The organism is Colwellia asteriadis (assembly GCF_039523295.1).
GTDB lineage: Bacteria > Pseudomonadota > Gammaproteobacteria > Enterobacterales > Alteromonadaceae > Colwellia > Colwellia asteriadis.
Window position 1 is genome coordinate 173,015 of sequence record NZ_BAAAFA010000007.1, and the last position, 104,842, is coordinate 277,856.

The following is a 104,842-nucleotide window of genomic DNA, read 5'->3' on the forward strand; positions in this document are numbered from 1 at the left end:
GAAGGTTTAACAAACCTGCTTCCATTAACGCTAACCCCTCAAAGCTTTCTTCTAAAAAGCTAGGGATAAATTGTGATAAATCAACGCTCATAACAAATTCCTCATCAGGTGCTTGCTCAGTTTATTTATCTAACGACACGTTTAATGGTCGCTAATAACTTTTCCGGATTAAATGGTTTTACCAACCAACCGGTAGCACCTGCAGATTTACCACGCATTTTCATATCGGTAGAGCTTTCCGTTGTAAGCATTAATATTGGTGTAAATTGAAAGTTAGGCAGCTTGCGTAATTCTCCGCAAAGAGATATACCGTCCATATTAGGCATATTGACATCTGAAATAACCAAATCAAAACGTCCTGTTTGAGCCTTAGTTAAGCCATCTCGGCCATCTTTAGCTTCTACAGTTTGGTACCCTGCGCTTTTTAAGGTAAAACTTACCATATCTCTAATTGAATTAGAGTCGTCGACAACTAAAACTGTAGTCATTTAGTCTTCCTCATTATTATTACTATAAATAAACATCATGCTAACTTTTAATGTTGCTATTTAATCCATTATGTATTGCAATAAAATAGCATCACTAATACCTAACTGTTTGATACTGTCGCGTAATATAGGTGATTTAGATTGCCAAATAATTTCTTTACCTTGAGCAATAATGTAAGTGACCACAGCTAAGATAAATTGCACTCCTATGGTATCAATACGCGTAAGATCACTATCATCAATAGTAATAGCGCTTTCTTTTTCAATTATGGGCAATATTTGAGCTTGATACTCATTGACTTGAGCAATCGTTAAATCACTAGGGAGTTTTATCATTTGCAGGGTATATCCATATATTTGTTATTTTATCTATTAGTTTTAAGCATATGACAGATTTTTTTGAATGCAAGTTGTCCGGATTTAAAAGTTTTAAATTAAATAACCCCCTCTACTTTTTATTAGCTATAAAGTTAAAAACTATACTCTTGGTTATTAAGACGTCATTCGTTAAAATTAGCGAAAAAACACTGTAACCATGACATTATATGCACTTATTTTTTTGAGTGTTTCCACTGATGATATTTACTGGGTAACAGCCTTTCTTATTGGCGTAAAGGCCCTGAAAATGATTTATTATCGTGTAAAGAAAAGAGCAAATACCTACTCAACGTTAGATTGTATTTAGCTTGGTCGTTTTTTGGCTGTTTAACCATTTATTTACAAGACGATACTTTGATTGAACCGAGGATAATTATTGTTAATTTATTTTTCTCTAGCGTAAATTATCAGTAACTTTATTTTCAAGCGTAATATCATTAAACTATTACCCAATGAATCTATGAGGTTATCTGACTATATTTGGAACAAATTTACTGAGTCAGGTCTACTTTTTGCCGATTTAACCCTTTATATTGCTTATAGCTATAATTTAGAGGCTAGGATTAACCGCTATGATATTTAGATCTGCCATAGTTTCAATACTATTTATTGAATAAATATATGTCAGAAGAATCACCAGAAATAGCCAGAACGCTTTAACAAAGAACAATAATTCCCTTTAGGAGCCACCATGTTTTATTTAATATATAGTGAAGACGTTAAAAACTCACTGCCATTACGATTATCAGTAAGAGAACAGCATTTAGCGAGGTTAAGTGCGCTACAATCTCAAGGTAAATTGTTAATAGCTGGCCCATGCCCTGCTATTGATAGTGAAGATCCAGGCAGCGCAGGGTTTACAGGATCATTAATTGTTGCAGAGTTTGACAATCTACAAGCTGCACAAATATGGGCAGATGAAGATCCTTATATTGCAGCTGGGGTATATGAAAAAGTTACCGTAAAACCTTATAAGAAAGTATTACCTGCTTAAGTATTCGGTAGTACTTTCCATACGAGCACCTATCTAGGTTACGTCGTTTTTATTCTTATTAATTTTAGGTAAAATAACCATGTTTTTTAATAACGCTACTATGAAAGCATTAACCACAAGTAGTTTGCTGTTAAGCCTATTAGCAAGTCCGTTGATTTATGCCGCCAGCCCTGTAGAAGAGTGCCGTAACAACCTCAAAGAAAACGCTACAACAAAAGCAATATCACAGTGTTTAGATAAAGCCACTCACGTTATTGATAAAGAGATGCAAACATGGCTAAATTTGCATCAATTTAACTTAGAAGAGCAAGCGTTAGTTCAAGGTAGAAACTCTGCGCTAAACATGTTTAAACGCTCGCAAAATAACTTTACCACCTATCGAGAAAACAATTGTCGTTGGCAGTATTTAGCTATTTCACCGGATATCAGCGCTGGGTTAGCATATAAAGAATGTTATATTTTGCTCAGTCAGCAACGTATTAACGAATTATCGCGCCTTGCCGACTCAACAACCGTACAATAAAGTATTAATTAACGTAATAGCCTCGTCAACTAAATACTGTAAAGTCCGAATGTTCTGAACAACGCAATATAAAGCTTTTCGCTACTGCGTTGTTCACTCAAAGTAGCTAAAAATCAAGCTCTATGTGAACATTTAGCATCACACTATCTTAACTACTCTCAGAGCCAATAAGTAATGCTTCTGCTTGTTTAGCCTTTTCATCAACTTCTTGCTCATCACTTAATAATACCGCTAACCAACGCCCTTCAGGTGAGTTTTCTAACCCTATTTTTAAGATCATAGTCAATGGTACGCTCAATAACATCCCTACAGTTCCTAGCAACCAGCCCCAGAATATTAACGAAAGAAAAACCACTAATGTTGATAAACCTAACCCTTTACCTAAATAACGTGGCTCTATAATATTGCCCATCACCATATTTATCATAATGTAGCCAAGGCCAATTAAACCAGCTTCAGGAATACCAAGTTGTAATATAGCTAATGTTACCGGGGGTACCGCCGCAATGATTGAGCCAATATTAGGTATGTAGTTTAATAAAAAAGCTAGCACCCCCCAAAGCAAGAAGAAATCTAAACCAAACGCCCATAACATTGAGGAAACGATACAACCCGTAGCAATACTTACTAAGGTTTTTATCGCAATATAATTATTCACTGAAGATAAAAAACGCTCTATTTGCTTTAAACGCATTTGTGGGTCATCTAACGCAAAATGAATTTTATTAGGAAACGATGAGGCCTCAAACAACATAAACACCACCGTTAAAATAATGAGAAATAAATTAGCCATAACTGAGCCAAAACCACTCAACATATCTGCTGCTAACCCCATTGCTGCAGCGGGATCAAAATACTCCGTAAAAATATCAATAGATAGATGAATATCATAACGGCTAAAAAACTCGGTTAGCCAAACAAACTGCTGTTTTAGCTGCTCTCGATAATGTGGAATATGCTGCGACAACTCATTCAATGATTGTCCGACAAGCCCCGTGAGTGATAGTGCTAACACAACAAAAATAGCAATAACGGTAATGACTGAAATCGCCTTAGGGATATTATAGTCACTTGCTTTTTTAATCAGGGGATTGCAAATAATGGCAATAAAAATTGATAAAAGAAAAGGAACTAAAATATTCGCGGCGGTTTTAATCCCCGCAAAAATAATAAAAATAGCAGCGACGGTAACAAAGCCTTTTACCAGCGAATTGTTATTTGAGAGTAAAACCATGAGGTTATTTTCCTTAAAATACTATACTGTCAATATACATGAAAAACAGATAGTTAACTATATCGATTATTTACTTAAAATAATAATAATCCCACTAAGTTCACTATGGTGACAGGTATCGCTATCACCTTGTTGTTATTCATTTTTAATTACCCTAAAAGCACTTTTTTAAGGTACAATTCATTCATTACAAGTAATTATTTATGAGTTGAAAATCATTTAATTTATATAATGTAATAACATCATAGTGACTTGTTAAACGGCTACTATATCTATCATGCTTTAACGCATCTTTTCACTAACTCTATTTGAGGATATACAGGTTTTATGGATTTTATTTGGATCTCTTTTGCTTTCATTTGCGGTTTAATTGCCAAAGGCACCTCATTACCTCCATCAATAGGTTATCTTGCTGCTGGCTTTGCACTAAACATGATGGGCTACCAATCTGATGACAGCCTAACCTTACTCAGTGACTTAGGTATTACCTTAATGCTGTTTACTATTGGTTTAAAGCTTGATGTTAAAAACCTATTTAAAACTGAAGTATGGTTAGGCAGCTCATTACACACGCTTACGTGGATCATCGCTTGTATTAGTATTTTTAAACTCTTTGCATTATTTTCAATTAGTTACTTTAGTGAATTAGACATTATTACTGCGATCTTAATCGCCTTTGCCCTAAGCTTTAGTAGTACAGTATGCGTTATTAAGTTATTAGAAGAAAATGGCGAAATGCGTACTCGCCATGGCAAGCTAGCCGTTAGTATTCTTGTTATACAAGACATTGTTGCTGTTGCATTTTTAGTAGTAGCTACAGGTAAAACCCCTTCTATATGGGCATTTTCACTACTTGGCTTATTTTTAATTAAGCCGCTCATTAATAGAATGATTAACTATGTCGGTCATGGTGAATTAATTCCATTAGCTGGTTTTTTCATTGCGCTAGGCAGCTATGAGTTATTTGAGTTGGTTAATATTAAAGGCGACTTAGGTGCGCTCATTATCGGCATGTTTCTCGCCTCTCATCAAAAAGCCACTGAAATTAACAAAGCATTAATGAGTTTTAAAGATTTATTTTTAATTGGTTTCTTCCTATCTATTGGTTTCACTGCGGTACCAACACTTGAAATGCTAGGCTTAGCCAGTATGCTAATGCTATTAATTCCAATAAAATTTACCTTGTTTTATGGCATTTTTACATTATTAAAAATGCGATGCAGAAGTGCATTTTTAAGTGCGCTATCATTAAGTAACTTTAGTGAGTTTGGCTTAATTGTTGGTGCACTAAGTGTTAGCGCTGGCTGGTTAAGTAATGATTGGTTAGTTATATTAGCACTAGCTGTATCATTGTCATTTATTCTTACAACCGTTATTTACAGCTTCTCACACGTAATATTTTCAAAGTACCGTCCTTTGCTTGCTCAGTTTGAAAGAGACACTAAACTTGAAGAAGATATTTTCACTCAACCTTGTAAAAGGCCCATCGTAATTATAGGCATGGGTCGAGTCGGCATGGGGGCTTATCGCGCTATTAATAACCATAGCGAAAGCCACGCTTGGGGTCTAGATGCCGACAAAGAAAAAATCACTTGGTTGAATGAGCAAAACATAGAAGCTTATTATGGCGATGCTGAAGATATACATTTTTGGGAGAGTATCGACTTATCACAAATTGAATTAGTATTGTTAGCATTACCTGCCGTACAAGATGCAATGAACATCACCACCCAACTCAAAGGGGCTAAGTACCAAGGAAAAATTGCAGCGGTTGCGCGTTATGAAGATGAGCGTATTGAACTACAAGAGTACGGTATTGATAAAGTATTCAATTTTTACACTGAAGCTGGTGTTGGTTTTGCCGAAGAAAGCTTAGCTTTATTAGATAGTTTATCTTTGTTAACTACCACGAAAGATTAACGAGAACACCTTGTGAATATCTTGTACATAAGCCATTTATATATTCATACAAGCTTGTGTACAAGATTCTATTTTCATTACCCCCTCAGATAATCCAATAAATATTTTAAAATAAAATCAACACGTTAAACACTAGGGTATTTATTGTAAAAAAATTAGCGTTCTCTCATAGTTACACTACACTTAACTACATGAGGTGAGGAAGTGTTACAGTTATGTAACGTTAGACTTGCCTTATCAATAGATGAATGCTCGCACATGTTTTTATTGCTAAGTTACCTTAATTAGCGCACGGCTCGAACCCCTTGAGCCATTGTTTAGCCCATAATGAAGATTATGGGCTTTTTTTATATTTTCATCAGTCAAGTAGCATAAACGCTACGCACGCAATTAACTGGAAACTGTTAAGGAAAACAAGCGATTAAAATTATCAGACGAGAGTTTAGCAATAGTTTCAACTGATTGACCACGAATACTCGCAAGGTGTTTGGCCACCTCAACAACAAAAGCTGGTTGATTTTCTTTACCCCGATAAGGCACTGGCGCAAGGTAAGGGGAATCTGTTTCAATAAGAAATTTATCATCGGGTACTAAAGCGGCAACTTCACGTAGCTCGGTTGCATTTTTGAAAGTAACGATACCGGAGAACGAAATATAAAACCCTAATGCTAAAGCTTGCTCTGCCATATCCCAACTTTCAGTAAAGCAATGTAGAATTCCGCCAACTTCATCAGCGCCCTCTTCTCGCATAATAGCAAGTGTATCTTCTTGGGCTGCACGGGTATGAATAATTAAGGGTTTACCTAACTTTTTAGCAACTTGAATATGTTTTCGAAATGAGTCAATCTGCAATGCTTTGGTTTCAGGTGCATAGTGATAATCTAAACCAGTTTCACCAATGGCAATTACTCTATCATTGGTTGATAAGGAAAGTAGTTGCTCGGTATCTATTGCATCTTCTTGATTTAAAGGGTGTGCCCCACAGGTTAACAATACATTGTCATAATGTGCTGTTTTTTCAGCCATATCGGAAAAGCTACTTAAAGTAACGCTCACACAAAGCAGTTTAGAAACACCTGCTTGAGTTGCATTAAGTAACACATTATCAAGATTATTATTATAAAGCGAAAGATCAAGGCGATCTAAGTGACAGTGAGAATCAATAAACAACGAAGTACCCTGTATATGGTCGGTTTAAATTTAATCGTAAATGATTAAACAAAAATAGTGCTAGTAAAAATTTTTAATGGAAGGGGCGTTACATGGTTAACGTCGCTTCAGATGAATTTAGTTGTCGTGCAATTATTTGTTCGATTTGATGACGCACTTTTTCAGGATCATCAAGAAAGCTAACGCCAACACCTGGAGGTGTGCCATTTTGTGCGCCAATAGGCGTTAACCAGCAAACTTCCCCTTTAACGGTAGAAGGCTCTAAAGCATCTGGTAATAAAACATGTAGTTCAACTTCAGCACCTAACTCGTACTGTCGTGGTGTTCTTACAAATAAACCACCTTCTTTTAAAAATGGCATAAAAGCCAAATATAAGTCACGTTCCGAGTGAAACTCAATAGATAATGGTACCACAAAGACCCCCTAGTCTTTCGCTTGTTCAGTTATAAGTGACGAAGTAACAATTTGCGTAATCGACATTAATAGTTCTTCAAGTATAAAGGCTTTATTCCCTTGAGGGTATAACTTTATAGTTTTACTCGCTTTAATGGTTAACTGATAAATATCATGCAGTGACTGTATTGAAATACTTTTATTTGTTAAAAATAATGTATCTGCATTTACTGAGAGGTCACGTTGTAAGTTGGCTGTAATTTTTTCTAACCATCGTAATGCTTCACTATTATCTCGTAATAGTGTCAATAATGTCGACTCGCTTTTTTCGTGATTAAGTAGCGCCAAGTATTCATGCTTAAACAATTTATATGCCTGATGAGTACTTTCATCAGATAATTCAGGAAGGTGCGTTAGGTTTACAAAGTTAGCATTTTCGTCATTAAGAGGGTAATTAACTTTACTGAGCAGCTTATCGCCAACTAACGGCTGAATATGTACTAAGCGACAACGACTAATAATAGTAGGTAGTAACATATCACTGTCATGTGTTAACAGCATAATAATACTATGTTTGGTTGGCTCCTCTAACGTTTTTAACAAAGCATTAGCCGCTGCCACCGTCATAATTTCAGCATGAGGGATTAATAAGGTTTTATAATGACCTATATGTGCCGTTTTTTCTAAAAAATGATTGGCTTGACGGACATCATCCACACCGATACTGGTATTTTGCGCCGTTAACATTAAGTGATCAGGATAACTATGGCTGTGTTTCAGCTGACAATGTTTGCATGTACGACACGCTTGTAAATAATAATCCTGATCATCATTTACAAACACTTTTTGAGGAGACTGACATAATAATAGCTGACTCAACCATTCCCCTAACTCTTTTTTACCTGCTCCTTGCGCCCCTGTAATTAATATTGCGTGAGGTAACCGCTGCTGAATAAACTGCTGAGTTAGAATTACTTTATTCGAGATCATAGCTAAACCTTGTAGAAACACGACTAAAAATTATCAGTAACTTTCAACGTTACCTTGAATGCTGCTTGATTAATTGTTCAAGTACCGAAATCACCTCGTTCGCTACAGATTCTTGGCTTTGTGAAGCGTCAATAACAGTAAATTTTTCAGGACAAGCCTTAGCTTGTTGCAAGTAGCCATCTCGCGCTCTATTTAAAAAGTCGAGTTTTTCATCTTCCATTCTATCTAAACCATCACCACGTGACTTTACTCGCTCAAGCCCAATGATAGGGTCTAAGTCTAAAATAATATTCATATCAGGAGAAAAGCCCGCTAAAGCTAAATTATTAACTTGGTTAATAATATTGATATCAATCCCCCGTGCGTAATGTTGAAAGCTAATAGTAGCAGCATCAAATCTATCACAAACAACCACTTTACCTTGGTTTAACGCTGGAACAATTTTTTCTTGTATATGCTGTGCTCTAGCAGCACCAAATAACATCAGTTCGGTTATATCAAGCATTTCAGATGAGTCGGGGTCAAGAATAATACTTCTAATTCTTTCTCCAATAGGAGTTCCACCAGGCTCACGCGTTAGGAGAACGTCAAAACCTTTATTAGTTAAATACGTTTCAATTTTTTTAATTACTGTTGTTTTACCTGCGCCGTTACTTCCGTCGCAAACTAACATAAAACCTTTTTTCATAACGTCTTCTTTTTTGTGTGAACTGGGTATTTTTTATTGCATATTTAAGCGGCTAATTCGCTATATATATTAGCGAGCTATATATTACCGTTATTTAGTTTATTATTCATATAAATAAGTCTAACAAACCAAATATCTATATAATTTTGATAACGGGGCTAAATAGCCAATAAAAAAGCTCCGCTGAATATACCTCAACGGAGCTTTAGTGTGTAGCCTGTTCAATAAGCTAAAGGCTTAATGAACAATGTCCCTTAGCCATTTATTAAAAAGTGAACATAAATACTCGCGGCATAGCCCAGAGCAATAACCCAGCTCCACTTTAAGTGACCAATAAAAGAATATTTGCCTTTAGTTTGTCCCATTAGTGCAACACCTGAAGCTGAGCCAACCGATAATAAACTCCCACCAACACCTGCGGTCATAGTAACCAGTAGCCATTGTTGTAAATCCATCGCTGGGTTCATTGTTAATACCGCAAAGACTACCGGTATGTTATCAACAATCGCTGATAATACGCCTACTGCAATGTTTGCATAGGTTGGACTCCAATTACTGTAAAGTAGCTCAGAGACTAAGCTTAAATAGCCCATAAAGCCTAAACCACCGACACACATAACCACACCGTAGAAAAATAATAGTGTATCCCACTCGGCACGCGCTATTTTGTCAAAAATATCAAATGGAACAATATTACCTAACCTTTTTAACGCTTTTTCATCGTTATTTATTTCAGCTAAAGTACGTTTTTTATTTAACGAACGCGGTAAACTTCGACGTAAATAAAAGCCTAAAAATTTCAAATAACCTAACCCCATCATCATGCCTAATACTGGTGGCATGTTAACAAAGCTATGACACATAACCGCTGTAGCTATGGTTAAAACAAACAAAAAGATGATGCGTTTAGCCCCACGCTTAATGATGAACTCTTCATCAAGGATAGGCTCTGATTTTTCATTAGAAATAAAGAAACTCATAATCAAAGCAGGAATTAAGAAGTTTACTAATGAGGGAATGAATAGCACAAAGAACTGCTCAAATTTAACTAAACCTGCCTGCCAAATCATTAGCGTTGTAATGTCACCAAAAGGACTAAATACCCCACCGGCATTTGAGGCGATAACAATATTAATACATGCGATGTTAATAAACTTGTTATCCGTAGGCGCTACTTTAAGTACAATGGCACACATTAGCATTGCGGTGGTTAAGTTGTTCGCAAAAGATGAAATAGCAAAAGCTAAGATACCCGTTACCCAAAATAAACTGCGTAGACTTAACCCTTTAGAGGTCATCCAAACACGTAGACTGTCAAAAACACCACGCTCCTCCATGGCATTGATATAAGTCATTGCCACCAATAAGAAGAGTAATAGCTGTGCATATTCAAGAAGATTTTCATTGAATGCTTCTTCTGCGTGAGTTGGAATACCATGCTGTGTATAAACCCAACCAATAATAAGCCAAATAATACCTGCGGCAACCAACACGGGTTTTGACTTGCGTAAGTGAATAAATTCTTCACCAATAACTAATAAGTAAGCGATGAAAAATAAAGAAAGTGCAGTAAACCCAGCTAAGCTGGTAGTTAAATTTAGCTCACCTGCAGCTGAGGCCCATGATGGCATTGAAACCATTAAAAGCATTATGGTTAATATAAATTTTTTCAAAATTATTCTCTAATTTGGGGCGAGTGTCTTAATAACTCTATTTCATTGCTCAGTATTAACCTTACCCGAGAGTTGTATTTGAGGTAATAAATACACTTTAACGATAAGTAAAGCAGGCACTTTATTTTAATGTGAGCAAAATCAAGGTGTGCGCAATTATATTCCAACTAAATAACAATACAATTATAAATAGGCAATAATTAATAGCTTGGAGGCATAAAAAACAAAAAGTGTATTTTTTTATTTAAATAACAGTAAACTATATTTCAATATTAATTTTTATTTTTTAACGCTTGTTGTTCGATATAACGTTTCACCGCCTTATTGTGCTCACTTAACGTACGACTAAAAGTGTGCTGTCCATTACCTTGACTAACAAAATAATAATAATCTGTTGTTGCTGGGTTTACTGTTGCTTGTAATGCAGTCAAGCCAGGCAGAGCTATTGGTGTTGGCGGCAAGCCATTTATTCGATAGGTATTATAGGCGGTTTTTTCACGAAGGTGAGCATAGGTAATATCGCCTTGATAACGATCCCCTAAACCATAAATGACTGTAGGGTCTGTTTGTAGACGCATATTTTTACGCAAGCGATTCAGAAACACCCCCGATATAATCGGCTGCTCTGGTATATGGCTGGTCTCTTTTTCAATGATGGAGGCCATAATAAGCACTTCATAAGCTGATTGATATGGTAACTCTTGAGCACGCGTTTGCCATAATCGGTTTAATTGCTTTACCATTTTTTTATAAGCGCGGGTTAACAATGCAACATCAGTTGTACCTGAGGTAAAAGCATAAGTATCTGGAAATATCCAGCCTTCAGGGTTTTCATGTTCTATATTGAGTAGTTGTGCTATATCGGTTATAGCTTGTCCATTTAATGTTTGAGTGATATGCGCATCTGCTTTTAACAATGCTAAATTCTCTTTAAATGTACTGCCTTCAATAAACGTAATAGTAAACTGATGCTCTTTACCCGAGACTAATAAAGCCAATAACTCTTGTAAATTGGTTTGTGGCGTAACTTGGTAAGTACCCGCTTTGATATGAGCATATTGCGGAAAGATTTTAACGTAGCTTTTCAAATAAAAGCTGTTATTTAACCAACCTAGTGATATTAACTGTTTGCTAAAGCTATTAACCGAGCTACCTTTAACCACCGTTAATAGTTGCGGCGTCGATAAAGGTAGTGATTGTTGCATCGCTTGCTTGATATTAAAACTAACAATGACTAACGCACTTAAACCAAGTAACAATACCACCAAAATTATTTTTCTAAGCACACTATTACCTTTATATATGCCAGGTTAGTAAACTGGCTGAGTTAAACTAAGTTAGTAAATATTCAAATCATTTGTTGTTGATATAAAAGCTTGTACCGGGTTTAATGGTAGTGCTCTATTATTAAATTGGTTAATTGGCATAATACCCATAACACAATTACAAATGAACATTGCTTCTGCTTTTTTAAGATCATCCAAAGAGGTTTTTTTGATCACAACATCAGTATTATGCTTCAATAATGTCTGACGTATTAAACCATTAACTCCTGAATAACCTAAAGCCGGTGTGTGTAATTTATTATCAAGCCAATAGAAAAGATTAGCACTTGTCGCTTCAACAACCTCGCTAAGCGTATTAAGTACGACTAAATCATCTTCTACACGCTGATCTAGCTCTGTACGTAAAAGCACTTGCTCTAAACGGTTTAAATGTTTAATGCCACCAAGCATAGGACTAATAGATATTTGTTGTTGGCTAATGCCTAAGGATAACCCTTCTTGAGCTTGTTGAGGGTAATGTGAAGGGAAATCAAATACCATCACAATAAGTTGCGTTGAACCGGCAATTAAACCTTGTCTAGAATAGCCTCTTCCCCCACTACCAGCACTAATAATGACTTTAAGTACTCCTGATGAAAATCCGCTAGCAGCACTTACTAATTCATGTTCTAGCTCAGTTTTAATTGGAGAAGAAATATTAAGCTGCTTACAGCCTAAAATTAACCGATCAATATGTTCTGGCAACAATAACACTTGTCCTGCAACTATTTTAGCCGTTGTAAAAATACCATCGCCATAGGCTAAGCCACGATCAGTAATCGCAATATGATTAATTTTTTCACCGTTAATTGAGCAGTATTTCATAACACCTTTTACTGTAAAGTCGGAAATAAAAAAGCCTGAAGACTTTTATGATAACGCATAAAGAAGTATTCAGGCTTTTAGATAAGAGTTCAAGATAATTCTCTTAACTTTATATTAAGATTATATTTTTTTGAAAACAAGTGATCCGTTTGTGCCACCAAATCCAAATGAGTTACATAAAACATACTCAAGGTTCACATCACGCGCACTGCCTGCAATATAATCTAGATCACAACCTTCACCTGGGTTATCTAAATTAATCGTTGCTGGTACTTTATTTTGCATCAATGCTTGAATACTAAAGATCGCTTCAATTGAACCAGCCGCACCAAGTAAATGACCTGTCATCGATTTAGTCGATCCCATCATAACTTGCTTAGCTTGCGAGCCAAAAATAGTTTTAACTGCATTAGTTTCTGCAATATCACCCGCGGGTGTTGAGGTACCATGAGCATTAATATAGCCAATTTTAGTAATATCTACTTTGGCATCATTAATGGCATTTTGCATAGCACGCGCCGCACCATCACCATTTTCAGGAGGTGAAGTCATGTGGTAAGCATCACCGCTCATGCCAAAACCAGCTAATTCAGCGTATATTTTAGCACCGCGAGCTTTAGCGTGTTCATACTCTTCAAGTACAATAACACCTGCACCATCACCTAAAACAAAACCGTCACGGTCTTTATCCCAAGGGCGAGATGCTGCTTGTGGATCATCATTACGACGAGATAACGCTCGAGCAGCGCCAAAGCCGCCCATACCTAATGTGGTAGACGCTTTTTCTGCGCCACCAGCAACCATAGCATCTGCATCACCATAAGCAATCATTCGTGCTGCATGGCCAATATTATGAACACCACTAGTACAAGCTGTAGTAATAGAGATATTAGGACCTTGCAAACCGAACATAATCGATAAGTGACCTGAAATCATATTAATAATGGTAGATGGCACAAAAAATGGCGAAAGCTTACGAGGGTTACCTTCAGCTTTAATCAATTTAGTATGATTATCTTCAATTAATCCTAAACCACCAATACCTGAGCCAACAGCAACACCAACACGTGGCGCATTTTGTTCTGTGATCGCTAGACCTGAATCATTAAAAGCCTGTACACCTGCAGCAACACCATATTGAATAAAAAGATCCATTTTTTTGGCTTCTTTTTTCTCCATATACTGTTGAACATCAAAGCCTTTAACTAAACCTGCAAATTTAGTGGTGTAATTAGTCGTATCAAAATGTTCAATATTGCTAATACCACTTTGCCCCAATAGCAATTTTTGAAAGGTTTCTTCTGCTGTATTGGCTAGCGGGCTAAGTGCACCAATACCGGTAACTACAACGCGTCTCATCGTTGGTGCCTCCGAAATATATGAGTAGATACAAAAAAAGCGGTCACTTTAAAATAAGTATACCGCTTTTTATTTTAGTTAAGTTCAATAAAATGAACTAACTCAGCTATTACTGGTTTGCAGTAACGTAATCGATAGCTGCTTGAACTGTAGTAATTTTTTCAGCTTCTTCGTCAGGAATTTCAGTATCAAATTCTTCTTCTAACGCCATAACTAATTCAACAGTGTCTAGTGAATCAGCACCTAAATCGTCAACGAATGATGATTCAGTTTTAACTTCTGCTTCGCTAACACCTAATTGTTCGATAGTAATTTTTTTAACGCGTTCTTCGATAGTACTCATTTTTTTTCCTTTACTGAAAGTGCATTTTTTCAAATTGCGTGTAGTGTATTCGTCAAAAGCTTGCCATGCAAGCATCTAATATTAATTTTTTCTCTGGTCTAACCTGTTGAGGTATTAAATAAAGATAAAACCAACCTGTCAGACCATCTTTCAACCCTTTATTTTTAAAGGGTTAAACCATATACATACCACCGTTCACATGAATAGTTTCGCCAGTGATATAAGCAGCAGCATCTGACGCTAAAAAGGCAACAGTGCTCGCAATTTCATCAGGTTTTCCTAGTCTATTAGCTGGAACTTGTGAAAATATGCCTTCTTTTTGCTCATCTGTGAGTGTTTGTGTCATGTCGGTATCAATAAAACCTGGTGCGACTGTATTAACGGTAATACCACGAGAAGCCACTTCACGGGCTAATGCTTTAGTAAAGCCTAATAAGCCTGCTTTTGCAGTAGCGTAGTTAACTTGTCCCGCATTACCCATAGTACCAACAACTGAACCAATATTAATGATACGGCCAGTACGTTTTTTCATCATAGGGCGAATAGCCGCTTTACTGACTTTGTATACTGACGTTAAGTTGGTTTCGATAATATCACTCCACTCTTCATCTTTCATTCGCATAAACAAATTATCGCGAGTAATACCGGCATTGTTAACAAGAATATCGATGCTGCCATGTGCTGTTTTTATCGCATCAAACATGGCGCTTATTGATTCATCACTTGTTACATTAAGTACTAAGCCTGTACCCGGCACTGTACCTTGCGCTAAATATTCTGAAATTTTTTCAGCGCCATTTTCTGACGTTGCTGTACCTACAACGGTTGCACCTAGTGCTTGTAATTGCATAGCAATAGCTTTACCAATACCACGACTAGCACCTGTAACTAATGCAACCTTACCTGTTAATGAAAACATAAATTATACCTATTGTATTTATTCTAAAATAAATTGAGTTATCTCAATTTAATGGTTTTACTAATTAACTGTCCGCTAACTCTTTTAGCTGTGCTAATGACGCATTATCATTAAAGCTTACTGAGCTAATTGACTTAACAATTCGTTTATTTAATCCTTGTAATACTTTACCTGGACCAATCTCTGCGACTTTTGTTACCCCGTTGTTTGCAAGCAATGTAATTGTTTCGCTCCAACGTACTGGTGAATATAACTGTTTAACTAAGGCTGCTTTAATCGCTTGTGCTGAGGTTTCAGTAGCAACATCAACATTGTTAACCACTGCAATAGCAGGTGCATTGAACGTCACTTTTTCTAACTCTAATGCAAGTTTATCGGCGGCATCTTTCATTAATGCACAATGTGATGGTACGCTCACAGGTAAAGGTAAAACGCGTTTAGCACCCGCTGCCTTACATAAAACACCGGCTCTTTCTACAGCAGCTTTATGACCTGCAATCACCACTTGACCCGGAGAGTTAAAGTTTACGGCTGAGACCACTTCACTTTCTTGTGCTTGCTGACATGCATTAATAATAACGTCATCTTCTAATCCAATGACAGCTGCCATAGCGCCAACACCTTCTGGCACACTTGTTTGCATAAATTCGCCACGTTTTTCAACCAATACAACTGCATCAGTTAAAGAAAGCACTCCTGCACAAACCAGTGCTGAATATTCGCCTAAACTATGTCCTGCCATAATATCAGGTTGAATAGCAGATTCTGCTTGCCATACGCGCCATAAAGCAACACTCGCTGTTAATAAAGCAGGTTGTGTAAAATTCGTTTGATTAAGTTTCTCTACTGGACCTTGTGACACTAACTGCCATAAGTCGTAACCAAGTGCTTGTGATGCTTCTTGAAATGTTGCTTGTACAATATCATGCTCAGTAAAATCACTGAGCATAGCTACAGTTTGAGAGCCTTGACCTGGAAACACGAATGCTAATGTATTTTGCATATTAAGTTATTCTCTTATTTATTATCTAATTAACGTGTAGATAACGCTTTAGGCATGACTTGTTTCTTACTGTTCGTTAACAGATAAACCTTGCTCTAAAGTCGCTTTAATTTTATCAGGAACTTGTCGTTCAACTTCTTTCATGGCTTCTCTAATCGCGGCTAAAAAAGCAGCTGAATTGGCATTACCATGGCTTTTAACCACAATTCCCCGTAATCCTATCAAACTTGCGCCATTATACTGGTCGGGGTTCATCGACTTAAACAACTTTTTAAAGCTCGATTTAAAGAAAAATCCAACCAGTGAAGTTAATACATTAGCGGTAAATATGGACTTAGAGCGTTTATGTACTAATCGAGCAACCCCTTCACAGGTTTTCAGAGCCACATTTCCGACAAAACCATCACAAACAATGACATCAGCCTTATTGGCAAAAATGTCACAGCCCTCAATAAAGCCAACATAATTAATAGCACTATTCTCTGTGAGCTCTACTGCCGCTAATTTAATATGATCACTGCCCTTCATCGACTCTTCCCCCATATTCAATAAAGCAATACGTGGATTTTCGATGCCATCAACTTGTGCGGCCATCACTGAGCCCATAACACCGAATTGATAGAGAACATGTGAATCACAAAAAACATTAGCGCCAAGATCTAGCATAAAGACATGTTTATTTTTATCGTGGGTCGGTAATGCCGAAATTAGTGCTGGTCGTTCAACACCTGGTAAATTCTTTAAGACGAAGTGCGCCATGGATAATAATGCGCCGGTATTACCTGCGCTAACACAAGCTTGCGCTTTGCCTTGATGGACTAAATCTAAAGACTTACGCATTGAAGAGTCTTTTTTAGTACGCATAGCCAAGGCTGGTTTATCGTCCATTTCAACAACTTGTGTTGTCGGATATAACGTTAATTGGGGGTGTTGTTCAAGTTTTTCTGCAGGCATGCCATAACGTGCCGCAATAGGAATTATAATTTGAGGGTCGCCGCATAAGATAAGATGCAAATGAGGATGGCTTTTAATAGCCATTATTGCTGCGGGAATTGTTATAAGGGGGCCTTTATCGCCCCCCATAACATCTAACGATAACGTTAGATTTTTGACATCATTTAAGCTCAAACGAGATAAGCCTAAAAATGTAATCGCTTATTTAGCGATTACTTTAACGCCTTTGTAAAAGCCATCAGCTGTTACGTGGTGACGACGGTGCGTTTCACCAGATACTGGATCTACAGATAAGTTTTCTGCTGTTAATGCATCATGTGAACGGCGCATGCCACGTCTTGAACGAGACTTTTTGCTTTTTTGAACTGCCATGAGTTTCTCCTAAATCGGTTATTAGTTAAATAAATTAACTATTTAAGTTGTTTTAATACTTCAAATGGATTCGGCTTCTCTAGCTCTTCCGGCAATTCACCCCAAACTGTATCAGCATCAGCTGGACAATCTTTAAGTTCATGCCTAGGAATTAATGGAATAACAAGAATTAACTCTTCTTCCACAAGTTCTAGCAAGTTGACTTCACCATTTTCATCTAATTCTATTACGTCATAATATGACGGAATGTTTTCAGCAGCCTCGGCATTTTTTGCAGGACTAAAAGTAAACTCTACTTCAAGTAAATGCTCAAAAGAACCATTACAGCGCTGACAAGTTAATGCAACCGATGTTGAGGCAGTGCCTGACAAAACTGTCAAACCACGTTCATCAACATCAAACTTAACACTAACTTGAACATGCTCACTATTGCTTTCGCACTCAGCGAGCAGTCTAGTCATTGCCGACAATTTAAACACACCTTGACACACAAGTCTGCGTTGAGCACTGCGGGTTGGACTAATTGTTATTGGAAGCTTAAGATTCTGCATAGGTCGCGCATGATATAGCCACTATAAGCAACTGTCAAAAGAAAATTGCACTATTTCGTTTAAAAGCTCAAGATAGCCCCAATAATAACAGTAATTAATAATTTTTTGTTTATTTCCTCAACAAATAACAATATTACAACCGATATAGGCTTTTCATGAAAACTTTAGTTTTAGGCTCAACCTCCCCCTTTAGAAAAACAATACTTGAAAAACTTAACTTACCATTTGAGTGTGCAAAACCAAATATAGATGAAAGCCCACAAACTAAAGAGCTACCAGAACAACTGGTTGAACGTTTAGCTATTGAAAAAGCAAAAGCGGTAAGCTCAAACTACAGCAACGCACTGGTGATTGGTAGTGATCAAGTGGCAGTATGCGATGGGCAAATTATTGGCAAGCCACATAATTATGACAATGCAGTAAAGCAGCTTAGTAGTTTTAGTGGCAAAGCGATTACCTTTTATACGGGACTCTGTGTATATTGCACCAACACGAAAGCAGCAAAGTCATTAGTTGAGCCCTTTGTTGTGCATTTTAAACAGTTGAGTGGGCAAGATATTGCGAACTATATAAATGCTGAGCAACCATTTAACTGTGCCGGTAGTTTTAAAAGTGAAGGCTTAGGGATTTGTTTATTCGAAAAGCTTGCAGGAGATGATCCTAATACCTTAATTGGTCTACCACTAATAAAGCTGGTCGAGTTATTAAAGCAACTAGGCTTAGATGTTTTAGCTCATCAAACAAATACCTAGCCTGAAGTTAGGTTAAATAACCTGAACTCGGCTTAAGAGATATTTAACAAATTGAAATATCAGTAAAAATTACTTTTATGAACCTCTATAAACATTTGTTAAGCCGAGCTCAGGTTAAATAATATAGGTCGCTTTATTTTACAGTTAATATTGCAAAAAAAGACACATTAGAAAAAGGTTATTGAATGCTCAACAACCTTTTCCTTAACTAGCTTAATAATAACGGCTGTAGCTCAGTTAATGAATCAACAATAGCTCGAGGGTTATACTCACTTAAGACCTCTCTATCATGCACACCAAAAGTCACACCGATGCTGTCAATACCAGCGGTTAGTGCCATTTTTAGATCATGGCTGGTATCGCCTATCATTATTGCTTGTGATTTAGGTACATTAAGTTCATCAAGTAAACTTAATAACATGTCAGGATGGGGTTTTGATTTAGCTTCATCAGCACAACGCGATGCATGAAAAAAGTGACCGGTTTGCGTTGCTTGAAAAACCCGTTCTAACCCGACTCTTCCCTTACCTGTAGCAACCGCTAATAATTTCTGTTCTTGTTGTAACCTTGTTAGTAATGCAATAGCGTCATTAAATAACGGCGCTGGAGTATTATTCACTTCAACATACTGATGTTTATATTGGGCAACCAAGGCCATGGTTTGCTCTGCTGAGTTATCCGGAAATAAGGTTGTCACTGCAGCAGGTAAGCTCAAGCCAATAATCTCTTTAACATGCTCAACAGAAGGTTTAGTTAATTGACTTAAAATAGCCGCATTTTGCATTGACGAGACAATTCTATCGATTGAGTTCATTAACGTACCATCCCAATCAAAAATAATTAGCTTATAGTCTTTGATCATATTAGCCATGACTTATTCTTTCACCAGTTTACTTAATAGTTGCTCAAGACTCGGCTCTAAAGGCGCTTCAATTTTTAGTCGTTGCTCTGTTTTAGGGTGAGTGAATTCAATACTGGCGGCATGTAAAAAAAGTCGCTTTAAGCCCTTTTCTTTCATTGCGCTGTCAAACTCTTCATGGCCATACTTAGCATCCATCGCAATTGAATGACCACTAACCTGGCAATGTACGCGGATTTGATGGGTTCTGCCGGTCACAGGAAAAGCTCGCACTAAGGTAGCACCGCGGTAGCGCTCTAATACTTTATATCGTGTTTCAGACTCTTTTCCGTTAACATTATCAACAATAACAACGCGCTCTCCTGATTTTAAATCATTCTTTTTAAGCGCCTCTGTTACTCGTGTTAATTTAGTTGGCCAATGCCCTTTAACTAACGCATGATAAAATTTTTGTACTTGTTTTTCTCGTAACTGCTCATGAAGGTTACGTAAAGCAGAACGTTTTTTTGCAACAACTAAACACCCGGATGTATCACGGTCAAGGCGATGGACTAATTCAAGCATACGCGCATCAGGCCTTAACGCCCTTAGGGCTTCAATTAAACCAAAACTTAAACCACTACCGCCATGCACTGCCATACCCGATGGTTTATTGATAACAATTAATCTGTCATCTTCAAACAATATCTGATTTTCTAAGTTAGCCACAATTGACAGCCCCGTAGAAACAGTATCAGCTTTTTCTGAAACACGAATAGGCGCAATGCGTAATACATCACCCGATAAAAGTTTATATACTGGCTTAACACGTTTTTTATTAACCCGTATTTCACCTTTACGCATCAAACGGTACAAATGGCTTTTAGGTACACCTTTAAGCGTTTTTAATAAAAAATTATCAATACGTTGACCTTCGTCTTCACTATCAATAGTAATAAAACGAACTTGAGGTTTTTCTGTTTCACTACTATCCTGCTCTATTGGCGATGTTTTAATACCTACGGCAGGACGACGAGATGCTGAAAAGTGTTCTCTGACGATATTCTTCTTATTGGGTGTTTTTTTATGCACGCTATGCTGGCTTACTTGATTAGCTTTTTTCATAAACGGGAGTTTAACACACTTTTTTTATGGAATAATGCAATTAAAGTAGGTTTTTTATTAGCTAAAATCTCATTATAGTGGGATAATAAAAAGGTTAATGTTTGAATAGTAAAGAACTTAAGGTAGTTCTTATTAGAAACTCACATTAATCGAATACTTAGATGCTCTAAAGAGAGACGTAAGAGGCAAGCTGCGGCCACTTCTTTATGCGAATAGTTTTATAACTATATGAGACATAAAAAAGGTACGGCCTGTTGTATAATTTGACTTAGGTTATATCATCAATTGATATTCATCCCTACACATGTCAAATAACATAAACAGTTTTACTAAAATACTAGTATTAAGCCCAGCACCATAGAGCAATTTTATAAAAATAAGCTTGTAAGAAAGTATTAATACAAACGTATATTAAGCAACCGTTAACCAAATAAAATATAAACAGAACTCATTAAAAAATAAGTCTGTCGTTGCTTACTTTACCATTAACACTTCTTTTTATAAGCTGCACAGCACATATTGCTGGGCACATAAAGAAACAACTACAGTAAATACATATTAAGAATTAATGTGTTTGCTATTGAATATACAATCAAAATTTATAACAGCTTAACCTGGTAAAATGACAGGTTAATAATGACATCCGTGAGGCTGACAACTTGCTGTTACCTGAGAGAAAGATTGCTTTGTGCCTTAAGCAAGTAGTGTGTTGTGACTAAACGAGTCCGACAACCTATGAAACGTATGTTAATAAACGCTACCCAATCTGAAGAATTGCGTGTAGCACTAGTAGATGGCCAGAAACTATATGATTTAGATATCGAAAGTCCAGGTCACGAACAAAAAAAATCAAATATTTATAAAGCAAAAATCACGCGTATTGAACCTTCTTTAGAAGCCGCTTTCGTAGATTATGGCGCTGAACGCCATGGTTTCTTACCAATGAAAGAAATTGCACGTGAATATTTTCCAAAAGGTTACTCATTCCAAGGCCGTCCCAATATCAAAGAAGTATTGCGCGAAGGTCAAGAAGTTATCGTTCAAATAGATAAAGAAGAGCGCGGTCAAAAAGGTGCGGCTTTAACAACGTTTATCAGTTTAGCTGGTAGCTACTTAGTATTAATGCCAAATAACCCTCGCGCGGGTGGTATTTCTCGCAGAATTGAGGGCGATGAACGTACCGATTTAAAAGCATCATTAAGCAAACTTGACTTACCTAAAGGCATGGGCTTAATAGTACGCACTGCTGGTGTAGGTAAAGCTTATGATGAACTTGAGTGGGATTTAAGTGTATTATTACATCACTGGAAAGCCATTAGCGATGCTGCAGAAAGTAAGCCTGCCCCGTTTTTAATTCACCAAGAAACAAACTTAATTCTTCGCGCTATCCGTGACTATTTACGTCGTGACATCGGTGAAGTATTAATCGACAGACCAAAAACATTCGAAAGTGTTAAAAAGCATATTGAAGTAGTACGCCCTGACTTCCTAAGTAAAATCAAACTTTACACCAGTGACGTGCCTTTATTTACGCATTATCAAATTGAAACACAAATAGAGACAGCTTTTCAACGTGAAGTACGCTTACCTTCTGGTGGCTCAATTGTCATTGATCCTACTGAAGCAATGACATCAATTGATATCAACTCTGCTCGTGCCACTAAAGGTAGTGATATTGAAGAAACCGCCTTTAACACTAACTTGGAAGCCGCTGAAGAAATTGCTCGTCAATTGCGTCTACGTGACCTTGGTGGCTTAGTCGTTATTGATTTTATTGATATGACTCCAGTGCGTCATCAACGCGAAGTTGAAAACCGCATGCGTGATTCAGTACATCAAGACAGAGCTAGAATACAACTAGGTCGTATTTCTCGTTTTGGTTTACTAGAAATGTCTCGTCAACGTTTACGCCCATCGATTGGTGAAACGAGTCAAGGCGTATGTCCTCGTTGTAATGGTACTGGCCATGTAAGAGGTGTAGAGTCTCTTGCACTGTCAATTTTACGTTTAATGGAAGAAGAGGCCATTAAAGGTAATACCCTACATGTACAAGCTCAAGTGCCTGTTCCTGTTGCTACGTATTTATTAAATGAGAAACGTCGCTCAGTCATGCATATTGAAAAACACCATAATGTTCGTGTATTAATCATTCCAAACCCACATATGGATACACCACAATATGAAGTATTGCGTGTTAAAAATGATGATTCAATAGCCGAAGCTAGTTATGACCTACCAGTTAAACAAGCAGAGCTTGAAGAAGCTAAAATGCCTAAGTTTGACAAAGAAGCTCATAAGCGTGACGAGCCTATGATTCAAGGCATGTCTGCCCCACAACGTGCAAACAAGTCAGCAGAAAACATTGCTCCATCAAATAATACTAAAACAGCAGAGAAGACGACCGGCTTCTTTGGCTGGTTAAAAGGTTTATTTGTTAGCGAAGCTGTAGAAGAAGCACCTGTTGTTCCTGCAGAAAAACCAAAGCCAACACATGAAAAACGTAATAATTCTCGCCAAGGACAACGTCGTAATAATCGTGGTAACAACCGCAATAGAAACGATAAAAACAATGATGCATCAGGTAATCAGGCTAACGACAAAAAGGCTGAATCAAATAGAAATACTCGCCCTGCTCGTGATGACAATCAAAACCGCCCTAAAAAACAGCCGCGTAAAAACAACGATGCGGATAAAACACAAGGCGTAAAAGAAGAGAAAGTAGCTGAGCGCCGTCAACGTCGCAATAACCGTAAAAAAGTTAGAGTTAATAAAAACGAGCAAAACAACGCCAAAGACAATAAACTTGAGCAAACTGCTAAACCTCAACCTAAAAACACTAAAACTATACCAGCCAAAGAAGAGCATATCACTGCAAAAGAAGTGGCTATTGATGTTGATACGAGTGTTACGGCTGAAAATGCAGAAGTAAAAACAAGTGAAGATCGTCCTAGAAATCGTCGTTCTCCAAGGCATTTACGAGCTAATGGTCAACGTCGTCGTCGTAATAACGAAAACGATACACAAGCAAAACCTGATGAGATAAAGGCAGAGGTTACTACTGAACAAGTAACAGCTGTGACAAGTAATGATAGTGTATCAACTCAAGCTGATGATGCGGTAGAGGCCCGTTACCCTGAAGATAAAGACAATGTTGTTAAAGAAAATACTGTTAGTGCTGACACTAAAGATACTGCTGAGCCTGAAAAAACAGCAGTTACTTCGGCAAGCACTGAAGCTACTGAAACAGAGTCTAACAATACAATTTCTGAGCCAGAGTTTACTTTAGAGCAACCTAGTGTAGAAACTGTTGTTAATGAAGAAAAACAAAAGGCTGATGAAAAGGTAGTAACAAAAACAGATTCTACTGAAATACAACCAGACTTACCTTTTGAAGTCACGGAGCCTGTGCAAACACCTAAAGTTAACGTTGAACAAACAGTAGCAGCTCCTACAGTTAAAGAAACAACTACAGAGGTAATAACAAAAGCTAAAGAAGTTGAAGTTGCTGCAGCCGTAACACCAACAGAGGCAAAAGTTGAGCAAAATGAAGCCATAACAAAAAAAGTGGCTACAAAAGCAGTAAAGAAACAACAACCTAAAGATAAGAAACTTGCAAGACAAGTGAAAAAAGCAAATCGCTTATCTGGTAGAGCTTCTTCACCAATGACAAAGACGGTTACCATCACCACGATAAATGCTATTCCAACAGCATTTATGCCAGATAGTGAACGTCAAGTTCACAGTACTTCAGGTAAGTCAGCGGCGATTGCAGATGTAACGAGCCGAAGCACATCAGGAGCTCACAACCCTGCTTAACGTATAAAGGGGTTATATAATTTAAAGCCAATTATTAGTCATAATAATTGGCTTTTTTTATGCTCGGAATATTTCCTTCGCTTATTAAGTTGATATATATAAACTGCTTGACGCACACTGACACATCAAGGTAAATTAATCGTCAGGATTAAATGACTCAGTATTGCGTTTAGGTATATATTACACAGGCTTATGGTTTGCCTTGCTAGTTCAGCCAAATATTACCTAAAGAAACATCGCTACCAATGGAGTCCATATAAGGGTAAATAAATTATGAAAAAATGGTTTTTTTCTGACGATGGTAAAGTTACAGGCCCTTTCGGGCTAAAAGAATGCAATGATCTTATTGCAAAAAATCCAAGTTTATACGCATGGCACCCTTCGTATACACATTGGGTACCTGTAAGCTGCGTTGATGAGTTTGAAGTAGTTATTACCCCACCAGCTCCACCTATAGAAATACCACAAGATTTAATCGAAGGATTAATTGGTGAAGAGCAAGACTTAATCTCAACATTGGACCGAGTTGATAAAACAATTAAAATAACATCTGACTCCTTATATGAAATAGATGCAGAAGTTGATAATTACAGTCAAGTAACTCATAACTTAACAGAGCAAGTGAAAGTGGCGGTGAAGTCAATAGAAGAACAATATGCTTCATTACAAGTAAACTTAGCTAATGCAATTAAAACAGATTACTAACAAAACGGCTTATTTACATAATACAAGTATATTTTCACTTTAAAGAATTCAACAGATAAAGAGTAATGATGATGAAAAAATGGTTTTTTTCTGACAATGGTAAAGTCACTGCCCCATTAAGCCAAACGGAAGCAAGAGCTTACTTAGCAGATAACCCAACGGTTTATGGCTGGCACCCCTCATTTAGCCAATGGAAGCCTGTAACATGTATTCCAGAGTTTGCTGACATTGTGCCACTACCTGAGCAATCGTTATTAGTACCTAAAGAGTTAACTGATAAGTTTTTAGCGAAAAAGCAACGCTTGCAAACTAAATTAACCTCTATTGATGATAGTATTAAGCATACTCAATCTTCTTTAACTAAGTTTGAAAAGCAAATAGAAGACTATAAAGCCCTTACTCAAAACTTAAATGATGACGTTAAAGGCGCTATCGACAATATTGAGAAAAAATACTCTGGCTTAAACAAAAAAATTGCTCAAGTGAAAAATGCTATTAACATCGCTGAAGTCGAAATTAATGATGCTATAAAAAGCTTTGATCACCGCGTTAATTCTAATGATGTTTTCATGCCTTCTTGTCACGGCACAGTTAAACCTGCAAAGTCAGCACCATTAACTGAAGTAGAAGTTGCACAAAAAGCGAGTGAGGCTGCTCAAATTAGTAAAGCTAAACTCGCGCAAGCTAAATTAGCGACTCCGCATAAACGTGTCGAAGCTGAAAAGCCTGTCGAAGAAGTTGCTAAGAAAGAAGCACCTAAAAAAGAAGAGTCTGTAGCGAAAAATAAAGCCGAAGATGAAAGCAAAGCGAATAAAGAAGGCTTTGGTATGAAAAATATCATGAAATCGGTATTTAAAGGCGATAAGAAAGTAGAAAGCAGTGAAGAGCAGCCACCTATGTCAATGGCTGAACGTCTGAAAATGGCACAAAATAACACTTAGTTATTAGTCATGCTTTGAAATAAAAAAACCGCTAAATTAGCGGTTTTTTTATTATCTAAATATTCTTGTTACGGATTATTAAGTATATGAAGTATGCTCATATACTTAATATAGCAAGTCATTATCTAACGTGTGCTAATGCTTGATTGGCAAGTTTAGTAATTTCAGACCAATTCTTATTATTAACAATTTCATTTGATACTAACCAAGAGCCGCCACAACAAACAACATTTGGTAATGCCAAATAATCTCGAACATTATTTAGGTTAATTCCGCCTGTAGGGCAAAAACGAATATCAGGGAATGGTCCACCAATAGATTGAATCGCTTTTACGCCGCCAGAAGCTTCTGCTGGAAAGAATTTTAAATGATCGTAACCATAGTCTGCACCATCCATTAATTCTGATATTGATGAAATACCAGGAATTAATGCGATATTACTTTCATTACCTGCTTGTAATAAATCTTTAGTTAAGCCAGGACTAATAGCAAACTTTGCACCAGCATCATATGACTGCTGTAATTGCTGACGATTAGTTACTGTGCCAGAGCCTATAATGGCTTCTGGAAGCTCTTTAGCTATAATACTGATCACATCTAATGCCGCTGGAGTACGTAAAGTCACCTCTAGTACTTTAACATCTGCTGCAAGTAGTGCTTCAGCAATTGGCAATGCATCTTCAACCTTGTTAATGACTAAAACAGGAACAATAGGTCCCATCGCAAAAAGGTCCTTTGGCATAATTTGCCAATTTTTTGATACTGTCATAAATCCTCTTTATTTCTTGGCGATTACTTAACTCATGGAAAAATAGGCGCTGAATACTTTTAATTGTTAGTTTTAATAAGAAGCCCCAATAAGGGCTTCTCTGGTATTATTTGTTGTACGCGGTATCTTTCTAATCAAATAAAGAACATGCGCCAGTTTCGGCTGAGCTTAGGTTACGACGCATAAAGCCAAACAGTTCACGTCCCATGCCTTGATGATGACCATTTACTTGAAACTCAGCAATCTCACGGTTTGCTAACTCTTGTTCGTCAACTAATAAGCTTAACTCACCAGTTTCACCATTTAGGCTGATCATATCGCCAGTTTTAATCTTAGCGATTAAACCACCATCTAATGCTTCTGGACATAGGTGAATAGCAGCAGGAACTTTACCAGAAGCACCAGACATACGACCGTCAGTAACTAAAGCAACTTTAAAACCTTTGTCTTGTAATACACCAAGTAGTGGTGTCAATTTATGTAATTCAGGCATACCGCGCGCTTTAGGTCCTTGAAAGCGTACAACGGCTACTAAATCTTTTTCTAGTTCACCGGCATCAAAAGCGGTTTGCAATTCATTTTGATCTTCAAAAACAACAGCAGGAGCATTAATAACAAAGCTGCCTTCGCGTAAAGAAGAGGTTTTAATTACTGAAACCCCTAAGTTACCCTTAAGAACTCGTAAACCACCATCAACTTTAAATGGTTTAGCAACGGTTGCGATAACCTCTTCATCTAGAGATTTTTCAACACAATCAACCCACTTTAACTCGCCGTTTTCTAATACTGGTTTTTTGGTATAACGTGATAAGCCACGGCCACAAATGGTTTCAACATCTTCATGTACTAAACCATTTTCGATTAATTCTCTAAATAATAATGCCATACCGCCCGCTTCTTGGAAGTGGTTAATGTCTGCATGACCATTAGGATAAATACGCGTTAATAAAGGAACCGCTTCAGAGAGATCATTAAAGTCTTGGAAATTAATAATAATACCTGCAGCTTTAGCGAAGGCAATAATATGCATTGTTAAGTTAGTTGAACCACCTGTTGCTAATAACGCAACAATCGCATTAACAATAGAACGTTCATCAACCATTTTACCTACTGGCATATAATTGCCAGACTGTTGAGTTAAACGAGTAACTTGTCTAGAGGCCGCTTTAGTTAAAGCTTCACGTAATGGTGTGTTAGGTGCGATAAATGACGCGCCTGGTAAATGTAACCCCATCACTTCAACAACTAATTGGTTTGAGTTAGCCGTACCAAAGAAAGTACAAGTACCTGCTGAATGATATGATGCAGACTCAGCCTCAAGTAATGCCTCTTCATCAACTTCACCTTTAGCGAATTGTTGACGTACACGGGCTTTCTCTTTATTTGGAATACCTGAAGGCATTGGACCTGCTGGAATAAATACCGTTGGTAAATGACCAAAAGTCATACTAGCAATCAATAAGCCCGGTACAATTTTATCACAAATGCCTAACATAACAGCGCCATCGAACATGTTATGAGATAAGCCAACTGCGGTTGCCATCGCTATAACATCACGGCTCATCAGGCTTAAATCCATACCTGGTTGGCCTTGAGTAACACCATCACACATCGCTGGCACACCGCCTGCAAATTGAGCAACACCACCGGCTTCTTTAACCGCGGCTTTAATAACATCAGGATAAGTTTGGTATGGCTGATGAGCACTAAGCATATCATTGTAAGCTGAAACAATAGCGATATCTGAATGGTGTATACCACGTAATGATGCCTTGTCATCTTTACCACAAGCAGCAAAACCGTGTGCTAAGTTACCACATGACAAGCTAGCACGGTGTACCGTACCTGATTTAGCGCCATCAATTTTGGCTAAATATTCAGCGCGTGTTTTAGCACTACGTTTTATAATTCGTTCGGTGATATCTACTATTTGCTGTTTCATTTACTCTCTCAATTTTTATACTTTTATGTGTATTTAGTACTCAAAATTTATGGGCATGCGACTTACGGCGCCCAATATACTTTGGTATCGACATTAGGGTCTTGTAAAAATGCGCGTATTGGCATTTCAAATTCATCACTACCATTTAATGCTTGAGTAAGGACCGTTTGCTTATTTTCTCCACACAGGTGAAGAAAAGTGTTTTGGCTAGTGCTCAAACTAGCAAAACTAAAGCTAATACGTTGATGTGGCGCTGTTTTAGGCTGAACAGCTAATAAAGCTGCTGAATTGTCGCGAGCAAGACCTTGTGTTATTTCATCACTACATGGAAACAACGACGCAGTATGCCCGTCTTCACCCATACCTAAAATCAAGACATCCAGGGGTAATAAACTATTTTTTGCTGCTAAATTTAAATCATCAAGGGTTTCACCTGTTAACTCATTTCCTTGTTTAAGATGAAAAAACTTAGCGTTGGCTGCTTTGTTTTGTAATAAGTTTTCATGAACTAAACGTGTATTACTGGCATCGCTATCCATACTTACCCAGCGCTCATCAGCTAAAGTTATGGTAACTTTTGACCAATCTAAATCGCACTGCGATAACAATTCAAAAAAACCTTTCGGCGTTGAACCACCCGATACAGCAATACTTGCTTTACCTTTATTTTTAATCGCTTGCGCTAAAAGATCACTCACTTGAGTTGCTAATGCTTGGTCTAAGTTATTACGCGTCGAAAATGTCGTTAAATGGTGCATAATTACTCCACCCACTGGCGATCATCGCGGGCAATCAATGATATAGATGAAACGGGACCCCATGAACCTGCTGGGTAAGGCTTAGGTGTTTCATTCGTGGTTTGCCATGCATCAATAATACTATCAGCCCAAATCCATGCAGCTTCAACTTCATCGCGACTAACAAATAACGATTGGTTACCGTTAAGTACTTCAAGCATTAAACGCTCGTACGCATCAACAACGCGTTCATCGTTATAAGTTTTAGAAAAACTTAAATCTAGCTTGTTTTCTTGGATGTTCATTTGTGAAGCAATACCAGGGATTTTATTCATCATTTGTAATTCAACCCCTTCATCCGGTTGCAAACGAATAGTCAGCTTATTTGACGGTAAATCACTGTAGCTATCTTTAAAGATATTATGAGGTTGCTGCTTGAAGTGGACGACTATTTCACTATGCTTCTTAGGCATACGTTTACCCGTTCTTAGATAGAATGGTACACCCTTCCAGCGCCAGTTATCGATTTCAGCTTTAATTGCAACAAATGTTTCAGTGTTACTATTTTCATTAGCGCCTTCTTCATTAAGGTAGCCTGGTACTGGCACACCATTAAGGAAACCGTCGCTGTACTGACCACGCACCGCTTTATCTTTAATGTTATCGCGATTAATAGGTTGTAATGCTTTAACAACTTTTAATTTTTCAGCGCGAACACTATCAGCACTTAAATCTGCAGGAGGCTCCATGGCAAGTAACGATAATATTTGTAATAAATGATTTTGTACCATGTCGCGCATTTGACCCGCTTCATCGTAAAAACCCCAACGCCCTTCAATACCAACACTTTCTGCCACCGTAATTTGTACATGATCAATACAGTTACGATCCCAGTTATTGGTAAACAATGAGTTGGCAAAACGTAATACTAATAAGTTTAGAACTGTTTCTTTACCTAAATAATGGTCAATACGATAAGTTTGGTTTTCTTTAAAGAACTCGGAGACTTGGTTATTAATTTCAATAGACGATTCAAGTGAGTGACCAATAGGTTTTTCCATGACAACACGATCAGCATCACAAATCAGCTTAGCACTATCTAAACCTTTACAAATGTCACCATAAATAGCTGGTGGTGTAGAGAAGTAATAAACACGAGTCTCATTACCTTGCGCTAATGTTTCTTTAAGCTGTTCAAATGAGCTACTGTCTTTAAAATCAAGTTGCTGATAAACCATACGATTCATAAAGCGTGCTAAAACGTCTTTATCAATGGTTTCTTTAACAAAATTATTGATATTCTCTAATACAATCGCTTTAAACTCTTCAAGAGTATGCTCTTGGCGTGCAGCACCTACAATGCGGCTATCTTCATTAATTAAGCCACAAACTTCTAATTGGTATAGTGCGGGTAATAATTTGCGGCGAGATAAATCGCCTAATGCGCCAAAAATGACAATTTCACTTGCAACTTGATAATCTAATTTACTCATAGAATGTCTCTTTAATACTCTTTGTTAGTTTTATTTATATGCTGACTCAGCTTTAATGCATCATTATACCAAGCTTGCAGTAAAAAACTTAATTTGTAACTAAACTACATATACATCTAATTTAGCGGTTGTTTAGGGATCAGTAAAGAACTTTTTGTAATTTTACTACATAAAATCATCTAGCCTGCTATTTTATGCCTCGAGTGTAAGTATTTTTGATCAAACACAATAATTAATAGAAAATTAAAGGCGTAAAGCTGAGATAGGTGAAATCGTCATTTGCTAAATACGGGCTATTTATTTAAGATGTGATAACAATTATGAAATAAAATTTCATTTTTTCTGTTCCTTAGGCAGGAAATAAATTACAGTATAGCAATATAGTCCATTCTTTATGGCTGGCTATCATTGTAATATTGTTAGAATGACAACAATTATAACTTAATAATAAAGTTTACTAATTAAAGAGATCTAGGATCAGAACATAATGAACATATTAGAAAAGATCACCAACGAACTAGACATGCTCAGTAAATCAGAACGCAAAGTAGCTGAGGTGATTCTCGCTTCGCCTAGTACCGTAATTCACTCTAGTATTGCCGCATTAGCAAAACAAGCTAACATCAGTGAACCTACTGTTAACCGTTTTTGTCGCCGTTTAGATACTAAAGGCTATCCTGATTTCAAGCTTCACTTGGCACAAAGCCTTGCCAATGGTACGCCTTATGTTAACCGTCATGTTGACGAGAATGATAGTGCTGACGAATACACAGCTAAAATTTTTGAATCGACCATGGCAAGTCTTGAACTTGCTCGTAAAAGTTTAGATACCAGCGTAATTAATCGTTCAGTTGATGTACTAACGCAAGCAAATAAAATTTCATTCTTTGGTTTAGGTGCCTCTGCTATTGTGGCTCATGATGCGCAAAACAAGTTCTTCCGCTTCAATGTACCTGTGGTCTACTTTGATGACATATTAATGCAACGTATGAGTGCTATAAATAGTCAACAAGGTGATGTAGTTATTGTGATATCGCATACCGGTCGAACAAAATCTTTAGTTGAAGTAGCCGCCCTAGCAAAAGAAAACGATGCAACGGTTATTGGTATCACTACAACAGGTACGCCATTAGCAAAAGAATGTAGCATTGTGTTATCAGTGGACGTATCTGAAGACACCGACTTATACATGCCAATGTCTTCACGTATTGCGCAGCTTGCCTTAATTGATGTATTAGCAACAGGCTTTACATTACGTAGAGGCAGCAAATTTAGAGATAACTTGAAAAAAGTAAAAGATAGCTTAAGAAGCTCACGCTTTGAACGTAAAGATTAATAACATATCCTGGTCACTTTAGTATCACTAAATTGTACCTGTAATAAGAAAGATAAATTCTAATCAAAAATTTAAAAATTCAAGAGGATTAAAATGCCTAGAAGAACGAAGATTGTTGCCACCTTAGGTCCTGCAACAGATGACAGAGAAGTATTAAAGAATGTACTTGCCGCTGGTGTAAACGTTGTTAGATTAAACTTTTCTCACGGTATCCCGCAAGATCACATTGACCGTGCCAACAATGTTAGAGAAATCGCCAAAGAGTTAGGTGTTTATGTTGGTGTTTTAGGTGACTTACAAGGACCTAAAATTCGTATTTCTACGTTTAAAGATGGCCCTATTAAGTTGGCTATTGGCGATAAATTTGAATTAGATGCAACCTTAGAAAAAGGCCAAGGCTGTCAAGAGAAAGTTGGTATCGATTATAAAAAGTTAGTACAAGATGTTTCTACTGGCGATATTTTATTACTTGACGATGGCCGTGTGCAATTAAAAGTATTATCAACGTCAGAAAACTCAGTTTTCACTGAAGTAACTGTTGGTGGTCCATTATCAAATAACAAAGGTATCAATCGTCAAGGTGGTGGCTTAACAGCTCCTGCGTTAACGGCTAAAGATAAAGAAGACATTAAACTAGCGGCTGAAATTGGCGTAGACTTTCTTGCGGTATCTTTCCCACGTGATGCTGCTGATATGCGTGAAGCACGTTTATTAGCACAAGAAGCGGGTTGTGATGCTCGCCTTGTATCAAAAATTGAACGTGCTGAAGCAGTAAATGATGACAAAGTACTTGATGGTATTATTCTAGCTTCTGATGTTGTTATGGTAGCCCGTGGTGACTTAGGTGTTGAAATTGGTGATGCTGAACTTGTTGGTAAGCAAAAGCATATTATTGCGCGCTCTCGCCAGCTTAACCGCGTTGTGATCACCGCAACACAAATGATGGAAACCATGATAGAACAACCAATGCCAACACGTGCCGAGGTAATGGATGTTTCAAATGCTGTGCTTGATGGTACCGATGCGGTAATGCTAAGTGCTGAAACAGCCGCAGGTAAATACCCAGTAGAAACTGTTAAAGCAATGGCGAATGTATGTTGTGGTGCTGAAAAACATCGTTCAGTTAACATTTCTAATCATCGCATGGAGCTTAAGTTTACTGAAATTTCAGAAACTGTAGCTTTATCAGCAATGTATGCCGCTAACCATCTTGATGGCGTGAAAGCAATTATTTCATTAACTGAGTCAGGACAAACCAGTAAACTAATGTCACGCATTACTTCTGGCCTACCTATTTTCTCGTTATCGAGACATGCAAAAACATTAAGCAAAACGGCAATTTATCGCGGTGTTTACCCAGTGTCATTTGACTCAACAAAAAGTGATGTTCAACATTTAAGTGATGACATTTTAAAAGCGGTATGTAGCAAGTCTGATTTAGCTGTTGGCGATAAAGTCATTTTAACGCACGGTGATATGATGGAAACGGTTGGTGCATCTAACACATTAAAAGTGTTAACGATTGCTAAAAAGCATTTAAGCTAGTTAAGCTGAATTCGGGTTCACCGCTTAATATATTTACTAAGTAATGATAAAAAGAGCAACAAGGCTATCACCTTTTGCTCTTTTTTTTGTCTTATTTAAAGGCTATGCTCAGAAAATTAAGTCAATGCCCCAAAATCAATTACTAGCGCATTATAATTAGCTATTTACCGCTTGTTTAACTTTATCTTTATAACTTCGGCTTACTTTTAATTCTTTACCATTTTGCAGCACTAAATAATACTCGCCATTCATTTGGCTGTAGAACTTTTCAATGTAATGCTTATTAACAATGGTTGATCTGTGATTACGAATAAACTGTTTAGGGTCTAGACACTCTTCAAGCTCTTTCATGGTCTTACGTAGAATATGAGTGCTCTCTTCGCTGTTATTATGCTTATTCGTGTTTACCACATGTACGCACATATAATCACCCGCAGCATCTATCCAAAGAATATCTTTGACCGGTACCCGGCTTACTTCACCACCATCTTTAATCGCTAAAATATCAGAATACGTCGAAATACTCAGTTCTTGATTACTGTCTAGCTCTGTTAATATTTGCTGATAGTCGTTACCCGTAACATCGCTTACTAAGCGTACTAATTTTGATTTATGAACGCTATTTATGCTGTTTTGAAAATATTCTCTAATTTTTTCCATCGTTTGATTAAGACGAGACTCATCCGCAGGCTTTAGAATATAATCAAGGGCATGTACTTCAAAGGCTTTAATGGCATATTGATCAAACGCGGTCACAAATACCACCACAGGCATTTTTAAGCCCTGCTCAATAACACTTTCAATCACATCAAAACCATTAAGGCCTGGCATTTGAATATCAAGAAACATTAAATCTGGCGAGTAGGCACGAATGGCTTCTATGGCCTCACGTCCATTGCAGCATTGCGCAATTAATTCTATATCATGATATTCAGCTAACCTTACCGCTAACCCTCGGCGTGCTAGCGGTTCATCATCAACAATAATACTTTTAAATGACATAACGTATCCGTAGAAAACTTAAAGGAGAATTACCCTACCAATCACATTAATTAAACCATTACGTGTTAATTAACTGAGCTCAAATGGCATACGAATATTAACTTTAACACCTGATGGTACATTATGAGAAACAACTAAGGAAAATTTATTACCGTATAAAGTTTGTAAACGTTCACGGGTATTAACTAAACCGACACCACTTTCTCGATGAAGATTACCGTCTATCACTTCAGCACCAGGGCCGTTATCAGCAACTTCAACAAGTAAATCATTAGCAAAGCGTGTTACTGAAATAGTGATGCTACCACCTTGTTCCTGTACTGCAATAGCATGTTTTATCGCATTCTCAGCCAAGGGTTGTAAAATCATACTTGGTACTAAGGCTTGCTGACAGCTTTCATCAATATGAAAATGTAAGTTTAACCTGTCTTCAAATCGCACTTTTTCAATAGCTAAATACAACTGTAATGCTTGTACCTCACTCTCAAGCTGTACTTTTTTCATCGGATCTTGATCAAGCGAGTAACGCAAAAACTCACTCAATTTAGTTACCATTGAATTAGCGGTATTATTTTCTTTAACTAAAATTAGCGTTGAAATAGCATTAAGTGTATTGAATAAAAAGTGTGGATTAAGTTGATATCTCAGCATTTTAAGTTGTGCTTGATGAGCAACGGCATTGGCTTTTAATACGTTTTGTTTTTCTATTTGCAGCATTTGGTAATATTTACTGCCAAAGTACAAGCCACTCCAACTTAAAATAATGTAGAAAGAGCTCAAGGTCGATTGAGTATACATCCACCAAAATTCGGGCTTATAACCATGCTTATAAATTTCCCAGTGATTAAAGTTTTTAACCACTTGCCATAATACCCCCGCAAAATACGAAGATAAGATAACCACAAGCGCTATTTTTAAGGGTGGTAGATTCCAGGCTTTTTGATAAATAAAGCGTAAAGGAACGGTAAGCAACCAACCTGCATAAGCATTTAAGAAAATAATAACAACAAAAATATCGCGTAATTCATCATGTTGCAGTGATCCAAGATAATGAATAAACGCGAAACTAAACCAGCCTGCGGTATGCGCAAGCCAAAAGAGACGATTTCTGTTTTCTAATAATTCTTGCCAATTCACAAACGACAACCATTGAGTCATGATAAAACTAATTATGCGCTAATCACTTTATTAATGCATTGCCTTTAAACTTGATATTCCTACGGTTTATCGCATCTCAATGAACATAATTGACTTATATCGCTAGCATAGGGCCTAATGGCTGACCACCTAAAAGGTGCATATGAATATGGTATACTTCTTGGCCGCCATCTTTATTACAGTTCATAATTAGGCGATAACCATTTTCATCTATTCCCTCTTCTTTAGCTAACTTTTTAGCAACCGTGATCATTCTACCTAACGTGAGTTCATCATCAGTCGTTACATCATTAACCGTCGCAATTAATTTATTAGGAATAATTAAAATATGACTATTGGCACGTGGAGCAATATCTCTAAATGCGGTAACTAAATCATCTTGGTACAACAGTGGTGTTGGTATTTCTTGTCGAATAATTTTTGAAAAAATAGTTTCTTCGCTCATGCTGCTTATCCTTTTTTGTTATTTATAGCGATATTGTTAACGCGTTCTTTACTTAGTTTACCGCGATTAATTCTGCGAGCATATGCTAAGTGAATAGTTTTTCGTATGAACTGAATTTATCTTAGCTTTATTGACCTTAATCAACATCTATTTTAGTGATTTTTGCGATGATTAATGCTCACGAAGGAGTGTGATAATTAACAATAGCTAACTTAGGTAATATGATGGAAATCGACTTTAATGAAATAAACTATGTAACTGATCCTACTTGGCAAGTAATACATGCAGATTATGAGCAGTTTCTCTTATCGATGACAGGACCAACAGTCATTGACATCTCAGGCGAAGATAACACTAAATGTCGCGTTTTTGTGACTTTATTACAAGGTGATGAGCCATCAGGTATTATTGCGATACACCGCTATCTTGAGCAAAAAGGTAATACCCGCCCAGCAACCAAGTTACGATTTATTATTTGCTCTGTTGAAGCGGCTGCATCGCGCCCTCTTTTTAGCAAACGCTTTACCGACGGCGGCATTGATATAAATCGCTGCTTTGGAAACCAGTTAGTCGTTAATAAGGAAGACTTCCTACAGAGAAACTATCAACACCGAGCTAACTTAATAAAGCATGCTATAGAGGAAGTTCAGCCTGAAATGGTGATCGATCTTCACAATGCACCAAGCTCAGGTCCTGCTTTTGCAATTAGCGCGTTAGTTAATACCGAAACGCTATCATTAGCATCATTTTTTAGTTCAACATTGATATTATCTGATCTTAAAATCGGCTCATTAATGGAGCACAACTTTCATTGCCCCTATATTACCGTTGAATGTGGTGGTAGTGAAGATGAGCAAGCCCATGAAGTAGCTTTTGCTGGCATCGTTAATATTGCTAACTGTCAGCACATTGGTTATATCCATCAGAAAAAATCAGTTGACGTCATTTATCGCCCTTTAAGGCTACAATTAAAAAGCAATGTAAAGTTATCTTACGCTAAACACGATGAAGGCTATAACGGTATTACCTTAAAAAATAACATAGAATGTTTTAACTTTGGCAGTGCTTATCAAGATCAAATGTTGGGTTGGGTAGACGGTGAAGGCTTAAACAACTTAAATCTTATTGATAAAGATGGTACTAATGTTTTAGCGGATTATTTCTATATTCGTGAAAATCAATTGGTGTGCCGTCACAATTTACGTTTATTTAAAGCAACAAATAATAAGCAAAAGGCAATGAATGATTGTTTATTTTATGTGGTAAAAGCCCCTGTTAATGAAGCATAAGTAAGCTAGCTCTACATTTTATCTTCTTATAAAATTACGCTCAACCATAAGATTGAGCGTAATTTTTATATTATGAATTAGCTAAGCAAGCGTTAAAACGCTCAAAACCTGCAGCTAAGTCGGCAACTAAATCGTCGACATTTTCTAAACCAATATGAACTCGAATCAGCGGATATTCACAATCAAATTCAGTCACACTACGAATAGCGTTAACACCGGTGATCCCCAAAATTAAACTTTCAAACCCGCCCCATGAATACCCCATTTTAAAGTGATGTAAACCGTCTAAAAATGCTGTTAAAGCCGCTTTATTACCTTTGCTTAATACAAACGAGAATAAGCCATTGGAGCCTTTAAAATCACGCTTAAAAAATTCATGCCCAGGACAAGAATCAAATGCTGGGTGTAAAATTTTAGCGACTTCTGGTCGCTCTTTTAACCAATTTGCAATGGTAATAGCACTTTCTTGATGTTGCTTTAAGCGTACGCCAATAGTGCGAATACCGCGAAGCGCTAAGTACAAATCATCAGGTGAAGTACACTGCCCCATTAAATAACTGTAGTCACGTAGTTGAGGCCAATGTTTTTCAACTGCCGTTGCGGTGCCAAGCATTACATCTGAATGACCAACAATGTATTTTGTTGCCGCTTGTATACTAATGTCTACGCCGTAGTCAAAGGGTTGAAAGTTAATACCTGCTCCCCAAGTATTGTCTAACATCACAATACAGTCATGCTGATGCGCTATTGCACTAATGGTTGGCACATCTTGTACCTCCATTGTGATTGACCCTGGAGATTCAAGAAAAACAACTCGAGTATTTTCTTGAATTAACGCCTCAATGTCTGCGCCAATTAAGGGATCGTAATAGGTGGTAGTAACTCCCATTTTCGCGAGCACTTTATCGCAATAATCGCGTGTTGGCTCATAAGCGGTATCTACCATTAAAATATGATCGCCCGTTTGTACAAACGCTAAAATAGCATTAGTGATAGCTGCAGTGCCTGATGGGTATAATGCACACCCTGCTCCGCCCTCTAGCTCGGTCATAGCATCACTAAAAGCAAACGAGGTTGTGGTACCACGACGACCATAAACCATGGTTTGATTATGACGATTAGCAACGGCATTGTTCATTTGAGCAACCGTATCAAATACCACCGTAGATGCGCGTGTTACACTGGGGTTAACCACACCATTGGTCCATTTAGCGCTACGACCAGCATTAACGATTTTAGTCTCTTGTTTCATGTTATTACCTATCTATTACTCATTTGTTAGCTAGTTATTAGCGATTATCTGTTGGCGTTGGCTTAATTATTTCAGCTATCTAGCCATCTAAAATATTTATTGTTAAGTTATACCTTGAAATGACATGAGTTGCACCCCCTATCGAACAAAAAGTACTAAAACATCACAAGTACGCCCCTTAAAAAAGCCCCAACTGTTTGTTGGTAATTTCATCAAAGCTTTTACCAATAAAAGGTAAAATGCCATCAGCAACGGCGGCAATTTGTCTATCAATATAAAACTGGTAATCTAGCGGTGAACAAAGCTGCTCTTTAACCTGTGGGCCATTTAAGGTAATGAAGTACTCTATCCAACCACGTTGCTGATAACGTAGCGGCTTACCCATTTTTTCATTATGAGCATCAGCCAAACGCGCGGCTTTTACGTGAGGAGGAACATTTTTAATATAATCGTTAAGTGCTCGGCGAATACGCTTACGATAAATTAATCTATCATCACAGTCGCCACGCTGCACCTGAGCTACTATCTCATTAATATAATCATCAATGGGTTGATTGGTAAACACTTTAAGGTATAAGTTTTTTTGAAAGTCTTTCGCCAACGCGGTCCAATCGGTTCTGACACTTTCTAAGCCTTTAAACATTAATGTGGGTGCTTGAGTTAGCTCCTTTAAATTAACCACTAACCCGGCATAACGCTTTTTAGTGCCGATATCTTTGCCGCGAATAGTTGGCATTAAAAACTTTGTAAAGAGTGTTTCAAATTCAATTTCTAAATGGCAATCTAACTGATACTCCTCTTTAAGCGCTTGCTGCCAGTTTTGATTGATTAATGTTTGTAGCTGATAACCAAGATCTTTTCCCTGCATTAATGATTTATCTTCGCCAATAGAAACAAAAATTGAATCGGTATCACCGTAAATAACTTGATAACCCGCTTGCTCAATCCACTGACTGGTAATTTTTAATATTTCATGACTACGCTTAGTAATTGAACCAGCTAAACGTGGATCAAAAAAACGACAGCCAGTAGAGCCTAAAATGCCATAAAAACTATTCATAATAATTTTTATCGCTTGTGATAGCGCGGCATTTTTTTGCTGTTTTGCTTTGTCTCGCTCAAGCCATAAGGACTCTATAATATCTGGCAAAAAGTGCTGTGTTCGTGAAAAATAAGCCCCATCAAAACCTTTAATCGCATTAATGACTGCTGCTGATGTATTACCCTCATCAAGCTGACTAGCCTGATGTTGTGCTTGCTCCACTAAGCCTTCAATAAGCCCCATAGGGTCAATTTTAAAGGTACGAATAATACTGGGGTATAGTGATTTAAAATCAAGTACTAACACATTACTGTATAACCCTGGCACTGACTCCATCACATAACCACCAGGAGAAACAAGCGCAGACATACCATCGCCCATATTCGGGGCAACATAGCCACTACGGTGCAACTTAGGTAAATAGAGGTTAGTAAAAGCGGCAACGGAGCCACCAATACGATCAATTGCCAGCCCCGTTAGTTGTGCGCGTAATTGCGCAAACGCTAATAATGCTGTTTTTTCAAAGATGAGCCAAACTAAACGGCAATCTTCAAGGTTATAGGCCGCAAGCGCAGGCTTATTGTGATTAAAATTATCAACAATCTCTTGAATACGATTATCAACATCAACCACCTTTTTACCAATACCCAGTAATTCATTAGCAACGTTATCAAGTGAAAAGCTGCTAAAGCTATAAGTGGCTGTTTTTAATAAATCAATACCATCTAGTACCAACCGCCCTGCAATTTCAATAAAATACTGCTCGGTACTGTTTCTATTATTACGCCAACGAGCAATACTATTATCACGTCCTAACGTAAAGGCTAATCCATAATGATCAAAGCGCTTTTGTAATAATTTAAAATCAAAATTAATAACATTCCAACCAATAAAAACATCGGGATCAAAGGCAACAATTTCTCGCATTAGTTGCACTAATAATGCTTTTTCATCTTGAACCCAAACAATATAGTCATTTGATGTTTCTTCTGGCTCACCTATCATTAATACACGTTTGTATGTATCTTCCTTACTAATTGACTTGCTAATTGACTTGCTACTTTGTGTGCTAGATCGCTCGCTATATAAACCAATAGAGAACAGCTCCCCTTGCATTGAACATTCAAGATCAAGCGATAACATCTTCAAGGTAAGCGTACTTTTGCTAGTGCTTGCTTTACACTTTGCTTGACGATATAGCTGATAGTTTTCAATGCTACCTTTACTACTACTTTCAGTTATATCAGTGTCTACAGGGTTGCCAATGAAGTCGAGATCAGCGGTAATAAAACGTTCCATCAAAAATCGATCATCGGGGCGAATATCGTCTTCATAGCACTTTACCTGTGCATTAGTAAGCAACTCTCGTGCACGGTAAAAGTGGCGTAAATGCGTAAAGTAAATTCCTGAAACACTATTCCCATTAAAGGTTTTCATGGCTAATGATTGGAATTTAACCACGGGGATATTATGTGTTGTCAGTAAGCTTTTAGCCTTCATAACTTGGCTATCTTCAATAAAAAAAACCGCCTGTTCATCCGTAATAATAAGCTTAACTGAGCCTGATAATGTTTTTAACCATAAAGTAATCTGCAAGCCTGACTGACTATCTTCAACTTGACGTGTTAACAAAAATCCACGTTGAGCTAATTGAGTAGTTTGGGCTGTAGCTAACTTCATCATTGACTTAGACATAGTGACTCGACACGTACAAGGTGCTTCCTAACATAAAACGACTAAACCGCACTTAAGCAGTGTCGAAAACAATAAAACCTGTTAATATATACAGCAGTGTACTTCATCTACCTCTCTTTGGAAACTACGCAATAATGTTAACTGATTCATTAAAACAAGGCATTCGTCAAGCTTATAAAGCCATTGGTGAAAACTTAACAAACTTCAACCCAAGAAAGCAGCAAACGTTTCTTATTGCGGAAATTGCAAAAACCTTAGCCGGAGAATACTCCAAAGAACGTAAAATAATTACCATTGAAGCAGGTACCGGAACGGGTAAGTCGTTGGCTTACAGTTTAGGCGCAATTCCTCTTGCGTTGGCGAAAGATAAAAAAGTATGTATATCGACCGCAACGGTGGCACTGCAAGAGCAATTAGTAGATAAAGACTTACCCTTTTTAAAAAGTCATGCCGGATTAGATTTCACCTTTACCTTAGCTAAGGGCCGACAGCGTTACGTTTGTAGACAAAAACTTACTCAAGCAATTAGCCATAATAGTGACTCTCCGCAAGCAGGATTTACCTTTGCTGAAAAACCTAAAGCAAGCGACATCAGAACTCTAAATGCTATGCATAAAGCGCTAACTGATGGTAGCTGGTTAGGAGATATAGACTCATGGCAAGAAACACTGCCTTTGTCGGTATGGCAGCAAGTACAAAGTGACAAACACAGCTGCTTAAAAAGTATGGCAGACCATAGTCATTGTCCTTTTCATAAAGCCCGAGAAACCATGGAGCAAGCAAATGTGCTTGTGGTAAATCATAGCTTACTTTTAGCTGATTTAGAGCTTGGTGGCGGGCGTATATTATCACCTCCCGATGAAACCTTTTATATTATTGATGAAGCCCACCATTTACCCAAAGTAACACGTGATTTTTCAAGCGCAAGTATTACCGTTAAAGGCGCCATTGAGTGGCTAACAAAATGCCGCGAAACAGGCGATAAAATGTCAGCTTTAATCAAGTCTCAACGAGCAATATCTCCTGCGTTAAAGCTTAGTGATGACATTCAAGATATATTAACTGAGATGCAACACGTGCTTAGTTTTATTAATAGTAATGCTATAGGCTACTTTCCCAGTAAAGAGAGTGATTATGCTACTACCGCAAACACTTTTCTCACTAAAACGAATAAAGAAGAAGAAATATATCGCTTTGAAGACGGTATTATTCCCAAAGAATTAAAAAACTGGGCCGAAGAAATTAAAGAGCTCAGTAAAAAATCATTAAGTCATTTAAATAAGCTTTACAGTGCATTAGTTGAGTCGGTTAAAGATGGTGATACACAAATGTATCTTGCTGAGCCTCTATTAGCAGAGGCAGGGTTTATGTTGCAACGCCTTGAAAATTTTCAAGCTTTGTGGCAAATGTATGCCAAAACCGATAGTGATAAAGGTGCGCCAATGGCACGTTGGTTAGAAAAATCTCCGACCAAGCAAGGAGAATATATACTGAGTGCTTCACCTATTGAAGTCGGCTTTACTTTAGAGAATATGTTATGGAGCCAATGTGAAGGTGCCGTATTGTGCTCAGCAACTTTAATGGCATTAAACTCCTTTGATCATTTTCGTTTTCAGGCGGGCCTAAGAGACGATGATGGTAGCCAATACCAACAAGTTAACTCGCCTTTTGATTATCAAAATAATGCAAAGTTGCTGATTGCTAACATGGATAACGAACCTAACAACAAAGACTTTACCGATGAGCTCATTGAAAAAATTCCGCACTATTTAAAACAAGGTGATGCGAGCTTAGTACTATTTTCATCATATTGGCAAATGAATAAAGTTGCCGAAGCCATTAGAGAGACACATCAGTTAGACATTGTGGCGCAAGGAGAACATTCTCGACAACACATTATAGAAGCGCACAAAAAACGTTGCGATAAAAACAAAACCAGTATTATTTTTGGAACACAAAGCTTCTCTGAAGGACTAGATTTACCCGGAAAGTATTTAACGAACTTAATCATTACTAAGCTGCCCTTTTCTGTTCCTACTTCGCCTGTAGAGCAAGCACAAGCAGAGTATGTTACGGCTAAAGGCGGTAATCCATTTATGACCTTATCGGTGCCTGACACCTCTAAAAAACTTGTTCAAGCCTGCGGTCGATTACTTAGAAATGAATTAGATGAAGGGGTTATTACTTTAATGGATAAAAGAGTAGTGACCAAACGCTATGGTAAGCAGCTCCTCAGCTCACTACCGCCGTTTAAGCAAGTTATTGAGTAAGCTTAATCCAACAACTATCCAGCCAAAAACACTTTCAAAAATACAAAAAAAAGTGCTTAAATAAATTTAAGCACTTCAAAAAAATAATAAGGTGTAAATAGTTTGGTTAGGCTAATTTACCGCTGTTTTTGAAAATTCAATATTAACACCCGCTTTAACGAGCTCTTGATAAAAATCTTCAATAGTACAGCTTTCAACCTGCCCACAAACAATACCGTATTTCAAAATGGCAGGCTCGTAACCTTGTAAAGATCCTTTTTTAAACCATGCAAGCGCTTCAATCACATCTTTTTCAACGCCAGTACCAGTTAAGTACATTTGAGCAAGATTAACTTGACCTGGTGCATAGCCAAAATCAGCTGAAGTTTTGAACTCATCAAATGCTAATGCTTTTGTTGTTTCGTATTTTAAATGCTCTAAACCCGCTAAGTTTTCTTTATTACCCGGAATAAATACTGAAGTGGCTTCAAACTGCTTATCTGGAACAACTAAGTTACCATCTAACATATTGCCATCTGGGCGTCTTACTAAAAAGATAGCACCAGATTCAATCATGCCTTGTAATTCAGCAATGGTAAAATTGTTACGTTTTTCTTGGAAAAACTTCTCAAATCTTAGCTGTGCATAACGAATAGTTTCATTAAGCTCATGCTTTTGAGGATAAAAATAACTACTATAATTAAGTGTCACTACATTGCCTGTAATGTCACTTACCTTCGCCATACGATATTTTTCTGTTGGGCGTAAATTATCTTGCATTAAACGAAAATCAAGATAATACAAATCATCTATTTTAGGCGCTGCAACATAACTAGCGGTTAGTACATTTTTTTGATGCTCACCATATAAAAAATTCCCCCCTACAGCTAAACCAATAGCCATAATAACCGCTAAAATTTTATAACGGTGCGTTTTAAGCCAAGGATCGGGATCTTTGGTGTCAACCGTGTAGTGGTAATAAATTTCTTCGCCTTCACTTTTATCGGCTGAAGCACCATCATTAGTGTCTTTAATTTCAGCCTCCGCAGTGGTTTTCCCTGCTTGTTGATCAGCTTCTACATCTTGTAAAGGCTCATCTTCTTCATATTGTCGAACTGCTACCTGTGCCATAACCGCTCCTTAACTTCTTATTATTTTAAGATCCATTAAACCATTTGAACATAAAACACACAAGCGTTAATTTTATGTTAAACATCATCTAAGTATATTATTAACCTAGTTTTATTTGTTAAAACCAATAAAAATAGGCGCTACAGCTTAGTGTAATATTTCAACGACCTGATCACATTTATTTACAAATAATCATGATCGTTACTGAGCTAATATAATCATATTAATATAAAAAGCAATAATCGCGCCATAAAAAACATCATAATATCTACAAATAATTATTAAGGATAAAAGCACAAAAATTCACTTTGATTTTTCAACCAAAGTGAATTTAATTCTGTATAAAAATCTACCTTTTTGCCATATGATTCAAAGAGCTATGAAGTTTTAGTACAACTCTTCGGTCATAAAAATTAACTTCTTGCTCTGTTGTTGCTGCCACTGGCGCTGTTTCGCCATAAGCCTGCATCGTAATTTGATCCTCATTAACACCTTGTGCCATTAATAATGATCGCACTGATTCTACTCGGGCAAGTGATAATTGCTGATTATGATCCGCTTCACCCGCTAAGTCGGTATAACCCGATAACGTTATGCTAAGGTGCGGTGTATCGTTTAATACTTGAGCTACCGCCGAGACCTGCTCTTGATAGTGCGCTGAAATTTCACTTGATCCAGTTGAAAACTGTAAACTCATTAGTAAGTTTTCAAGTGATAATTGTTCATTTAAACCACTATCATTGGCTAACTGATATTGTGTTTTAACTGACTCAATATCTTGTTGGTAGTTTTGCAGAGCCCCTGCTAATTGCATTTTATATTGGGCTATTTCATCTTGATTTTTTTTCATATGATCCTGAGCAGAGGCTAACTCTGTTGATAAAACCTCAACGTCATCGGTCGCATTAATATGCTTGGCAATAAAAATACCGGTAACGCCAGCAACAATGGCTCCTAGAGGGCCAGCAACAATAGCACCAACTAATGCACCTGTGCCAAAACCAATATTTTCATTCTTACTTTTTTCTTCATGGGTTTGTACAGCACTGCTCATCATAGTTTCTTTCGCCATTAACGGTGTACTTAATAAACTCATGATGATAACGCTAGTAATTGCAGTTTTTTTTACGGTTAATGTATTCATTGTTATATCCTTTACAGTCTAATGTGTCGTAATACCAAGTTATCAATCAGATACTTAGTTAAGTTAATGAGCTAGTGGTTAACTCAATAACTGTATTAAACTCCACAAACGAGCCAAAGAAGTGACGCAACAATGGCAATGCAGCGAGCAATTGTGTCAACATTATGGCAATTATCGATATTTAGCCCTTTGTGCGTATTTATTCGATATAGTCTTGAGTAGCCAGATTAAATAAAATGACCGCAGATTAAAAAAGGTAATGAATACATGTCAAAAAGCATTGCAATTGTTGAAGATGAAGCCGCTATTAGGGAGAATTATGCCGATGTATTACGTAGCCAGGGCTATCATGTACAAACTTATGTAAACCGCAGTGACGCCACACATGCTTTCAGTTTACGTTTACCGCATTTAGTTATTTTAGATATAGGCTTAGAAGATGAATACGACGGAGGCTTCACCTTATGTCAGCAATTGCGCAGTTTATCTTCAACCTTACCTATTATTTTTTTAACCGCACGTGATAACGACTTTGATACTGTTTCTGGCTTACGTATTGGCGCAGATGACTATTTAACTAAAGACATTAGCCTGCCACATTTAACCGCACGTATTTCTGCTTTATTTCGCCGACAAGATGCCATGAAAAAACCAGTAGATAACGATAATATTCTGCAAGTTGGTCCACTTATGGTTGATAGCACCCGTATGCATATTTCTTGGCAAGAACAAGCTATTGACTTAACCATTACAGAGTTTTGGTTGGTACACGCCCTAGTAAAACACCCAGGACATGTTAAAAATCGCAGCCAATTAATGACCGACTCTAAAATATTTGTTGATGACAGCACTATTACTTCACACATAAAACGTATTAGAAAAAAGTTTATGCTCTTTGATGAAAACTTTGACTGCATAGAAACCGTTTACGGTATGGGTTATCGCTGGCAGAGTAATTAACGTGTCTATTGTCTCCTCTACCCCTGTAAAAAAGTCGTCATTACGTTTTGGCTTAAAAGCTAAATTGTTATTACTTTCAAGCTTTTTATTTGTCATTCCTTGGTTTGGTTATCAATATGTTTGGGAAATGGAAAAATACTTACGTTTTGGACAAGAGCAAACCATTGTTGGTACCGCAAGGGCTTTAGCAACGGCATTACACGAGCGCGCTAATTTATTTAATAATCAAGCCAGCTTTTTACCTAGCGTTGAAAAAGGAAAAGATCTTTATGGGTACCAATTTAACGAGCCGATTCAACTTGATGGTTTAAAAAAAGACTGGGTAAACTATTCAGATCGCGCTCATTATTATGATGCACAGCACCGCTTGAATAACACAACACAAACGAGCGAAGTAATAGCCTCTACCGTATTACCTAAAAGTAACCCTATTAGTGTTAGTTTTAGCGCCTCAGTGGCCAAATATGATAAATACTTATATTTATTTTTTAGTGTGAAAGATGACCATGTAATATTTCGTGATACTAATGCGCTTAGCGTGGTTAATAACGATCACATTGAGCTCGCTTTTGATGATAATAATAACAACTTCAAACGCTTTATTATCAGTAATAAGTCAAACGGCTGGCTTAGTGCTTTTCATATTGCAAACTCAGTAGATAATAGCGCAGCAACAATAACACCAGCACCAAAAATCCAAGGTCAGTGGCTTACCACCGCTCAAGGGTACAATATTGAGTTAAGAATTCCGCTAGATGATATTGGCGACAAAATTGCCTTTGCGGTACATGATGTTGATAAAAAACATGGCGAAATAACGGCGAGTATCGGCTCAGCAAGCCCCAAACAAACAACAACATTAGGTACTATTTTAGTACCTTCTCCTGAAATTGAACGCATTGTTAAAGGAATGCGTTATAGCCATTCAAGCATTTGGGTTATTGATCAGCATCATCGCGTACTCGCCAGCGCAGGTTCATTATTAAATGCGGGCGGAGTTTGGCAAAAGAACAGTGCAATCAATGATAATAATCATAACGATGATGGGCTTTGGCAAACTGTTCAACAAAAATTTTTACTGCCTCTTTACTATAAAATACTGACCAAACCGCCAAGCCACTTTATTGATAAACTTTATGATGCCCAGCACTTAACTGGCGATCACATTATTACCGCGTTAACGGGCCAAGCAACCTCGCAATGGCGCTTAACTACTGATAAGCAAGCCTTAGTGCTATCTGCCGCCTACCCTATTTATATTGATAACCAAGTAAAGGGTGCCGTTATTGTCGAAGAAACAACAAATGGTATTAGAACCCTACGTAATTTAGCGCTCGAAAAACTATTCAGTGTTATTTTGGCAATTATGATTTTGGGGGCATTAACATTTACGTTGTTTGCCACACGCATATCATCTCGTATTAGTCGGTTAAGTAACCAAGCAGAACAAGCTATTGATGAACACGGCCGTATTACTGGCGCAGTTCAGGCGGCTAGCACTAATGATGAAATAGGTGATTTATCGCGAAGTTTTGCACGTGCAGTTAACCGACTGAGTCAATACAATCATTACTTAGAGAATATGTCTGCGCGGCTTTCTCATGAATTACGCACGCCTATTGCCGTTGTTAAAACATCTCTTGAAATACTAGCGCTTGAACAGGAAAACAATCAAAATCCCCAAAACAGCCAAAACAAGCATAAAAATGCTTATATTGAACGCGCACAAACGGGTATAAACACCTTAAATCTTATTTTAACAAATATGAGTGAAGCGACGCGATTAGAGCAAATATTAGTAAACACCGAAAAATCATCGTTTAATATTACTCAGCTGATTAAAGGCTGTATTTCGGGTTATCAAGGTATTTACCCCGAAGTAAAATTTACCTTAATGAATAAAACTATGACTAACCCTGAGCAAAAAAGCAATATAAAAGATATTACTTTTTATGGCTCACCTGAGCATATAGTTCAGCTACTTGATAAAGTAATTAATAATGCCGTTGAATTTAGTAATGATAATAATGTACTCATTACCTTGCAGCAGCAATCACAACAACTTCACCTTAGTATTAGTAATAATGGCGTACATTTACCCAAAGCGATGTTAACAAGTTTGTTTGATTCTATGGTTTCTGTGCGTAGTCAAAGTAAACAAGCTCAGCCACATTTAGGGCTAGGACTTTATATTGCCCGTTTAATTTGTCACTTTCATCAAGGGGATATCACTGCTGAAAACCACTTTGAACCTGATGGCGTTAGCATCAATATTTCACTGCCATTACCTAAATAACGTAAACATATAAAGAGCGCTGGTAAATGCGCCACCGCTCTTTATCGTCTCTTAAACGATTTAACCAACATAAAATTAATTAACATGAACTTGGTTTAGTAGATGTTTAACAAATTGACATATCAGCAAAAACTACTTTTCTGAATCGCTAGCTTGATAGTTTTTCTTCTTTTCATATATAAGCAAGGCAAATTCCGCGTCAAAAGTCGGCCTATTGCAAGTAAATTTAACGAAGACGTTAGGAAAAATAGCTGCTAGAGAAACATTTGTTAAGCCGAGTTCAGGTTGATTAATGAGCACTTAATGATGAGATCGCTCTGCTCTTACCTGCCTTGATTTATTTGCTTTACTCTGGTGACTAACGCGAGCTTGGCGTGTTTTTTTCGGCTGCTGCGATTTAGTCTGTCTATAATTGCTCCTCCTAGCACTCTTAGTACTTGTATGCTTTGCTAACGACTGATTATGCTTAATATTTGTTTCATGAGCCTTATTGGCTCTTATTTTATTACGTGGAGCACTTCGTTTTTGCTCAACATGTTTTTTTGCGATATTGAGCTTTCGGTTAGCTCGAGGTTGTGACTGCTTATAAGCATAATTGCTCTCGCGTTTAGCCCTGCTATTTTTATTTGAGCTAGCGTGACGAGCCTTACTATCCTTTTTAGTTTTTAGCCTATTATGCGAACCTCTTACTGACTGACTTTTATAATCGTTATTGCGGTACTTTATGCCTGCGGTATTGCGATTTTTATATCGGCGCTGCTGGTTTACCTTTTTAGTAAACGGTTTATTCACTCCTTTATATTTATAGCTTCCCCCTCGACGGTGGTGCGGTTTATGCTGCCAGCGTTTAGCACTATGGCTAGCAATAATTTTTGTGCGATTATAATAATGGCTTTTATGGTGATAGCGACGACTTGGCTTAATGATCACCACATGTCTATTTTGCCAATGTACCGCACCAAAAAATAATTGCGCAGTAACATGTACCCCGGTGTGCCAGTAAAATGGCTGATAACGATTATGGTAATAAGTGCTACTGTAATGAGGAGCATTCCAATAAACAGGAGGATAATGTCCCCAACGCCAATGACCATAAACAACGCGGGGATCATAATATGGTACGTATATTATTTCAGGTTTATTGGGTTCAATAATAATAGCGCTGTTGTCATAGCTTACTTGCATATTCTCCATATTCGCTAAATGACCAGCGACTTGCGCTTGCTTACGTAACGTTTGAATACTTTGTAAAACGGCTTCCTCATCAAACAAAAAAGCATCGCCAAGCTGCTCGGTCCAATTAAGATCGCTATTTAAACGTTCTAACACATTCGCAAAAGGCAACAAAGCTTTCACGCTAGGGTCCCAGTCTTGATCCTCAGCATTATCAAGTATTTCCGTGGCCGAATAACTGCCTAACTGCTCAGTTTGTTTGATTAACCAACGCTGCGCTTGTACTACCTCTAATGGGTAAGTGGCAGCAATTAACATATGCGTTAATAAACTATCTGGGTAAAGTGCTATCGGTGCAAGCATTTGCGCTAGCTCAGCTTCACTGTAGCCTTGGCTATCTTGTACACTTATCGTATTATTATTAGCATATGCCACCGATGACCATGCTAGGTTAATCGTGCTTAATAGCAGTATAAGTAACCACATAGCACGCGAGTTATTGATATGATTTTTAAGTCTATCGTTCATAATCGCCTCTTGAGTTCTGTTCATCTTGTATTCTCTGCTAATTTAAAAGTCAGCATGTCGCTATAAGGACACAATGATGAATCACAATGTAACCAATACCCTATCAAGGAGTGACTGAATGATAGCTGAACAAAAATTAACAGTACTAAGCACAGGTCAACGCATTGCATTATCACTGTTTGATGTCTCTGACATGCCATTATTTATCGACATATCAATGTCAAAGCAGATGATGAAACATGTTTATGCTCCCTTAACACAACAAGCGGCAACAGAGGCTTTTGTTGAAAGATCACAACCGTGGACATTACAAAGTGATCATTGGCTTTCTTTAGGCATAAATGACATTTTTTCGGGTGAGAAGCTTGGCAGTATCGGGTTAAAAATAGTTAACCATAGCGCTAAAATTGCTGAAGTAGGATTTATGATTAAAACAAGTGCTCAAGGCAAAGGATATGCTAGCGAAGCGCTGAGTTTACTTATGAGTTATGCATATAATACGCTCAACTTAAATAAGTTAGTGGCAACCTGCTCTATTAATAATAGCGATTCATTTAATTTATTAGAGAAGCATGGCTTTATTCGAGAAGGTTGTTTACGACAAAATACACTGATTAATAACATCTTAGTTGATGATTATGTTTATGGCTTATGTAAACCAACAAATAATAAGTAAGTTCACTTACTGCTCGATAAAAGTTAAATTAAACTGCGCTCCACCTAACTCAACACAATGACTGATATCAAGAGTTCCTTGATAACTATCTACTAAGTCTCGCACTATAGCTAAGCCTATACCATGACCTTGTTGGTATGTATCAGCTCTTACCCCACGCTGTAAAATGGCTTGCTGCATAAGTTGATCAATCCCTTCACCATCATCACTAATAGTGATAACTAAACGCTTTGGTTTTTCAGCCACTTTTTGTACCGTATCTACAGACAACGAAACCCGTTTTTTAGCCGCTTTACAGGCGTTATCGAGTAAATTACCTAACATTTCAAGTAAATCGGCTTCATCACCTTTAAAAGTCAGCGTTTGTATCTGCGCTGCATGTTGGCTTTGTTGTTCTTCACTCAGCACATTCACCTTCTCATTAATGCCGTTATAACTTACCTGAAAAACGATCGCTTTATCACGGTAAATTTTAGCTAGGCTATTAAGTAACTTAGTGACAACAGGCGCAATACTAACGCCTAAATGCCATGACGACTCCCCCGCACTTTGTGCCCGTTTAAGTTGATGCTCAATAGTGCGATTAATTACCTTAATTTGCTCAATTGCACTATTGCTTAAATGCCCTTCACTGTGAATCACCGCCAAAGGTGTTTTCAAGCTATGAGCTAAATCCGATAAGGCATTGCGATAACGTACACGCTGCTTTTGCTCTGTTTGTAATAATAAATTGAGTTGATTAGTTACTTGCAATAACTCTTGCGGATAAGCTTGCTGTAGCTGCTCTGTTTTACCTTGCTCTACTTGTTGTAATTCATGTTGTAAAACATGAAGAGGCTTTAAGGTCCAGCGTAACCAAACACTTTGTATTATAAGTAGTAACGCTGTTAAGAGTATTAACCATAACGCCAATTGTTGTTGAAACTGTTGCAGTAGTTGCTCAAAATCACGTAAGTCTTTCATGATGTGAATAGTTACGGGAAATTCATCATTACCATGGCCGCTAAAACTATCACTAAAACTGACGCTGTAGCTAAAAGCAAAATGTGCTTGGCCAGCAATATGTATTTGAGAAAACTCCCGTTGTCCCACCTTAGGGCTAGGCAAATTACTGAGCGGCGGCAAACTCAGCAAAGAGTATGACTGCCATAAGCTTTGCTCGTTTAAGGTTGTCGGCGTAATCGCCGTAATTTCAGCATACAAACCCGACTCAACCACATTAAACTGATTTTCAAGTAACTGCTCAGGCATGAGTAACTGGCTATTATCAACTTCTGCCACTGCTAAAATACTGTAACTATAGGCACTTAATTCTTTTTTTATTGCATTAGCGAGTTGTTGCTCAAAGGCATTACTTAAAGTAAAACCAATAACGGGCAGCACCAATAAAATAAGTAAACTCGCACTTAACATTAATCTAAATTTTAATGAGTTTACTTGCGGAAGTTTACTTAGGTGGCGCTGAAATAAGTGCATCATGTGTTACTTAATCACTCATCACTTTAAGTAAGTAACCAGCACCGCGGTGGGTTTCAATAAATTGATGTTTACCCTCAGGGTCAAGTTTTTTACGTAAACGGCGAATAAATACTTCAATCACATTCGAGTCTAAGTCAAAGCCTTGATCATAAATATGCTCAGTTAATTCAGTTTTTGATTTAACCACACCAATGTGCATCATCATGTATTCTAACAAACGATATTCAGAGCTACTTAAACTCACTGGTTGATTATCAGCAAGCACAGCTAAACTGGCGGTATTTATAGAAAGAAACCCGTTATTAATAATGGGACTCGCTTTTCCTGCAGAGCGGCGTATTAAGGCGTTGAGTCGCGCGAGTAGTTCTTGTTCTTGAAAAGGTTTAGTTAAATAGTCATCTGCGCCAGCATCAAGCCCTGAAACTTTATCTTGCCAATGATCTCGGGCCGTTAAAATAATGACAGGGTATGTTATATCTTGCGCTCTTAGCTGGGTAATAACACTAATACCATCGATAATAGGCAAGCCGACATCAATAATTGCGGCATCATAATCATACTCGCTACCTTGAAATAAACCATCTTCACCATCACAGGAAACATCAACCGAATACCCCGCGGCGACCAAGCTTAGCCTTAAATTCTCTTGTAAAGTTAAATCATCTTCAACTAATAATAATCGCATATGCTACTGCCCTTTAATTTTCCCAGTATTACCATCGACTATTACCGTAATAATATGGCCATCGCCCTTCACTATTTTTACACGATAAACAGGATTGTTTGATGATTTACTGCGTGTTACTTTTAATACTTTACCGCCAAAGCGTCCTTTAACAATTTGTGCGGCCTGTTGCGAGCTAATTGCTGGTTTACTACTTTTCCCCCCTTGTTGATAAAAAGCGGAACTAGGCGCAGAAAAAAACAAAAAAGTCGCAATAAATACAACATGGAAAAAAGATACTAACTTCATATAAACGCCCCTACACTGAAAATAAACTCAATCGATATAAGTAACTTAATAAAATAACTTAATAAAGTAACTACATCACGCTAGTGTAAAAGATCACCTGAGTTAAAGAAACCTCTGTCATGAAACTACCAAGACTACAAAAGCTTCGCTGAATAATAGCTGAACAGATTGTAAACCTGATTTAATAAGGCTCAGCGCCTTGTTCAGGATGCATTCAGTTTAACCTTGCTTAACTAACAACAGACTTAGTAAACACATTTAGTAAACATACATTACATAAACACTGTGTTTCATTTATTTAGAACAGTTATCAGGGGTATATCTATGAAAAGCTTAATATTAACACCAATCAATAAATTACTAGCGCCTCAAGTTAAAGCCTTATCGTTAAAAGCCTTACAATTAAAAAAAGTAGGCTTACTTAGCATCAGTCTGTTTATTGGTTCAATGCAAATAGCACACGCAATTAACAATACAACAGCAGATCCTGCAACGAACTCGGTGATAAAAATTAGTGCCATGAGTCAAAAAGTAAATGTTAGTAACAGCGTTACTAATAGTGTTGTTGATAAAGATACTCGAAGTGCTGTTAATCGTTCAACAGAAAGCGGTAATACCGATGAAGCGAGAAAAAACCGCTTTAAACACTGGTTAAAAAATAAAAATGAATCACCAGAAAACAGCACCGAAAAACGTCAAAGCTCCTTAGTTATACCGGCAGGAATAACACGAGAAGAACATCAAGCACTAATATCACAAAACCTTGTAAACAATAGCGTTAACGCGCAGCAAGCCTTATTAACCAAAAGTTATACGGATGCGCCTGGAGTTGCAAGACACACCGTAATTTATCCTGAAAACTTCAGTATTTATGATGCTTTTAGTTACTTACTAGAGGATATTGACGGCGATGGTTACTATCAAAGCTTTAGCATTGTCTTTGATGCTGATTTTTATCCTTATTATGCTAATAGCCAAACACCACAGACCGATGTTTATGCCGAACTTTATTTAAGTTACAACGGTGGCGCGTGGAGCCATTTTCACTCAACTGATATTTTTACTATTTACAGTGACACTTCAGCCGATGAATATGAAGTGTTTGCACAACTTGAACAAGGCTACCCCAGTGGTAGTATCGATATTTTAATTGACCTATATCACGCCAATAGCCATCAATTAGTTAGCAGCTATAGTGCTGATGATAACAATGCACTGTACGCATTACCGCTTGAAAGCGCAGATTTTGATCAACCTTACGTGACTGAAGTCATATACACTGAAGGCGGAAGTAGCTCAGGACTATGGTTATTTTTTGTGAGCTTAATTTTAAGCTACCGCGCAAAAGCTTTTATCACTCAGCTAACTGAAAAGTAAGGCAATGAATATAAAAGCCATTGCACAATGAAAATAAGCTCAATATAGTGACTTCATTAGCTTACTCTCATACGATAAATTTAAGGAAAATAATGGCTGGTGCAAGTTTACTAACCTTACTCGATGATATTGCCATGCTGCTCGATGATGTGGCGGTATTATCGAAAGTTGCCGCAAAAAAAACAGCAGGTGTATTAGGCGATGATTTAGCCGTTAATGCTGAACAGTTATCAGGCGGTTTAAAAGCAGACCGAGAGTTACCTGTTGTTTGGGCTGTTTTTAAAGGGTCGATGCTAAACAAGGCCATATTAGTGCCAATCGCCTTATTATTAAGTTATTTTCTGCCTGTTGTTATTATGCCGCTATTAATGATTGGCGGTGCTTACCTTTGCTATGAAGGCTTTGAAAAAGTATGGCACGCCTATGCTCACAAAGCTGAACAGTCACAACATAAAGCCGACTTACTTAATGCGCTTAACGATCCTAGCGTTGATATTAAAGCCTATGAAAAAGACAAAATCAGCGGTGCAATTCGTACCGATTTCATTCTGTCGGCTGAAATTATTATTATTGCACTAGGTACTATTACCACGCAGCCAATTGCCACTCAAATATCAGTCCTTATTTTTATTGCTATTTTGATGACCGTTGGCGTTTACGGCTTAGTCGCTGGTATTGTAAAAATTGATGATGGTGGCTTATTGCTCATTCAAGATAAATCAGCAAGTTTGTGGGCTAAGTTCAAGCGTGGCTTAGGTTACGCTATGATAGGCTTCGCCCCTAAATTGATGAAGTTTTTAGCCATTGCTGGCACTATCGCCATGTGGCTTGTTGGCGGCTCACTTATTACTCATGGTGTTGAGTCTTTGCACCATATTATTGAGGCTACAACAAGTCTTGCAGCCCAAGTGAGTGTAATTGGCGGCATATTAAGCGCTATTACGCCATTATTTATTGATTTAGTGGTCGGCTTTTTATTAGGAGCTTTATTAGTGTTTGCACACCTTGGCTTTAATTCAATGAAAGCTAAACTAACGAGTAGCTAGGTTGTATTTATAAGTAGTCGCTTTAAAAGTACGTTAAAGCGACTCTTGTGATAAGTAGTAATGCCATTGCTGCTCATATTGCTGCATCTGTAAGTGTTTTTTACTCGAAAAATGAAGCTTTTTATCAAGCTCATTGAGCAACAATCCTGTGCGACAGATCGCACAGTGATTATCATTATTCAATAATGCTAGCTTGCTGAATACCTTATCATCAACAAACGTGGCTAATTGAATATCTTCTGCTGGTAATGTTTGGTTGTCACTGTAAACATAGGTAAAACCTTGCGTATCTTTAACGTGTTTATCGCGATCGACATTACGGATACGATACCCAGGAAATTCAGTAATATTAAAAGCCATTTTACCTAAATACATTACCGGTAAATTCATTGTTAAAGAATGTTCAATATTCCACTGGCGGTAGGGTTTTACATCTTTTGATGAAATATAAGCGAGTTTAGCGCCATTATCAGCCAAGAAATACTTAAAACAATGCTGCAAATATATTCTCAGTAAACGGCGGTTTAATGTATTTATACTAAAATGCTCACATTGCTTTATATAGTCTTGTTTCGAGCTAAAACCGGGTATTAACGGAAACTGAAAAATAACTAAATCAAACTGCTGCAATATTATATTTTGCCATGTACTGGGCTCAGTAACATCAAAACTGGTTAAGACATTAGCCCCATTTTTGAGTAATTGCTGATAATGTTCATCGCTGCCGTATTTCGCGATTAGCGTACTACGCGTATCAAAAACCGTTGCGGTTAAAGCGCGTGGTTTATGGTGTTTAACCAGTGAAGCCGAAAACGACAAATCGCCATCACCTACTGTTAAAATTCGCCACTTGGAGTTTATATACATATTTTAACCGCTTTTATCTATTGCATGATGCGATAACTAACAAGGCATTACACTATGGTGCTATGCAGGTCTTGTTTTTTTAAACGGCGCGGTAATACCAGAATACTCACTCGCTCCTAGTCGTGCTAACGGGTTCACGCTATCCGCAGCTATTTTAATACGTCCATCATTGACCGTAGTTACTTTAGCGCTGACATACAGTTGTTTAATTTCGACAAAAATAAGCGTTTGCGCTACCTCACCTATTTCTTTTATTTCATATAATTCACAACCATAAGCAATGTCGCATTGCGCTATACGCGGTAATGCAAATCCTTCAAATGGCACCGTATTGAGTACTCCTTCAGGTATAGTCGCTAATTCAGATTCATCATGTGCTAATGAGGCAGCGGTTTGTGTGACTATATCTGCCAAGTTTTCACCTGCAATATGTATCACCATTTTTTTATTTTTTAATACATTGGTTAACGTATCTTTACTTTCTCCGTTGGGCTTTTTTCCTAACGATAGCATTAACAAAGCAGGATCACTTGATACCGCTGTAAAGTATGAAAAAGGTGCTAAATTCAGGCTATTAGGATCAGCATTAGCGTTGCTTGAGCTTGTTAATGCCCAAGCGATAGGTCTTGGAATAATTGTTTGCGTCATTAAGTGATAGCGCTGGCTAGCACTACAATCTGAAAAGTCGATATTCATAAGGAGGTTATATAAGTTGGCCGCAGTAAATTGCAGTAAAAAATTAGAGTAATGTTATACCATATTTGCCGCATAATTTGCCACTTGAAGCTTTAGTACGCTTTAATGAATTAATACCATAAAAGCGATACATTAGCTGTACAAAATTAGCTGTAGTAGCTCATATCTGATCTGACTCTTTTCGATTTTGGGTTTGCTCTAATCGTACAGTTGATGAGGTCAGCAAAGATACGATAGCGGACATTCTTGTGAGTATTATTTCGAACTATTTAATATTTATTAAAATAAGGTAAGTCAACTTGTTTTAATTGTATTACCGAGCTCACCTTTTATTAAAACGAATCATAGTCTTCGGATGAACATGTTACATTGGATAATTTAAAACGCGTTGAGTATAACAGGTTTATGTATTATATTACAGGTACTTAAGGCATCTTTAATGGACATAAAAAGGATATACTATGGGCTGGGCTGATGACATGTATGAAGGGGGCTATACTGAGGAACATGGTGGCTTAATGGATGACGCGCCATCGATGCGCTCGCGTTCAAAAGCATCGAGTGGAAAAAACAGTGGCCCAGGTTCAAAATGGTCTGATCATGACCGTAATCAAATGGTTGATATGTATAAAGCTGATGTAAGCATTACAATAATTGCCAAAAAGTTAAACCGAACACCACTTGCTATTGCATGTCAACTTTACAACAAAAATGAAATCTCTGGTAGTATTAAAGATAAATTTTTAGAGGATCGTTCATTCGATACTTCCATTAGCACTATTAATCGCAATGTATATAGTCACAACAAAATTACTCGGAAAGAAAATACCAAAGTACGCAAATTTAAAATTGAAGAAGATAAAGTTATAGAGGATCGTTCATTCGATACTTCCATTAGCACTATTAATCGCGATGTATATAATCACAACAAAATCACTTGGAAAGAAAATACCAAAGTACACAAATTTACAAAGAAGATTTTAGGTATTATCTGTGTAGCCATTGCTGTATTTGGTTGGACTGGATATTGGTTTGCAGGCTCAGGATTTGCAGCATTGATAGCCCTTGGATTTTTATTCACGGGTATATCATTAATAAGTAGCGATAAATAATAGACCAAACGAGCAAAAATTTTCGGTTAGTATTTCCCTGAATATCATCATGACTTTGCAAATACTTAATATCAGCTTTTGGCTAGCTGAAGAAGCTTATAATGCTCACTAGCTCAATGTTAACAAAGATACGAGCGGACATTAACACCTGTGTCGTTTTAAGGTATTGCTCAGTGCTTAACAGGCAGTAAATACACCCTTCACAGACATTAACATAAATAACTTATTGATCTGTTTAGAATACAAAACTGTGACCAAGATTAGTTAGCCACTCCATTATGCTAAATGTCTATTCGGAGTCAGAAGTAAATTAAGATCAATTAAATAAGTGAGAAATACCATGAGTAATAAAAATAAAGAAGTTACCACCGTACAAACTGTAATTAATACCTTATTCATTGTTGCATTTATAGCATTTTGGGTGTGGATAGCTGTTAGTCCTGATCCAATTAAACCTGCTACAGTAGTTGAAGTATCAGCACCTATAACTAAAACTTATATTGCTCCTACTCAGCGTAAAACATTTGCTACGGGTAATGAGCAAGGTTATGGTCATGAAGGGTTAACTCTTGAGGCATATTGTGCCATACAGTACGCTAGGGGGGATAATCCTACATCTGAGTGTATGCCTGATGAACGTGAACCCGCGGGTCATTCTTGTGCATCAAAAGCTGGACGTGGTGAATGGTTATCAGACTACTGTTATAAGAAGGGATATCGTAAATAACTAAAGCGATCATTATGAGGCATAAAAAAGAGGGACAGGCGTAGATTAGCTAACTTAAATACTCAGCTACACTTAAGTGACGTGGTTTAATGGATTCGACTACCTGTCCATTTAATTCTCTCATTATTCATTCAAAAACAAGCTGACCGATAAGTCAACTTTACCACTAAAAATAACGTATTGTTTTAATTATTACAGGTTGATATCTATTTAGATGAATCACCATCACCAAATATGCTATTAGCTACAAAAAAACCTAATAATATTTCGCCAACAGCCATACCGGCAAATACCCCTCCTGATCCCGCTGAAACAAGAACAAATATAATAGCTATTATACTTATTATATTTGCACCAACACTTGACTTACCATATATCGCAGTAACAAGACCAAGAATAAAACCTATCACGATCCCTATGATAATCATCATCAACATTACTTCTATCCTTTATTATTTATATTTTATAACGCTTTATCTAAAACGACACTGACCACTTGCACTTTGACCTCTATTATTTATAACTTCAATTGGAAATGTATCACCTTTGAAGGTTCCCGTTTTATAGGTATACTTTGAATTAGCATATTCATACCATCCTTTGAAGGTTTTACCTTGATAAGGGTGACGATACTTGCTGTTTACGGTCAACACTTTATCGCTAACGGAAATATTGAAATTTCTACCATCATCAGTAGTGCAGTTTGCTTGGTAAGCATGAGATAAGCTCGAAACACAAAGTACACATAAACCCAAAAAAAATCTCATCTTTTATTTCCCTATTAAATTACATAAATCGCAACTGTCGGTTAAGTTATCGACATATATGTTTTGAACTCACAGACAGGTTAACAATAGGGTAACCTATTGTTAATAATTAAATTAATGACATTGATAATACGATAACGGACGATATGTAATAAATATATTTATCAAAAGGTTATTTGATTTGCCTCTTTACTTCGTCATCGGCACTGGTAGTCTTCTTCGACTGTGAGTAACATAGAAAGATCAAACGTTATATTTCTGCTATTTGCTCACACTTCTCTGCTAAAAGCAATCTCATTATCTTGACTTTATTAAGCCATATGATGCATTACTTAATGTAAGTATTCATTGACAATCTATCGTGAACTTGTGCAAATATGGGGTTCAAGCCGAACAAACTACTCATTTACCAAAACTTTCGGTTAGTATATTCCCTAAATATGATCCTGAATTTGTAAAGGCTTTATGTCCGCAATTGGCTAGCTACCGGCTTTATCGAGAGTACTATTAAGTCAGAATCTATACTAAAAAATACCAGTCAGATATGAGCTACTATACATTAGCGCTAGTACAGTGGCACTAATGTATAAGCCTTATAGCACTTAGCCTCCGACGATAAAGTTAACAACGAAAGAATTCACAACTATAAAGTACCGTATAAAACCTTAACCTAGCGTTCTTTAACAGTAACGCTAGGCTAGTTTAACTAGTTGTTATTGACTAATTACAGTGCCGTTAACGCTACAGCATTAAAGTTGATACCAGCCCAACCCGTTTTGATGAAGTTACGAATATTGCCGTGATCTTCACCTTGTGGATGCGCTAAAACATCTTCACGATAAAAACGACCAAAACAAGCCAGTGTTTGCGGCTCAGTTAATTGATTCAGTTGAGCAAAGGCAAATATTTTACATGAGCCTTCATTAGTACCTGCTTCATTAAGTAATGTGCCGTTAGTAAACGTCACCGGCGAATAGTGGTAGTTTTGAGCAATCACTTGCATAACTTGCTCAAAACTAACGATATCTTCTTGAGGTGAGTTAGCTTGCGCTGTTAATGCGTCAAGTAATGACGCTAGCGAGTGCTCTGTTGAAATAGTACTGCTCATTAAGCATTACCTTCTTTAAGCTTAGCTTTTGCCGCTTCTACTTTAGAGAAATCTAAACCTAGCTCATTAACAGCTTCTTCAATTAAGCCAGGATCAGCCATCACTAAGCTCATAATTTCTTGTAGTTTTTCAGGCGGTAAACCTAACTGTGCAATAAACGCCATCGCCATCATAGGGTTTTCAGTTAAGGCATTAAATAATTCGTTAATTTTTTCATCACTAACATTTAATTCTTTTAAAATTTGTATAATTGGGTTCATTGCGCATTTATCCAGGTTATAAAGTGAGTAACACTTGAAGCTATTATCAAGGTGTTATTTATAATGCGCACTTTAACAAATTAACAGCGATATTAAAATCACGTATACTGCTTAATTGCTTAACTTTGCTTAAAAACGCACAGACAAACGGCAATACGTAAACGCCCTATTACCAATATAAAAGCCCAATAATAACATGCACTCTCACTTAAAATACCTTGCAAGCTACTCACCTAAAATACAAGAGCAAGTACAAGCCATGCTTGAAAAAAAGTCACTGGCGAAGTATTTACTGAACAAATACCCTACAACCCACAGTATAACGAGTGATAAAGCCTTGCGCGTTCATATTATGGCGCTAAAAAATCAATATTTAAAAAAGTCACCGCCCATTAGCCAAATAAAATATGATGATAAAATTCACATTATAAATAATGCACTTGGCTTGCATACTTATGTATCACGCGTTCAAGGCAATAAACTAAAAAGCAAAAATGAAATTCGTATTGGCAGCTTATTCAAAAAATCACCCGAGGCTTTTCTGAATATGATTGCTGTCCATGAGTTAGCACATATTAAAGAGAAAGATCACAATAAAGCGTTTTATCAATTGTGTGAATATATGCTACCTGAATATCACCAACTGGAATTGGATTTACGTATTTATTTAACCCAAGTAGAATTACTCGGTGATATTTATTAAGCAGTTACATTCTATTAAAATCAAATCAGCATGTGCTTATGCCGACTAAAACGGTAAATGCAGTAAGCAAATTGCCCCAAAAAAAGCCTAAACTAAAACCTCAACTAAAGCCTAAACTACAGAGAGCACAAGTATGTCAGACACTATTGTTAAGTTTGAATTTGAAAAAGAGAATAAAAATAGCATTCGCTACAAAGAAATCCCCAAAGAAGGTATGCCGCCTATTGTTGGGACTATATACGTACAAAAATGGTTTGCGGGTGAGTGTAAAAACCTCGAAATAACCATTAACAAAAAAGATAAGTAAATCATTATTCCTTTAAAAAACTTTTCTAAAGAGTAACTTACCTGAATGAAATTTGATTTCTAAGAGCAAATAATATAGCGTAGTCGCCAATTCACTAAATGGACTTAATCATGAAAAAAATATTCGCTTGTATAGCGCTTAGCGCACCACTATTTTCATACGCTTTCGAGCATGGAAAAGTTTATTATAGTTTTGACTCTGAAAATGAAGCCCGTGTTATTGTTGTTCCTGCCGAAGAAGACAACCATTACTACATTAACTACCGTAATTTTAACCACCATTACGATAATCAAACCCTGCTTTATAAACAAATAAAGAATAATATTAATGAAGGCTTTTACTATCAGCTTGCCGATACTGCGCGTGTTAACCTGCGTAATGAGCTAAATAAAACCTTAATTCACGGCACTTTATACTCTTACTCAACCGTTTTTTTAGATGATGATTCTAAAACGAAAATCATTTATGCCGGCGATGCTGATATTGTCCAAGCGCGCAATGTCAAAGAGGCTTATCATAAAAGACAGCTTGATGTGAGCAGTAAAGTTGCCGCTAAAAAATTAATCAAATCAGCACAAGAAAACTTTAACAGTGCCTGTAAACAAGCAGTGAATATTGATATTGATTGGAACGCTTTTGTTTCTCAAGAATTAAAAGCCGCCCCTGCAAAACTATCGAGCTATTTAGGCGCACTCAGTAAAATATGTGCCATAGACAGTGATTATTTAGAAGCGGTTAACAGCATTACGCAAATTAAGGTATCTCCTGCTGAGGATACAACTCAGCAAAAAGTCACCTTAGCTGATAATCAATTAACGATTCAAATCGCCAGCGAACAACCTAATTTGCCTGAAACAAGTTACCAAGCAATTTTTACTATTTTATAACCAACCTACTAACGTAAAGGAAATATAATGAAGAAAACACTACTTACCGCGGCTATTTGTACATTATTAGCAACGACGGCTCATGCTGGCGTAAAAGACAAAAAAGCCATTAAAGCAGCTGAAGCAGGTATTGCTACTGAAATAGCTAAAGTAAAAACCGCTTGTGGCAACGCGGCGCTTGAAGTTAATGTTTCATGGGATGAATATAAAGCCATGATCAAAGCAAATGAAGCCGTTCTTAAAGAAAACCGTGAGCAAACACAATGGATTTACGCACAAGGCGGACAGCGTACTATTAGCACACTAGAATCACTTGCAAAAATATGTGCTGATGATGAAGACTATAAAGAAGAAATCGCTAACTTAACGAAAGTGATTGTTACTCCTAAAGCAGAATACAAAGACTATAAAAGTGAATTTACCCTTGATGGCACTGTATTACATGCTAAAACAGGTCACCGCATGACACGTAGCGCGAGTGATTTCACTAAACGATTAAAAGCACTTTACTAACCTTTAGGTTATTAAACGTACGTAATTAAAAACTAAACGTACATAATTAAAAACGAGTGCATGGTCACTCGTTTTTTTATGCTGAAATATTAACACACGTTAATTCATTGAGCCCTAATTACTCAAAAGACATGAGCAATATGGAGTTACCCTATTAACTACTTATAAATCTCGTTCGGTTTTATAGCCGCTACAGATAAAAAGATTAAACAATCGACTTATAAATGCTAATGTCATTGTAGATTCGCATTTTCAATAGAGAGTAGTTGATGAATTTATTCCGTATTTTTAGCTTTTTATCCTGCTATTTATTCAGCACTTACACCATGGCTGCTGTCGACTACATTAGTCTGCATGATATTGAACTAAACACGCCACAAGCCTTAGCAATTAAACTTAATATTATTGAAAGTGCAGAAAAGCCACCACTTAAGTTTGTGTTACAACAGGGCAGCAAAAAGCACACGCTTTCTTATCAGCGACTCAACCAATACATGCTGCGAGTTCAAGGTAACCAAAGACTAACGGGCACTGCCAACTTGGTAGTTTATACGACAAATAATGATCTCTGGGAAATCATTAATACAATTAAACTCAACATACCCCCTACCAATAAAGGGCACATGACTGCTGATACCTATTCAAGCGCTGAGCAAATAACATCAACTAAACCGATGGTTGAAACCACAAAAAATCAGCCCTTGGCTAGTCGTTTACCAACATCGTCACCTGACAATACCAGAACAAATAGCAGAACAAATACCAGCACAAATATCAGCCAAGTAGCAGCTAACCAGTGCGTATTAACAAAACAACCACAAGAAACACTTTGGCGCATCGCAACACGTTATGCTCCACAATGGAATATTGACGTTTATAGTGCGATGATTGCTATTTATAACGCCAATAGAAACCAGTTTAGTCAACAACATATCAAACTATTAAAAGCCAACGCGACACTAACCTGCCCTACGAAAAATATTATGGCAAGCCTTGGTAGTAAGAGCTTAATGGAAGAAGAGTTTGAGCGCTTGCACAATAAAAAAGTGATCATTGAGCCTTAAATATATCTTTACAGCCACATTTAAATTTTACGTTCACTTTTCTATTTTCATTTTTATATTCTCTATTTTTACTTTTTCACTTTTTCACTTTTTCAACACTAACAAAATACATAACAAGTTATACCATAGGCTTGCTCACGTACTGTTTTGTATTGTTGGTAATGTCCCTTTTAGAATAATTATTCGCATATTGTTAATTAAAAAACAAACAAACTATTAATCAATAACTTATTTTGGTATAAAAAGCATACGATTTGATTGTTGCATATGCTGAAAGGTTTCTTTTTGACCAACAAATAGAAACGTTTATGTAATTAAATCAAACATAAAATCCACCAGTCGAAGTGGAAAACATACTAATAATTATCTTAACAAGTAAAGGAAGTTACATGAGAAATCAAAAGGTAAATAAAAACTTAAAAAAACATACGTTAGCATTAAGTATTTCAGCAGTATTGCTAACAGCACAAAGTTATCATGCTATGGCAGCAGATACAGAAGACGTTGAGCGCATTGAAATAACCGGCTCTCATATTAAACGTGGCGATATGGAAGGTCCTTCGCCAGTAACCTCAATCAATGCTGATGCTATTGCTAATAGCGGTGTCACAGATCTCATTGGTTTATTTGCCAAACTGCCTATGGCAGGACAAGGTACTTTTTCTACCCAAGGCAACAGCAGCGACAACACCAGCAATGGAGGCTCTAGTGTTTCACTTCGAGGCTTAGGCGCAGACTCTACACTAATACTTGTTAATGGCCGTCGTGTTTCTGTTTCACCGTTTGCCAATAATATTGATACCGCTTTTGTTGATATTAATAACATTCCACTAGCAGCAATAAAACGTGTGGATATTCTAAAAGATGGCGCCTCGGCAACCTATGGCTCAGATGCCGTTGCAGGTGTTATCAATATTATTTTACGCGATGATATAGAAGGCGTGGAGCTATCCGCTAAGCTCGGTGATACTGCTGACGGTGGCGGTAAAGAACAAAACTTAAGCATGGTATGGGGTAACTCAACCGATAAGTCTAGCCACACCTTTACCCTTGACTATTTTGATAGAGAAGAAATTCTCTATGGTGATCGCGATTATGCTAAATCATCAAACCAAGCCGCATTACGCCCTAATGATCCATTCGCCACTGACTTTAGAAGCTCAGCCGGTTATCCTGGTACCATTGCCTTAAGATCTGATTCAACTATTCGCATGGCAGACACCTTTGGTAATGACGTTTGCTCACCTGAAGACATCGTTGGAGATTTATGTCGTTACGACTATGCACCGATGATGACATCAGTGCCAGAAACAGAACGTGTTAGCTTTCTATACATGGGTAAATACGAAGTAAATGATAATATACGTTCATTTATCGAGTTAAATGGACAACATGCTAAAACCCGAATTCACGGTGCTGGTAGCCCAAGTTTTAATGAATTATTTATGGATGGTGATAACATAAACCACCCTTTTGCTGACATGCCCGATCATGATTTTTACCAACAAGACTTAACCATGAGACGACGTATGGTAGATATTGGTAACCGCGAAAAAGCGGTTAGCTCAAATTACTATCGAGCTATCATGGGGTTGCAAGGTGAAGTAAAAGACTGGAATTGGGAAGTTGCTTACAGTTACATTAAAAGTGAATCAACAGAGCGCGGTGTTAATGGTTTCGCTAATACACGTAGAACACAAGAAGCAATTGACAGTGGCTTATGGGACCCTTTTGAACCATCAAGCAATAGTCAAGAATCGTTAGACTATATTGAAACCACAACAACCCGTGTCGGTACATCAACCAGTAAATCTCTCGATGGTAAAATTAGTGGCCCTGTTATGGAAATGACACATGGTGATGTTGGGCTTGCCGTTGGTTTTGAATACCGTGAAGATGCCATTAGCGATAATCCAGATGATCAATTTATTCGTGGTGAAATTTTTGGTACTGAGGCCACACAAGCTAATGGCTCTCGCGACAACATCGCCGTTTTTGGTGAGTTAGCTGTGCCAGTACTTGAAACACTAGAAATTCAATTTGCGGTTCGTTATGAAGACTATAGCGATTTTGGTTCAACAACAGACCCTAAAGTAGCCTTTATTTGGCAACCTACCAACTCGTTATCACTGCGAGGCTCTTATGGCACTGCTTTTAGAGCGCCATCGTTACATCAAATAGGCTTAGGTAATACTGATGAGTCACCCAATTTAGTTGATAACCCTCGTTGTGACGCTGTTGGAAACATTAACAAAGCCTGTGAGCCACAAGAGTATACTGCTGTTCTTTCAGGTAACGCAGACTTAGGCCCTGAAGAGTCTGCAAGCTATAACCTAGGTGTTATTTATGAAGTGACTGATAGCTTTGACTTTTCTGTTGATTACTACAATTACGATATTGAAGATGTTATCACCAAAGATACCCAATTTAAAATGGATACCCAAGGTCTAGACCCCAATGTAGTTGAGCGTTTACCATCAACTATTCCAGGTGACCCAGGTGAAGTGGTGAGAATTTTCGATAAATTTGAAAATATTGGTAATATCACCACATCGGGTTTAGATATTGAAGCAAACTACGCATTACCCACAGCTATAGGCGACTTCAAATTTACCTACGTTGTTAACTATGTATTAGAGTTTGAGGATTCTCGCCCTAACGCTGATGGTACTATGCGTATTGATACCCAAGCAGGTGATTTTGAACAGCCAGAAGTGCGTTGGACCTTTAATACCTCATGGATTAAAGATGACTGGAACGCCACCTTAGCGGTTAACTATATTGGTGAATTCAAGCAAGACGCTTCAGTAGCAACAGAAGGTATGTCTGACATTGATGCTTGGACAACGGTTGACACTACCATTAATTACATCGGTATAGAAAACACTACCTTAACACTTGGCGCAACCAACTTATTAAATGAAGAGCCGCCATTTACCTACCATGACTTTATGGGCTTTGTTAATTCAACTCATAATAGCCAAGGTCGTTTTGCGTATGTAAAAGCCAGTTATAAATTTTAGCCCGTTAACCTAATGAAAAGCTAGCTAGAGTGTTAGCTAGCTTTTTACCTTAACAACATAGCGCAATAGCGCATAACCGACCTTTAAGGTTTAATCTATCAAGTGCACCTGCTCAATTTTTGAGTAAGCACCGTACGCTGAAATAATTGCCCAGCAAACTTCTAAGCCAAATACTGGCCAGTTTTGTTGACTCCACAAAATAGGTAAAAGCACACTTGCAGCATATACATTTAACAATAAGTAATTAACATGAGTTAATTTTTTACTGCAAAATAAGAAGTACGACAAACAAAAAACATAACTTGATGACCAACCTAAACATGAATAAAACATTAATGAACTCCATCCATGTTGATAGCCAATAAACGCTGACCATACTAAGAGTAAAATAAAGCCTATATAGAAAAGTGATTTTGATAAAGGGATTTTCGCAATATCAAACTTTATTAATAACAGTATAGAAACAAGCGCCCAAAACCCATTAATAACAACAGCTTGATAAGAAATTATAATTAATGAACTCACCACTAAAGATAAAGCAGCAATTAGATTAGCGCTATAATATAACTTGGGGTTCCAGTTTTTTACAATTGAAATATAACTGTGATTTATAAGATACAAAGCCGAGCCAAACCAACCTAAAAATGTAATCATTACTGTACTTCTAAGTGCATATTTTTAACATAAAGCTCTTTACCCACATGCGGTCCGTTTAATACCACAACATGGCTAAGATCAATCATACTTTTATAAATACGATCTGTACTTGATGGGCTAATAATTTTATCGCTCCACTGTAATATCAACACTCGGGTTCCGCGAGGTAAAGTGTAGTATTGTGTTTCCTCCGTTAGTGTTGTTTGTCCAACGATTGCTGGGTAGCCTTCTGCGGCAATTAATCTGGCGATATCTTGAGGTTTAAAACGCTCAACTGGCTTTGGTTGTAAGCTCTGTATGTTTTTTACTTGCGTCAGCAACAAATTAACATCGGTAATTAAGGCAATGCCTTCTTTTGTATTAGGAGCTATCAAATGAAGAGAGTCATGCCCTACTATTTTATCAACCTGCTTTATCAATAGCGCTTGATCTCGGTAGGTATTATTAAGCAGAGTATTCATTACACTTTCAGTCATAGGTAAAAAATCTATTTCATTTTTTAACAAACTTTCCAAAGCTACTTTTTCATTAGGATATGTCACGGCATCATGAAGGTATTCATCAATCGTTTCACCATAGCTATAACCCGCTACTTTACCAAACTTATGCTTAGATAATTGCCCAGTATTTAATTGACTTTCATACTGACGATTATAATAAATACGGCTCGTTACACTAAAAACAGCATCAGAATACAACACACGTTTTGCACGATTAACGGTCTTAAAATAAGGGTACGCTGCTGGCTGCTTTCCCTTTGCGACCAATTCAAACGCTAAGTCATAATTTTTATATCCCCATGCCACCGTTTGTTGCTCTTGCTCTAATACTTGCTTTAATATATCTGCGGCTGTGCCTAATGGTTTATGCTCAGCATTAATATACGGAGCCCATTCGTTAGTTGCGACCGAGATGGTTTTAGCTATCCCAAATGTAGGCATAAACGCTAATAGTATGATTAATTTATAGTTCATATTTTAATTTCGTTTGATATATCGATAAACAATAATAAGTAGTAGGGTTAAACCAAAGCCAAAAGAAAACATAATATCGGCATCAATTTCGGCTATTAGGCCTAAAAAGTAAGAACTTTTACTATCGTTATAATCTAACGCGGGGCGACTCATCATCTCGCGACTAAATTCAGTTAAATATAAGGACAATTCGAAAACGGCAAAAAAGCTCAATGCGACAAGTAAAAAATCAGTCATGATCGTACTTCGCTCTCGCTTCTTGTTATCTTCTTCTTGCAACCTAGCGTTACATATTTCAATCATCCGATCAGAGTTTTCAACCAATTGTTCAAACTGCCAACCATTAAGAATGTTTTCTAATAGTGCTCTATTTGGTCTATTGAGAAATTTAATATTTTCATAAAAAGCAATTTGATTGAGGCGACAAGCAGTACGTGTATTTGCTAATACCTTATCAATTTTATGCTTTTTTACTCTAGCGTAAGCGGCTTCAATTGAGCCACGTAACGCACTGTTACAATGCTCTTGTGCTACATAGTAATATTGAGCTAGAACCATGATTTGAATATTAGAGTCTTCTCCTACAGCTTTAGCATTTTTAACGGCGTAATTAAGCCATGTCATTGAATAATTCTTGTGGCCGGAAATAATATCCGCTGCATCTTGAGGTCGGCTGGTATTTTTTAACCATGAGGTAAGTATTTTAGCCGTACTTTCCTGCTGAATATCGTCATTATTAAGAATTAGCGTTCTCGCAATCCAAGTTCCTATATCTGCAGATGACTCTCCAGAAAAAACAAAGTCTTTCGACAATTGAGGGTGAAGTTGCTTTAGATCTTTACAAAAATCTTCATAATGAAGTGTAATTTGCTCTTTTGCTATGTTTTGAACGCGAGACTCAAGCACTTTTATCAATGAATCAACAGACCCTGTTGATGTGCTTAGCGCTGTTATGTCTACTGTAAACTCTACTTCAGCTATTGCTATATGATTAGCAAACACATGAAACATTACATTAGGGTCTTTAGACGGTGACCAGCACATCAATCGAATATCTTTAGAATTATCATCCGTCGACTGATACTGTATTACCTCATTTTGTTGACCGCCCAAATGAAGCACCTTCCCTTGCCAATTCATTTCAACTTGATTGCCATTGTCGTCCGTTGAAAACTCAAGATTGACCGACTTTAATGACGAAATGAATGTAGGTGAAAACTGATCTACCCCAAGATACAAACTAAGCGGCGAGTGAATTGGCGCAATTCCACGAAAAGTGAGCTGAGAGTTTGACATTACTACATTACTAACTGTTACTTAAAGTGATGTTCATAGGGTACCAATACCCCCTTAAAATATCTATTAAATATATCTCCTGTAGCTTATTGTAATAATTTAATATTACTTAACCATGGTGGCGATTTGGTGTACATAGCAAAAGCACAAGGCGCGTGTTTTAGGTGTGTATTTGGCTAATGTACAAATAAGTACTGTTGTTCTCTAAAAATTAACCAATAAAATACTTAATTACGCTGGCTTCTTCACAAACAATGCTTGTGTGAGTTAACATAACCATACGAACATTCTTGGAATAACTCAATGACAACAGCACCACAGGCAAAAGCAGATCCAAAAAAGAACAACCCATTATTAGAAATTGTATTTAATATACTGATCCCTTCGCTGATTTTAATGAAGTTATCAGGTCCTGAATATTTAGGCACTTTGGTCGGGTTGATAATTGCCTTAGCCTTTCCGGTTGGTTACGCCATTTATGATTTTATTAAAGTAGGCTCGTTAAACTTTATTTCTTTATTAGGTTTTTTTAGTACCTTACTCACCGGTGGCATCGCCTTATTTGAGCTTGATGTAGAATGGTTAGCAATTAAAGAAGCGGCAATTCCGGCCATTATTGGCTTAGTAGTTTTATTATCAGGCTTTTTTGGTAAACCATTATTAGCAAAATTACTGTTAAACTCGTTTATCTTTAATCTCGATTTAATTTATGACACCTTAGATAAAAAAGGTAAAACAGAGCAATTCAAACGCAAAATTAATACCGCAAATCTTGTGCTCGCCATGACGTTTGTATTTTCTTCTACGATGAATTATTTATTAGCTAAATGGATTGTCACTAGCCCTGCAGGCACAGTGGAGTTTAACGAGCAGCTCGGTGAAATGACATTGCTCAGCTACCCCGTTATCGCGATTCCTTCAACCTTAATGCTGTTTGGGGTACTGTTTTACGTTATCAAGATGATTACGCAGTTAACGGACATTAAATTTGAAGATATGATGAATGCTAATTAGTGCAAATCTTTAATCTTTAATCTTTAATCTTTAATAAAATAGTATGGCGCTCAATAGAAAGCGAACCACAAAAAAGCCGCGGTACACACTGATAACATTCAGTATTTGCAACGGCTTTTTTATACTTCTGTAACCCTATTAAGCTATAGACTTATTGAGCAGCACCTAATTCTTTTGCTAACGCTGCACGTTGCTCGGTATCAGTAAAGCCTGACCAACCGTGTAAATGTTGTTCAAGTAGTTCACTCATCATCTCAATATGGCTGCTATCAGCATTAAGCGCTTCTATGTACTCGTAACGCTCGCCGCCAGCTTCGATAAAATAGTCACGGTTTTCAATGCCAATTTCTTCAATGGTTTCTAAACAGTCTGCTGAAAAGCCAGGACAAACTAACTGCACTGACTTTACGCCTTGCTCAGGTAATGCCATTAAGGTTTTATCTGTGTATGGTTGCAACCACTCTTCTCGACCAAAGCGCGACTGAAAAGTGGTCATGAATTCGTCTTTTGCTAGACCAAGGTTTTCTGCTAATAAACGTGAGGTTTTATAACATTCGCAGTGGTACGGGTCACCATTGGTTAAATAACGTTTAGGAATACCATGGTAGGTGAAAATCAATTTATCTGCTCTACCGTGCTTTGCCCAATGTTGACGAATTTTATCAGCAACAGCTTCAATATATGCTGGAAAGTCATGGTAGTGATTAATAAAACGTAGCTCTGGAATGAGTCGCTTTTTAGCAAAACTCGCTGCAACCGCATCAAAGGTAGAGGCTGTTGTAGAGGCGCAATACTGCGGATAAAGTGGCAATACGGCAAGCTTTCTAACTCCCTGTGCAAGCATTTTACTCACCACAGAGTCAATTGATGGTGAGCCATAACGCATGGCAAATTCAACCATTACATTATCGCCATATTGTGCTTCTAGCTTTTTACGTAATGCATCTGTTTGGTCTTGGGTGTGAAATAATAGCGGAGATCCTCTTTCGGTCCAAACAGTACTGTAAGCATGAGCCGAGCGTCTAGGACGAATATTCAGTATAACAAAATTGAGTACCAGCCACCAAATGAACCGCGGCACCTCAACTACGCGAGGATCTGACAAAAACTCACGAAGATACTTTTTCAACTGAGCTTTTTTAGGAGCATCTGGCGTGCCCAAATTAGTAATTAAAACACCTATTTTGTCATGTTGCTTATGGGAAAAATTAGGATTACCTTCGTATTTCATCTACCTGCTCTACATAATTATGATTTTAAAACAATTAATACGCTAGTTTACGCAGAATGGATCCGCTTGTAACGTAATATAATGAATTTGAGTGCTGAAATAGCAGAGCTAGTATGCAAGCTCTGAATATTTTATCGTCTTATAAAATGGGTACTTACTCTAAGTACCAACGCTTATCGTTATTTTACTTTATTCTAATGAGATAAATGCTGATTTCGCTCTTACTCTAGCAGGAAGCTTGTCATCATCTATTAATTTATATCAATAGATATTACTAAGGGGGCGAAATAACGTTAATAAGTATAAAAATATGAATTATTACAGCTAACTTAGTTAGGGCAGTTGATCTTTCGAGATTGTTTTTGCAGCGAATTGGTAGGTATTTATACAAGGCAGAGCCTTTGTAATGTAGTTATTCAGGACAATAAGCTACATCCATGTAGCGTTACCTAAAAAGGCGATAAGGCTGTAAAAATGACTAATAAACGCTGCCCGAAGGGTTCGGCTAAAAGCGTTTTACGCTTTATTGAGCAGTATTTGCTTAGCATGACTAGGCAACACACTACTCGCCGCGATTAAAGCCCTTTTAGCTCGAACAAAAGTTAACCGTGAAAGATCAACCGCCCCTAACATTTTAGTTGTGATTTATTGAATAAGCCTACCGCAACTTTATAAAGCGCTAGTTAGGTAACATTCAGAGCGCTTACTTATTTACTTACTTTGCTCTGCAACAAGTTCACGTAATACTTGCGTAAAGGTTGCTTGAGGCTGAGCTCCCGTTAATGCACTAGTACGATTAAAAACAACCGTAGGGACACTAGATACTCCCATTTGTTGCCACTGTGACTCAAGCGCTTTAACGTGGGCTTTAAGGGTATCATCTTCTAATGCCGCTTGTGCCTGCTCAGCAGAAATACCTACTGCGCCAGCTTCTTTAATTAACACCTCACGCTTTGAAACGTCTTTATGCTCAGTAAAAAATGCCGAAAACAAACGCATTTTCAACGGTGTTTGTTTACCTAACTGATGTGCATAATCAAGTAAAATATGCGCATCTAAGGTATTCACTATTTTCATGCCATCAAAATAATCAAAGGTAAAGCCATACTGCGCACCTAAGGCTGTTAAGTTTGCTCTAGCTTTATCACTATCTTCTTTTGAAGAGCCGTATTTTCTAGCAACATGTGCACGTAACTCTTCGCCTTCTGCTGGCATATCAGGGTTAAGCTCAAAGGGTTGCCACTCAATTTCAACGTTATCTTGTAGGTTTAATTCATTAATGGCCGCCTCTAAGTGCTTGTAGCCAATAACACACCAAGGACACATTACATCTGAAATGATATCTAGTTTTATTTTTTTACTCATCACTACCTCTTAGCGGCCAATCATTAACTTATTCTAACGACTATTTTGTCCATGAAAATGGTTCAAACATTGGATCTACGGGTGTTTTCGCGACATGATTAACATAGTTACTAATCACTTTTTGAGATAAACCTAAGATAATCTCTAACGCCTGCTGCTGAGTATAACCTGCCGCAAAAAAAGCGGCTGTTTGCTCTGCTGTTACATTACCGCGTTCACGTACCATAGCTAAAGTAAAATCATGTAATGCTTGTAATTTATCTGTTGGCATAGGTTGTTGATTACGTAATGCCTCTGTAAGAGCGGGATCAACATTCATTGAGTTGGCAATAGCGGTATGCGCGGGTACACAGTAACGACAGCCATGTTCTACATTAATGGTTTGCCAAACAACGGTGAGCTCTTGTGCATCAAATGACGTTGCAGTGAATTGTTGATGTAATTGGGTATAAGCTTGCAAAATCTGTGGTGATTCAGCCATAACCGCGTATAAGCCTGGAATAGCGCCCATTTGTTTTTGCGCACCTTCTAAAATAGCTTTGCTGCTCTCTGGTGCCGTTTCTACTGTATGTAATGTAAAAGTACTCATATGCTTTACTCCAATCATAAAAAATTTAAGGTCTATTTAACACTGCTAAGTCATAAAGGAACTGCTTCATAGCCTTTATAATAAAACGTACTATAGAACAACATGAACGATCGTTCAATATTTTATTTGAGCGATCGTTCAAATAAAATATAAGCGACTGTTTACTATTGAATTTATTTATTATCAGTAACTTTATCTTTACCTAATAAAGACAAAACCCTACAATTGAACGAATGTTCAAAGTAATTCTCTAGGTAGCAACATGGCCAAGGTAGCAAAATTTGACCGCGAAGCAGTTATAGACATAGCAACTAAGCTATATTGGAAAAAAGGCTTTCACGCCACTTCTATGCGTAATTTACAAGACGCAATAGATATGCGCCCGGGTAGTATTTACGCCGCCTTTGGCAGTAAAGAGGGTTTATTTACCGAAACATTAAGAAATTACACTGACATGGGCATTGAGCAATTGAAACAATGTCGACGTGAAAATAGCTCTCCTATTGAAGCACTTAAAGCCTTTATGAAAGCTCAAGTCATTGATACTCAAAATAGCGCTCCTAATGGGGTCTGTATGCTAGCTAAAACCATTAGTGAACTCACTAATGAAAACCAAGCGTTAATTGATATTACCAAAGCGCACTTAGGCGAAATTGCCACTGAGTTTGTTAAGCTTATTGAAGAGGCGCAAGTATTAGGTGAAGTTGATAACACTAAAAGTGCACAAGAGCTTGCCACCCATATACAAATCCAACTTGTGGGCTTACGAACTTATGGCAAAGTAAACAACGATAAAGCTCAACTGAACAACATTATTGATAATATTTTTAACCACTATCCCTTTTAAAATAATCCGTTGAAGCTTTTATACAAGCTTAGCAAGCAGCTAATTAGTAATATGAGACTCAACGTGCCACAATCAACAAGCAACAAGCAACAAGCAACAAGCAACAAGCAATGATATTTAATTATCGAGTAATGTTTTACAATTCAAAGATACATCGAATAAATATGCAGGCTCAACGTAATAAAGCATATTGCTTGTATTATAAGTTACCAAGTTAACCAGAGAAGTCTCAAAAAAGCGCACTATAGAGTTATCACTAAAAAGTTCAAAGAGCAAAAATTGATGAATAACACAGAACAGCCCTCTATCCTTTGGCACGATTATGAAACCCATTTGATTTATAAAGATAATTTAAAGTTTATTTAATTTAGGTACACACAGGGGTACAAAAACAAAAGGTATATAATAATATGTTTTCTAAATTTATATAATTCTCCACTATTCTTTTTATTTAAAGACTATACAATCCCATCATCTTGATAAATAATTAAAAATTATAAAACTTAATAAGCTAGAGGGTACATGGACAGTAAAGTTATAGCGGCATTAATTGGATTAATAGGAATATCTCTTGGTGCTTTATTAGGTGGTGTTGGATATTACTTAAAGTCTAGATCTGAAAGGCTCCAAGCCAAAAAACTAGTCTTATTTCATCTATTAGAATTTCGTCACCTCCTTAAGTCTTCATATGCTGATCCAAAAGAAATAACAGCAGAATATCTTAAATGCTGTAAATCATGCTTCTTAAAATTGGGAATTAATGACGATGAAGACGCTCCTAAGGAATTAAAAGAGTTAATAGAAAGTCACATGACAAATCTGTTAAAAGTATTGAGTCCAGAAATCAGTCCTGAGTTTATCAATGCATTTGAAAATTCACTACAGACCTTATGCAAAGATGATCCTGTTTTAGCTTTTCAGCTAAGGGGCAAAGAAAAGTTAACTGAAGTGCTAACGACACAAGAAAATTACATTATAAACTTTAGCAATTTAAATTTCTTAGGCACTTCTCAACAAGAGAGCGAGGTTGTTGAGAAGCAACTTGATAATATGAATAACAAAGCTACCAAGGAGCTTATTAAAGATATTGATAAGGATATATCATTAGTTTCTAGACATTGTGGTATTTTCACTTGGTACGGTTGTAGAAAGATTATAAAGAAAAAATCTAAACCCAAAGTCTGCTTTAAGGATATGGGAATTGAAAAATTACTTGAGGAAACTTTCCAAGAGTTTTTAGATTCAGCCAAGAAATCAAGTGACGTTGTTAACATAAACAATTAATTAGGCTATTGATAAATTTTCTCTAAAATCTAATAATATTTTATCAGTTTCTTCCTTCAAAAATTTAGGTGGAACAATTTGATCTACAAATGAATTAACATGTTGAGAAAATTCGAACTTTTTACTTAACCCTTCATCATCATCCGCAATAGCTTTTTCTAATATATCACCAATATCAAATTTATGATTTTTTACTAACGACATCATTAAGTCAAAACTATCGACTGTAATAAAATAAATTCTCTTCAGGTCGATCCTAGCTTTTTCATTGATAAATTCATTTATAGAATCAATCTTATCTTTAGCTACAGTGTCGTACAACAATTGTCCATTTCCAAGATATAATTCTTTATAGGTTACAACTAACAAACAACTCCCCATTTTAAATTCAGGTAAGTTCTCACCACCATTTAATAATAAGTAATTGTTAAAAGCTGACGCTTGTTCTATCGCTTTGATTGCACTAGATTTAACTTTATCTAAAATGATTTTAGGGTTGTCTGTAACCTTACCTAAATATGGCATTTCTACACCCTTCGCATCAATAAAAATATTGAAATTCTTTTGTTTAATCACATAATCAATACATTTATTTTTAGGTGGCAGAAATTTTTTTAAACAAGATTCTTCTACATAATCTAAATTTGCATATTTAAGGCCTTTGAGAAGATATTTTTCAAACATTTTACCAAAACTTTGCATGAACTTTTGAGGCTCATCAGCTTTCAATGTGTCATATAAAAAATGCTCAATACATCTGTATAATATGAATGGGTCTACACATGTATATTTTAGACCGTGCTTTACTAAAGGGTATTTAATAAAAGGAGATTGTTCATAATATTCCGAATAGTTTTCTTTAGATAAATCATCTTTAGACAACCTTTTCCTCAAGTCTCTAATATTTATACTAATTGAATCAAGAAACAGTTTAACTAAGCTTTCAGAATAATATCTAAATAATGGCGAGAATTGGTTTACTTCTACTGTATGTTTTTTACCACTATGAACAAACGCAATCAGGGTAAAACTAAGAGAGATAAAATCTTTTAATTCAAACCCATGTTTTTTCTTAAAAAGTAATTTTAAATTATGATTATCGGGTAAATATTTAAATAAAAGACTATTTCTCCCTACGTCTAATATTGAAAAATCATGCTGATAGATAAACTGTTGATATGCCATGTTCCTCATAAATTGATGTATATTATTATGGTCTGTTGGCATTTTCACCAAATCAGCCAAGCCATAAACAGCATTAAGAATAGCCATATAATGGTTATTCGTTAAAGGCTGTATTATCTTTTTATTTTCATTAATAAAAGCCCATTTTACAACTAACAAGACCAACCAAGGATGCCTTTGAAGCCTAGACTCTTTATCATTTCCAGCATCGTACAAATAACGTAATGAAGTATCTAAAATATCCATAGAATCGTGCTTAGAAATTAAACTTTTTACTTTTTTAACTTTTCGTTCATATTTCATTTTGAATACTCAAAATCATGCATATTTAATTATTAAATTGGGTTATTCGGCTACTGCCTATTAAATGTATCGGGATCTTGTTTAAAAGCTTCACATTCAGTCAAAAACAAATCTAAACACTTTCTATCATTATTCTCAGATGTTGAAAGCAGACTACTAACAATAGATTTTGCAAACTCTAAATCTACAAAAGTGGAAAGATTTTTAACATTTAATCTTGTTATTGTTTTACTTACCCTATCACCCCAAGCATGAGAATGAGATTTAGTAACAAAGCCAGATAAAAGAAAAATCAGATCCTTTGGATTTTCATCCAGCTTTTTCTTAATCCACTTTTGTGGCTCACTCTCATCAGCCCACCCCTTCCAAGAATAGAGCAGGTCTACGGTATTATGGTTAATTATTAACTTGTTGGTTTTTGAAAGCTCCCGTATTTTAGATAAAGATAATTTTTCAAGTTCTTCTTGATGATTTAGTTCAATTAGATAATCATCTTTAACATCTTCCTTATTAGAATATTTTCCATGTTGCTGCCCTAGAGATACAGCTTCATGGCACATCATTATTACTGCATTTCCGTTTTCATAAGCAACTTTGAGAGCTTCAAAGCGAACTTCTGTATCATTGCTTAATTTTCTCAAGCATTGATACATGAGCCGACCTAACCTAATATCATTGCCTCCAAAAGAAAACATCTCTTGAGATTGGTCACATTCCAACAGCAATTCATCACCAATCAGGAAAATCATAGAAATTAAATTCTTTAGTTGAGTTTCATTAAGATCGTCCAAGTAATCCAATATACGGTCTAACACAACGCTTATTTTACTTTTACCATTAGGTAATATTTCAATCGCCAATGTTTGAAAATCATCAACTAGATCAGTTAGTTCTACTGTACGACAGACTACTGAATTAATTTCATTAAAGCTAATGCTGTTTATAGGTAAAGAGAATCTAAAAAAAGTAGAAAATAGATCTGGGCTACATATTTTCTTTTCCTTTCTCCAAAATGGCATATGATCATATCCATACATCATATTTCCAGTTATAGATTCGACTTTAGGGAACATTCTTTCTAAGAATGCTTTAATGTTTACATGAGTGGTATTTTTAGCTTTAGTAAATACTTCTTGTAGTAGCTTTTGATTCGATTCCCTTTCTACCTGTGAATTTCTTGACTCAGATACAACACCACTGAATAGGTGTTCGTTCCTTCTTATAAAGTCGTAAATTTCAGGCTCAAAGACCCTAATTGACTCAATAGCAATAAAGTCACAATAACTAACCTCTCCTGCTACAGGCGGATACGTGATACTTAGCGTATTTGTTAATCTAACAACATCTCGTGGCGTGGTGAGAAAATACTTAATACCATCATGGTATAAGTTACCAAAATAGGTATGATCATGTTCCTCTTCGGGAACATCACTAAAAATTAGATTTATTTTATCAAAAAATAATTTACTTAATTCACCTTGGTCAGGTGCAGGTAACTCAAAAGGGACTTGAATTATTTTTTCTATATAGTCATTTCCATTTACATTAAGAGCTTTTTCAATTGATTTTGCAACAACATTTCGATCAAAAGCAAGAACATAAGCAATATGAGGAAAGTTTGCGACAGCCTTTACTAATTTAAATAATTGTTTTACTTCATCACCAGTTAATCGATCAATATCATCTATAATTACAATGATTTTTCGTTTTTCAACTTTAAGTAAATCTTCAATTTCTTGCTTGATACTATTTAAATCTGATCCAAGTAACTTCTTTAATAGTGCATCAACAGCCTTGGCTTCTGCTATCGGTGCTTTTGCCAATACGTCAGCAATAATACCAACTTTTTTTGCTAATTCTTTACCTCTAGACTTCCAGTTTGAGAATAAAGATCTCAACTGAGAAAAGAATGATTTTAATAATGCTTCCTCACCAGAAAACCACCAAGGATTAAAATGTAAAATAGAAATATCTTGATCTAATTCTTTAAGGTGACTTTCGAAAAATGATAATGCTGTCGATTTCCCTGATCCCCACTCACCATAAATTGATAAAACAATACCGTCATCGAAAGATCCTTTATATAAACTGTCAGCCAAACTTTTAGCAAAAAAACTGTAACCGAGAGCATCATCTGAGATTTCTGTTAGAGGTTTATCAGAAGATAAATTATTATGCTTTTTTGTCATATGTCATCCTAATAACTGGGGCTTGAAAATAAGCCACAATTAATGAAGTAAGTTCATTACATAATGAATAAATTGAACCTCTGTACCACCACGAAGCCTTTTTTCAGTGAAACAAAATAAGTTATCCGTTTCTTTTAATTTTTCAATACAGTGATTAGAAGCTTTTTTATATTTTTCAGAAGTATACTTTTTAATATGATTAACATATTTTGATTTAAATCTATCAAATGACTTCCCTTCATAATAAACGGCAAAAATAGCTACTGGACTAGCGTTAGTATCATATTTAGAAACTTTATCTAAATGATCATTTAAATATTTTTTATTTAAACAATTAAGAATTAAGGCCTCAAAAACTGCTATAGATTCACCAGTATGGCTCCTTAGTAATCCATCGACTTCACCCATACCTTCACCAGAGGAAGACTCTCCCAATTTATTTTGATCTGACACACTCCAACCAAACATTGAAAATTTGTTCTTAATTATTTTCAAGTAAAAAGCTGAAATATGATCTTCTGCAACTAGCCCAAGTTTACTTTTATTCTTGCTTTTTTTGGGAGTCTTTATTTCCTGAAAATATAAACGCTGTGAAACTAAATCTTGAAATACCATAAAGCTGGTATCATTAATTAAGTGAAAGAAATGATTTTCATTTATTGTAGGTGAGGACATAACCCTAGCAATTTCTTCATGATTAAGAGATCTGATATCTCTCCAATTATCAGTTAGAGATTCAATTACATTTCTAACAGTTACCCCACCATCAAGTTCTGATTTAATTACATTCAATTCAGGGTGAATGATCAAATTACTAAGTTTTGATATTTTTCCTTTAAGCTCAATGGAGTTAGATTTTTCAACGTTATGATATTGAATAAGTTCAATAAGATATTCTTCCGCAACATCAGATGTTTCACTCCTCATACATTCGTTTATATATATTTCTGCAATTTTTAATGAAAATTGCCTCTGGTCAGATAAATCATTCCATATTTGAGTAAAGCTAGATGAATTATTAGAAAGAGAATAAGCTTTTAATAATAAAGCCACTTCTATTTCAGAACAGTTTTCTAAGTTAGTTTTACAGCTTTTTCCTGATAATGAAGACCATTCGGCAATAGATTCTTCCAAGCTGGCTACGTAGTGTTCTGACTTTTCATAGGCTATTATTCTTGCATCAAAAAGAGCTGTAATATAAAGTTCTTGTCGATGTGAATTACACAGCCTTTTAAGAATAAGGCAAGATTTATTTGCATCACTTTCAAAGTAAACAAGAGCTTTTATATAATTTATATAAGCCTCATTAGAACGTGATAAGGGGTGAGAATTATTATTTTTTAATGGATTTTCTATCGTTCTTATTTTGTCTATTTTTTCATCTACACTTAGATTTTCATCTAACACATTGATCAATTTATATTGAAAACCAATCGAATCCCAATCATTTTTAAAAGACTTATGGCTAGATTCTTTACCATCCTCTTTTAGGATATTTCTAACATCACTTAAGCCTATAGCATGGGCTAAATTAACACTTTCTTTAATTTCATCAGTCCAAGAAGCATCCTTCAATTTAGTGTCATCACGTAACAGGATTAATTTAACAATTTCAGCAACACGATCTTCTTTCGAAAGAGCGTTAGCATATAAAAGAAGCTGAAAAGTAGTTGGATCTTTTCTATTCAATAATTGGATAAAACTATTGAATTGCTCATCACTAAATTGATCTAAAATAGAACTAAATTTTAAATTGATTGAAACTTTATTCGACTCATTAATTAAACTCTTACTTGAACCATAATCAAATAAATCAAATTCATCGAAAGAGAACTCTCTAATGAACTCTATAAACTCATTAAAAATTTTTACCTTAAAGTCCTTATTTTCTTGTGATTTAAGCAAGATAATTAAATGAGTACCAATAATCTCTTTTAGGTGATAATCATTTTTATTAAATAATATAGAAGAATAAGAGCTTTTGATTACCTTCAAAATTTCATGGGAAATCAAGTTACTAATTGAGCTATTAAGTAAATACCATGGATATTCATCATATAACTCTTTTGGACTAAATCGAAGGTTACTAAAACTATTTCTCTTTTCATTACCTTTATCTGTTAAATGAGATATTTGTAAGTTGAGCCGTTGAACATATATAGCTGCAATACGCTCCTCTAATTGATGATTCTTTTGTACTTTTAATAAAAGAAACAATAGATGGAAATATGCATGAAAGTTATCTTCATATGACTCTACAGATAACTCTAACGCGTAATTTTGAATATTTTGGATTAGAGGTAGTTCCAGAGTAGAGACCAAACTGACAAGCTTTTCATTGGCTGTAACATTCTGTAAACCGAAAGATGAAACAGATGCAATTGAAACAGCCATTAGTGAATTATAAAAAACTACTATTTTTTCTTGCTCTGGACAATGAAAAATGGATTCGGTTAGGTGCGCTGTAGATAAATTCCAAAGAACTGTTTCTAATGATTTGACTTCCTGCTCATTTCTCCAAGGTATATCCACCATCTTATATGAAGCCATAATATGTAAAGCTAAGGGTATAAAATTTTTATTTGAAAAAAGAAAACGTAGTAATTTATTTTGATAAAAATTACCTGAATTAATAAAGTTGATTGTTAAACAGCTTGATTGATTAGCTGACTCTATAAAACGACTTAAAATATTATAGTTATCATCTTGATTTAATAGATAATTAATTAGTTGAAAATCAATACTATGATAATCAGGATGCATATGTTGGTTTTTAAACCAAATAAAGGCATCTTGTATTGACGTAATATTTACATTTTCATCTTTTAATAAAACATCTAATTGTATTGTGCCATTACAGATACCATCTCTTTTTAAATAGACTTGATCACGAGCTTTGTTCCAAGATAAATCACATGATTTACTTTTCGATTCAAAATATAATAAAGTATTTTCAATGAATTCATTTTCAGAGGCTTTATCAATAAATATAACTTTCCAAATATCGACTCTTAAATGAATAAAAAAGTCTATAAACGTTGTAAAGCCATCTTTTTCTTTTGAAAGAGATTTCCACAAATATCCAAAAATTATCCCTTCGTCATCCCCTAGTAACTCATTAGTAAAGTGGACTTTAAATTTTACTAATTCATCAGTAAAATCAAAGAGAAAATCATTACTATCTTTATACGCATCTGAAAGGAATTTGTTTTCACTTAAAGAGCTTTCCAATTCACTTTTAAGTAAAACAAACTTTGGTACATTTTCATCTTCGTTTATCCAAGTTTTAATTTTTTTAGTTATTGGAAAAAGTCTTTTTTCAAGTTCTGATTCCCCATCTCTATAAATGTCCCTAGGAAGCATTTCAATATTTTCATTTACTTCCTCTAGAAGTAAGGAATCAATAAGTTCACCTACGCTTATTTCGTCTTCTGCATTATCGTATTGTGAATTAATATAGCCCTGTACTTTAGCCCTACAGTTTTTACTAGGTAGTAATTTTGATTTTAAAAGAAGCTCAGCAACACCGTTAGCAATTGAGTGTGTACTCAAACTTGAATAACTTGGTGAAGGAAAGCTTTTATTAAGGGAAATTAACTTAATAAGGGATTGCAAAGTATCTGAATACAACATTTAGTATTTAAGTCCGTTTTATATTTATTTTACAGATGCTTTAAACCACTCTTCTGATATTTTGCAGTTTTCACTATCTGGTGCTGGCTCACTTCTGATCTTCGTCATTCTTAAAAAGATAAATAGAAGGATCTTTATTTTCCTTGATGAGCTGCCTAATTATGGGAACAAATTCTCTAGCTTTAGATAAACTTAAATCAGGATATTTCCCTAACGTTAACCTTTTAGCTTTTTTATTAAATCTGTAACGATAGTGAAAAGAAACCTGCCCTGATTCAAAGACTCTAACCCCAAGCCCCGAATGGTCACTTACATCAAACCTTTTTTTATATTTTTTATTTTTATACCCGTCTAAGGTTTTAGTATGTAAAATACTAGGCTTCTCTGTTGGTGGGTCTATATATTCACTATTTACCATATTTTTTCCTTGAGAATCAGGGGTACACAAAAACTTGTAAAATATGAGATTAGCAAAAAGATAGGGGACACACAAGGTGACACACAAGAGGTGGCTTAAGACGATATCTCAAAATACCTAATGTTACATTACAGAACCAAAAAACAACTATATCATTGTATATTATGAAAAAAACAAACAATAACGATACACAAGGTTACACCGAGAACACCCCCACCATATTGTGGCACGATTATGAAACCTGGGGGATTTCACCTAAATTTGATAAGCCTTCTCAGTTTGCAGGCATTCGTACCGATCTTGATTTAAATATTATCGGCGAGCCGCAAATGTTTTACTGTCAGCCGCCTGTTGATTACCTCCCTCACCCTGAAGCGTGTTTAGTTACTGGTATTACGCCACAAAAAGCGCAACGTGAGGGTTTATCAGAGGCTGATTTTGCTAAGCGTATTAATGAGCTGTTTAGCACGCCTAATACTTGTGTCGCTGGGTATAACAATATTCGTTTTGACGATGAAGTTTCTCGTTATTTATTTTATCGTAACTTTTACGACCCTTATGCCCGTGAGTGGCAAAATGGTAATAGCCGCTGGGATATTATTGATATGGTGCGTGCGTGTTATGCACTGCGCCCTGAAGGTATTAATTGGCCAACCGTTGAGCGTGATGGTGAGCAAGTAGTCAGTTTTCGCTTAGAGTTACTCACCAAAGCCAATGGTATTAGCCATGAAGCTGCCCATGATGCAATGAGTGATGTTTATGCAACGATTGCGATGGCAAAACTTATTAAAGAGAAGCAGCCAAAGCTCTATGATTTTATTTTCAATTTAAAAAACAAAAAGCAAGTGGCTGAATTACTGAACGTCGCTGAAATGACGCCAGTCGTTCATACCTCAAGCAAAATTTCATCACAGCATGGCTGTACTAGCTGGTTTGCTCCGGTTAATTATCACCCTGTTAATAAAAATGCAGTAATTTGTGTTGATTTAGCACAAGATATTTCGCCATTACTTGAGCTTTCTAGTGATGAAATTAAAACTAGGTTATACACGCGCTACGATGATTTAGCGCCTGATGAAAAGCCTATTCCAGTTAAGCTTATTCATTTAAATAAATGCCCTATTGTAGCGCCCGCAAAAACCTTATTACCTGAAAATGCAGCACGTTTAGACATTCCTCGTGATTTTTGCTTAGCGAACTTAGCGTTATTAAAAGACAATGCTGAAATAAGGGATAAGCTAAGCGATGTCTTTGCAAGCTCTGATTTTGACAATGATGAGGTTGATGCTGAACAAGCACTATACGGCGGTAACTTTTTTAGTCACAGTGATAAAGCGCAAATGGATATTTTACGCGGCTTAGCACCAGAGCAACTGGCAACGCATCCGTTTACTTTTCAAGATGAGCGTTTAACCACATTACTTTTTCGCTATCGTGCCCGTAACTACCCCACAACATTAACGAATGAAGAGCAGCAGCGCTGGCAGCAATACTGTCAAAGTAAATTGCAATATGGTGGTAAAGGTATTTTAAGTGCTGATGAGTTTATGATAACTATTGAAAACTTGGCGCACGAGCATGAGAGCGACCAAGGTAAAATGGCGGTACTCAAAGCCTTATATGAATATTTACAAAGCTAATTGTTAAAATAATTTAAATTACCAACTAGCCACTTTACTGCACAGAGTGGCTAATCAAGTATTATGTTCAAGTAAATAATTAACAATATCGCTGCGGAAAACCATCCCAACATAACTGTCTTTATCATCAACAATAACCCAGGGAAACTGTTTATTATCTTTAATCAATACGGACAAGTCATTCACCACCGTTGTGTTTAAAAGCTGCGTAAACTCGACATTCATTAATTGATTAATCGGCTTATTCCATATTTTCGACTCTTTAGTCGTTTCTGTATCGGTTCCCATAGTGGGTGATAAATGTAAGTTGAGCTCTGCACGGCCGACCAAACCAACGCATTTATTACGAAGTAAAACTGGAATGACGTGTGTAGAATTAAGCGTAATATATTGGTGAAGAGTAACAAGGTGATCTGTTGGAGCTAACGTATAGAGATCTTTTTTTATTAATGTTGTAAAGCTGCCAAGTTGATTTTTATTCTCATTGAAACTCATAATATGGTTAAATTTTTCGACAAAATACATTGCGCTATTTAAGTCAGGCAATGCTTTAGGTTTTGAAAAAATATACCCTTGAATATAGTCAACTTTCAAAGCTTGCAATACAAAGAGTTCCTCCTTATTCTCAACCCCTTCGGCAATCACTTTTACTCCTAAAGTATGAGAAAGTTCAGTGATCATTTTTACAATATTATACTTATTATTATCTTGATAAATGTCCGTTACAAAGGCCTTATCTATTTTTAAAATATCAAATACCCCCCCGGTTAAATATATAAATGATGAGTAACCCGTACCAAAGTCATCTATTGCGATGTTAACCCCTACATTATGTAGTTCCGCAATAGCATTTGACTGTTTAGACTGGCTGTCAAAATAGGCACTTTCTGTTAGCTCTATAGTGACTAAATTAGGGGTTTGAGTATTTGTTAGAATTAACTGATTTAATTTAGCTAAAACTTCTGAAGTATCTTGTTTAGTATTTAAGGAGCAATTAATAGTAATACCAATATCATCGCCAAATATACCTTGTAACTCTTGTAAATCCGTCAACGCTTTAGCACTAATACAGTTATCTAATGCCGCAATAAGATCAAGATCTTCGGCAATAGTGATCATTTCTTCAATATTACTGTCTATATCAACAATACTTGGAAAACGACATAATGCCTCAAACTTAACTAACTCCCCCGTACTGCTGTTAACAATAGGTTGATAATGCACTGCAAGTTGTTGTTCGTTGATCGCTTGTGAGACAAAAGTTTCTAGCTGCTTTTTACGGGCAATTTCCTGATGAATGGCGCGAAAATAAAAGTTAACATGTCGCCCTTCGCCAGCATGCCCCTCAATCATTGCCTCGGTTGCATTTGACAATAACTCTTGCGGCGACTGATTATCTAACCCTAATACTGAAACTCCTACTCTCCCCTTCATAATGGCATCGTGAACGTCTTTAGTAGCATGAAATTTAATATCTTGAAACATATACCTTAAGGCCGAACGAATAGCCCTAGATTGCTCACTGTTTTGCTTGAAATGATATTCGGCGCAAATAGCAAATATACCTTCGCCCATATAGCCTGTGACTTGACATAAACGTACATGAAATAGTGAGTCAGATAAGGAAACAAGGTTTTTATGATAATTTTCACTGGCAAAAGATGGCTTAACAACCAAAACAATTTTACCACTATGGTGCCCTGTTTTTTGACTGAAAATAGTAAGATCCTCAAGAAACTTTTCTTTAGTTGGCTGCTTGGTTAATAAATCTATTCCACCTAGCTCTGTGTCCATCAAACGTGATAGTTGTTTACTTAAGTCTACGGTTAACCCTAAATAGAAAACAGTTCCTTTAACTGGTGATATTTTATGAATGGTTAATTCATGAGGATAAATTTCCCCGTCAGGATGGCGATTTAAAATAACACCAGTCCAGTGCCCTAACTCATTAATATTCGCCCACATATCCTGATAAAACTCTTTTGAGTGTCGTCCGGCATTAAAGCTACGTGTATTTTTACCTATTAACTCACCTCGGTTTACGCCCATTTGCCTTTCAAAGTAAGCATTACAGGCAAGTATTTTTGATTCGCTATTTGTAATTAAAATACCATGATGATCATTTTCAAATAAGCTTTGAAAAATATTAGCTATTTCCATATGGTTAGCAAACATCATTAAAGGTTGCATAGTTCCTGTAATAATATTGTTCTTTGATAGGTTAAGGTTAAACTCGACATAAACAAACTCTTCGTTACTAAGCATTAAGCAACAAGTAAAGTTTTGAGGTGAGTTAGTTATTAATACTTCACGAAAAACCTGTTGCGCTTTTTCACGCTTTTCATAAGTAATTAATGCCATAAGGTCGGCAACAGTATGTATTGGTTGATTAAACTGGAATAGCGAGTTAAAAATACCCTGATCATAGTGAAATTGCTGAGTAGCTATATCTAAGGACCACTTAATCAAAGGAAAGGTATCTTGTATATGAATATTCTCACTGTTTTCTACCGCTAAGTTGCTGTTAACCATATTTCTTATTTATCCATTTATTTACTGATCCTAGTAAATAAATTTAGTCTAAATTTCTGACGGTTGTAGTGAAACTTATAAAATAATTACCTATTTGTGTAAGTTAACGTATATTGACGTTCTAGCGTACAGTAGCTTCCATCTATAAAAATAACGATAAAACAAAAAGCCTTATGAATAACACTCAAAACAAAACAACACCTATGGGTATGCTGTTATTAGGTCCAATGCTAATGTTGATGACCTTATTAATCCCCGCCCCTTTTGAAGGTATGTCAGCCGCGGCGTGGCACACATTAGGCTTAGCCTTATGGATGGCAACATGGTGGATTTCTGAGGCAACCCCTGTTTCAGTAACGGCATTTTTGCCATTAATTGTTGCCCCTATTATTGGTATTGCGCCAATTAAAGCGGTAACGTCTTCGTACGCACACCCACTTATCTTTTTATTTTTGGGTGGTTTCTTTATCTCTATAGCGATGGAGCGTTGGAACTTACATAAACGTATTGCATTAAAAGCGATGTCGATAGTCAGCCCTAAACCTAGCCATCAAATAGGCGGGTTAATGATAGTAACAGCCTTTTTATCAATGTGGATGTCTAATACGGCAACCGCGGTAATGATGCTACCTATCGCCTTATCTATTATTCAAATGGTTAACCAAAAACAAAGCAATAACAATGGTCATTATGCCAAAGCCATGCTATTAGCCATTGCCTTTTCAGCCAGTATTGGCGGCTTAGCAACGCTAATTGGTACTCCACCCAATGCATTAATGGCTGCTTATTTATCAGATAGCTATGGTATTGAAATTGGTTTTGCGCAATGGATGATGGTAGGTGTTCCGTTAACCACAGTAATGTTAGTTTTTTGCTGGTTTATTCTGACTAAAATTCGCTACAAGGTGAATCAAGGTGAAACGGTTAATACCAATAACTTATTTAAAGAAAAACTGCTTGAGTTAGGTAGCATGAGTAAAGGCGAGAAAATGGTATTATTTTTCTTTGGCCTGGCAGCATTAGGTTGGGTATTTAGACCGCTAATCGCCAGCGCTACCGGTCTGCCAATATCTGATACCGGTATTGCAATGTTTGTCGCCTTATTATTATTTATAGCGCCTGTCGATAGTAAAAAAGACATTCGCGTTTTATCGTGGGATGATACTAAAAAGTTACCGTGGGGCGTATTGTTACTTTTCGGCGGTGGACTTGCGTTAGCAGGCTTAATTAAAAAGTCGGGGTTAGCCGCATTTATCGCAACACAACTTGAAACAACCTCAACATTTCCGTTATTAGCGGCAGTATTAATTGTCACTGTAACGATTTTATTCTTAACGGAAATCACCAGTAATACCGCTACTGCGGCGAGCTTTTTACCTTTGTTAGGCCCTATTTCAGTCACGTTAGTAGACAGCCCAATGATGCTAGTTATTCCAGCCGCATTAGCAGCAAGTTGCGCCTTTATGATGCCAGTTGCCACACCACCTAATGCTATTGTATTTAGCTCAGGAGAGCTGCGTATACGTGACATGGCAAAAGCAGGTTTATGGCTAAATTTAGCTGCTATTGCTATTATTGTGTTACTGATGTTTACCAGCGTACCTATGATATTTAACCTATAACAGATAATCGCTAAGTAACCTAAAAAAAACGCCAGCTTAATGCTGGCGCTTTTTAAATGGGTTGTACATATTGCGGGTAAAATATAAGGCTATACTTCTGTTCAGTTCAGTTCAGTTCAGTTCAGTTCAGTTCAGTTCAGTTCAGTTCAGTAGATTCTGAGTTGAACTATCTACCCAACCTAACTACCTGAGTATAATCCCTCTACTTTAGAGCCTTTAAAAAGACAAGGTGGATTACTCGATATAACCTCTGACGATACTTGTTTGAACATCGATTGAGTATTCAAATCACCTACAATGCCAGAAATAAAAGGTAATAAATCAGCGGGTTCACCTGTAATGGTTTCATACAGCACAAAAGCGCTAAGACTAGCCCCTAACTCACTAGCATGATTTCCATCGGCTTGGTAAACGACAATATTTGGTTCAATCGACAGTGCTTTATTCCACGCTAAGCCAACAGGGGCGACACAACTCAATTGCATTGAAGCAATATCTTGATGAATTCCATGGACGTACTCTGCTTCTTGTGTTTTACCTTCTGGCGGGTGTTCAGGAAAAAGAATAGGTGTAGCCCCTATCGCCTTGACACGTTGAATCCAGACAATGGTTGCCTCAGTTGAATACAACACCGACTGACTTTGTGAATATTTCTGTCCTTGTAAAATAACATGACTCCATTGTTTACTTTCAAGTAATTCGATAATACTTTCATTTTTTACAATGGCATCAAGAAATGCGCCGGTGCGCGTCTCAATATTCACCGTTTTATTCGTTTTAGTAAATATACTTTTTAAAAGCGGTTCAATGTATTGCACATGACTATTACCTAGGATGAGTACATTATAACTTGCTAAGCCTTGATTATTAGGGAGAGCTAAGTTATCTGTCGTCTTCACTGGTGTGGCATCAATTGGGCCGCCCGCAGTAGGAACCTTCGTCGGTGCAGTAGAGCCACCACCGCAAGCAGCTAATAACAACATACTCGTCAAAACACCAATAAATACCTTCATCATTCCCTCGATAATTATTTTTTAAAACGTGAAATCAAACTAGACGTATCCCAGCGATTACCACCGTTTTCTTGAATTTCTTGATAAAAGCCATCAACCATTTTTGTCATAGGTAGCGCCACATCATGTTTATCGGCTTCACTAAAGGCTATGCCTAAATCTTTACGCATCCAGTCTACCGCAAAACCAAAATCATATTCACCCGCAAACATAGTTTGGTAGCGGTTTTCCATTTGCCATGAACCGGCTGCGCCTTTAGAGATGGTCTCAACTAATGCTTTAGGATCTAATCCCACTTTTTCAGCAAAATTAAAACCTTCCGCTAATCCTTGTACCACACCTGCAATACATATTTGATTAACCATTTTCGCTAACTGGCCAGAGCCAACAGGCCCCATCAACTGACTAAAACGTGCATAAGCGTCCATAACAGGCTGCGCTTTAGCAAATGTTGCTGCATCACCGCCGCACATTACCGTTAAAACACCGTTTTCTGCGCCTGCTTGACCACCTGACACTGGCGCATCTAAAAAGTACTGACCATGAGTAAGAGCGACTGATGCTAACTCTCGGGCTAACTCAGCTGAGGCTGTAGTATGATCAACAAAAATACTACCTTGTGGCATACCAGCTAAAATACCATTCTCACCTAAAGTCACTTGACGAACATCGTCATCATTACCCACACAACAAAAAACCAAATCACAACCTTGTGCTGCTAATGCTGGTGTTGTTGCAACACTACCACCAAACTCAGCCTGCCATGCCAGCGCTTTTTCATGGCTGCGGTTATAAACGCAAACATCAATATTCGCTTTTGCTAAATGACCCGCCATTGGGTACCCCATCACGCCTAAACCGATAAATGCAACTTTCATATTTTTTCCTTAACGTAATACCAACTTGCTCTATAGTATTGGAATATTTCACTGCCGTTACTTTACAATACAAGCGTATAACTTTCATGTAATATTGAGAAATATTACCCTATTAGGAATAACGATATGAATAGTATTTACACCTTTTCAGCACAAAAAAATAACAATGAAGATGTGTCACTCTCACAGTATGAAAATAAAGTGTTACTTATAGTAAATACCGCAAGTAATTGTGGATTTACGCCGCAATATCAAGGGTTACAGAGTTTATACGACAACTATAAAGAAGACGGACTTGAAGTATTAGCCTTTCCTTGTAATCAGTTTAAACAGCAAGAAAGTGGCAGCAATGAAGAAATTAAACAGTTTTGTGATTTACAGTTTAATATAAGCTTTGATTTATTTAATAAAGTTGATGTTAACGGAAAGAATAGCCATCCTTTATTTAGCTATTTAAAAGCACAAGCTCCTGGCTTATTAGGCTCTAAGGCTATAAAGTGGAATTTCACTAAATTTTTAATTAACCGTGATGGTCAAGTCATAAAGCGTTACGCTCCAATAACTAAGCCTGAAGATATCGCTAGTGATATAGAAAAAATATTATAGAAAAGAGCTATAAAAAAGGTACTGTAGAAAAATAAGTATATGAGCGTGACTCAAGTAACGCTCATATCATAGTTTATATTTAACCTGATCAGGTTATTTATATTTATTAGGCAAACAGCGCTTTATGAAGCTTCTCAACAGTGGTGTTCGCATCAGCTTCATTCACTAAAAAACATAAATTATTCGCACTAGCGCCATGACAAATCAACCTTACGTTGATATCATTCAAGGTATCAAAAATACTTTGTCCAATTCCTTTAGCGCGTGTTAAACCGTTACCTATAACGGCAACTAACGATAAACCATGCTCAACGCTCACTTCACATAATTGCTCTAACTCTTCAACAACCGCGCTAGTAATTTGCGATTGGGTTGAGCCAACGGGGTTGTCAAAGGTTAAGGCAACGCTAATTTCACTCGTTGTGATCAAATCAACACTCAACTCATGCTTAGCTAAAATAGCAAAAACGTTAGCTAAGAAACCACTGGCATGTAGCATTGCTGGGCTTTTCACTGTAACTAAGGTTTGCTCACGGCGTAAAGCAATAGATCGATACGTTGGATTTGAGTCAACTTTTTTCTTAATTTGAGTGCCACCCTTTTCAGGCTCTTTAGATGAGCCGACAAACACCGGAATATTACAACGCATGGCTGGAATAAGTGTCGCAGGATGCAATATTTTAGCGCCAAAAGTCGCCATTTCTGCCGCTTCGCCAAAACTTATTTCAGCAATAGAGCGAGCTTGGTCGGTAATACGAGGGTCGGTAGTAAAAATACCAACAACATCGGTCCAAATGGCTAAATTAGTACCACTTAGCGCTTCTGCAAGTAAAGCCGCACTATAATCAGAGCCTCCACGACCAAGGGTTGTGGTATTACCTTGTGCATCTTGACCAATAAAGCCTTGAGTAACAATAACCTTATTGACAAGTTTAGGCGCTAACTCTGATTGACAAAGTTCACGTAACTGAGCCACATCAACAACCGCTTTACCAAATAAACTGTTGGTTTTCATGACCTCTTGAACGTTAAAATATTCACCTGCAACATCGGCAACACGTAATACTTGCGCAAAAATACGTGAGCTAAGTTGCTCACCAAACGATAGAATTGCATCGCTATGCTGTAGGTTATATTGCTTAGATTGCGCTAAAGCTAATACACTTAACGCTTCAAGCAAGCTTTCAATCTCGGTATTTAATGCACGTTCAATATCTGCTGAAAAGTGTTGGGTAATATTTAACTGAATAGCTTTTATTTGACTGATGATATCGGCTTGCTCAGCTAATGAAACATCGCTTTGCCCTAAACGCACTAAATGATTGGTTACGCCAGCACTGGCTGAAACAACCACTAAACGATTACTCGTATCATTTTTAATGATATTGGCACAACGCATCATAGCGTCATAGTCGGCAACACTAGTTCCACCAAATTTGGCAATGGTAAGCGGTAAATTAGTAGTAATATTAGAATTCATAATTTTCTCCCATAAAATACATAGCATGTTTATTGGTAAACTTAGCTATAGGAAGAGCATGACTGAGCAGTTAGCGAGTGGTCTACACCAAAACGGCATAGAAAAAGAAGCAAAACTTTTTCAGCCAGAAGCTCTCCACCTTTTGTTTAATGTTTTGTTATAGCGCACTTAAACAATGCAACAAATACGTCAGGTGACAGCCCTAAGGATTCAACCCTAGCGACCGAATATTGTATGCCACGTAACAATATTCTCGGCGATAGTCTCCCTCAATAATGCATATGGAATGTGGTTCCTAACCCGCCTATTAGGTGGGTAACATTATCTACCTAGCTATCGCGCCTCTTCTGGTGCTTATTACTTCTGTAAGAAAACCAAATCAGAATTAATTTAGAGTTAAAGGTCTAAAACATAAAAGCACGCTTATTTAAACTGATTTTATAGGAGATTGCAACCGTTGTTATTCATATCTATGGATAATTATTCATATGTTTATTTTCCTCTACCGATGTAGTCTAAACTATTAACAACTTTCAACGCGCTTTTTGATAATTACAACTAAATCGCTAGGTAATACAGCCAGCTTAACTAATTCAATTGTACGCAGGAAACTGAAAGGGCTTAGTCTATGTGTAAACAAATACAATATCACTTGTAGGTGTCGCGATAGCAACAACTCTAAAAAGTCATCATTGATGCTATTCTACGTCGTATTTCATTAAATCGATTTGACCTAGCAATTTTGGGTTATTGATACACTCGTTGTATTGCCTTTGAAAGCTAAACGATAGCTGAATCGTTAAAAGAGGAAACTATCTTAACAATACAACGAGTATCCAATACATATCTATAGTTAGCTGTTAGTAGCTGTGTATTGGGGGAAACTTATTGTAGAGTTTTAAAATTTGAACTCAAAACCTAACGAAGCATGCTTCAAGTCTGTTGAAAAGTTAGCATCATCAATATCATCTGTTGCACTATCAACGTCTAAATCGTTGTCATAAACCGTGTAATCGAACTTAACGGTCCAATCTTCGTTGATATGGTAACTTGCACCAACACCAGCAAACAAACCTTCATCATCTGCACTGTTGTTAACACCAAGTACTGAGTAGTCGGTTTCATACCACAATTGACCACCACGAACATAAATACTGATATTATCTGACACTGGCACACCCGCTTTTAAACCTAAGGTATAACCATCTGTATCAGCGTTAGCAAAATCATTACCGTAGTCGCCAAAATCAATAAAACTACTTTCAATAGCAAAATACTGATTAAACCCATAGCCTGCAAATACTTGGTAGGCTGATTTATTTTCATCAAAGCCGTTATCACTATCTACGCGTAAATAACCATAACTAGCGCCAACATAAACACCTTTAGCATCACTTTCACTGCTATAGGTTTTTGCATGCAAGTTAGTGTTTAGAAAACCAGCGGTAATAAGTGCACCTAAAATTATTGTCTTCTTCATTTGATACTCCCTTGTTGTTTGTCATTAGTTAAACTGAATGTAATTACCCAGATACATCTATATATACAAACACCATGCCAATAAAAAGCGCTAAAAACGCACATTATTGCTTTAAAATCATACAGTTTTACTTTTTTATTGTAATTTTTATAATTAACCATGAAACATTTACACACTGTTTTACATTGTGCTTTTAAATGATGTCGAGGCGTATAAAATTATTGTGTTATGTAGCGTACCCTTTCAATATGAGTGAGTTAGTAATTTCATTGGATTAGATAAAAATATAAGCGTAAACAATAAAATAGTTGCATAAACTGAGTGAGCTAACGTTGAGGAGTTATCGAGATGTGCTCGTTACCATTGAAATTTTTTGGTTTTAGTCGGCGTTAAAGGTTATTTAGGTAGGACTTTATTGTTATTGAAGGCTGTTCAGAAGTGCTATTTAAATAGCACTTGCGTAACTAATCAGCAAGCTTAGTTATACTCACTTGCTGATTAGTTAATTATGCTACAACAGTGATCGGATAACATATTGAAGGATGCCACCATGGCGGAAATATTCAAACTCATTGGGTGTATCAATACGGATATCTGTTTCAAAGCTAAAACTCACACCATCGGATTTTAGCGCATCTACTTTTACCTGCTTTTGACCAGCCTCAATCGCGTGAATAGAAAACTGCTCAGTACCATCTAAATGGTAAGTGTGTGCCCCTTTGCCTTGCTTAAATTGCAGGGGTAATATTCCCATTCCAATCAAATTAGAGCGGTGAATACGCTCATAGGTTTCTGCAATGACAGCTTTCACACCTAACAACAGTGGTCCTTTGGCAGCCCAGTCGCGAGAGCTGCCTGTTCCATATTCTTTGCCAGCAATAACAATAGTAGGTATGTTGTCAGTAATATACTGTTGCGAAGCCTCAAATACTGTCATTTCCTGAGCACCTGGCTGTTTACGGGTAAAGCCCCCTTCTGTCCCAGGTGCAAGTTGATTTTTTAACCTAACGTTTGCAAAAGTACCACGCATCATAATCTCATGATTACCTCGTCTAGAGCCATAAGAGTTAAAATTATCTTGCTCAACATAATTATCACGAAGATATTCGGCCGCGGGGGTTTCTTTTCCTATAGAGCCAGCAGGTGAAATGTGGTCTGTGGTGACGCTATCGGCTAATTTCAATAAACAACGTGCATTTTCAATGGCCTGAATAGGCTCAGGTTGTACTTTCATATTTTCAAAAAAAGTTGGTTTTTTTATGTATGTACTGTCTGGCCAATTGTAAATATCGGCATCAACCGTATCGAGTTTTTTCCAGCTATCACCGCCATCATAAACAGAGCTGTATTTATCAGAGAACATTGAGCTATTAACAACATGTGTAACGATATCTTGTATTTCTTGCTGGCTTGGCCATATATCTTTTAAATAAACAGGTTTTCCATCATTACTGATACCTAGAGGTTCCTTAGTAATATCAATTTTCATATTACCCGCTAGAGCATAAGCGACAACTAAAGGTGGCGATGCTAAATAATTAGCTTTAACATCGGAGTGAATTCTCCCTTCAAAATTACGGTTACCTGACAAGACTGAGGTTACGATTAAATCCCCCTCTCTAATTGCACTGGAAATCGGTTTTGGCAATGGTCCTGAGTTACCAATACAAGTAGTACAACCATAACCAACTAAATTAAACCCCATTTTATCTAACTCTTTAGATAACCCTGCTTTGTTGAGGTATTCTGTTACTACTTGTGAGCCAGGCGCAAAACTTGTTTTAACCCAAGGTTTAACAGTAAGTCCTAATTGATTGGCTTTTTGCGCGAGTAGTGCCGCAGCCACCAATACTGACGGGTTCGATGTATTAGTACAGCTGGTAATCGCTGCGATAACAACCGCACCTTCGTGAAGCTCAACGTCTTGTTCTTTATGACGATAAAAAGCGCTAGTTTTAGAAGTTACCGTTTTAGCTCCTATGTTTTCTACTCCCCCTTCATTATCAAATGTCGCTTTCTGCTTATCATTCGGTGCAATAGCCAACTCTTTTTGCTCAGAGATCCAATGCTCAAATGCAGTCGCGGCTTGGTCTAAATTAATTCTATCTTGCGGGCGCTTCGGTCCTGCAATAGCTGGAACAACAGTATCTAAATTCATTGTGAGTTTTGCATGGTACTCTGCATGCTCTTGTGCTTCACTGCCCCACATACCTTGCGCTTTTGAGTAGGCTTCAATAATATCGATTTGTAGCGCGTTACGGCCAGTTAATGCCAAGTATTTAGTGGTTTGTTCATCGATAGGAAACAAGCCACATGTGGCGCCATACTCAGGTGACATATTGGCAAGCGTTGCACGATCTGCCACAGATAAGTGCTGTACACCATCACCAAAAAACTCAATGAATTTACCCACTACACCGAATGCTCGCAATTGTTCTGTAACGGCTAACACTAAATCGGTTGCGGTTGCGCCAGCGGGTAATTTCCCCTTTAATTCCATGCCAACAACTTCAGGTATTAGCATAGTAACAGGTTGACCTAACATGGCTGCTTCAGCTTCAATACCGCCTACTCCCCAACCAAGTACACCTAAACCATTTATCATCGTAGTGTGTGAATCTGTCCCTACTAAGGTATCAGGGTAAAGTAGTGATTTATCTTGCTGTTCATCGATAAACGTTACACGGGCTAAGTACTCTAAATTAACTTGGTGCACGATACCTTTTCCAGGAGGTACCACTTTGAAGTTATCAAATGCACTTTGTCCCCATTTTAAAAATTGATAACGCTCTTTGTTACGCGCCACCTCAATTTCAGTATTGCGTTCAAACGAGTCCGCTTTGCCAAATTCGTCGACCATAATGGAATGGTCAATAACTAAATCGACAGGTTTTAGTGGATTAATTTTATTGGGATCGCCACCTAAATCAAGCATTGCATTACGCATGGCGGCTAAATCAACAACCGCCGGCACACCTGTAAAATCTTGTAATATGACTCTTGAAGGAACAAATGCAATTTCGGTACGAGAAGCGGAAGTGATATCCCATTTGGCTAAGGCTTGAATATCCTCGGGCTGAACATACTGCTCATCGCTATGACGTAGTAAGTTTTCTAATAAGATTTTTGCTGTAAGTGGCAGCCGCTTGATATCAATTTGCAAAGTAGATAAGTCGAAGTATTCATATTCTTTACCGCGCACCGTCAGGGTGGCAATGTGCTTATTTGATGATGTCACTATACTCTCCTATTTGCTTTAAGGTACTTTTAAGGTTAGTTCTTTTATTTAGCCTCATTTGAAATTTATTATTAATTTACTCTCTTGCTTAATAGCCTCTGTTATTACTGTTTAGCGCTTGCAGCCTTTAACCAAGAGTACTTTCTTTACGTTATTTATTTAATCCACGTATATGCCCGTAATTCAACATAGCAACAAACACGCTTCCGCCAATGGCGTTACCCAGTAAAATCACCGCTATAACGGGGGTAATAGTCGTAATATTGATGTTAGGCGACATGAGGTAACCAACAAATAATTCAACCGACCCTGCTATTGAGTGGTGTAAACCACCGATACCAATAAGAAACGTGGCTAAGAATATACACAAAATCTGACTAGACGTTGAATGAGTAGATAAAATGGTCCACGCTCCTATAGCCATTAACCATCCAGCTAAAATCGCACTAACAAAAAGGCTAGCAGAATCGAACGCTAGAACATGGCTCGCAATTAATAGGTACCCGTCTCTAGCATGAATAACTGACTCGGCACCATTTAATAAAATAGCAATAATAAAACCACCACTCAAGTTACCTAGAATGACAGTTGACCATAATTTTAATACCCCGCTAATACTTGCTCTCCCATCAAGTAATGGATAAACAGCGGTAGCAGTATGCTCAGTAAAAAGTTGCGTTCTACTCAAAATACATAACATAAAACCTAAAGGGTAAACCAAAGCAACCAGTACACGATTTATGCCATCAAGACTACCTAGAATACTTGCCATTACCGCTACAGCGAGAACGCTAAAACCAATAATCATACCTGCTGCGACAGATGATAAGAACAATCCTAATATTGGGCGCTCTATTTGACTTTTTCCTTCATGAATAGCGAGCTGTAAAATATCGTCCGCATGTCTGAAGGTTTCGTCTGTACGCTTTATAATGACCTCTTGATATTGTTCAGACTCTATCTTTCGCTCTTTACTGCGCTCTACTTCACCGCGGTTAATAGTGTTCTTGTCGATACGGTTTTTAATTGCATCAATACCTTTTACGTCTTTTTTAGAGGGCTTTAGTGGATAATTTTTTTGCTTTTTCAAAATTTAATACCTTAAAATCAATTCTTTATGTTTTTAACGAAGGCTGAATGATGCCAGAAAGTGATATATCTAGAGTTCACTAACACTTGAATCACTTCTGCATACCCTACTTTGATTTCATAGAGATAGAGCAAATATCAGACCAATAGATAATTTTCAGGATTTATATAAGAAACTTACAAAGCAGTAAAATGACAAATGCCTAATTTAAAATCAACGAAAACAACTTTACCATTGATTTAAAAGGTTTTTATTAGTTTGTCTATGTATAGAGAAAGATGTGAAATTCTCTCCCTCATAAAATAGTTGGGTTGACCCTTTAAGCATTTAAAAATTGAGATTAAATTTTTCTTGTAATAATTACATCTAATCAAGTAATTATTACAAGGCATGAATTTATTACTGCACTCTATGTAATTAAGCTGATTAATTTATTGATTCATTTAATAATTGATTAGTAAATATAGCAATATTTGCATGATTAAATGCTTTGTTTTTGAATATCCTATTTTATTTTAATTCTATGAAAAATATACACATTTAACTAAAATTAGCCTCTACGCATCCATTAAATAAACTAATTTATTACCTCTACCATTATTTAACCGTAATAAAATTTAGGGTGGGCATACAATTTGCTCTACTAAGTTCTCGTACTCATAATGTGAAAAGGAAGTAATAATGATGAATATAGCCTATTCGGCTTACATAGCGTTCTACCTCTATTTGGTGATGTTATTAGTTCAGTGGACAGTAGCTACCTTTAGTAAGGTTAAGCAACCAAATGCTATTCCGGGTAAAATTGATGATGATTTGTCTCACAATAGTTTTATATTTAGAGCACACCGTACCTTTCACAATACGCTAGAAAACAGCCCTCTATTTGTGGGAACAGTTTTGTTTGCCTTTATTCTTAACTATCAAAGCCCTATCTTTGCAATGCTTGTATGGACTTACGTTATCGCAAGAATTGTTCATATGGTGCTCTACTATGCTATTGCAACCGAAAAGAACCCAAGCCCACGCAGTTATTTTTTTATGATTGGTGTGATTGCCAACACGATTATGCTGGTAATGATAGGTCTAAGACTCCTTTAGTCATTAAGGTAATCATCTAAAAACATTAACGTTATCAAAATAAGTAAGGAAAAAATCAATGAGTAACTCAATAGAAACGATCAACCCTTTTACCGAAAAAACGCTAAAAAGATATACCTTAATGACACATCAAGAGGCTGAAGTTTGTGTAGAAAAGGCTAATGAATGTTTCGAAGAGTGGAAGCTTGTGTCTGTTGCCCAACGTGTAAAACTCGCTAATGCCTTAGCAAAAGTAATTGAAGAAAACCAAGACGAGTTGGTTCAATTAATGGTGGACGAAATGGGTAAAGTGCAATCTCAAGCTAAACAAGAAGTAGCGCTTTGTGCTGAAATTTGTAAATACACCGCAAGTACTGCAGAGCAAGCGTTGGCCAATGAGCCACGTGATTATAATCAAGGTAGAGCAATCATAACGTACCAGCCAATTGGCGTTATTTTAGGGATTCAGCCTTGGAACTTCCCTCTTTATCAAGTGATAAGATACAGCATCACCAATTTAATCGCTGGTAACACCACGGTAATGAAACATGCCTCAAATGTTTTTGGTATGGCACAGAAAATTCATTCACTATACGAACAAGCAGGCTTTCCAAAATATGCTTACCAATCTTTACTCGTTGATGGCGAAACGGCAAGTAAATTAATTAGCCATGATGGTATTAAAGGAGTTACTTTTACGGGTAGTGATAACGTGGGTAAAATGGTTGCCGAAGAAGCTGCGAAACGTAGTAAAAAAACAGTATTAGAACTAGGTAGTAATGATGCTTACTTGGTTTTAGACGATGCAGATATTGCACTAGCGATTGAGACGTGTGTCAAAGCTCGTATTATCAATAATGGTGAAACCTGTGTTTCTGCAAAACGTTTTATTGTTACCGAAAAAAATTACGATGAATTTAAGCTGGGATTCAAGCAAGCCATGATGCAAATAAAAATGGGCGACCCTCGAGCAGAAGATACTCACTTGGGTCCTATGGCGAGGAAAGACTTACGTGAAAAACTGCATGACCAAGTAAAAAAATCTATTGCCGCCGGGGCAACTATAGTCTGTGGCTGTGAAATGCCCGATGGAAAAGGTTTCTTTTATCCGCCGTCTATTTTAGAAAATGTCAGTCCTAATATGCCTGCTTATGATGATGAGTTATTCGGTCCTGTAGCTGCTCTGATAAAAGCTAAAGATGATAATGATGCAATGAGAATTGCCAATGATTCACGCTATGGCTTAGGCGGAGGTATTTTCTCTAAAAACGAAGAGTACGCCATTGAACTTGCTGTAAAACACTTTAATACCGGAATGGTTAATATTAATGGTTATGGTTTAGCACAACCAAACCTACCGTTTGGTGGAGTAAAAAACAGTGGCTATGGTCGTGAGCACGGTGGTTTTGGTTTAAAAGAATTTGTTAATATTAAATCGGTGATGATTGCTGAGATAAAATAGTAATACGTGGTAAATCAGCTTGCTTGGCTATTTACTAAATGATAAGAACAAAAAGCCCTAACGTTGCTGTTAGGGCTTTCTTTTTAATATGGCGGGAAGAGTGGGACGAATATGGGCACTGGACATTAAAAATTAATATTTACCATACGAACAAGGGGTTAAATGATGAATAAACCAAATAATTTACCACGTATTTTAAATACTAACCCTGAACTTCACGAATTACTTATTAATGTTTTTAATGATCAAGATGCGGCAGAAAGATGGTTGCTTAGAAATAGGAAGCAATTGTGTGGGTTGCGCCCTATTGATTTAGTAGATTCAAAACCTGAATTAGTTATAAGTCTATTAACTAGAATATTGAAGTGGTCAAGTAAAATTGGCCACAGTTTTAGAGTTTAACCAGTATCTTCTCTCTGACTCATTTGGACTTAACCCAGCGTTATACCGGTGTGGTCTAGTCTGGCTGTAATAACCAATAATATAATTAGTGATTTCTTGTTTTGCCTGAGTAAAATTGACATATCCCTTTGTTGGTATCTATTCGGTCTTTAGACTTCTGAAAAAGCGTTCCATTGGTGCATTGTCCCAACAGTTTCCTCGACGACTCATGCTCTGTTTTATTTGATAACGCCATAACAATTGCCTGAATTTACGGCTGGTATAATGGCTACCTTGATCAGAGTGA

91 protein-coding genes, 1 pseudogene and 1 riboswitch (1 of these 93 only partly in view) are annotated in these 104,842 nt (G+C 36.8%); of the genes and pseudogenes, 33 read left to right on the top strand and 59 right to left on the bottom strand.

What is annotated here, in order from left to right; translation table 11 throughout:
- The 3 genes in view from ABD005_RS11390 to ABD005_RS11400 are tightly spaced (at most 60 nt apart) and all read right to left on the bottom strand, a layout consistent with a single transcriptional unit that may run on beyond the window.
- Positions 1-91 carry the 5' portion of a chemotaxis protein CheA gene (locus ABD005_RS11390; RefSeq protein WP_343817488.1) on the bottom strand. It extends 2,108 nt beyond the left edge of the window, so the window shows 91 of its 2,199 coding nt (coding positions 1-91); the start codon lies at positions 89-91; its stop codon lies beyond the left edge, outside the window.
- 34 nt (positions 92-125) lie between these two features.
- Positions 126-488, bottom strand: coding sequence for a response regulator (locus ABD005_RS11395; protein ID WP_215979198.1), 363 nt, complete (start codon positions 486-488; stop codon positions 126-128).
- Positions 489-548: 60 nt separating this feature from the next.
- A complete protein-coding gene (locus ABD005_RS11400) occupies positions 549-824 on the bottom strand; it encodes an STAS domain-containing protein (protein ID WP_343817490.1) in 276 nt (91 codons plus the stop codon).
- Between the two features lie 733 nt (positions 825-1,557).
- On the opposite strand from ABD005_RS11400, the gene ABD005_RS11405 reads away from it, so the two are divergent.
- Both ABD005_RS11405 and ABD005_RS11410 read left to right on the top strand, forming a co-directional pair.
- The gene (locus ABD005_RS11405) at positions 1,558-1,860 is read left to right on the top strand and encodes a YciI family protein (protein ID WP_215979200.1); all 303 of its coding nucleotides are present in this window, start codon (positions 1,558-1,560) and stop codon (positions 1,858-1,860) included.
- A gap of 79 nt (positions 1,861-1,939) precedes the next feature.
- A complete protein-coding gene (locus ABD005_RS11410; protein ID WP_252738797.1) occupies positions 1,940-2,383 on the top strand; it encodes a lysozyme inhibitor LprI family protein in 444 nt (147 codons plus the stop codon).
- Between the two features lie 148 nt (positions 2,384-2,531).
- Here the strand turns inward: ABD005_RS11410 and ABD005_RS11415 are convergent, their stop codons facing one another.
- The gene (locus ABD005_RS11415; protein ID WP_343817492.1) at positions 2,532-3,617 is read right to left on the bottom strand and encodes an AI-2E family transporter; all 1,086 of its coding nucleotides are present in this window, start codon (positions 3,615-3,617) and stop codon (positions 2,532-2,534) included.
- Positions 3,618-3,944: 327 nt separating this feature from the next.
- On the opposite strand from ABD005_RS11415, the gene ABD005_RS11420 reads away from it, so the two are divergent.
- Entirely contained in the window at positions 3,945-5,537 is a 1,593-nt protein-coding gene (locus tag ABD005_RS11420) for a cation:proton antiporter domain-containing protein (protein ID WP_343817494.1), read from the top strand.
- A 390-nt stretch (positions 5,538-5,927) separates the two neighbouring features.
- Here the strand turns inward: ABD005_RS11420 and ABD005_RS11425 are convergent, their stop codons facing one another.
- From ABD005_RS11425 to yceD, 14 genes are all read right to left on the bottom strand, one after another.
- Entirely contained in the window at positions 5,928-6,707 is a 780-nt protein-coding gene (locus tag ABD005_RS11425) for a TatD family hydrolase (RefSeq protein WP_343817496.1), read from the bottom strand.
- An 88-nt stretch (positions 6,708-6,795) separates the two neighbouring features.
- Positions 6,796-7,122 carry a PilZ domain-containing protein gene (locus ABD005_RS11430; RefSeq protein WP_343817497.1) on the bottom strand — a complete coding sequence of 109 codons (327 nt, stop codon included), beginning with the start codon at positions 7,120-7,122 and terminating at the stop codon, positions 6,796-6,798.
- Between the two features lie 9 nt (positions 7,123-7,131).
- The gene (locus tag ABD005_RS11435) at positions 7,132-8,091 is read right to left on the bottom strand and encodes a DNA polymerase III subunit delta' (RefSeq protein ID WP_343817498.1); all 960 of its coding nucleotides are present in this window, start codon (positions 8,089-8,091) and stop codon (positions 7,132-7,134) included.
- Positions 8,092-8,140: 49 nt separating this feature from the next.
- Positions 8,141-8,779 (bottom strand): dTMP kinase, encoded by a 639-nt coding sequence (tmk, locus tag ABD005_RS11440; protein ID WP_215979206.1) that lies wholly within the window; start codon positions 8,777-8,779, stop codon positions 8,141-8,143.
- Positions 8,780-9,033: 254 nt separating this feature from the next.
- Positions 9,034-10,428: a sodium:proton antiporter NhaD gene (gene nhaD, locus ABD005_RS11445; protein ID WP_343817629.1), complete on the bottom strand. Its 1,395-nt coding sequence runs from the start codon at positions 10,426-10,428 to the stop codon at positions 9,034-9,036.
- 296 nt (positions 10,429-10,724) lie between these two features.
- On the bottom strand, positions 10,725-11,738 hold the full coding sequence (mltG, locus tag ABD005_RS11450) for an endolytic transglycosylase MltG (protein ID WP_343817501.1): 1,014 nt from the start codon (positions 11,736-11,738) through the stop codon (positions 10,725-10,727).
- 51 nt (positions 11,739-11,789) lie between these two features.
- Entirely contained in the window at positions 11,790-12,602 is an 813-nt protein-coding gene (gene pabC, locus ABD005_RS11455; RefSeq protein WP_343817503.1) for an aminodeoxychorismate lyase, read from the bottom strand.
- A 120-nt stretch (positions 12,603-12,722) separates the two neighbouring features.
- A complete protein-coding gene (fabF, locus tag ABD005_RS11460) occupies positions 12,723-13,961 on the bottom strand; it encodes a beta-ketoacyl-ACP synthase II (RefSeq protein WP_215979209.1) in 1,239 nt (412 codons plus the stop codon).
- Positions 13,962-14,070: 109 nt separating this feature from the next.
- The gene (gene acpP / locus ABD005_RS11465; protein WP_118958804.1) at positions 14,071-14,304 is read right to left on the bottom strand and encodes an acyl carrier protein; all 234 of its coding nucleotides are present in this window, start codon (positions 14,302-14,304) and stop codon (positions 14,071-14,073) included.
- A 172-nt stretch (positions 14,305-14,476) separates the two neighbouring features.
- Positions 14,477-15,223 carry a 3-oxoacyl-ACP reductase FabG gene (fabG, locus tag ABD005_RS11470; protein WP_215979210.1) on the bottom strand — a complete coding sequence of 249 codons (747 nt, stop codon included), beginning with the start codon at positions 15,221-15,223 and terminating at the stop codon, positions 14,477-14,479.
- A 64-nt stretch (positions 15,224-15,287) separates the two neighbouring features.
- The gene (gene fabD / locus ABD005_RS11475) at positions 15,288-16,226 is read right to left on the bottom strand and encodes an ACP S-malonyltransferase (RefSeq protein ID WP_343817507.1); all 939 of its coding nucleotides are present in this window, start codon (positions 16,224-16,226) and stop codon (positions 15,288-15,290) included.
- A gap of 66 nt (positions 16,227-16,292) precedes the next feature.
- Positions 16,293-17,309 carry a phosphate acyltransferase PlsX gene (gene plsX, locus ABD005_RS11480; protein WP_252738813.1) on the bottom strand — a complete coding sequence of 339 codons (1,017 nt, stop codon included), beginning with the start codon at positions 17,307-17,309 and terminating at the stop codon, positions 16,293-16,295.
- 72 nt (positions 17,310-17,381) lie between these two features.
- Positions 17,382-17,552 carry a 50S ribosomal protein L32 gene (gene rpmF, locus ABD005_RS11485; RefSeq protein ID WP_116000475.1) on the bottom strand — a complete coding sequence of 57 codons (171 nt, stop codon included), beginning with the start codon at positions 17,550-17,552 and terminating at the stop codon, positions 17,382-17,384.
- 38 nt (positions 17,553-17,590) lie between these two features.
- Entirely contained in the window at positions 17,591-18,103 is a 513-nt protein-coding gene (gene yceD / locus ABD005_RS11490; protein WP_343817512.1) for a 23S rRNA accumulation protein YceD, read from the bottom strand.
- Positions 18,104-18,258: 155 nt separating this feature from the next.
- Here yceD and ABD005_RS11495 point away from each other — a divergent pair, with 155 nt between their 5' ends.
- Complete coding sequence (locus tag ABD005_RS11495) at positions 18,259-18,855, top strand: Maf family protein (RefSeq protein WP_343817514.1); 597 nt, start codon at positions 18,259-18,261, stop codon at positions 18,853-18,855.
- A gap of 208 nt (positions 18,856-19,063) precedes the next feature.
- Here ABD005_RS11495 and ABD005_RS11500 read toward each other — a convergent pair whose 3' ends face one another.
- The gene (locus ABD005_RS11500; RefSeq protein WP_215979215.1) at positions 19,064-19,726 is read right to left on the bottom strand and encodes an HAD family hydrolase; all 663 of its coding nucleotides are present in this window, start codon (positions 19,724-19,726) and stop codon (positions 19,064-19,066) included.
- A gap of 3 nt (positions 19,727-19,729) precedes the next feature.
- Positions 19,730-20,818, bottom strand: a complete 1,089-nt coding sequence (rluC, locus tag ABD005_RS11505; protein ID WP_343817516.1) for a 23S rRNA pseudouridine(955/2504/2580) synthase RluC — start codon at positions 20,816-20,818, stop codon at positions 19,730-19,732.
- Positions 20,819-21,553: 735 nt separating this feature from the next.
- Between rluC and rne the strand changes: the two genes are divergently transcribed.
- The 3 genes from rne to ABD005_RS11520 all read left to right on the top strand — a co-directional run bounded on the left by rne (position 21,554) and on the right by ABD005_RS11520 (position 26,280).
- Entirely contained in the window at positions 21,554-24,634 is a 3,081-nt protein-coding gene (gene rne, locus ABD005_RS11510) for a ribonuclease E (protein ID WP_343817630.1), read from the top strand.
- Positions 24,635-24,907: 273 nt separating this feature from the next.
- Positions 24,908-25,339 (top strand): DUF4339 domain-containing protein, encoded by a 432-nt coding sequence (locus ABD005_RS11515; RefSeq protein ID WP_343817518.1) that lies wholly within the window; start codon positions 24,908-24,910, stop codon positions 25,337-25,339.
- Between the two features lie 71 nt (positions 25,340-25,410).
- Entirely contained in the window at positions 25,411-26,280 is an 870-nt protein-coding gene (locus tag ABD005_RS11520) for a GYF domain-containing protein (protein ID WP_215979218.1), read from the top strand.
- Between the two features lie 121 nt (positions 26,281-26,401).
- Here ABD005_RS11520 and ABD005_RS11525 read toward each other — a convergent pair whose 3' ends face one another.
- From ABD005_RS11525 to zwf, 4 genes are all read right to left on the bottom strand, one after another.
- Complete coding sequence (locus ABD005_RS11525) at positions 26,402-27,049, bottom strand: bifunctional 4-hydroxy-2-oxoglutarate aldolase/2-dehydro-3-deoxy-phosphogluconate aldolase (protein ID WP_343817520.1); 648 nt, start codon at positions 27,047-27,049, stop codon at positions 26,402-26,404.
- A 130-nt stretch (positions 27,050-27,179) separates the two neighbouring features.
- A complete protein-coding gene (gene edd, locus ABD005_RS11530) occupies positions 27,180-28,991 on the bottom strand; it encodes a phosphogluconate dehydratase (RefSeq protein WP_215979220.1) in 1,812 nt (603 codons plus the stop codon).
- A gap of 62 nt (positions 28,992-29,053) precedes the next feature.
- Positions 29,054-29,749: a 6-phosphogluconolactonase gene (pgl, locus tag ABD005_RS11535; RefSeq protein WP_343817522.1), complete on the bottom strand. Its 696-nt coding sequence runs from the start codon at positions 29,747-29,749 to the stop codon at positions 29,054-29,056.
- Between the two features lie 2 nt (positions 29,750-29,751).
- Entirely contained in the window at positions 29,752-31,221 is a 1,470-nt protein-coding gene (gene zwf, locus ABD005_RS11540; RefSeq protein WP_215979222.1) for a glucose-6-phosphate dehydrogenase, read from the bottom strand.
- 487 nt (positions 31,222-31,708) lie between these two features.
- On the opposite strand from zwf, the gene ABD005_RS11545 reads away from it, so the two are divergent.
- Together ABD005_RS11545 and pyk are read left to right on the top strand one after the other, a co-directional pair.
- Positions 31,709-32,557, top strand: coding sequence for a MurR/RpiR family transcriptional regulator (locus ABD005_RS11545; protein ID WP_215979223.1), 849 nt, complete (start codon positions 31,709-31,711; stop codon positions 32,555-32,557).
- A 93-nt stretch (positions 32,558-32,650) separates the two neighbouring features.
- Complete coding sequence (pyk, locus tag ABD005_RS11550) at positions 32,651-34,102, top strand: pyruvate kinase (protein ID WP_215979224.1); 1,452 nt, start codon at positions 32,651-32,653, stop codon at positions 34,100-34,102.
- Positions 34,103-34,258: 156 nt separating this feature from the next.
- Here pyk and ABD005_RS11555 read toward each other — a convergent pair whose 3' ends face one another.
- From ABD005_RS11555 to ABD005_RS11565, 3 genes are all read right to left on the bottom strand, one after another.
- A complete protein-coding gene (locus ABD005_RS11555) occupies positions 34,259-35,104 on the bottom strand; it encodes a LytR/AlgR family response regulator transcription factor (protein WP_215979225.1) in 846 nt (281 codons plus the stop codon).
- A gap of 69 nt (positions 35,105-35,173) precedes the next feature.
- Positions 35,174-36,262, bottom strand: coding sequence for a sensor histidine kinase (locus ABD005_RS11560; protein ID WP_343817524.1), 1,089 nt, complete (start codon positions 36,260-36,262; stop codon positions 35,174-35,176).
- A 94-nt stretch (positions 36,263-36,356) separates the two neighbouring features.
- The gene (locus tag ABD005_RS11565) at positions 36,357-36,707 is read right to left on the bottom strand and encodes an HIT domain-containing protein (protein ID WP_343817525.1); all 351 of its coding nucleotides are present in this window, start codon (positions 36,705-36,707) and stop codon (positions 36,357-36,359) included.
- Between the two features lie 221 nt (positions 36,708-36,928).
- Between ABD005_RS11565 and ABD005_RS11570 the strand changes: the two genes are divergently transcribed.
- Positions 36,929-37,996 carry a M14 family metallopeptidase gene (locus tag ABD005_RS11570; RefSeq protein ID WP_343817526.1) on the top strand — a complete coding sequence of 356 codons (1,068 nt, stop codon included), beginning with the start codon at positions 36,929-36,931 and terminating at the stop codon, positions 37,994-37,996.
- Between the two features lie 70 nt (positions 37,997-38,066).
- Here the strand turns inward: ABD005_RS11570 and ABD005_RS11575 are convergent, their stop codons facing one another.
- Positions 38,067-39,248 (bottom strand): cystathionine beta-lyase, encoded by a 1,182-nt coding sequence (locus ABD005_RS11575; protein ID WP_215979229.1) that lies wholly within the window; start codon positions 39,246-39,248, stop codon positions 38,067-38,069.
- Positions 39,249-39,426: 178 nt separating this feature from the next.
- The gene (locus tag ABD005_RS11580) at positions 39,427-41,985 is read right to left on the bottom strand and encodes a DNA polymerase II (protein WP_343817528.1); all 2,559 of its coding nucleotides are present in this window, start codon (positions 41,983-41,985) and stop codon (positions 39,427-39,429) included.
- Positions 41,986-42,119: 134 nt separating this feature from the next.
- On the opposite strand from ABD005_RS11580, the gene dinG reads away from it, so the two are divergent.
- Positions 42,120-44,255, top strand: a complete 2,136-nt coding sequence (gene dinG, locus ABD005_RS11585; RefSeq protein WP_343817530.1) for an ATP-dependent DNA helicase DinG — start codon at positions 42,120-42,122, stop codon at positions 44,253-44,255.
- A 111-nt stretch (positions 44,256-44,366) separates the two neighbouring features.
- Here dinG and ABD005_RS11590 read toward each other — a convergent pair whose 3' ends face one another.
- Together ABD005_RS11590 and pdsO are read right to left on the bottom strand one after the other, a co-directional pair.
- The gene (locus tag ABD005_RS11590) at positions 44,367-45,365 is read right to left on the bottom strand and encodes a tetratricopeptide repeat protein (protein ID WP_343817532.1); all 999 of its coding nucleotides are present in this window, start codon (positions 45,363-45,365) and stop codon (positions 44,367-44,369) included.
- 349 nt (positions 45,366-45,714) lie between these two features.
- Positions 45,715-46,509: a sortase-associated OmpA-like protein PdsO gene (gene pdsO / locus ABD005_RS11595; protein ID WP_343817534.1), complete on the bottom strand. Its 795-nt coding sequence runs from the start codon at positions 46,507-46,509 to the stop codon at positions 45,715-45,717.
- Positions 46,510-46,776: 267 nt separating this feature from the next.
- On the opposite strand from pdsO, the gene pdsR reads away from it, so the two are divergent.
- The gene (gene pdsR, locus ABD005_RS11600; RefSeq protein WP_343817536.1) at positions 46,777-47,469 is read left to right on the top strand and encodes a proteobacterial dedicated sortase system response regulator; all 693 of its coding nucleotides are present in this window, start codon (positions 46,777-46,779) and stop codon (positions 47,467-47,469) included.
- A 1-nt stretch (position 47,470) separates the two neighbouring features.
- The gene (gene pdsS / locus ABD005_RS11605) at positions 47,471-49,765 is read left to right on the top strand and encodes a proteobacterial dedicated sortase system histidine kinase (RefSeq protein ID WP_343817538.1); all 2,295 of its coding nucleotides are present in this window, start codon (positions 47,471-47,473) and stop codon (positions 49,763-49,765) included.
- A 300-nt stretch (positions 49,766-50,065) separates the two neighbouring features.
- Here the strand turns inward: pdsS and ABD005_RS11610 are convergent, their stop codons facing one another.
- Positions 50,066-51,490, bottom strand: a complete 1,425-nt coding sequence (locus tag ABD005_RS11610) for a DUF3300 domain-containing protein (RefSeq protein ID WP_343817540.1) — start codon at positions 51,488-51,490, stop codon at positions 50,066-50,068.
- Positions 51,491-51,584: 94 nt separating this feature from the next.
- Between ABD005_RS11610 and ABD005_RS11615 the strand changes: the two genes are divergently transcribed.
- On the top strand, positions 51,585-52,142 hold the full coding sequence (locus tag ABD005_RS11615; protein WP_343817542.1) for a GNAT family N-acetyltransferase: 558 nt from the start codon (positions 51,585-51,587) through the stop codon (positions 52,140-52,142).
- Positions 52,143-52,148: 6 nt separating this feature from the next.
- On the opposite strand, the gene ABD005_RS11620 is transcribed toward ABD005_RS11615, so the two are convergent.
- From ABD005_RS11620 to ABD005_RS11630, 3 genes are read right to left on the bottom strand one after another with little or no spacing between them, the layout of a single operon-like run.
- Positions 52,149-53,621, bottom strand: coding sequence for an ATP-binding protein (locus tag ABD005_RS11620; RefSeq protein WP_343817544.1), 1,473 nt, complete (start codon positions 53,619-53,621; stop codon positions 52,149-52,151).
- Between the two features lie 7 nt (positions 53,622-53,628).
- Positions 53,629-54,306 (bottom strand): response regulator transcription factor, encoded by a 678-nt coding sequence (locus tag ABD005_RS11625; protein ID WP_215979234.1) that lies wholly within the window; start codon positions 54,304-54,306, stop codon positions 53,629-53,631.
- Positions 54,307-54,309: 3 nt separating this feature from the next.
- Entirely contained in the window at positions 54,310-54,594 is a 285-nt protein-coding gene (locus ABD005_RS11630) for a PepSY domain-containing protein (RefSeq protein ID WP_343817546.1), read from the bottom strand.
- A gap of 324 nt (positions 54,595-54,918) precedes the next feature.
- Here ABD005_RS11630 and ABD005_RS11635 point away from each other — a divergent pair, with 324 nt between their 5' ends.
- Both ABD005_RS11635 and ABD005_RS11640 read left to right on the top strand, forming a co-directional pair.
- Positions 54,919-55,971 (top strand): choice-of-anchor H family protein, encoded by a 1,053-nt coding sequence (locus ABD005_RS11635; protein WP_343817548.1) that lies wholly within the window; start codon positions 54,919-54,921, stop codon positions 55,969-55,971.
- A 92-nt stretch (positions 55,972-56,063) separates the two neighbouring features.
- Positions 56,064-57,017 (top strand): DUF808 domain-containing protein, encoded by a 954-nt coding sequence (locus ABD005_RS11640; RefSeq protein WP_343817550.1) that lies wholly within the window; start codon positions 56,064-56,066, stop codon positions 57,015-57,017.
- Positions 57,018-57,050: 33 nt separating this feature from the next.
- Here ABD005_RS11640 and ABD005_RS11645 read toward each other — a convergent pair whose 3' ends face one another.
- Positions 57,051-57,884, bottom strand: a complete 834-nt coding sequence (locus ABD005_RS11645) for a class I SAM-dependent methyltransferase (RefSeq protein WP_343817552.1) — start codon at positions 57,882-57,884, stop codon at positions 57,051-57,053.
- A gap of 60 nt (positions 57,885-57,944) precedes the next feature.
- Positions 57,945-58,580, bottom strand: coding sequence for a flavin reductase family protein (locus ABD005_RS11650; RefSeq protein WP_343817554.1), 636 nt, complete (start codon positions 58,578-58,580; stop codon positions 57,945-57,947).
- A gap of 461 nt (positions 58,581-59,041) precedes the next feature.
- Here ABD005_RS11650 and ABD005_RS11655 point away from each other — a divergent pair, with 461 nt between their 5' ends.
- Together ABD005_RS11655 and ABD005_RS11660 are read left to right on the top strand one after the other, a co-directional pair.
- A complete protein-coding gene (locus ABD005_RS11655) occupies positions 59,042-59,692 on the top strand; it encodes a hypothetical protein (protein WP_343817556.1) in 651 nt (216 codons plus the stop codon).
- A 340-nt stretch (positions 59,693-60,032) separates the two neighbouring features.
- On the top strand, positions 60,033-60,419 hold the full coding sequence (locus ABD005_RS11660) for a hypothetical protein (protein WP_343817559.1): 387 nt from the start codon (positions 60,033-60,035) through the stop codon (positions 60,417-60,419).
- Between the two features lie 206 nt (positions 60,420-60,625).
- Here ABD005_RS11660 and ABD005_RS11665 read toward each other — a convergent pair whose 3' ends face one another.
- The 4 genes from ABD005_RS11665 to ABD005_RS11680 all read right to left on the bottom strand — a co-directional run bounded on the left by ABD005_RS11665 (position 60,626) and on the right by ABD005_RS11680 (position 62,554).
- Positions 60,626-60,856 (bottom strand): hypothetical protein, encoded by a 231-nt coding sequence (locus tag ABD005_RS11665; RefSeq protein WP_343817561.1) that lies wholly within the window; start codon positions 60,854-60,856, stop codon positions 60,626-60,628.
- A gap of 36 nt (positions 60,857-60,892) precedes the next feature.
- Positions 60,893-61,186, bottom strand: a complete 294-nt coding sequence (locus tag ABD005_RS11670) for a hypothetical protein (protein ID WP_343817563.1) — start codon at positions 61,184-61,186, stop codon at positions 60,893-60,895.
- Positions 61,187-61,910: 724 nt separating this feature from the next.
- Positions 61,911-62,294 (bottom strand): HopJ type III effector protein, encoded by a 384-nt coding sequence (locus tag ABD005_RS11675; RefSeq protein WP_343817565.1) that lies wholly within the window; start codon positions 62,292-62,294, stop codon positions 61,911-61,913.
- Complete coding sequence (locus ABD005_RS11680) at positions 62,294-62,554, bottom strand: DUF2999 family protein (RefSeq protein ID WP_215979243.1); 261 nt, start codon at positions 62,552-62,554, stop codon at positions 62,294-62,296. The genes ABD005_RS11675 and ABD005_RS11680 overlap by 1 nt, the downstream gene beginning before the upstream one ends.
- 196 nt (positions 62,555-62,750) lie before the next feature.
- Here ABD005_RS11680 and ABD005_RS11685 point away from each other — a divergent pair, with 196 nt between their 5' ends.
- From ABD005_RS11685 to ABD005_RS11710, 6 genes are all read left to right on the top strand, one after another.
- Positions 62,751-63,257 carry a YgjP-like metallopeptidase domain-containing protein gene (locus ABD005_RS11685; protein WP_343817567.1) on the top strand — a complete coding sequence of 169 codons (507 nt, stop codon included), beginning with the start codon at positions 62,751-62,753 and terminating at the stop codon, positions 63,255-63,257.
- A 133-nt stretch (positions 63,258-63,390) separates the two neighbouring features.
- The gene (locus ABD005_RS11690) at positions 63,391-63,564 is read left to right on the top strand and encodes a hypothetical protein (RefSeq protein WP_215979245.1); all 174 of its coding nucleotides are present in this window, start codon (positions 63,391-63,393) and stop codon (positions 63,562-63,564) included.
- Between the two features lie 110 nt (positions 63,565-63,674).
- Positions 63,675-64,451 carry a hypothetical protein gene (locus tag ABD005_RS11695; RefSeq protein ID WP_343817570.1) on the top strand — a complete coding sequence of 259 codons (777 nt, stop codon included), beginning with the start codon at positions 63,675-63,677 and terminating at the stop codon, positions 64,449-64,451.
- A 27-nt stretch (positions 64,452-64,478) separates the two neighbouring features.
- Positions 64,479-64,964, top strand: coding sequence for a hypothetical protein (locus ABD005_RS11700; RefSeq protein ID WP_215979247.1), 486 nt, complete (start codon positions 64,479-64,481; stop codon positions 64,962-64,964).
- Between the two features lie 269 nt (positions 64,965-65,233).
- Positions 65,234-66,028, top strand: a complete 795-nt coding sequence (locus ABD005_RS11705; RefSeq protein ID WP_343817572.1) for a FimV/HubP family polar landmark protein — start codon at positions 65,234-65,236, stop codon at positions 66,026-66,028.
- 389 nt (positions 66,029-66,417) lie between these two features.
- Complete coding sequence (locus ABD005_RS11710; RefSeq protein ID WP_215979249.1) at positions 66,418-69,051, top strand: TonB-dependent receptor plug domain-containing protein; 2,634 nt, start codon at positions 66,418-66,420, stop codon at positions 69,049-69,051.
- Positions 69,052-69,141: 90 nt separating this feature from the next.
- Here the strand turns inward: ABD005_RS11710 and ABD005_RS11715 are convergent, their stop codons facing one another.
- From ABD005_RS11715 to ABD005_RS11725, 3 genes are read right to left on the bottom strand one after another with little or no spacing between them, the layout of a single operon-like run.
- A complete protein-coding gene (locus tag ABD005_RS11715; protein WP_343817574.1) occupies positions 69,142-69,705 on the bottom strand; it encodes a CBU_0592 family membrane protein in 564 nt (187 codons plus the stop codon).
- A complete protein-coding gene (locus tag ABD005_RS11720; protein ID WP_343817576.1) occupies positions 69,705-70,682 on the bottom strand; it encodes a transporter substrate-binding domain-containing protein in 978 nt (325 codons plus the stop codon). Before ABD005_RS11720 ends, ABD005_RS11715 begins: the two co-directional genes overlap by 1 nt.
- Positions 70,683-70,685: 3 nt before the next feature.
- On the bottom strand, positions 70,686-71,978 hold the full coding sequence (locus tag ABD005_RS11725) for a hypothetical protein (RefSeq protein WP_343817578.1): 1,293 nt from the start codon (positions 71,976-71,978) through the stop codon (positions 70,686-70,688).
- Positions 71,979-72,281: 303 nt separating this feature from the next.
- Between ABD005_RS11725 and ABD005_RS11730 the strand changes: the two genes are divergently transcribed.
- Positions 72,282-72,992, top strand: a complete 711-nt coding sequence (locus ABD005_RS11730; RefSeq protein ID WP_343817580.1) for a VC0807 family protein — start codon at positions 72,282-72,284, stop codon at positions 72,990-72,992.
- A 151-nt stretch (positions 72,993-73,143) separates the two neighbouring features.
- Here the strand turns inward: ABD005_RS11730 and hemH are convergent, their stop codons facing one another.
- The 3 genes from hemH to ABD005_RS11745 form a co-directional block, all read right to left on the bottom strand.
- Positions 73,144-74,223 carry a ferrochelatase gene (gene hemH / locus ABD005_RS11735; RefSeq protein ID WP_343817582.1) on the bottom strand — a complete coding sequence of 360 codons (1,080 nt, stop codon included), beginning with the start codon at positions 74,221-74,223 and terminating at the stop codon, positions 73,144-73,146.
- 711 nt (positions 74,224-74,934) lie between these two features.
- Positions 74,935-75,588, bottom strand: coding sequence for a DsbA family oxidoreductase (locus ABD005_RS11740; RefSeq protein ID WP_343817584.1), 654 nt, complete (start codon positions 75,586-75,588; stop codon positions 74,935-74,937).
- A gap of 40 nt (positions 75,589-75,628) precedes the next feature.
- On the bottom strand, positions 75,629-76,177 hold the full coding sequence (locus ABD005_RS11745; protein ID WP_343817586.1) for a carboxymuconolactone decarboxylase family protein: 549 nt from the start codon (positions 76,175-76,177) through the stop codon (positions 75,629-75,631).
- 262 nt (positions 76,178-76,439) lie between these two features.
- Between ABD005_RS11745 and ABD005_RS11750 the strand changes: the two genes are divergently transcribed.
- Positions 76,440-77,024: a TetR/AcrR family transcriptional regulator gene (locus tag ABD005_RS11750; RefSeq protein ID WP_343817588.1), complete on the top strand. Its 585-nt coding sequence runs from the start codon at positions 76,440-76,442 to the stop codon at positions 77,022-77,024.
- Between the two features lie 522 nt (positions 77,025-77,546).
- Positions 77,547-78,308 (top strand): hypothetical protein, encoded by a 762-nt coding sequence (locus ABD005_RS11755; protein ID WP_343817590.1) that lies wholly within the window; start codon positions 77,547-77,549, stop codon positions 78,306-78,308.
- Here the strand turns inward: ABD005_RS11755 and gapS1 are convergent, their stop codons facing one another.
- From gapS1 to ABD005_RS11775, 4 genes are all read right to left on the bottom strand, one after another.
- Positions 78,309-79,796 (bottom strand): GapS1 family protein, encoded by a 1,488-nt coding sequence (gapS1, locus tag ABD005_RS11760; RefSeq protein WP_343817592.1) that lies wholly within the window; start codon positions 79,794-79,796, stop codon positions 78,309-78,311.
- A 50-nt stretch (positions 79,797-79,846) separates the two neighbouring features.
- On the bottom strand, positions 79,847-81,985 hold the full coding sequence (locus tag ABD005_RS11765; protein WP_343817594.1) for a KAP family P-loop NTPase fold protein: 2,139 nt from the start codon (positions 81,983-81,985) through the stop codon (positions 79,847-79,849).
- Between the two features lie 39 nt (positions 81,986-82,024).
- On the bottom strand, positions 82,025-85,618 hold the full coding sequence (locus ABD005_RS11770; protein ID WP_343817596.1) for a hypothetical protein: 3,594 nt from the start codon (positions 85,616-85,618) through the stop codon (positions 82,025-82,027).
- 88 nt (positions 85,619-85,706) lie between these two features.
- Positions 85,707-86,036, bottom strand: a complete 330-nt coding sequence (locus ABD005_RS11775) for an Arm DNA-binding domain-containing protein (protein ID WP_343817598.1) — start codon at positions 86,034-86,036, stop codon at positions 85,707-85,709.
- 164 nt (positions 86,037-86,200) lie between these two features.
- On the opposite strand from ABD005_RS11775, the gene sbcB reads away from it, so the two are divergent.
- Positions 86,201-87,676, top strand: a complete 1,476-nt coding sequence (sbcB, locus tag ABD005_RS11780; protein ID WP_343817600.1) for an exodeoxyribonuclease I — start codon at positions 86,201-86,203, stop codon at positions 87,674-87,676.
- A 54-nt stretch (positions 87,677-87,730) separates the two neighbouring features.
- Here the strand turns inward: sbcB and ABD005_RS11785 are convergent, their stop codons facing one another.
- Entirely contained in the window at positions 87,731-90,208 is a 2,478-nt protein-coding gene (locus ABD005_RS11785) for a sensor domain-containing phosphodiesterase (RefSeq protein ID WP_343817602.1), read from the bottom strand.
- Between the two features lie 173 nt (positions 90,209-90,381).
- On the opposite strand from ABD005_RS11785, the gene ABD005_RS11790 reads away from it, so the two are divergent.
- Positions 90,382-91,830, top strand: coding sequence for an SLC13 family permease (locus tag ABD005_RS11790; RefSeq protein WP_343817604.1), 1,449 nt, complete (start codon positions 90,382-90,384; stop codon positions 91,828-91,830).
- A 179-nt stretch (positions 91,831-92,009) separates the two neighbouring features.
- Here the strand turns inward: ABD005_RS11790 and ABD005_RS11795 are convergent, their stop codons facing one another.
- Both ABD005_RS11795 and ABD005_RS11800 read right to left on the bottom strand, forming a co-directional pair.
- On the bottom strand, positions 92,010-92,846 hold the full coding sequence (locus ABD005_RS11795; protein WP_343817606.1) for a hypothetical protein: 837 nt from the start codon (positions 92,844-92,846) through the stop codon (positions 92,010-92,012).
- Between the two features lie 11 nt (positions 92,847-92,857).
- Entirely contained in the window at positions 92,858-93,721 is an 864-nt protein-coding gene (locus ABD005_RS11800; protein WP_215979262.1) for an NAD(P)-dependent oxidoreductase, read from the bottom strand.
- A gap of 126 nt (positions 93,722-93,847) precedes the next feature.
- On the opposite strand from ABD005_RS11800, the gene ABD005_RS11805 reads away from it, so the two are divergent.
- Positions 93,848-94,327 (top strand): glutathione peroxidase, encoded by a 480-nt coding sequence (locus ABD005_RS11805; RefSeq protein WP_215979263.1) that lies wholly within the window; start codon positions 93,848-93,850, stop codon positions 94,325-94,327.
- A gap of 106 nt (positions 94,328-94,433) precedes the next feature.
- On the opposite strand, the gene lysC is transcribed toward ABD005_RS11805, so the two are convergent.
- The 4 genes from lysC to ABD005_RS11825 form a co-directional block, all read right to left on the bottom strand.
- Positions 94,434-95,807, bottom strand: coding sequence for a lysine-sensitive aspartokinase 3 (lysC, locus tag ABD005_RS11810; protein ID WP_343817609.1), 1,374 nt, complete (start codon positions 95,805-95,807; stop codon positions 94,434-94,436).
- A 120-nt stretch (positions 95,808-95,927) separates the two neighbouring features.
- A riboswitch (Lysine riboswitch) is annotated at positions 95,928-96,162 on the bottom strand.
- Positions 96,163-96,705: 543 nt separating this feature from the next.
- The gene (locus ABD005_RS11815) at positions 96,706-97,287 is read right to left on the bottom strand and encodes a porin family protein (protein ID WP_215979265.1); all 582 of its coding nucleotides are present in this window, start codon (positions 97,285-97,287) and stop codon (positions 96,706-96,708) included.
- A 511-nt stretch (positions 97,288-97,798) separates the two neighbouring features.
- Positions 97,799-100,525, bottom strand: coding sequence for an aconitate hydratase AcnA (acnA, locus tag ABD005_RS11820; RefSeq protein ID WP_343817610.1), 2,727 nt, complete (start codon positions 100,523-100,525; stop codon positions 97,799-97,801).
- A gap of 151 nt (positions 100,526-100,676) precedes the next feature.
- Entirely contained in the window at positions 100,677-101,615 is a 939-nt protein-coding gene (locus ABD005_RS11825; RefSeq protein ID WP_343817612.1) for a formate/nitrite transporter family protein, read from the bottom strand.
- Positions 101,616-102,296: 681 nt separating this feature from the next.
- Here ABD005_RS11825 and ABD005_RS11830 point away from each other — a divergent pair.
- The 3 genes from ABD005_RS11830 to ABD005_RS11840 all read left to right on the top strand — a co-directional run bounded on the left by ABD005_RS11830 (position 102,297) and on the right by ABD005_RS11840 (position 104,556).
- On the top strand, positions 102,297-102,713 hold the full coding sequence (locus ABD005_RS11830; RefSeq protein ID WP_343817614.1) for an MAPEG family protein: 417 nt from the start codon (positions 102,297-102,299) through the stop codon (positions 102,711-102,713).
- Between the two features lie 58 nt (positions 102,714-102,771).
- A complete protein-coding gene (locus ABD005_RS11835; RefSeq protein WP_343817615.1) occupies positions 102,772-104,154 on the top strand; it encodes an NAD-dependent succinate-semialdehyde dehydrogenase in 1,383 nt (460 codons plus the stop codon).
- Positions 104,155-104,316: 162 nt separating this feature from the next.
- Positions 104,317-104,556 (top strand): MbcA/ParS/Xre antitoxin family protein, encoded by a 240-nt coding sequence (locus tag ABD005_RS11840; protein WP_343817616.1) that lies wholly within the window; start codon positions 104,317-104,319, stop codon positions 104,554-104,556.
- Here the strand turns inward: ABD005_RS11840 and ABD005_RS11845 are convergent.
- Positions 104,524-104,842: pseudogene (locus ABD005_RS11845) on the bottom strand (integrase core domain-containing protein); the annotation flags it as partial. The gene ABD005_RS11840 and the pseudogene ABD005_RS11845 sit on opposite strands and share 33 nt — an antisense overlap.

Coding starts and splice junctions, on each gene's coding strand:
- ABD005_RS11790 (WP_343817604.1), top strand. CDS start 90,382: ATGAATAACACTCAAAACAAAACAACACCTATGGGTATGCTGTTATTA.
- ABD005_RS11670 (WP_343817563.1), bottom strand. CDS start 61,186: ATGAGATTTTTTTTGGGTTTATGTGTACTTTGTGTTTCGAGCTTATCT.
- ABD005_RS11625 (WP_215979234.1), bottom strand. CDS start 54,306: ATGCGATTATTATTAGTTGAAGATGATTTAACTTTACAAGAGAATTTA.
- nhaD (WP_343817629.1), bottom strand. CDS start 10,428: ATGCTTTTAATGGTTTCAATGCCATCATGGGCCTCAGCTGCAGGTGAG.
- ABD005_RS11630 (WP_343817546.1), bottom strand. CDS start 54,594: ATGAAGTTAGTATCTTTTTTCCATGTTGTATTTATTGCGACTTTTTTG.
- plsX (WP_252738813.1), bottom strand. CDS start 17,309: ATGGGGGGCGATAAAGGCCCCCTTATAACAATTCCCGCAGCAATAATG.
- ABD005_RS11695 (WP_343817570.1), top strand. CDS start 63,675: ATGAAAAAAATATTCGCTTGTATAGCGCTTAGCGCACCACTATTTTCA.
- ABD005_RS11800 (WP_215979262.1), bottom strand. CDS start 93,721: ATGAAAGTTGCATTTATCGGTTTAGGCGTGATGGGGTACCCAATGGCG.
- ABD005_RS11590 (WP_343817532.1), bottom strand. CDS start 45,365: ATGGCACAGGTAGCAGTTCGACAATATGAAGAAGATGAGCCTTTACAA.
- ABD005_RS11745 (WP_343817586.1), bottom strand. CDS start 76,177: ATGAGTACTTTTACATTACATACAGTAGAAACGGCACCAGAGAGCAGC.
- ABD005_RS11775 (WP_343817598.1), bottom strand. CDS start 86,036: ATGGTAAATAGTGAATATATAGACCCACCAACAGAGAAGCCTAGTATT.
- ABD005_RS11770 (WP_343817596.1), bottom strand. CDS start 85,618: ATGTTGTATTCAGATACTTTGCAATCCCTTATTAAGTTAATTTCCCTT.
- ABD005_RS11410 (WP_252738797.1), top strand. CDS start 1,940: ATGTTTTTTAATAACGCTACTATGAAAGCATTAACCACAAGTAGTTTG.
- ABD005_RS11395 (WP_215979198.1), bottom strand. CDS start 488: ATGACTACAGTTTTAGTTGTCGACGACTCTAATTCAATTAGAGATATG.
- ABD005_RS11685 (WP_343817567.1), top strand. CDS start 62,751: ATGCACTCTCACTTAAAATACCTTGCAAGCTACTCACCTAAAATACAA.
- ABD005_RS11575 (WP_215979229.1), bottom strand. CDS start 39,248: ATGAAACAAGAGACTAAAATCGTTAATGCTGGTCGTAGCGCTAAATGG.
- ABD005_RS11415 (WP_343817492.1), bottom strand. CDS start 3,617: ATGGTTTTACTCTCAAATAACAATTCGCTGGTAAAAGGCTTTGTTACC.
- ABD005_RS11640 (WP_343817550.1), top strand. CDS start 56,064: ATGGCTGGTGCAAGTTTACTAACCTTACTCGATGATATTGCCATGCTG.
- ABD005_RS11805 (WP_215979263.1), top strand. CDS start 93,848: ATGAATAGTATTTACACCTTTTCAGCACAAAAAAATAACAATGAAGAT.
- pdsR (WP_343817536.1), top strand. CDS start 46,777: ATGTCAAAAAGCATTGCAATTGTTGAAGATGAAGCCGCTATTAGGGAG.
- ABD005_RS11705 (WP_343817572.1), top strand. CDS start 65,234: ATGAATTTATTCCGTATTTTTAGCTTTTTATCCTGCTATTTATTCAGC.
- pyk (WP_215979224.1), top strand. CDS start 32,651: ATGCCTAGAAGAACGAAGATTGTTGCCACCTTAGGTCCTGCAACAGAT.
- ABD005_RS11610 (WP_343817540.1), bottom strand. CDS start 51,490: ATGAACAGAACTCAAGAGGCGATTATGAACGATAGACTTAAAAATCAT.
- ABD005_RS11525 (WP_343817520.1), bottom strand. CDS start 27,049: ATGACAGTATCAAAAAATTGGCAAATTATGCCAAAGGACCTTTTTGCG.
- ABD005_RS11400 (WP_343817490.1), bottom strand. CDS start 824: ATGATAAAACTCCCTAGTGATTTAACGATTGCTCAAGTCAATGAGTAT.
- rluC (WP_343817516.1), bottom strand. CDS start 20,818: ATGAAAAAAGCTAATCAAGTAAGCCAGCATAGCGTGCATAAAAAAACA.
- rne (WP_343817630.1), top strand. CDS start 21,554: ATGAAACGTATGTTAATAAACGCTACCCAATCTGAAGAATTGCGTGTA.
- ABD005_RS11495 (WP_343817514.1), top strand. CDS start 18,259: ATGAAAACTTTAGTTTTAGGCTCAACCTCCCCCTTTAGAAAAACAATA.
- zwf (WP_215979222.1), bottom strand. CDS start 31,221: ATGAGTAAATTAGATTATCAAGTTGCAAGTGAAATTGTCATTTTTGGC.
- ABD005_RS11405 (WP_215979200.1), top strand. CDS start 1,558: ATGTTTTATTTAATATATAGTGAAGACGTTAAAAACTCACTGCCATTA.
- ABD005_RS11835 (WP_343817615.1), top strand. CDS start 102,772: ATGAGTAACTCAATAGAAACGATCAACCCTTTTACCGAAAAAACGCTA.
- pabC (WP_343817503.1), bottom strand. CDS start 12,602: ATGAAATACTGCTCAATTAACGGTGAAAAAATTAATCATATTGCGATT.
- ABD005_RS11500 (WP_215979215.1), bottom strand. CDS start 19,726: ATGGCTAATATGATCAAAGACTATAAGCTAATTATTTTTGATTGGGAT.
- ABD005_RS11750 (WP_343817588.1), top strand. CDS start 76,440: ATGGCCAAGGTAGCAAAATTTGACCGCGAAGCAGTTATAGACATAGCA.
- edd (WP_215979220.1), bottom strand. CDS start 28,991: ATGAAACAGCAAATAGTAGATATCACCGAACGAATTATAAAACGTAGT.
- sbcB (WP_343817600.1), top strand. CDS start 86,201: ATGAAAAAAACAAACAATAACGATACACAAGGTTACACCGAGAACACC.
- pdsO (WP_343817534.1), bottom strand. CDS start 46,509: ATGAATACATTAACCGTAAAAAAAACTGCAATTACTAGCGTTATCATC.
- ABD005_RS11740 (WP_343817584.1), bottom strand. CDS start 75,588: ATGAGTAAAAAAATAAAACTAGATATCATTTCAGATGTAATGTGTCCT.
- ABD005_RS11560 (WP_343817524.1), bottom strand. CDS start 36,262: ATGACTCAATGGTTGTCGTTTGTGAATTGGCAAGAATTATTAGAAAAC.
- ABD005_RS11650 (WP_343817554.1), bottom strand. CDS start 58,580: ATGAATATCGACTTTTCAGATTGTAGTGCTAGCCAGCGCTATCACTTA.
- fabD (WP_343817507.1), bottom strand. CDS start 16,226: ATGCAAAATACATTAGCATTCGTGTTTCCAGGTCAAGGCTCTCAAACT.
- ABD005_RS11570 (WP_343817526.1), top strand. CDS start 36,929: ATGATGGAAATCGACTTTAATGAAATAAACTATGTAACTGATCCTACT.
- ABD005_RS11580 (WP_343817528.1), bottom strand. CDS start 41,985: ATGTCTAAGTCAATGATGAAGTTAGCTACAGCCCAAACTACTCAATTA.
- ABD005_RS11815 (WP_215979265.1), bottom strand. CDS start 97,287: ATGAAGAAGACAATAATTTTAGGTGCACTTATTACCGCTGGTTTTCTA.
- ABD005_RS11660 (WP_343817559.1), top strand. CDS start 60,033: ATGAGTAATAAAAATAAAGAAGTTACCACCGTACAAACTGTAATTAAT.
- ABD005_RS11830 (WP_343817614.1), top strand. CDS start 102,297: ATGATGAATATAGCCTATTCGGCTTACATAGCGTTCTACCTCTATTTG.
- ABD005_RS11515 (WP_343817518.1), top strand. CDS start 24,908: ATGAAAAAATGGTTTTTTTCTGACGATGGTAAAGTTACAGGCCCTTTC.
- ABD005_RS11675 (WP_343817565.1), bottom strand. CDS start 62,294: ATGAGCAGTACTATTTCAACAGAGCACTCGCTAGCGTCATTACTTGAC.
- ABD005_RS11545 (WP_215979223.1), top strand. CDS start 31,709: ATGAACATATTAGAAAAGATCACCAACGAACTAGACATGCTCAGTAAA.
- ABD005_RS11720 (WP_343817576.1), bottom strand. CDS start 70,682: ATGAACTATAAATTAATCATACTATTAGCGTTTATGCCTACATTTGGG.
- ABD005_RS11645 (WP_343817552.1), bottom strand. CDS start 57,884: ATGTATATAAACTCCAAGTGGCGAATTTTAACAGTAGGTGATGGCGAT.
- ABD005_RS11635 (WP_343817548.1), top strand. CDS start 54,919: ATGAAAAGCTTAATATTAACACCAATCAATAAATTACTAGCGCCTCAA.
- dinG (WP_343817530.1), top strand. CDS start 42,120: ATGTTAACTGATTCATTAAAACAAGGCATTCGTCAAGCTTATAAAGCC.
- ABD005_RS11680 (WP_215979243.1), bottom strand. CDS start 62,554: ATGAACCCAATTATACAAATTTTAAAAGAATTAAATGTTAGTGATGAA.
- ABD005_RS11840 (WP_343817616.1), top strand. CDS start 104,317: ATGATGAATAAACCAAATAATTTACCACGTATTTTAAATACTAACCCT.
- fabF (WP_215979209.1), bottom strand. CDS start 13,961: ATGAGACGCGTTGTAGTTACCGGTATTGGTGCACTTAGCCCGCTAGCC.
- acpP (WP_118958804.1), bottom strand. CDS start 14,304: ATGAGTACTATCGAAGAACGCGTTAAAAAAATTACTATCGAACAATTA.
- lysC (WP_343817609.1), bottom strand. CDS start 95,807: ATGAATTCTAATATTACTACTAATTTACCGCTTACCATTGCCAAATTT.
- ABD005_RS11520 (WP_215979218.1), top strand. CDS start 25,411: ATGAAAAAATGGTTTTTTTCTGACAATGGTAAAGTCACTGCCCCATTA.
- ABD005_RS11725 (WP_343817578.1), bottom strand. CDS start 71,978: ATGTCAAACTCTCAGCTCACTTTTCGTGGAATTGCGCCAATTCACTCG.
- ABD005_RS11435 (WP_343817498.1), bottom strand. CDS start 8,091: ATGATCTCGAATAAAGTAATTCTAACTCAGCAGTTTATTCAGCAGCGG.
- ABD005_RS11565 (WP_343817525.1), bottom strand. CDS start 36,707: ATGAGCGAAGAAACTATTTTTTCAAAAATTATTCGACAAGAAATACCA.
- ABD005_RS11655 (WP_343817556.1), top strand. CDS start 59,042: ATGGGCTGGGCTGATGACATGTATGAAGGGGGCTATACTGAGGAACAT.
- fabG (WP_215979210.1), bottom strand. CDS start 15,223: ATGTTTTCATTAACAGGTAAGGTTGCATTAGTTACAGGTGCTAGTCGT.
- ABD005_RS11620 (WP_343817544.1), bottom strand. CDS start 53,621: ATGATGCACTTATTTCAGCGCCACCTAAGTAAACTTCCGCAAGTAAAC.
- pgl (WP_343817522.1), bottom strand. CDS start 29,749: ATGCACCATTTAACGACATTTTCGACGCGTAATAACTTAGACCAAGCA.
- ABD005_RS11715 (WP_343817574.1), bottom strand. CDS start 69,705: ATGATTACATTTTTAGGTTGGTTTGGCTCGGCTTTGTATCTTATAAAT.
- ABD005_RS11420 (WP_343817494.1), top strand. CDS start 3,945: ATGGATTTTATTTGGATCTCTTTTGCTTTCATTTGCGGTTTAATTGCC.
- ABD005_RS11755 (WP_343817590.1), top strand. CDS start 77,547: ATGGACAGTAAAGTTATAGCGGCATTAATTGGATTAATAGGAATATCT.
- ABD005_RS11795 (WP_343817606.1), bottom strand. CDS start 92,846: ATGATGAAGGTATTTATTGGTGTTTTGACGAGTATGTTGTTATTAGCT.
- ABD005_RS11700 (WP_215979247.1), top strand. CDS start 64,479: ATGAAGAAAACACTACTTACCGCGGCTATTTGTACATTATTAGCAACG.
- tmk (WP_215979206.1), bottom strand. CDS start 8,779: ATGAAAAAAGGTTTTATGTTAGTTTGCGACGGAAGTAACGGCGCAGGT.
- ABD005_RS11730 (WP_343817580.1), top strand. CDS start 72,282: ATGACAACAGCACCACAGGCAAAAGCAGATCCAAAAAAGAACAACCCA.
- ABD005_RS11615 (WP_343817542.1), top strand. CDS start 51,585: ATGATAGCTGAACAAAAATTAACAGTACTAAGCACAGGTCAACGCATT.
- ABD005_RS11555 (WP_215979225.1), bottom strand. CDS start 35,104: ATGTCATTTAAAAGTATTATTGTTGATGATGAACCGCTAGCACGCCGA.
- ABD005_RS11690 (WP_215979245.1), top strand. CDS start 63,391: ATGTCAGACACTATTGTTAAGTTTGAATTTGAAAAAGAGAATAAAAAT.
- ABD005_RS11665 (WP_343817561.1), bottom strand. CDS start 60,856: ATGTTGATGATGATTATCATAGGGATCGTGATAGGTTTTATTCTTGGT.
- rpmF (WP_116000475.1), bottom strand. CDS start 17,552: ATGGCAGTTCAAAAAAGCAAAAAGTCTCGTTCAAGACGTGGCATGCGC.
- ABD005_RS11765 (WP_343817594.1), bottom strand. CDS start 81,985: ATGACAAAAAAGCATAATAATTTATCTTCTGATAAACCTCTAACAGAA.
- ABD005_RS11785 (WP_343817602.1), bottom strand. CDS start 90,208: ATGGTTAACAGCAACTTAGCGGTAGAAAACAGTGAGAATATTCATATA.
- yceD (WP_343817512.1), bottom strand. CDS start 18,103: ATGCAGAATCTTAAGCTTCCAATAACAATTAGTCCAACCCGCAGTGCT.
- gapS1 (WP_343817592.1), bottom strand. CDS start 79,796: ATGAAATATGAACGAAAAGTTAAAAAAGTAAAAAGTTTAATTTCTAAG.
- hemH (WP_343817582.1), bottom strand. CDS start 74,223: ATGAAATACGAAGGTAATCCTAATTTTTCCCATAAGCAACATGACAAA.
- ABD005_RS11710 (WP_215979249.1), top strand. CDS start 66,418: ATGAGAAATCAAAAGGTAAATAAAAACTTAAAAAAACATACGTTAGCA.